Source organism: Streptomyces sp. NPDC021224 (assembly GCF_044332905.1).
Lineage (GTDB): Bacteria > Actinomycetota > Actinomycetes > Streptomycetales > Streptomycetaceae > Actinacidiphila.
On the sequence record NZ_JBIRPW010000003.1, the window covers coordinates 57,672 to 173,014 of the forward strand.

The window sequence follows — 115,343 nt, forward strand, 5'->3', positions numbered from 1 at the left end:
GGGCACCGCGGTCGAGGAGCAGGCGCCCTGGAAGGGCATCGACGTCGGGTCGCCCTTCGACTACCGCAAGCAGGGCATCCTCTATGTGGCCAAGCACCTGTCCGCCCCGGGCCGGGACGCCGGCCGGGCCGACATGCTGGACGAGCTGGCCGAGCTGATCGAGGCCGCCGGCGGTCGTACGCTCGGGCTGTTCTCCTCGATGCGCGGCGCCCAGGCCGCCGCGGAGGCGATGCGGGACCGGCTGAAGAACCCCGTCCTGCTCCAGGGCGAGGAGACGCTCGGCGAGCTGATCAGGACCTTCGCGGAGGACGCGGAGACGTGCCTGTTCGGCACCCTGTCGCTGTGGCAGGGCGTGGACGTGCCGGGAGTCAACTGCCAACTGGTGGTCATGGACCGGATCCCGTTCCCACGCCCGGACGACCCGCTGATGAGCGCGCGGCAGAAGTCGGTCGAGGAGCACGGCGGGAACGGTTTCATGGCGGTGGCCGCCACGCATGCGGCGCTGCTGATGGCGCAGGGCGCCGGGCGGCTGATCAGGGCCTCGGGCGACCGGGGTGTCGTCGCCGTGCTGGACCCGCGGCTCGCCAACGCCCGTTACGGCGGCTTCCTGCGGGCTTCCATGCCGGACCTCTGGTACACGACGGACCGCAACCAGGTCCGCCGCTCGCTCGCCGCCATCGACGCGGCCGCCAAGGTCTGAGCCTTCGGGCCCGCGGGAGAACGGGTCCGGCCCCGGAACCGCCGTACGGTTTCCGGGGCGCGCGGCGGACCCGTGGCGTCAGACCCGGCGCAGCACCGCCACGACCTTGCCCAGGATGGTGGCCTCGTCACCGGGGATGGGCTGGTAGGCGGCGTTGTGCGGCAGCAGCCAGACGTGGCCGTTGTCCCGCTTGAATCGCTTGACCGTGGCCTCGCCGTCGAGCATGGCCGCCACGATGTCGCCGTTCTCGGCGACGGGCTGGCGGCGCACGGTGACCCAGTCGCCGTCGCAGATGGCCGCCTCGATCATGGAGTCGCCGACCACCTTGAGCACGAACAGCTCACCGTCGCCCACGAGCTGGCGGGGCAGCGGGAAGACGTCCTCCACCGACTCCTCGGCGAGGATCGGCCCGCCTGCCGCGATCCGGCCGACGAGCGGGACGTAGGAGGCCGACGGCTTGCCCGAGGTGTCGGTGGGCTGCGGGTGTCCGGCGTCGGAGGCGCGTACTTCGTACGCCCTGGGCCGGTGCGGGTCGCGCCGCAGGAAGCCCTTCCGCTCCAGCGCCATCAGCTGGTGGGCGACCGAGGAGGTGCTGGACAGGCCTACGGCCTGGCCGATTTCCCGCATGGACGGCGGGTATCCGCGGCGCTGGACCGAATCCCTGATGACGTCGATGACCCTGCGCTGGCGTTCGGTGAGACCGGAGCTGTCGGCGCGAATACCCGGGGGCCGTCCGGGGAGCGATCGCGCGGGCTTCGGGCTGTTCTCTTCGTTCATCACGTCCAACGGGCCGATTCGATCCGGGGAGCGGTCATGCGCGGTCAATGTCGCTGTGGCGCTCTCTGCGGCGGTGGTCACGGCGGCCCCTTTCGAGATGTTCTCCCACCGCGTGAAGTGCGGGAGGCCCGCTTCCCAGCCGCGGGCAGTTAGTACAACGGTAGTGGGTTTCGAAAGGTTGCGCCAAACACACGTTCGAGTGAATTTGCATAAATCCGCTGACGTGATCAAGGTACCGGGTGTAATGATCGAAGGGAAGTTCGATTCCCGAAGGGGCGCGCGAGTGCTCGGCTGCTTCCCCTGGGCCCGCTCGCCGCGCCGCCGATACCGGTCCGTCCGCCGTCCGTGTGCGGTGCGGTGACGCTCGGGCGGCGCCGCTTTCCAGTGTGTCACCACCTTCCCCGTGCTGCCCCGGTATGCGCACGACGGCCGCCCCCGCCGTGTGCGGCGCGACACGCGCTAAAGGGAGGGGTCAGATGCGCCGGACCAACATCTAGTGGTTGGATAGGGTTCCACCACCACCGGTTGTGGTCCGGTCGACGGCCCCCAGAGGTCAACGCCCGGTGAATCGCCTATGCTTGGGGCTGCTCCACGGGGTCGTACGACGCTGCGGAAGCCTCGTCGTCGTGCGCGCTCACCATGGAGCGAGGGAGGGAGTAGGAACGATGCACTGCCCCTTCTGCCGGCACTCCGACAGCCGTGTCGTCGACAGCCGCACCACGGACGACGGATCGTCGATCCGCCGGCGCCGCCAGTGTCCGGACTGCGGCCGCCGCTTCACCACGGTGGAGACGGCGTCACTGATGGTGATCAAGCGCAGCGGTGTCACCGAGCCCTTCAGTCGCAGCAAGGTCATCGCCGGCGTGCGCAAGGCCTGCCAGGGCCGCCCCGTCACCGAGGACGCCCTCGCCCAGCTCGGGCAGCGTGTCGAGGAGGCGGTCAGGGCCACCGGCAGCGCGGAGCTGTCGACCCACGACGTGGGACTGGCCATACTCGGTCCGCTCCAGGACCTCGACCTCGTCGCATATCTGCGGTTCGCCTCGGTCTACCGCGCCTTCGACTCGCTCGAGGACTTCGAGAGGGCCATCACGGAGCTGCGCGAGCAGCTGCCACCCACCACTCCTGGCGGACTCGACGAGGACCTCGGCGTCCCCGCGCCCGCTTCCGCCGCCGACTGAGCGGCGCGCAGGACACAGCAGTACCCGCCGGAGCGCCGTGTGCGCCGAGGTCATCGACATCACCGTGCCGCGGGGAAGATCCGGGCACATCAGGGCGTTTTTGCCCGTATAGGGAGGCGGCATGACAGAGACGACGAGCGGCCCGGCACGCGGTTCCCGCACCAAGGGGTCCAAAGCAGGCAAGGGGCTGCGCATGGAGCGCATCCACACCACACCCGGCGTGCATCCGTACGACGAGGTGGAGTGGGAGCACCGTGACGTCGTCATGACCAACTGGCGCGACGGTTCGATCAACTTCGAGCAGCGTGGTGTCGAATTCCCCGGCTTCTGGTCGGTGAACGCGGTCAACATCGTCACCAGCAAGTACTTCCGTGGCGCGGTGGGCAGCCCGCAGCGCGAGAAGAGCCTGCGCCAGCTGATCGACCGTGTCGTGCTCACCTACCGCAAGGCCGGTGAGCAGCACGGTTACTTCGCCTCCCCCGAGGACGCGGAGATCTTCGAGCACGAGCTGAGCTACGCGCTCCTGCACCAGGTCTTCAGCTTCAACTCGCCGGTCTGGTTCAACGTGGGCACCGCCCAGCCCCAGCAGGTCTCCGCCTGCTTCATCCTGTCCGTCGACGACTCCATGGAGTCGATTCTCGACTGGTACAAGGAAGAAGGAATGATCTTCAAGGGCGGTTCCGGCGCGGGCCTGAACCTGTCCCGTATCCGCTCCTCCAAGGAACTGCTGTCCTCCGGCGGGAACGCCTCGGGCCCGGTCTCCTTCATGCGCGGCGCCGACGCGTCGGCCGGCACGATCAAGTCGGGCGGTGCCACCCGCCGCGCCGCCAAGATGGTCGTACTGGACGTCGACCACCCGGACGTCGAGGCCTTCATCGAGACCAAGGTGAAGGAGGAGGAGAAGATCCGCGCCCTGCGCGACGCGGGCTTCGACATGGACCTGGGCGGCGACGACATCACGTCCGTCCAGTACCAGAACGCCAACAACTCCGTCCGGGTGAACGACGAGTTCATGAAGGCCTACGAGGCGGGATCGGCCTTCGGCCTGCGCGCGCGGATGACCGGCGAGGTCATCGAGCAGGTCGACGCGCGGTCGCTCTTCCGCAAGCTCGCCGAGGCCGCCTGGGCGTGTGCCGACCCCGGCATCCAGTACGACGACACGATCAACCAGTGGCACACCTCGCCGGAGACCGGGCGCATCACCGCGTCCAACCCGTGCAGCGAGTACATGCACCTGGACAACTCCAGCTGCAACCTGGCGTCGCTGAATCTGCTGAAGTTCCTGCGGGACGACGGCCGGGGCAGCCAGTCCTTCGACGTCGAGCGCTTCGCCAAGGTCGTCGAGCTGGTCATCACCGCGATGGACATCTCGATCTGCTTCGCCGACTTCCCGACGGAGAAGATCGGCGAGACCACCCGCGCGTTCCGCCAGCTCGGCATCGGCTACGCCAACCTCGGCGCCCTGCTGATGGCGACCGGCCACGCGTACGACTCCGACGGCGGGCGCGCGCTGGCCGGCGCCATCACCTCGCTGATGACCGGTACGTCCTACAAGCGGTCCGCGGAGCTGGCCGCGGTCGTCGGCCCGTACGACGGCTACGCCCGCAACGCCGACGCCCACAAGCGCGTCATGAAGCAGCACTCCGACGCCAACGGCGCCGCCCGCCGGGTGGACGACCTGGACACCCCGGTGTGGGCCGCGGCGACCGAGGCATGGCAGGACGTCGTGCGCCTCGGTGAGAAGAACGGCTTCCGCAACGCCCAGGCGTCGGTGCTCGCGCCGACCGGCACCATCGGCCTGATGATGGACTGTGACACCACCGGCGTCGAGCCGGACCTGGCGCTGGTGAAGTTCAAGAAGCTCGTCGGCGGCGGCTCGATGCAGATCGTGAACAACACCGTCCCGACCGCGCTGCGCCGCCTCGGCTACCAGTCCGAGCAGATCGAGGCGATCGTCGCCCACATCTCCGAGCACGGCAACGTCGTGGACGCGCCCGGTCTCAAGCAGGAGCACTACGAGGTCTTCGACTGCGCCATGGGCGAGCGGGCGATCTCGGCGATGGGCCACGTGCGGATGATGGCCGCCGCGCAGCCCTTCCTGTCCGGCGCGATCTCCAAGACCGTGAACCTGCCGGAGACGGCCACCGTCGAGGAGGTCGAGGAGGTCTACTACGAGGGTTGGAAGCTCGGCCTGAAGGCGCTCGCGATCTACCGCGACAACTGCAAGGTCGGCCAGCCCCTGTCGGCGAAGAAGAAGGACGAGGCGAAGGCCGAGACGCCCGTCTCCGCGCCCGCGGCGACCGAGAAGGTCGTGGAGTACCGCCCGGTGCGCAAGCGGCTTCCCAAGGGCCGTCCGGGCATCACGACGTCCTTCACCGTGGGCGGCGCCGAGGGCTACATGACGGCGAACTCCTACCCGGACGACGGCCTCGGCGAGGTCTTCCTGAAGATGTCCAAGCAGGGTTCGACCCTCGCGGGCATGATGGACGCCTTCTCCATCGCGGTGTCCGTGGGCATGCAGTACGGCGTGCCGCTGGAGACGTACGTCTCGAAGTTCACCAACATGCGCTTCGAGCCGGCCGGCCTCACGGACGACCCGGACGTGCGGATGGCGCAGTCGATCGTCGACTACATCTTCCGCCGCCTCGCGCTGGACTTCCTGCCCTTCGAGACCCGTTCCGCGCTCGGCATCCACTCCGCTTCCGAGCGGCAGCGGCACCTGGACACCGGCTCGTACGAGGCGGCCGAGGACGACGACGTGGACGTCGAGGGCCTGGCCCAGTCCGCGCCGCGGCAGATCGAGCCCCGTGCGCCGCTGAGCGTCGCCAAGCCGGCCGAGGCCGCGCCGGCGCCCAAGGAGGCGCACAACTCGACCGAACTGCTGGAGATCCAGCTCGGCCTCAACGCCGACGCCCCGCTGTGCTTCTCCTGCGGTACGAAGATGCGCCGCGCGGGCAGCTGCTACCTGTGCGAGGGCTGCGGCTCGACGAGCGGCTGCAGCTGATCCGGCGGATCGCACGATCGGCTGAACCGCCGACCGGCGGGTTTCGCGTGTGACAGGGGTGGGGAAACGGCCCGGAGCCGTGTCCCCACCCCTGCTCGCGTCCGGACGGGTACGGCCGAGCGGGACGAATCAGCGGCCGCGCGCCACTACGATGGCGCGGTGTTGGTGAAGTGGATACGCTGCGGCGTCCTCGACCGGGACGGTTTCGACCGGGGTCAGCGCGGATGGGCGGCGCTCAGGAACCGCCCGGGATTCCACGGGCAGGGCGGCGGCTGGAGCCGCTCGCAGCCCGGGGTGGCCCATCTCTTCGCCTTCTGGGACGGGCAGCGCTCCTACGACGCCTTCATGGCCGGTCCGCACGAGGAGATGGCGTCCGCGCAGGCGGGCACGTACGAGATGCTCGCGGCGCGGACCTTCGACCACCGGCTGGAAGTCAAGGTCGGGTTCGAGCCACGCTTCTCCGACGCCGACCTGCTCCGGGTGGCGCTGTGCAAGGTGCGCCCGGACCGGGTGGCCCACTTCGTCCAGATGCAGGAGCGGGTCTGGAACCCCGCCATGGCGGGGTCTCCCGGGATGCTGCGCGGTGTCTTCGCCGAGGGGGCGGACGGCGACTTCCTGACGCTCTCGGCGTGGGATTCGGCGACCGAGCACGGGAAATACCGCGAGGGCGCGGTGGCCCGGCTGTCCCAGCGGGCCGACCTGGACGCCGACGTGCTGTCCGTGGCGGGCGACGTCGTCGACGTGGTGCCGCAGTGGACCGTCACGTCGGCCTGACCGCGCCACGCGCGCCCGTCACCGGGTCCCGGCACGCCGGAGGCCGGATCGCACCATAGGGTGATCGGTATGGGACGTCCTCGCCGTATCGTGCTCATCCGGCATGGTGAGTCCCAGGGCAACTACGACGACACCATCTACGAACGGGTGCCGGACCACGCCCTGGAGCTGACCGAGAAGGGCCTGCGCCAGGCCACCGAGGCCGGGGCGCGGCTGCGGGAGCTGTTCGGCGACGAGCGAGTCCAGGCCTTCGTGTCCCCCTACCGCCGTACGTGGCACACCTACCGCGCCCTCGGCCTGGACCCGCGGCTCACCCAGGCGAGGGAGGAACCGCGGCTGCGCGAGCAGGACTGGGGCAACTGGCAGGACATCGAGGACATCCACCGGCAGCGCAAGGCGCGCGACGCCTACGGGCACTTCTTCTACCGCTTCGCGATGGGGGAGAGCGGCGCGGACGTCCACGACCGCGTCGGAGCCTTCCTCGAAACCCTCTACCGCGCCTTCGACAAGGACGACTTCCCTCCGAACGTCCTGCTCGTCACCCACGGGCTGACCATGCGGCTCTTCTGCATGCGCTGGTTCCACTGGACGGTCCAGGACTTCGAGGCCCTGTCCAACCCGGACAATGCCGAGACGCGGATGCTGGTCCTCGGGGCGTCCGGCAGCTACAGCCTGGACCGGCCCTTCGAGCGCTGGTGCACCCCGGAGCAGCCGGGCGGCGGCGACATCTGAGCGCGGTGTCTGAGCGCGGTGCCGCGGTTCGCGGACCTGCCGCGGCCGTGCGGGGCCGGAGAAATCCGTGAGGCGGGTGAGTTTCGGCACAAGGAGATTGACCCGGAACAGGTGCGATGTCAGAGTTTTCGACGTCATGACGGCTCACACCTCCTTCTCCGCGCGGGCCGCCCGCGCGCTCGGCAGCCTGCGCGGCCTGGCCGTGGGCGACGCCCTCGGCTCGCAGTTCTTCGTCCCCGCCCACTACTCCGCGCTGCAGAACGGCGAACTTCCGCCCGGAACGTGGCAGTGGACCGACGACACCGAGATGGCCTGCTCGGTCGTCGCTGTCCTCCTCGCCCACGGGCGGATCGACCAGGACGCCCTCGCGGCCTCCTTCGCCGAGCACCACGACTTCGACCGCGGCTACGGCCCTGCCGTGGGGCGCATGCTGCGACTCATCCGGCAGGAGGGCGCCGACTGGCGCGAGCTGGCCGCCGCCCTCTTCAACGGCCAGGGGTCGTGGGGGAACGGCGCCGCGATGCGGATCCCGCCGCTCGGCGCCTGGTACGCGGGCGACCCCGTCCAGGCCACCCACCAGGCCGAGATCTCCGCCTACACCACGCACCAGCACCGCGAGGCGGTGGCCGGCGCGATGGCCGTCGCCGCGGCAGCCGCCCTCGCCGCGGACCCGGAGGGTCCGCCGGACCCCGCCGACCTGCTCGGCGCCGTCGTCGAGCTGGTGCCGCGCAGCGCCGTCCAGGCCGGTGTCCGGCGGGCCGGCGACATGCTGGACTACGCGGACGTCGGCACCGTCGCGGCCGTGCTCGGCTGCGGACGGCGGACCAGCGCCCACGACACCGTGCCCTTCGCCCTGTGGGCCGCCGCCCGCCATCTCGGCGACTACCGGCAGGCGTTCTGGACCACCGCCAAGGCGGGCGGCGACGTGGACACCACGTGCGCCATCGTCGGCGGCATCGTCGCCGCGTCCCCCGGAGGCGAACCCCCGGCCCTGTGGACCGAGCGGACCGAAGCCCTGCCCGACTGGGCCACGGTGTCCTGAACACCCCGTGGAAGCGCCGCGCGGACGGCGAGTAGGCTGGTCCCCGCCATGGTCCAGCCACCACCCACCCACACCGTCGAACGCTCGATGCGCGCCACGCTCGGCGTGAAGACCGTCGCAGGCATCGACGAGGTGGGCCGTGGCGCCTGGGCCGGACCGGTCACCGTGTGCGCGTCCGTCACGGGCCTGCGGCGCCCGCCCGAGGGCCTCACCGACTCCAAACTCATCACACCCCTGCGCCGCACCCGGCTGGCCGCCGTGCTCACCGGCTGGGTGACGTCGTACGCGCTCGGCCAGGCCTCCTGCGAGGAGATCGACGAGCTGGGGATGACCGCCGCCCTGCGGCTGGCCGCGCTGCGCGCCCTGGACGGGCTTCCCGAGCCGCCCGAGGCCGTGATCCTCGACGGCAAGCACAACTACCTCGGCAACGGCGGGCCGTGGCGGGTCCGTACGGTGATCAAGGGCGACCAGTCGTGCGTGGCGGTCGCGGCCGCGTCGGTGATCGCCAAGGTGCACCGTGACCGACAGATGGCCGAACTCGGCGCGGATTACTCGCCGTTCGCCTTCGCCGACAACGCCGGTTATCCGTCGCCGGTCCACCGCTCAGCACTCGAGGAGTGGGGACCGACGCCGCTGCACCGGCTCACGTGGTCCTACCTGGACACGCTGCCGCGCTGGCAGCACCTGAAGAAGGTCCGCGCCACGGAAGACGCAGGGGAACAACTCGGTTTCGATTTCTGATCCGGCACCCACCCCCCGCTGCGCATTCGGTGCGCGTTTGATAGACATCAACTCATGCCTCTCACCCCCGAGGAGCCTCAGATTCACGAGAGCGTCCCGGGTCCCCGCACTGCTCCGACCAGCGGCCGGAGTGCGTCGACCCCCCGTCCTGTCCCTCGCCCGCCCCGGCCCGCCGCGCCGCGCCCCGGCCCGCCGAGGGCAGTCCCCGCCGCCGTCGGTGCCGCCTCCGCTTCCGCCGGTGGCACCCAGCACGGCCCCGTCGGCACCGCGGCCCCCGCGGCTGCGAACCAGCCGGCTGCGCCCGTCACCCCCGCCGTCTCCGACCCGGGCGGCCCCGCCTCCGGCGCCGCCCAGATCCAGCTCATCCCCGCGCCCGAGCAAGGAGCGCTCGACGCGGCCGAGGAGACCGTCGACCTCCTCCTCGACACCGGGCGCGCACCCGGCGAGATCCTGGTGCTCACCACCGGCGAGCAGCACCCGTGGGCGTCCCACGAGCTGAGCTTCGGCGAGGCCTCCTACTGGGCCCAGCACGACGCCGCCGACGACGTGTTCTACGCCGACATCTCGGCCCCGCGCGCCGTCGGCCGGCCCGTCGTGGTCGTGGCGCTCAACGGCGGCAGCGACGAGACGCTGCCGCAGGCCCTGTCCGGTGCGCTGTCCCGGGCCGGGGTTCTGCTGATCGTGTGCGGGGACCCCACCCGTATCAACAGCCTTCTGGGCGCGAGCGCCTGAGCGCCCGGGCCGGCGGTCCGCCTGCCCGGGTGCTCAGCGCACCGACGCAGGGCGCAGCGCGTTCGCCATGGCCTCGGCCGGTTCCGTCCGGTGCGGTTCCGGGCGGCTGTGCGGCCAGGAGGCGGCGTTGGGCGTGCGCCCGGCGCGGTTCTCCCCGATGACGTTCCAGCCGTCGCGGGTGAGCGTCACGTACGAGCCGCAGCGCAGCCCGTGCAGGGTGCACGCGTCCCGCAGTCCCCACATCCAGGCACCGTCCTCGGAGGTCCAGCCGGGAATCCCGTCCCGGCTGACCATCAGGACCGCCGTGCGCACCGGGTTGCGCAGCCGCAGGTCGTGCGGGATGACCCGGCGGAGGTGGGACAGCAGGGCGTTGCGGCGCTCCCAGCCGTCGACGACGCCGGTGCGGTAGCCGAAGGAGGCGCTGGCCCGGATCCGGCCGTCCGGGTCGTAGGCCGCGACCACCGCGGTGGGCGGGGCCGGGAGGTGCCGCGCGTACAGGTCCTTGACGACCTCACGGGGGCTGGCCAGCAGGGGAACGTCCATGTCGGCCCACTCGGCGGGCTCCAGCGTGCGGGCGACGAAGGACGCGGCGGCGGAGGACGTCTCCGGAACGAACCCGATGGTCACGGTCCTCCCTTCGCGGATACACCCGTGGACCGGCCGCGGGCGTGCGCCGGTCAGGGGGCTCGGAGAGCCGTTCGGGGATCCGCGTCCAATTCTTCCCCGCGTACTGCCTTGCGGCAACGGGCAATTGCCGTCGCGGACCGGAATGAGCCCGTCCGTCTGATAGATCCCGTGGCCTGTACAGCCGGTGGGATCCGTCAGCCCTGAACCGCCAGGACCAGCGGAAACACCGTGGTCGCGCCGGCCCGGCGAAGCAGCCGGGCGGTGACGGCGAGTGTCCAGCCGGTGTCCGCCATGTCGTCGACGAGCAGCACCGGACCCCCCGCCGTCTTCACGGCTTCAATCAACTCCGGCGGCAGGACGAACGCTGCGTGCAGTGCCCGTACGCGCTGGGCGCTGTTGCTGCGCGGCACCGAACCGGGGTCGGCGTCGGGGGCGTACTCGACCCGGCCGAGCAGCGGCATCCGTCCGACCTCGGCAATAGCGGCGCCGAGGCTGTCCACCAGGGTGCCGTGGCGCCGCGAGGCGACGGTGACGACGCCCGCCGGGCGCTCGGGAGCCCCCGTTTCACCACTCGCCCAACCGCCGGGGCCGCGCGCCCAGTCCGACAGGACCTGCACCACCGCGTCCACCGCGTCGGCGGGGACGGGGCGGTCGGGGGCACCCTCCGTGAACAGCGGCCGCAGCCGGTTGCCCCAGCCGATGTCCGACAGCCTTCCCAGCGCCCGGCCGGTGGCCGCCTGCTCGCCCGCCGGGATGCGGCCCTTGAACGGGACACCGACGGCTTCGAGACCGGTCGGCCACATCTTGCGCGGCTCCAGCTCCGTCCCGGGGCGGCCGAGGGCCTGCCGCGCCAGCGCCAGGGACTTGTCGGAGACCTCGGCGGGGAAGCGCGCCCCCGCGCAGTTGTCGCAGCGCCCGCACGGGGCGGCCAGGTCGTCGTCCAGCTGGCGGCGCAGGAACTCCATCCGGCACTGCGTGGTGCCCGCGTACTCCCGCATCGCCTGCTGTTCCGCGGCGCGCTGGCGCGCGACCCAGGCGTACCGCTCCGTGTCGTACGCCCAGGGCGCGCCCGTCGCCGTCCAGCCGCCTCGCACGCGGCGGACCGCTCCGTCGACGTCCAGTACCTTGAGCATGATCTCCAGCCGGGAACGGCGCAGGTCGACCCGGCTCTCCAGCGCGGGCAGCGACAGCGGGCGGTCCGCCGCCGCGAACTCCGCCAGGGTGCGGCGCACCTGCTCCTCGGGCGGGAAGGCGAGGGAGGCGAAGTAGCGCCAGATCGACTCGTCCTCGCGGCCGGGCAGGAGCAGGACCTCCGCGTGGTCCACCCCACGGCCCGCGCGGCCGACCTGCTGGTAGTAGGCGATCGGCGAGGACGGCGAGCCGACGTGCACCACGAAGCCGAGGTCCGGTTTGTCGAAGCCCATGCCGAGGGCCGACGTGGCCACCAGCGCCTTGACGCGGTTGGCGAGCAGATCCGCCTCCGCCTCCTGCCGTTCGGCGTTCTCGGTGCGGCCCGAGTAGGAGGCCACGGCGAATCCGCGCTGACGCAGGAAGGCGGTGATCTCCTCGGCCGCCGCCACGGTCAGCGTGTAGATGATCCCCGAGCCCGGTAGCGTGTCGAGGTGGTCGGCGAGCCAGGCCAGCCGGTGGGCGGCGTCCGGGAGGGTGAGCACGCCGAGCGACAGGCTCTCCCGCTCCAGCGAGCCGCGCAGCACGAGAGTGCCGCCGGTGTCGGTGTCGGTGTCCTGCGTCGTGCCCGTGCCCATGCCTGTGCCGAGCTGCTCGGCCACGTCGGCGGTGACCCGGGCGTTCGCCGTGGCGGTCGTCGCCAGCACGGGGACGTCCGGCTTGAGCTCGGCCAGCATCGTGCGCAGCCGCCGGTAGTCGGGGCGGAAGTCGTGGCCCCAGTCGGAGATGCAGTGCGCCTCGTCCACCACGAGCAGCCCGGTGGTGGCAGTGAGCCGGGGCAGCACCTGGTCCCGGAAATCCGGGTTGTTCAGCCGTTCGGGGCTGACGAGCAGCACGTCCACCGCTCCGGCGGCGACCTCGGCCTCGATCCCGTCCCATTCCTCGGCGTTGGACGAGTTGATGGTGCGGGCGGTGATCCCCGCGCGGGCGGCGGCCTCCACCTGGTTGCGCATGAGCGCCAGCAGCGGGGAGACGATCACCGTGGGGCCCGCGCCCCGCTCGCGCAGCAGCGCGGTGGCCACGAAGTACACCGCCGACTTCCCCCAGCCCGTGCGCTGCACCACCAGCGTTCTGCGCGCGTGCGCGACGAGGGCCTCGACCGCGCGCCACTGGTCTTCGCGCAGCCGGGCGGCACCCGGCTCGGCCCCGACGAGGCGGCTCAGGACGTTGTCGGCGGCGGCGCGCAGTCCGCTGGTGGTTTCCGTCATGGCTCCATGCAACAGGACTGGACCGACAGAGCGCCAACTCCGCCGGGCCGCCTGTGGACAACTCGCGTCCGGAGTTTTCCACAGCCGTTCGGGCGATCTGGTGCGGGACGTGAGCGGTACGGCAAGCTCGAATCATGACACAGAGCAACGAAGTGCGACACGGAGAGTCATCATCGGTCGACGGCATCAAGGTCGTCCTGAGCGGGCCGGGGGAGCTGGCCGACGCGCTGCCCTTCCTCATGGGGTACCACCCGACGGACTCCATCGTCCTGCTGGCCCTGCACGGGGAAGAGGGACGCTTCGGCGGGCGGGTGCGGATCGCCCTGCCCCGCACACCGCAGGATTTCGCGGAGTGGCCGGAGGTCGCCAGGCACCTGGCCGACTGCCTGGTGGACGGCAGCCTGCGGCGCGCCGGGCGGCCGGCCGCGATCGTCGCCTTCCTCTGCCAGGATCCGCGCGAGGGCGAGCGCCCGTCGGAGGTGAAGGAGCGGCTGCGGCCGGTGGCCCAGCAACTGCGGGTCTCCTGCGGGGCGCTGGACGTGCCGGTGGTCGAGGCGATGTGCCTTTCCGCCGGACGCTGGTGGTCCTACTGCCGGCCGGGGCCGGACGCAGATCCGGGAGCCGTGGACGAAGGGGCGCCCCTCGCCCGACCCGGCACGTCAGCCATCGCCGCGGCCGCCGCCTACGCCGGTATCCCGATGCCGGCCTCGCTGCGGGACCTGGAGGCCCGGCTCAGGCCGAGCGAACACCGGGCCGCCTCCCACGAGGCCGCGCTCGACCAGGCCTGCGCCGAACTCGTGCCGCGCATGCTCGACAGGGCCGCGGGCCGGTCCGTCGCCGACCGCACGGTCGAACTGGCCCGCGCCGCTCTCGACGCCTTCGCCGAGGCGCCCCCGATCGCCGACAGCGCGGCGGCCGACACCAGGGACGACGCACTGCTCGCCGACGGCCAGGCCGCGGAGATGATCCTCGGGCTCCAGGACCGGGAGGCGCGCGACCGCGTCGTGGAATGGGCCGACCCCCAGCGGGCGGGCGCGGCGCTCAGGCTCTGGCGCGCACTGGCCCGCCGCTGCCCCGGGCCGTACGCGGAGCACGCCGCGGTGCTGCTCGCCCTGACCGGGTGGGTGGCCTGGTGCTCGGGGGACGAGGCGGAGGCCCGGGTGGCGCTGTGCACGGCACTGGAGCTGGAGCCGCACTGCTCCTTCGCCCTTCTGCTCCAGCACGCCGTCAGCCAGGGACTCGACCCCGAAGTGGTGCGCCGGGCGCTGCGCGGCACCCGGCGCCGCAGGGTCGTGGAAGCGGCTACCGCTCGCCGCGGACCATCCGGACCAGCCGGTCGAGGACCCGGCCGTCGCTCACCCGGAGACCGTCGTGCTCGTATTCGTCGGTGATCCAGGTACGCAGCCCCCGGATCGACCGGGCGGTCGCCAGCGAGTCCACGGTGTCGACGTACATGTCGTCGTGGTAGACGGCCGCGACGACCGGCACGTCGTTGTGCGCGAGCCGCGCCGGGTCGTACAGGTCGGGCCACTGGCCGCGCTGCGCCAGCAGTTCCGCCGTCTCGCGCAGTGGTGCGAGCGCCGGGTCGGTCTCGAACATCCACGGGTGGATCGTCTCGCCGGAGAAGAGCACCGGCGCGTCGTTCTTCAACGCTGCCTCGGCGTCGAACTCGGGGAACTCGGCCCTGACGCGCTCGGCCGCCCACCGCGTTCCCTCCGGGGAGACCGAGTGCTGCCCGTAGCTCGGCTCGTGGAGCAGCGCGTACAGAGGGGCGCCCGCGAAGGAGAGATGGCCCTGGGCCTGGGCGAGGAAGGAGTCGGAGAGGACGGGCCCCGCGGGTCCGGTGACGAAGGCGTCCTCGATCAAGTAGTGCAGCGTGTGCGAGCCGCTCCCGGAGCCGAGCATCAGCCCGAGCGCCTGGAAGGCGTGCGGGGTGAGCAGCCCGCCGTCCGGGAGCGCCACGGAGTGCTCGTGCAGATGGCGGACGATGTCCCCGACCCTGGCGACGTCCTCGGGATAACGCGCGTAATGGGCGGCGTTCTTGCTCCTGATGCGCGGGTAGGCGGCGCGGTAGACGTCGTCGGCCGTCACCCGCAGGCCCGGCAGCCCACCGGTGATCAGCACCTCGCGCAGCGCCTCGGGCGCGAAGGAGAGGTAGGTGACGGCGCAGAAGCCGCCGAAGCTCTGGCCGAGCACGCTCCACCGGCCGTCGTCACCGAGGAGGTGGCGGCGCAGGATCTCGCAGTCCCTGACGATGGAGTCGGCCCGGAAATGGGCCAGATAGTCCGCCTGGGCCGCGGCATCCCCGCGCAGCGGCAGAGTCTGGCGGTTGGCGGGCGTCGAGCGGCCGGTCCCGCGCTGGTCGAGCAGCAGCACCCGGTAGTCGTCGAGCGCCCGCGAGAGCCAGCCGTCCCGGCCCAGCGGCCGCGGGCTGCGGTTGCCCGGTCCGCCCTGCAGGAAGACCAGCCAGGGCAGCCGCTCCGGGTTCTTCCCGGCCGCCACCACTTCCCGGGCGAAGACCTCGATCTGCTCGCCGCCCGGCTCGGCATGGTCGAGCGGTACGGGAAGGACATGGTCGCTGACGACGATGCCGGGCTGGCGGAGGACGGGCATGCTGCCTCGTTTCTGCGGTCGGGAGCGGGAGCGGCGAAGCATACGCGGCGCCTTTCGTCCAGGAACGCTATGCGGCCCGTGACCTGGCCGGTCGGCGCACCGTTCACCAGGCGTGCAGCACTCACCGCAGCAGCCGAAGCAGCATCCGGGAGCGGACGGGGCAACCGCCGCGCGGCGGCGCCCCGCGCGGACCGGCGGGCATCGGTGAGCGCACCGCCGCGCCCGGCACCGCCCCGGGCCGGGCGCCGGACGGCGGCCGTCCATGACACGCTGGTCTGCGTGGCCGCCCCGGCCCTGGCCGTGTCGGACCGCGACGGCCAGTTGCGGGGCGACGGGGTCGCCGGCCTCTACCGCGACGGACGGCGGCTGCTCGCCCGGTGCCTGCTCACGGTGGCGGGCGCGGAACCGGTCGCGGTGCAGGCCGTGATGCTGGCCGCCGACCGGGCCCGCTTCGTCGCGGTCGCGGGAAGCGGCGCCGGCCACGGGCCCGACCCCGCCGTGACGGTCGAGCGTGTGCGATCCGCCGGGGGAGAGGAGCGGATCACGGTCGCGAACACCGGCACCCGGGCCGTACGGCTGCCGGTCGAGATCCTCCTCGGCACCGACCTCGCGCCGCTCGCCGCCGTGGCGGCGGGACGAACGGGGCGCGGGGTGTCCTGCACCGTCAGCGGAGCGGGGCTGCGCTGGACGGACGGTGAGCGCGCGGTGCTGACGACGGCCCGCCCCGCACCGGACGAGGTGTTCGCGGCGGCGGGCGCGCTGGTGTGGCGGCTCGAACTGCCGGCCGGGGAGGCGCGGACGATCGAGCTGCGGACCGGACCCGTCCCGATGCCGGGGGCGGCCGGCCGCACACCGCCCCCGGCACGTCCCCCGGTCCTCTGGCCCACCGCCGGGCTGGAGGCGGACGACGCGCGGGCGGGCGCCCTGCTGCGCACGTCTCTCGACGACCTGCAGAACCTGCTGCTGCGGGACCCTGCCCACCCCGCGGACCTGCACCTCGCGGCCGGAGCACCCTGGCGGCTCGCGGGGACGCCCTCCGACGCGCTGTGGGCGGCACGGATGCTGCTCCCCTTCGGCACCAGGCTCGCAGCCGGCACGCTGCGCACGCTCGCGCGGGCCCAGGATCCGCGGGGCGGGGGCATCGCCGGACCATCGCGCGACGGCGGGCCCGGACTGCCGCCGCTGTCCTGTGCGGCGGAGGCCGTACCGCTGTTCGTCACCGTGCTGGCGGAAGCCTGGCGGTGGGGGTTGCCGTCCCGGGAGGTGGAGGCCCTGCTCCCGGCGGCCGAGCGCTGCCTGGCCTGGCTGGAGCGGAGCGTGTCGGCGGCCGGGGCCGGCGGGCTGGTCGCCGATCCCGTGCCCGGCGGTCCGCTGCGGGCCGAGGTCCAGGCGTACGCGCACCGGGCCGCTCTGCACGGCGCCGACCTGCTGGAGGCCTTCGGAAGACCGGGCGGAGACAGATGGCGGGAGTGGGCGGCGCGGTTGCGGACGGAGTTCCGGCGGCGGTTCCGGGCGGCGGAGTTCGCGGGCGGCCGCTTCGCGGTGGCGTGCACGGCGGAGGGCGGAGTGCTGGACGTGCCTTCCTCGGCGCTGGCGCACCTGCTGGACACGGGGCTGGGCCCAGGCGGTTCCGCGGCGCCCGGACTGCTGGACGCGGAGGCCACCGCCCGGCTCGCACGGGTGCTGGCCGGGCCCGGCCTGGACAGCGGCTGGGGGCTGCGCACGCTGGCGGCGGGGGCCCCCGGGTTCAGCCCGTTCGGACACCGCGGCGGCGCCGTGCGCGTGCACGAGACCGCCGTCGCCGTGGCCGGGCTGGCGGCCGCCGGATACGAGGACGCGGCGGCCGCGCTGCTCACCGGGGTGCTCGACGCGGCCGCGGCGTTCGGGATGCGGCTGCCCGAGATGTACGCCGGGGAGCAGCGCGCGGGCGGCCGGGCGCCGTGCCCGCACCCCATGGCGTGCAGACCCGCGGCGCTCGCGGCGGGCGGCGCGGTGCACCTGCTGGCCGCGCTGGCGGGCGTACGGCCCGATGTGCCGGGGGGCTCCGTCGCGCTGCGGCCGCTGGCCCGCACGCCCGCCGGTGCGGTCAGGGTGAGCGGGATGCAGGTCGCCGGGGCGCCCTTCGCGGTGCGGATCGGCAGGCAGGGGACGGCGATGGTCGAGGAGGCGGCGCCAGGGCTGCGACTCGGTGCGTGACGGGGCCGACGCGGCTCAGGACGTGATCGCGCAAGGTGTCGATCCGGCTGATTATCGTCAGGCAGACGACTAAGATCACCACCATGTCGCCCTACGACCCGTCGGCCTTCCCGCCCTTCGCCGTGACCGTCGATCTGGTCGTGCTCACGGTGCGGCACCATGCCCTGTGCGCGCTGTCGGTGCGCCGCGGCGAGCCTCCCTTCCAGGGGAGGTGGGCGCTGCCCGGCGGCTTCGTCCGGCAGGACGAGGACCTGTCCCAGGCCGCGGCCAGGGAACTGGCCGAGGAGACGGGCCTTCGGGCACAGAGCGGCGCTCACCTGGAGCAGCTCGCCACCTACGGCGATCCGCAGCGCGACCCGCGGATGCGGGTGGTCAGCGTCGCCCATCTGGTGCTCGCGCCCGACCTGCCCGCGCCGCGGGCGGGCGGTGACGCGCGCAGTGCCCGCTGGGCGCCGGTCGGCACGCTGCTCGGCGAGGACGGCCAGGAGCACGCCGCCGAAGCGCCGCCGCTGGCCTTCGACCATGCGCGGATCCTGGCCGACGGGGTGGAGCGGGCGAGGTCGAAGATCGAGTACTCCTCGCTGGCCACGGCTTTCTGCCCGGCGGAGTTCACGGTCGGAGAGCTGCGCCGGGTGTACGAGGCGGTGTGGGGGGTGGCGCTCGACCCGCGCAACTTCCACCGCAAGGTGACCGGGACGGTGGGCTTTCTGGTGCCGACGGGCGGGACGACGACGCGTCAGGGCGGCCGCCCCGCGCAGCTGTTCCGGGCGGGCGGGGCCACCCTGCTCAACCCGCCGATGCTCCGGCCCGAGGTGTAATTCCCCCGCGGACGTCGGTCACATATCGGGCATATTGCACCAATTCTGGCGTTATGGTGCTGGGGTGATCCAGGCCATCGGACTGACCAGCACGCCAAGGCGCAACACCCCGCCCGCCGTCGCCGACCTCACCTTCGACATCCGGCCCGGCGAGGTCACCGGCCTGCTCGGCCCGGCCCGGTCCGGGAAGACCACCGCCGTCCGCCTGCTGCTCGGTGTGCAGTCCGGCAAGGGCGCCACGCTCGTCGACGGCTGCCCGCTGCGCGACCTGGTCCGTCCCGAACGGGCCGTGGGCGCCGTCCTCGGAGACGTGCCCGGACACCCCCGCCGCACCGCCCGCGGACACCTGCGGATGCTCTGCGCCGCCCACGGCCTGCCCGTCTCCCGCGCCGACGACCTGCTGGAAACCGTCGGACTCGGCGCCATGGCGGACCGGAAGCTCGGCACGTACTCGCTCGGCATGGACCGCCGCCTCGCCTTCGCCGTCGCGCTGCTGCCCGACCCGCACGCCCTCGTCGTCGACGACCCGGCGCGAGACCTGCCGCCGCGCGAGGCCGCCTGGGTGCACGCACTCGTGCGCCGCCACGCCGCCGCGGGCGGGGCGGTGCTGCTCACCGGCCGCGACCCCGGCGCGCTCGCCAGGACGGCGGACCGGATCGTCGTGCTGGACGGCGGCCGGATCACCGCCGACGAGCCGGCGGACAGTTTCGCCGGCACCCGGCTGCGCCCGCACGTCGCCGTGCGCTCGCCCTACGCCCAGCGGCTGGCGGGCCTGCTCGCCGAGGACGGCGCCGAGGTGGTCGCCGCGGGCGGCAGCCGTATCGCCGTCTACGGCGCGACGTCCGCCGCCGTCGGCGAGACCGCCCACCGGCACGGCATCCTGCTGCACCAGCTCGCCGACCGCCCGGCCGGCGGCGAGACGGACGGCCGGGAACCGCTCCCGGACCCGGCCGCCGGGGAACGCCCCGTGCGCCGCAGGTCCGTTCCCCGGTCGCGCCCCGCGCCCCTGCGCACGCCGCACGGTCCGCTGCAGCCGCTGCGGTACGAGCTGCGCCGGTGCTTCGGGCTGCGCACCTCCTGGCCGGTGGCGGCGGTCGCGGTCGCCGGATCCGTGCTCGGGGCGCTGGTCGTCGCGCGCGGGGGAGCGGCGCACACCCCGGCGCTGCGGCTGCTGTCGGGCTGGCCCGCAGATCTGCCGTTGCCCGCCGCGGCGCTGGGCGCGGCGGTGCTGGGGGCGTTGTCGTACGGGCAGGAGTTCGCCTTCCCGGCGCTGACGCCCGGCTTCGGCCCGGAGCCCCGCGCGCCCCGGCTGCTCGCCGCCAAACTCGCGGTCAGCGGGACCCTGGCGCTGCTGCTCGCCCTGCTGGCGGCGCTCGCGGACACCGCCGTGCTGCGCCTTGCCCTCGGGCCCGCCGCGGCGCCCGATCCGCTGGCGCTGTCGGCCACCACGGCGGGCTGGGCCGCGCTGTGCACGGCCTGCGCGTGGACGGGGGTGCTGGCGGCGTGCGCGTTCCGCACCACGGCGCTCGGGCTCTCCGCGGTGCTCTCCGTACCGCTGCTGGTGGCGCCCGGACTCCGGTACGTACTCGGCGGGCGGACGGGAGCGCAGTTCCGTGACGCGGCCGCTGCGCTGTGGTCGGTGGCCACGGGGGCGCCGCGTACCGACGACCGGGCGGCACTCGCGGCGTTGCGCTCGGCGGCCCAACCGCTCGCCGTGGCCCTGGTGTTGTCACTGTCGTGCCTGGTCATCGCCTATCTGGCAGGGGCGTTGCGGGTGCGCCGGCGCGGGCGCGGGTCAACTCCCGTGCGCTCCACCGCGGCTGTGCGCGTCGACCGCGAAGAGGCCTGATTCGTCCCGATAAAGCGTCAATTATCAGGTGATGAGCGCTCACCCTTTCGTGTGCTTTTCAGCAAAGCCCTCAAGGCCTGCTGCGGCATCGCCGACAAAGGATGCGTGAGTACCCTTGCGCACACCATGATGACCGCGGCTCGTTCCGCTGACTCCGGCATCGCCGGCTCGGGCGAGCTGGACCGCTACTCGTATGCCGATTCTCCCGCCGGCGACCGCCCAGGAGGCGGGATCACATCCTGGGAGGGCATGGATCCGGACGTGGGCCGGGTGGGCCGCCGCACCGGCGGCAGCCGCGGCCGCGGGCTGCACGGCCAACTCGTCCAGCAGCTCGGACAGATGATCGTGTCCGGCGACCTCGGTGCCGACCGCCCGCTGGTGCCCGAGGAGATCGGCCAGCGCTTCGAGGTCTCCCGCACCGTGGTCCGTGAATCGCTGCGGGTGCTGGAGGCCAAGGGCCTGGTCAGCGCCCGGCCGAACGTCGGCACCCGGGTCCGCCCCGTCAGCGACTGGAATCTGCTCGACCCCGACATCATCGAATGGCGCGCCTTCGGCCCGCACCGTGAGGAGCAGCGCCGCGAGCTGCTCGACCTGCGCTCGACGATCGAACCGCTCGCCGCCCGGCTCGCCGCCGGCCACGGGCGCGAGGACGTCCAGCAGCGGCTCGCCGACATGGCCGAGATCATGGCCCACGCGGCGGCCCAGGGAGACGCGCTCACCTTCACGCGCGCGGACGTGGAGTTCCACGGACTGCTGCTGACCGTCGCCGGCAACCGCATGCTGGAGCACCTGTCCGGGATCGTCCTGGCGGCCCTCCAGGTCTCCGGCGGCCCGGTCACCGGCTGTGAGCGTCCGGGCGACGCCTCGGTGGGGCTGCACCACCGGATCGTCGAGGCGCTCGCAGAGGGCGACGGCGGTACTGCCGAGGCGGCGATGCGCCAGCTGCTCTCCGGTTCCACGGAGCAGTCCTCGGCCGCCGCCGACCACGTCGTCCCGGCCCCCCGAGAGCACTGACCGCCCGGCCGGCCGCCGCGGGCCCCGCGTGACCGGGGCCTGCGGCGGTTCGTGCGCGTCACATGTCCGACTTTGCCGCTGATCTGCACAATTTGGGGTGTGACTCGGGCCACGTAAGCTGGGCGTAACGCCAGGCGAGGCAGTGCGATGACTTAAGAGGTGGCGGCCGTACGAGGAATATTCGGCATCGAATCCGACGCTGAGTCGCCGTACGGTTCCACCGAGTCGTTCCCATCGTTCCGAGAGGTTGTTCGTGTCGGCCAGCACATCCCGTACGCTCCCGTCCGAGATCGCCGAGTCCGAGTCTCTGATGGCGCTCATCGAGCAGGGTAAGGCCCAGGGGCAGATCGCAGGCGACGACGTGCGTCGGGCGTTCGAAGCGGACCAGATTCCGGCAACCCAGTGGAAGAACGTTCTGCGCAGCCTCAACCAGGTCCTCGACGAGGAGGGTGTGACGCTGATGGTGAGTGCCGCCGAGGCGCCCAAGCGCACCCGCAAGAGCGTCGCAGCCAAGAGCCCGGCGAAACGTACTGCCACCAAGACGGTCGCCGCCAAGGCGGCCCCTGCCAAGAAGACCGTAGCGCCCAAGGCGCCGGCTCCCGAGCCGGTCGCCGAGGCCGAGACCACGGTGGAGCCATCGGTGGAGGCGGAGAACTCAGCAGCCAGGAAGGCGCCGGCGAAGAAGGCCGCCGTGAAGAAGACGGCAGCCAAGAAGGCGCCCGCGAAGAAGACGGCGGCAGCCAAGAAGTCCGCCGCCGGTCCGGGCGAGGACGACGTCGTCGAGGTGGACGAGCCGCTGGAGGACGTCGCGCCCGGCAAGGGCGACGAGGAGGCGGAGAAGACGGAGTCCGAGAGCTTCGTGCTCTCCGACGACGACGAGGACGACGCGCCCGCGCAGCAGGTCGCGGTGGCCGGCGCCACCGCCGACCCGGTCAAGGACTACCTCAAGCAGATCGGCAAGGTCCCGCTGCTCAACGCCGAGCAGGAGGTGGAGCTGGCCAAGCGCATCGAGGCGGGTCTGTTCGCCGAGGACAAGCTGGCGGCGGCCGACAAGCTCGCCCCCAAGCTCAAGCGCGAGCTGGAGATCATCGCCGAGGACGGGCGCTGGGCCAAGAACCACCTGCTGGAGGCCAACCTCCGGCTCGTCGTCTCGCTGGCCAAGCGCTACACCGGCCGCGGCATGCTCTTCCTGGACCTGATCCAGGAGGGCAACCTGGGCCTGATCCGTGCGGTCGAGAAGTTCGACTACACCAAGGGCTTCAAGTTCTCCACGTACGCCACCTGGTGGATCCGCCAGGCGATCACCCGCGCGATGGCCGACCAGGCCCGCACCATCCGTATCCCGGTGCACATGGTCGAGGTCATCAACAAGCTCGCCCGGGTGCAGCGCCAGATGCTCCAGGACCTGGGCCGCGAGCCCACCCCGGAGGAGCTGGCCAAGGAACTCGACATGACCCCCGAGAAGGTCATCGAGGTCCAGAAGTACGGCCGCGAGCCCATCTCGCTGCACACCCCGCTCGGCGAGGACGGCGACAGCGAGTTCGGTGACCTCATCGAGGACTCCGAGGCGGTCGTGCCCGCCGACGCGGTCAGCTTCACGCTTCTGCAGGAGCAGCTGCACTCGGTCCTCGACACGCTGTCCGAGCGGGAGGCGGGCGTGGTCTCCATGCGCTTCGGCCTGACCGACGGCCAGCCGAAGACGCTGGACGAGATCGGCAAGGTCTACGGCGTCACGCGCGAGCGGATCCGGCAGATCGAGTCGAAGACGATGTCCAAGCTGCGCCACCCGTCGCGCTCCCAGGTGCTGCGGGACTACCTCGACTGATCCTCCCGCGGCCGTCCTCCCGGACGGCCCGGCCGGGGCGCGCGGCACTGCGCGCGTCGCCGGTCTGCGGATGCGGCCTCCGGCCCTATCGATGACTCTGGGTGCTCAGAGTGGTTCATAGGGTCAGGAGGCCGTATGCATCTCCCCGTTCCCACCTGCCTGCGTCACCGCGGCCGCCGTGGCCGCCGCCGTACGGCCATAGCCGCGGCGGCCCTGCTGCCGGCGTTCGCCCTTCCCCTGGCGGTGCCGACGGCTCCGGCCGCCGCCAACGGAGTAGTGGTCGGCGGTGTGCCGACATCGACCGACGACGAGCCGTGGGTGGTGGCGCTCGCCAGCCGGGAGCGTTTCGGCTCCGCCAGATCGGGGCAGTTCTGCGGCGGCGTGGCGGTGGGGCCGCACACGGTCGTCACCGCGGCTCACTGCTTCGGGCAGGAGGCGCTCGGCGTCACGGACTGGCGCAAGCTGCCGGACCTTCGGGTCATCGCCGGGCGGACGGATCTGAGCGGGTCGGACGGGCAGGAGATGTCGCTGGCCGACGTGTGGGTCAATCCCGATTTCGACGCCTCCACCAATGCCGGGGACGTCGCGGTGATCACGCTCTCCCAGGCCCTGCCGGGTGGCGCCGTGATCCCGATGGCCCAACCGTCGGACACCGCGCCGTACGCGCCGGGCACGCAGGCCGAGGTCTACGGGTGGGGTGACACCACGGGGCAGGGAACGTACCCGCAGGCGCTACGGACGGCCACGGTGGACGTGCTGGCCGATTCGGTGTGCGAGAAGGCCTACCCCGGTGACGACGACGGCACGTACCTGCGCGACTCCATGGTGTGCGCGGGGATGTCAGGTGGGGGCAAGGACGCGTGCCAGGGCGACAGCGGCGGGCCGCTCGTGGCGGCGGGCCGGCTGATCGGGCTCGTGTCGTGGGGGACGGGCTGCGCGGAGGCCGACTACCCGGGTGTCTACACCCGTGTCTCGGCGGTGTCCGGGCTGGTGGCCCAGCACATGTGAGGTCGGCCCGTCGGCGGGGGAAAGCCCGCGGGCGGACACCCCCTGAAGGGGTCCGTCCGCCCGCGGGGCCGAGCTCGTCGCGTGGTGCGATGTGTCAGCGCTCGTCATCTCCCGCCGAGGCCGGGGTGTCGGTGAGCCGCCCCGTCTCGTCCTGTATTTCCGCAGCGATCTTCTTGAGTTCCGGCTCGAACTTGCGTCCGTGGTGTGCGCAGAAGAGCAGCTCTCCGCCGCTGGTGAGAATGACACGCAGGTAGGCCTGAGCGCCGCAACGGTCGCAGCGGTCTGCCGCAGTCAGCGGACTCGCGGGGGTCAGAACAGTAGTCACGTCGCCTCTTCTCTAGCTCGACGAGCTGTCGTACCAGGGTCAACATCCAACCAGCCCGAAAACGTTCCCGCTGACGGCTTTTCCTCGAAAACGGGCCTCGGAGTGACTGGGTGTTACCGATTGGCGGCGAATAGGAGTCAGTTGCGTCGGATGTCGCGTATGGGGCTTTTGTCGTACTGATCCACACTCGCCCCGACCGGCTTGCCGGGGTGTTGGTGAGGACGTGCCCGGAGCCTAAATGGTTCATGCCTCTTTGGGAACGTGACATGTGTATCACTCGTGCGGGTTATCGAACGCGTGAGCGAGCAGGGCTACGATGAAGGCCGGGATACCCGGGTCGCGGCGCAGTTGCCCTCCCCGACCTCGGTACCCTCTCACCGACACGGCCGAAGAGATTCAGGCCACACCTGATCGAGGAGTTGCCCGCGTGACCGCCGAAACATCCGTGCCGTCCACCGCGCTGCTGACGGGCGCAGATCGCGACGGCTCCAACTACACAGCGCGGCACCTGCTCGTTCTCGAAGGTCTCGAAGCGGTGCGCAAGCGTCCCGGCATGTACATCGGGTCCACCGACAGCCGCGGTCTGATGCACTGCGTCTGGGAGATCATCGACAACTCCGTCGACGAGGCCCTCGGCGGCCACTGCGACAGCATCGAGGTCGTCCTCGCGGCCGACGGCTCCATCGAGGTCCGCGACAACGGCCGCGGGATCCCCGTCGACGTCGAGCCCAAGACGGGCCTGTCGGGCGTCGAGGTCGTCATGACCAAGCTGCACGCCGGCGGAAAGTTCGGCGGCGGCTCCTACGCGGCCTCCGGCGGCCTGCACGGCGTCGGCGCCTCCGTCGTCAACGCGCTCTCGGCGCGGCTCGACGTCGAGGTCGACCGCAGCGGCAGCACCCACGCCATCAGCTTCCGGCGCGGCGTCCCCGGCTCCTTCGCCGGCGCCGGGCCGGACGCGAAGTTCGAGCCCGCGAGCGGCCTGGCGAAGACCAAGAAGATCCCGCGCACCCGGACCGGCACCCGCGTCCGCTACTGGCCGGACCGGCAGATCTTCCTCAAGGACGCCAAGCTGTCGCTGGAGACGCTGTACCAGCGCGCCCGGCAGACGGCCTTCCTGGTGCCCGGCCTGACGATCGTGGTCCGCGACGAACGCGGCATCGAGTCCGAGAAGCCGGTCGAGGAGATCTTCCACTTCGACGGCGGCATCAGCGAGTTCTGCGAGTTCCTGGCCCCCGACAAGCCCATCTGCGACGTCCTGCGGCTCACCGGCAGCGGCACGTTCAAGGAGACCGTCCCGGTCCTCGACGACCGCGGCCACATGACACCCACCGAGGTCACCCGGGAACTGGGCGTCGACATCGCGCTGCGCTGGGGCACCGGGTACGACACCACGCTCCGCTCCTTCGTCAACATCATCGCCACGCCCAAGGGCGGCACCCACGTCACCGGCTTCGAGCGCTCGGTGGCCAAGACGGTGAACGAAGTGCTGCGCGCCACCAAGCTGCTGCGCGTCGCCGAGGACGACATCGTCAAGGACGACGCCATGGAGGGCCTCACGGCGGTCGTCACCGTCCGGCTCGCCGAGCCGCAGTTCGAGGGCCAGACCAAGGAGGTGCTCGGCACCTCCGCCGCCAACCGGATCGTGGCCAACGTCGTGGCGAAGGAGCTGAAGGAGTTCCTGACCTCCACCAAGCGCGACGCCAAGGCCCAGGCCCGTGCCGTCCTGGAGAAGGCTGTGGCGGCCGCCAGGACGCGTATCGCGGCCCGCCAGCACAAGGAGGCCCAGCGCAGGAAGACGGCGCTGGAGACGTCCTCCCTGCCGGCCAAGCTCGCCGACTGCCGCAGCGACGACGTCGACCGCAGCGAACTGTTCATCGTCGAGGGCGACTCGGCCCTCGGCACGGCCAAGCTCGCGCGCAACTCCGAGTTCCAGGCGCTGCTGCCGATCCGCGGCAAGATCCTCAACACGCAGAAGTCGTCGGTCTCCGACATGCTCAAGAACGCCGAGTGCGGCGCGATCATCCAGGTCATAGGAGCCGGCTCCGGCCGCACCTTCGACATCGACCAGGCGCGCTACGGCAAGGTGATCTTCCTCGCCGACGCCGACGTCGACGGCGCCCACATCCGCTGCCTGCTGCTGACCCTCTTCCAGCGCTACATGCGCCCCATGGTCGAGGAGGGCCGCGTCTTCTCCGCCGTCCCGCCGCTGCACCGCATCGAGCTCGTCCAGCCCAAGAAGGGCCAGGACAAGTACCTCTACACCTACTCCGACAACGAACTCCGCCAGACCCTGCTCGACCTCCAGCGCCGCAACGTCCGCTACAAGGACAGCATCCAGCGCTACAAGGGCCTCGGCGAGATGGACGCCAACCAGCTGGCCGAAACCACGATGGACCCCCGCCACCGCACCCTGCGCCGCATCAACATCAGCGACATCGAGGCCGCCGAACGCGCCTTCGACCTCCTGATGGGCAACGAGGTCGCCCCGCGCAAGGAGTTCATCACCAACTCAGCCACGACGCTCGACCGCTCGAAGATCGACGTCTGACCGGCGGCCTCGGCGTCGAGCGGCTGCAGGGGGCCGGTCGGCGTCCGCGGCCGGACCGCGGGTGGGCTGATGCGGGGTGGCGCCCGTGCGGGGCGGTGGTGAGGGGTCAGTGGGCGGGCTCGTCGGCGTAGGGGAGGTCCTGGGGGAGCAGTAGGGTCAGTGCTTCCAGGTCGGGGGCGGTGACCGAGCCCAGGCGGCCGGCCTGGCGGGTCATCATCGCCTCCACCAGCTGGCGGGCAAGGCGGGCGTTGCCGAAGGAGCGCGTGCGCGGGACGGCGTCCAGGTGGGTGCGCAGGGCCTCCACCGTCTGCGGCGCGCACCGGTAGCCCGCGCCGGAGGCCATCTCCTGCACGATCTCCAGGAGCTCGGCCGTGGTGTAGTCCTCGAACCGCACCTGCCGGGAGAACCGGCTGGCCAGCCCGGGGTTGGAGGCCAGGAAGCGGGCCATCTCCTCGGTGTAGCCGGCCGCGATCACCACCACCTCGTCGCGGTGGTCCTCCATGAGCTTCAGCAGGGTGTCGACGGCCTCCCGGCCGAAGTCCTGCGGCGCGTTCTCCGGGGTGAGCGTGTAGGCCTCGTCGATGAACAGCACCCCGCCCAGGGCGCGTTCGAAGGCCTCCGTGGTGAGCTGTGCGGTGTGGCCGATGTAGCGGCCGACCAGGTCGGCGCGGGCCACCTCCACGAGCTGGCCGCGCGGCAGGACCCCGAAGGACCGCAGCAGGTCCGCGTACAGCCGGGCCACCGTCGTCTTGCCGGTGCCCGGCGGGCCGGAGAAGACCAGGTGGTGGCTGACCTTCGGGGTGGGCAGCCCCACGGCCTGCCGCTGCCGGGCCGTGCCGAGCAGGTCCAGGATGCCGCCGACCTCCCGCTTGACGGCCCCCAGGCCGATCATGCCGCGCAGCCGCGCCAGCACGTCGGAGTCGCCCGGCTCGCTCCGGCCGCCCGTCCGGACCTCGGCCGCCTCCTCCTCGCCGACGTCCTCCGGCAGGATCTCCAGCAGGTCGCTCTCCCCGGCCTCGGGCACCGACGCCAGCCGCAACGACTGCCGGTCCACCATCTCCTCGAACACCTGCCGCGCGGCGCGGCCGTTGCCGAAGGTCGCGTCCCGCTTCATCCGCGAGAAGCGCAGCCCCAGCGCCTTGAGCGCCAGCGGATCGAGCACGTAGCGGTGGGCCGCGCACATGCTCTCGACGATGGTGACCAGCTCCTCCACCGAGTAGTTGGCGAACTCGATGGTGCGGGTGAAGCGGGACGCCAGGCCCGGGTTGGCGGTCAGGAACGTGGTCATCTCCTTGGAGTAGCCCGCGACGATCACCACCACCTCGTCGCGGTGGTCCTCCATCAGCTTCACCAGGGTGTCGATCGCCTCCTGGCCGAAGTTCGCGCCCGAGCGCTTCCCGTCCGACAGCAGGGTGTACGCCTCGTCGATGAACAGCACTCCGCCCAGAGCCCGTTCGAAGGCCTCCGTGGTCTTGATCGCGGTGCCGCCGATGACCTGGGCGACCAGGTCCGAGCGGGACACCTCCGTGATGTGCCCCGAGGGCAGCAGGCCCAGCTCGGCCAGGATGCCGCCGTACAGCCGGGCCACCGTGGTCTTGCCCGTGCCGGGCGGGCCGGCGAAGACCAGGTGACGGCTCATCGGCGGCGCGGGTATCCCCAGTTGTGCGCGGCGCTGCGCCAGCCGGCCCAGGTTGACGAGGGTGTCCACCTGGTGCTTGACGCCCGCCAGGCCGATGAGGGCGTCCAGCTCCGCGAACGGCCCCGTCGGCGGCTGCGGTTCGGTGTCGGCGGCGGCCTGCTCCCCGCCGGCCGCCGGGCCGTCGTCCTCGGCGGCCGGCCGCGCGCCGGGCCAGGCGTCGGGGGCCCGGTTGCCGGTGCTGGTCAGCTCGGTGACCGACAGCCGCGGTCCGGGCCGGGCGGCCCGCAACCCGGCGCCCTTGCTGCTGCGGACCGTGCACGAGGTCACCGAGACCTGCTCGGTGCTGTCCACCCGGATGCCGTCGCCGCCGCTGTCCACCACCTCGCAGCCGCTCAGCGCGCTGCGCCCTCCCGCGGCGACCAGGACGCCGTGCGACGCCGCTCCGGTGCACCGCACCCGTACCAGGGAGATCTCCCCGCCGTCCTCCACGCTGACGCCGCAGCCGCCCGCCCCGGCCACCTCGCAGTCCCGCAGCGAGCCCAGGCCGCGCGCTCCCACCGACACCCCGGCCGAACCGGCGCCGCGCACCACCGTGTTGCCGATATGGGGGTTGCCGAGGCCCTCGATGCGCACGCCGTGGCCGCCCGCGTCCTCGACCAGGCACTCCTCCAGCCGGCCCCGGCCGTCCTCGGCGACCAGCACCCCCGGGCCCTTGGGCGCCACCACCCGGGCACGCCGCAGCAGCGGGTTCGCCCCGGACCTGATGGCGATCCCGACGCCGCCCGTGCCCTCGACGGTCAGCCGGTCGAACTCGGCCGCCGATTCCTCCGTCAGCAGCACTCCGATGCCCTCCGCGTCCGCGACCCTCGCGCCCGTGAGCACCGGGGCGCTGGACTCCGCGACGTGCACCGCCGGTCCCTGCGCCGCGGTGAACGAGCACGCGTCATAGGTACCGCGCGAGCGGCCCACCACTGCCAGCCCCGCGCCCCGGGTCCGCGCGGTGGCGCACCGCACCAGGTACGGGTCGCAGCCGCCGGCCACCACCACGCCGTGTCCGGAGGTGTCGCTGATCCGCACCTCCTCCAGCGTGGTGCGGGTCGACGTGGCCAGGTACGCGCCGACCGCCGCGGAGTGCACGGCGGTACGCGACACCGTCATAGTCGTCGCCCCCTCCAGCGCCAGCGCCGGCTTGTCGGTCGAGGAGATCTCGCAGTCCTCCATGGAACCGCGTGAACTTCCGTTGGCCAGCAGCCCGTTGCCGCGCGCGTCACGCACGGTGCAGCCGCGCACCGTGGCCCGGCCCTGCTCGCTGACCACGATCGCCGAGGTGCCCAGATGCTCCAGCACGCAGTCCTCGACGACGCTGCCCGTGGTGCCGGTCTCCACCACTCCGGCGCCGATCGGGTTGGTCACCCGGCAGCGGCGCATGGCCAGCGAGCCGGTGCCGCGGCTGAGCAGCGCCGTCCAGCCGGTGCCGGTGATCTCGCAGCCGTCGAGCGCGACCTGGCCGCGCGCCGCGTCCACCACCGGCAGGTCACCTTCGCCGCCGCGCAGCGTCAGGTCGGAGAGGAGCACCGCGTCCGCCGCCAGCGTGACCGCGGTGCCGTGCCCGGGCTCGATCCGCACGCTGCCGCGCGGCCCGTCGGCGACGATCGTCACGCGGGTGCGGACCGTCAGCGCCTCGGTGTAGACGCCCGGCCGGAGGCTGACCACGGCCCCCGAACGGGCGCGGGCGAGTGCGTCCCCGATCGTCCGGAACTCGCCTGAGCCGTCCTGGGCGACGGTCAGAATCTGGCGTGCCACGGCCGATTCTCCTCCTCATGTCCCCTTGCCGGGTGGTGTGTTGCCGTGCGGTGCCGCCGGTCTGCGCCGCTGGTGCGTGGCCGGTACGCCGCCGTTGTCGTGCTGCTCTGCACGATACGGGTCACGGACCGGCTTCCGGTGTCGTGATCACGTCCTGGTCCTCTCCGGTCAGGATGGCGAGCACCTGATCGGACACCGGGGACGGCTTCGGGTGCTGCCCGACGAAAGGCCCTGGGTGCTGCCCCGCGAACGGCTCCGGGCCCGGTACTGCGGCCGGTTCCGGGTCGTGCCGCGGCCCGCCGAACAGCGCCGGCGCTCCCGGCCCGCCGCCGCCCGTGACCGAAGGGGCCCCGCCCGGCGGCCGCGTCAGGTCCACGCGCAGCGGCGGCCCGGGCAGGGGCCCGTCCTCGTCCTCGGCGGAGACGGGCAGCGGGTCGACCGTGACGTCCCCGGTGGCGGTGTGCAGGACGAGCGGGCGGCCCAGCGCCGACGCGACCACCCGCGCCGTCAGCAGTCCTGTGGGGGAGTCGGGCCGGGCACCCGAGACCATGGCATGGAACAGCGGTTCCACCTCACCACCGATCGCCGCCACCTGCTCCGCCAGCGTTCCCAGGTTGCCGATGTCCAGGGCCCAGTCCACAGCCCGCTCGCGCACCTCCGGGGCCGACGGCGCGTCCGGCGTCCCCGACAGCGCCGCCGCGACGTGCCCGTAGAGGCTGCCGGCGGCCGGGGCTCCCGGCGGCGGTCCGAATCTCAGCAGGGCGAGGTGCCGTCCCAGGCGGATCTCGGGGGTGGACAGGGCCAGTGCCTGGGCGCCGTGGACGCGGTGTTCCTGCGCGATGCCAACCCGGATGCCGTCGAACGGGCCGTCCAGCGGCGCCGACACCGCGTGCGAGGCCACGTTGACCCGCTTGCCGCCGAGGATGTCCGCGCTCTTCCTCGGCAGTTGGGTGGTGGCCGGTCCCAGGTCGCCGCCGTGCGGGCGCAGGAACTCCTCGGACCGGAACGTGCCGGCGTCGCCCGGCCGGTACGCCGACCGGTAGGGGCCGAGCTTCACGCCCTTCTTGGCGCCGCGTGGATTGCTGCCCAGGTCGTTGTTGAAGTAGCGGCCGATGTGGTTGGCCAGGCCCTGCTGCGGCAGCTTGTTCTTGGTGAGGAGGTCGTGGGCCAGGCGGGAGACGTCCGTGACGGTGGCGCCTTCGCGGTAGTCGGTGACGAAGGCGAGGCCGCGTTCGGGCAGCCGGCCGTTCTCGGCGTCGCCGCGGGCCTGCTGGACGATCTCCTCCCGGCTCCTCGGCAGATGCGCGGGACCGCTTCCCGGCGTGCGGGTGGCGGGGACGTCCACGGTGTGCGGGAGGCCCTGGAGCTGCGGCTCGTAACGCTGCCCGAGTTCCCAGGCGTTGAGGCGGTTGAGGTCCTGGGCGAGCCGGGCGAACTCGGCCTGGCCCTCGCCGAAGCGCAGGCGCGGCCCCTGGTCGGTGTCCAGCAGGGTCGCGGGCCCGTCGACGAAGAGGTTGGGCTCGGGGGCGTAGGGGAGCAGCGGGTGGATGCGGGCCTGCTGCTCGCGGTCGGCCATGTCGGCCTGGACGGCCCGGTCCAACCGGAGCAGGAACTCGGCGCGTCGCATCGGGTCCGACCACTGCTCCGGGACGTCCTGCCGGGACGGCCCGGCGTCGTCGGTGTCCATGGCGTCGTCGTCGCCGTCCTGCTCCCCGTCCTCGCCGCCTTCCTGCGCGGGCCGGGCGAGGCGGGCGTCGATGCGTTGGACGAGGCCGTCCATGTCCGCGGCGTCCGGCACCCGGTAGCCGCCGGCCATCATCAACGGCCGCACCGGGCGCGGCGGGTCGCTCATCTCCTCGTCGGCTTCGGCGTCGGTGTCGGAGCCGTGCGCCGATCCGGCGTCGGAGTCGTCGCCGTGGTCGGCGAGCAGCCCGGCGAAGTGGTCGAACACGTGGGCGCCGGAGGGCACCAGCCGGGAGGAGTCGTCGAAGTCCTGCACGGAGACGTACGGGTGGCGGTTGCGCGTCATGAACGAGGCCACCAGCGCACGCGTCTGCGGGCTGTGCAGGACGTCGTTGCGCATCCGGCCGAACGGGAACGCGCCGCGGAAGGTCGAGCCGACCAGCGCCACGGGTGCCGGGTACCCCTCGATGACGGGTGCGGCGGCGGCCATCGCCTCGCGCAGTGCCGCCACCTCGTCCTCCGGCGCGTTCACGCCGATGACGAACGCGACGTCGGTGTGGCCGTACCCCCGCAGCCCGGCGGTCATCCGCTGGAGCACGGCGGGCAGGTCGCCCAGGTTCCGGTGGCCGACCATCGCGTTCACGACGAACGCGAGGTCGCGGTTGCCGTCCACGCTGCGGGAGACGAAGTCGAGGTAACCGTCCTCCGTGAGTGGCCGCGCCGGGCCGCCGGGGACGGCCCGGTGGAAGGCCGGGTTGGCGACGGCCGGCACGTCGGGACGCGGAGCACCGGTGAGGGTGGGGCCGGTCCGGCCGGGGCCGTGGTGCGGAGCGGCGGGCGTGCCGTGGTGCGGGCCGGGAACGCCCGGGTCGCCGGGCTGCGGCTCGGGGCTGCCGGGGCGGGAGTCGTGACCCTGGGGGTTCGCGGGGTCGGAGTCCAGGTCCATCGGGCTGCCGGGGCGGGAGTCGTGGGCCTGGGGGCTGGCGGGGTGGGAGTCGAGGTCCATCGGGCTGCCGGGGCCCGGGGCGAGGTCGGACGACTCGGTGGTGAGGGCTCCGTGGCCCGCGGACGGACCGGGGGCGCCGTCGGCGGGGCCGCCCCCGGGGCGGAGGCCGGGCGCCCGGACGTCCCCGGGGGCCGGGGAGGGCTCGCGTGTCGGCGGGGCGTCGGTCATGTGCACGTCGCCGTCCGGATTCGGCGCGCTCCCGTCCTCGGATGGGCCCGCGGAGACGGTGGCCGGGTCGGGGAGGAGCTGGTTGTCGGGGCCGAGCGCGATCGCGTGGATGGCGTCGGTGGGGGCGATGCCCGACGGCGTGGTGGACCACGCCGCCGACTGGGGATCGATGTACAGGATCTCGCCGTTCCAGTTCACGACGTTGACGGCGTGCCCGTTGTCGCCCTGGCTGGTGCGGATCAGGGCGGCGGAACCGTGACCGGCGCGCACCAGCCGGTCGGCGACGCCGGCCAGGGCGACCGTCCCGTGACCCATGGGCTCCATCAGCCCGTTGGCCCACTCCTGGAGGCGGTGCACTCCGCTGTACGGGGTGTCCGGCTCGCCCGTGGGAACGGTGCGGCGCCCGGCGACCTGGGGGTTGCCGTGCCAGGTGGCGTGGAAGGCCATGGAGGCGTCCACGCAGTTCACGCCCCGCCCCGGGTCGTGGCCGGGACCGGCGGCGTTGATCCGGGGAAGGTAGGCCCGCGGGTCGGCGAAGGGCAGCGGCTCGCCGTCGGTGCCCCGGGGGACGGCGGCGAGCAGCGCGGCGTGCTCCTCCGGGGTGGCCGGCAGGTAGGTGCCGTCCAGGGAGAACGCCCGCACCGGGGCGAAGCCGGGGACCGGGTCCGGCAGCGCGCCGCGGGCGGGGTCCTCCGAGCCGAGGACGCCGGTGCGGTAGACCCGCCGCTGCCGCTTGGCCGGGGGCTCGCCGGGCTCGGCCCGGTGGGACGCCCCGCCCTCCTCCCCGTGCGGCCGGGGCCCGGTCGGAGGCCGCTCGTCGACGGCGGGCTCCGGGTCCTCGGCCCGTCGCTTGCCGCTGCCGGTGCCGCCCGTGGTGGTCACCGGGGCGTGGCCGGACGGGCGGGTGAGGTCGATGTGCAGCGGCGGTCCGGGCGGGGCCTCCAGGTCGCGGGGACCGGTGGGCAGCGGGTCGGCGGTGACGTCGCCCGTCGGGGTGTGCAGGACCAGCGGCCGGTCGAGCGCCGAGGCGATCGCCCTGGCGGCGGTGAGCTGGGGCGGCGTCAGGGTGGTGAAGCCGTCCCGGCTGCCGCCCGTGGCCAGCGCGTGGAAGAGCGACTCGACGTCGCCGCCGTGCGCCGCCCGGTCGGCGAGGGTCCGCAGGTTGCCCGGGTCCAGGGCCCACTGGAGCGCCCGGGACCGCACGTCGCCCGCCGAGGGGCCGCCGCCCGCAGGGGACAGCGCCGAGGCCACCTGCCCGTAGAGGCTCCGGGCCGGCGGCGCGCCCGCGGCGGGGTCGAACCGCACCATCGCCAGCCGGCGGCCGAGCCGGATCTCGGGGGTCGACAGCGCCAGCGCCTGGGCGCCGTAGACACGGTGCTCCTCCGCGATGCCTGCCCGGATGCCGTCGAACGGACCGTCCAGCGGCGCCGACAGCGCCTGCGTCATGACGTTGACCTTCTTGCCGCCCAGGACGTCGGCCTTCTTCCTGGGCAGTTCGGTGGTGGCCGGTCCGGCCTCGGGGCCGTGCGGCCGCAGGAACTCCTCCGCGGTGTACGTGTTCAGCTCGCCGGGCCGGTAGGCCTTGCGGTAGTCGGACAGCTTCAGGCCCTTCTTGGCGCCGCGCGGGTTGCTGCCCAGGTCGTTGTTGAAGTAGCGGCCGAGGTGGTTGGCCAGACCTTCCTGGGCCAGCTTGCCCTTGGTGAGCATGTCGTGCGCGAGGCGCGAGACGTCCGTGACGGTGGCGCCTTCGCGGTAGTCGGTGACGAAGGCGAGGCCGCGTTCGGGCAGCCGGCCGTTCTCGGCGTCGCCGCGCGCCTGCTGGACGATCTCCTCCTGGCTCCGCGGGAGGTGGCCGGACGCGCCGGGGGCACGGGTGGCGGGGACGTCCACGGTGTGCGGGAGGCCCTGGAGCTGGGGTTCGTAACGCTGCCCGAGTTCCCAGGCGTTGAGGCGGTTGAGGTCCTGGGCGAGGCGGGTGAACTCCGCCCTGCCCTCGCCGAAGCGCAGCCGGGGGCCCTGCGCGGTGTCCAGGAGGGTGGCCGGGCCGTCGACGAAGAGGTTGGGCTCGGGGGCGTAGGGGAGCAGCGGGTGGATGAGGGCCTGCTGCTCGCGGTCGGCCATGTCGGCCTGGATGGCGTGGTCCAACCGGGTCAGGAACCGGGCCCGCTGCTCCGGGTCGGACCACTGCTCCGGAACGCCGTGACCGGGCGGCCCGGGGACGTCGTCGGTGTCCATCGCGTCGTCGTCGCCGGTGTCGTGTCCTGGCTGGGCGAAGCGGGCGTCGATGCGCTGGACGAGGTCGCCCATGTCCGGTGCGTCCGGCACCCGGTAGCCGCCCGCCACCATCAACGGCCTGATCGGCCGCGAGGTCGTCTCCATCTCCTCGTCACCGGAATCGGAGCCGTGCACCGATCCGGCGTCGGAGCCGTCGCCCTGGTCGGCGAGCAGCCCGGCGAAGTGGTCGAACACGTGGGCACCGGAGGGAACGCGCCGGGACGAGTCGTCGAAGTCCTGCACGGACACGTACGGATGGTCGCCGTTGCGCATGAACGCCTTGACCAGACCGCGGGTCTGCGGACTGTGCAGGACGTCGTTGCGCATCTGCCCGAACGGGAACGCGCCGCGGAACGTCGAGGGGACGAGGGCGACGGGGACGGTCAGTCCGTCGACGACCGGCTGCGCGGCCGCCAGCGCCTGCCGCAGCTCCGCCACCTCGCCTTCCGGCGCGTTGACGCCGATGACGAACGCCACCTTGCCGGGGAAGCCCTGGAGGCCCTCGGTGACCCGGTTCAGCACCGTGCCGAGGGAGCCCAGCCCGCGGTACCCCACCATCATGTTGACGACGAACGCCAGCCCGCGGTCGGAGCCGACGCTGTGCGAGACGAAGTCGAGGTAGTCCTGCTCGGAGATCGGCGAGCCGTCACGGTCGTCGGGGTGAACGGACTGCTGGAACGCGGAGTTGACCGTGGACGGGACGTCCGTCCGCCGCGCCCCGGTGCTGCTCGGTGTCGGCGTCGGTGTCGGCGCCGGGTGGTGCGGCAGCGGCACGGGAGCCTCCGGAGCGGACCGCGCGGGCACGGGGGCGTGCTCGACGGGCGGTACGGGGAGGGGGCCGCTCGGCCGTACGGGGACGGGGGCGCTCTCCGTCGACGGGACGGGCAGCGGGGCGGGCTCGGCGGGAGCCCGGGGCGGGACGGGGAGCGGGGCGTGTTCCACCGGTGGGGCGGGGAGCGGCGAACCCAGCGCGGGGGCCGGCGCGGGCTCCGAACTCGTCGTCACGACGGGGGTGATGGGCTCCACCTCCGCCACCGCCTCCGTCTGCGGGACGGCGCGCTCACCGGGCGGCGGAGTGGCGGGGACCGGGTGGACCTCCGACTGCGGCAGCAGCACCTCACCGTGGACGTCGATGGGCTCCAGCACGTGGTCGCGCGAGCCGTCGTGCACGGTGAGGGTGATACGGGCGGTGCCGCCGAACGCCGCATAGGGCCGGCCGGTGGTGGAGTGCGCGGCGAGCTTGGCCGTCTGGGTGAAGCTCGTGGCCACGTTCCGGCGGTGGTTGACGCCCGCGCCGCCCAGCAGCGAGCCGCCGAACTTGGCCGGTTTCCAGTGCGGGCCGAGCAGGAAGCGCAACCCCAGATCGCGCGAACGGCTCGGCTGGCTCACCCGGATGTGGTTGACCTCGTTGAGCGTGTACGCGTTGGTGCCCTCGTGCTCGATCGTGCGGAAGTCGAGGCCGGTGACGTCGGCCGTCGCGGTGATCCGCAGCGACCCGGACCGGAGCAGCTCGACCTCCGTGCCGCGGCTCATCGCCGGGACGGCACGCTCCAGCCGGGCGTCACCGAGGGCGTGCTCGACACGATCGGCGAGGCGGTCGGTTCGGCCCCCGCCCAGCCGCGTGCGGAGCTGGCGCAGCGCACCGGCGCGGAACCGGCCGCCGTCGACGAGCCTGCGCACGATGCTGTCGCGGCTCAGGCCGCGTTCCGGCAGCCCCCCGCCCGCCCGCTCGCCGGAGCCCTGCCCGTGCTCGTCCGCCCCGAGCCCGAGCCCGTGTCCGTGTCCGTCCGCACCGTCGCCGCCGGCCGGTGTGGGGGTCCGGACGATACCCGGGCGCGGCGCCCAACGGGTGTGCTCCTGGGAGTCCACCTGCGACTGCCGGGTGAGGAAGTCGATGCGCGCCGACCCCGTGCCGGTGACGCGGTCGCCGTGTCCGAGCAGGCCGGAGGGGCGGCTCATCTCCGCGTTCACGGTGGCGGTTCCGACGTGCGCGACGGTGGGCGCCTTCTTGCGGACGACGAGGCCCGAGGCGCCGCTCTCGGTGCGGACGGTCGCCGTCTCCTCGCCGAAGCCGCCGTCGACCCGGCCGAACGCGGACACCCCGGGGGCCCCGGGATGCTGCACGGGCAGCACGTCGCCCTGCACCTGGACGATCATCTGCCAGTTGCTCGCGCTGGTGGTCGAGGTGCTGACCGTGTGGACGGTCTGGCCGCCGGTCAGGAACTCGCCGGTGGTGCCGGTGTCCGACTCCTGCAGCGTGTCGAGGTGGGCGCCGAGGACGACCCGGCCGCCGCGCACCGACTTCAGCTCCACGGTCTGCCGCTCACCGCGGCTCTTCGGGCCGAGTCCGTGCTGCACGGACATCGTCCGTACGTGCGGGGCGAGTTCGGCCCGCACCGCGGGCCATTCGTCGCCGAACACGCGGCGGCCCTCGCCCGCGAGCCCGTCGAGGACATGCGTGGCGATCAGGTCCTCGCCGGGCGTGCGGTGCTCGACCGGTGGCGCAGGGGCGGCCGCGGGCGGCCGGACGGCTTCGGTGCCGGCGTCCTCGCCCCGCGCCGGTACGGGCGTCTCCCGGGGCGGAGCCCCGGCCGGCGTGGACCGGGCCGGCGGTCCCGTCCGGGGCTCGGCCGGCGGTTGCGTCACGGGCTCGGTCGGCGGTCCCGTCCGGGGCCCGGTCGACGGACCGACACCGTTGCCGGGTGCAGGTACGGGCGCGGGTACGGGCGCGGGCGCGGGCGCGGGCACGGGCGTTCGCGTCTCCGGCGGGGCGGCAGGGGCTATGTGCGGGCGGACCTTCAGCACCACCTGGCCCGGGTCGAGGACCGGGTGTGCGGTCGGCGCGGTGCCGTCGGCCAGGTCGGCGGGAGGGTCGGCGGGAGGGGTCGACGGGTAGGCGAACACCCCCTGGAGGCGGACCGGTTCCGGTGCTTCGGGTACACCGGAGAGAAGGTGGGCGCCCAGGTGCTTCTCGTAGGAGATCTCGAACCGGACCGGCTGGCGGAACAGGTCGTGCGGCTCGGCGATCTTGAAGCGCGTCGGTACCCGTTCCTCCTGCTCGCCGCTGGTGCCCTCGCCGGGGTTGCCGGTCAGCCGGGTGCCGTCGCTGTGCAGCGGCGCCTGGACGTCCCGGGGGCGCACGGTGCCGGTGTGGGTGACCTGGACGCTCACCGAACCGTGCGGGAAGGGCACGGCGACCCGGCCGCCGGCGACCCGGCGGAGCGCGTCGTCGTGCAGGTGGCCCTGGGACGACTGGGTCTCGGCCGTGACGTCGGTCTCCAGCTTCTTCGTCGATCCGAGGTACGCGGCCTCCGGCTCGCGCACCGGACGGACCTTCACGGTGAGCCGGCCGCCGGCCACCGGGATGTCGTGCGACCACTCCTGCCCGGACTGGTGGGCGAGCCGGGCGTTGAGCACGTGCGGCCCGAACTCCGACTCGACGCCGCTCATCGCGGTGTCGAGGCCGCCGCCGAGCACCGGCGCCAGGTCGTGCCGGATCGCCTCGACGAGGCCGGTGGACGGGTCCACGCCCAGCAGCACGTCCGACGGGTGCCAGCTCTCCCGCAGCGCGTGCGGCGGCGGCTGCGGCGGCTCGGCCACCCGGACCGGCGGCGTCCAGTTCAGCGCGGGTACGGGCTCGGGCGCCCGCTGCGTGGTCACGGCGGCGCGGAGTGGCGGCGGCGCCTGCTCGCGCGGTGCGCCGCCGGGCTCCGGGGGAGTACCACCGACGGTCTCCGGACGCGGGATCGTCACGGGCTCCAACTCGATCGCGCCGGATTCGTCGCCGGGGCCCGGCGGGACTGTCCCGGGCCGGACCGAGGTCCCGCCCGCATCGGTCGGCACCGCCGAGGTCGGCACCGTGGAGTTCGGCGCCACGGACGACGACGTCGCGGGGGACGACGACGTTGCCGGGGGCGACGGGAAGAACCGGCGGAACGTCAACTTGGCCGGGGACGGGGCCGGTTTCACCGTGGGCGGCACCGGCGCCGGATCGCCGTGCCCGCCAGGTGCCGAAACGGCAGCTGCCGCCGTGGGGTTGACGGGTGTCGCGGTGAGCGGGCCCGCCGCCAGGCCGGTGAGGAAGTGCTTCATGAAGCCGCTCTTGGCCACGGCCGGGGGGATGTTGCCGAAGGCGGTACGGGTGTCCGAGGCGATGTGCGGCGCCGTGCTCTCGGTGGGCAGCGGCGCGGGCCGGGGCGGTGCCGGCGGCCGGACGAAGCCGGCCGGCTGTTCGCGGGTGAACGTCGGCGGCCCGTCGGCGTCGTGCAGCCGTGAGCCCTGCACCTCGCTGAGCGGGATGGCCACCTCGATCGGGAAGAGCCCGGACTCGTGCACGGTCGCCCGGGGCCCGGTCATCGTGCCGTCCAGCCGCACCCAGCCCTCGAAGATCGCCATGGGCTGCTCGAACTTCACCGCCACCACCGACCGGTGCTGGTCGCGTTGCCGGTCGCCGTCCCGGACGGTGTGGCTGCCACCGGCGATCACCTCGCCGAGCACGGTGCCGTCGGCGACGTCCCCGCCCCGGCCGCCGAGGCCGGGCTGGGCGGTGATCTGCCGGGTGGAGGTGCCGGTCACCGCCCGGCCCTGGGTGTGCTCCGTACCGGGGCTGGACAGCGGCTGGATCACCCGGCTGAAGGTCAGCTCGTGGATGTCCGCGGTCAGCGAGGCCCGGGTCGAGGAGCCGGGGCCGGAGAGCCCGCTGCGGGTGAGCGGGCTGTGCTGCGTCATCCCCGGCAGCGCCGCCCGCACCCGGGTCAGGTGGAACCAGCTCGACGCCCGCGGGCGGACGGCGGCCCAGTCACCGCCGAAGGCGCGACGGCCCATCGCGTCGAGCATGCCGTGGAAGCCGCCGAGGTCCAGGTTGGTGACCCGGTCCATGCTGCCGAGGCCGTGCAGCGGCACACTCCCGGCGTCCCCCCTCGGCACCGCCGGCCGGGGCGGCCGGTACGCCGGGCGCGGCGCCCGGTTGCCGTTGCCGTTGCCGTTGCCGCTGCCGGGGACGGTACGGTGGCCGGTGCCGGGCCGCCACCAGGGTCCCGTCGCCTTGGAGTTGTGCTCGGTGGACGGCCCGTCCGGGTGCCAGATCCGTTGCGGCGGCGCGTACACCACGGTGTCGCGGTATCCGGCCGACGGCGTGGTCGCGGACTTCTCGCTCAGCACCTCGAATCCGCCCCGGGTCTCGTGGACGGCTCCCCGGAACGGCGCTCCCGCCGCGGTGGGCGACGTCGAGCCGGGTGCGTGCATGACGAACCGCAGGCGCACCTGGCCGCGCCAGCTCTGGCCCGCTACGGGGTTGGTGACGGTGACGCGCTGCCGGAACTGGTGACTGCCGGACTCGCCGAGCCCGTGGCCGAGGTTCGCGTTGCTGTCGAACCCGCCCGAGAACTGGCCCGTGTCGGTGCCGGCCTGCCCGCGCAGCCGCCCGGGCACCGGGAGCTGGCCGGACCAGGAGACGGTGTCCTGCCGGGTCTGCGTGGTGTCGGTCTCCGACCCGTACTGGAACTCCGTCGTCGCCGTCTCGCCGGTCGGTCGCATCATCGGGCGGCCGGGGTCCTGGCCGTCCCCGGGGCCGCCGGGCGGCCGGACCGCGGACGGCGTGCCCAGCGGCTCGGTGAACCCGTGCACCTCCACCCGGCCGCCCGGGACGCCCTCCAACTCCAGCACCAGCGGCTGCTTGTTGGTCATTCCGTGCAGGTTCGCCTCGATCAGCTCCACGGACAGCCAGGAGTCCACCTCGTTGGCGACCCGGCCCGCCTTCGCGCCGTACGCCTTGGTGAAGGCGTCGGACATCGGGCGGCCGGTGAGGAAGGAGGTGATGCTGCGCCATCCGGGGCGGCCGGCCGGCGCCGTGGCGTGGGCGTCCGGGGCCGGGTCGTCGGGGAGGAGGTGGAAGTCGGTGACGACGTCGGAGCCGCGCAGCGACCGCGACTCCCGCACCCGCGGTGGCCCGTCCGGCCGGGCGGGCGGCGCGATCCGAAGGTCGGAACGGGTGGGCAGCGGCCCCAGGGTGTCGCGCGCCTCGCCCGTCTCGTCCACGGCGTCCCTCGGGGCCGGGGCCGGGGCCGGGGCCGGGGCCGGGGCGATGACGTCCCGGGTGGGGACGGCGACGCGGGTGTCGAAGTCGAAGTCCTCGGTGGTGGGCGGCCGGTCGGCGGGCGAGTCGCTGAACCGGTGGCTGAGCACGGCCCGCACCGTGCCCTCGAACCGGGTGGCCGGCTCCACCGTCTTGCCGCCGCTGATCTGCCGGTCCGCACGCTGGTCGCTCTGCGACCACTGGTACTGGCGGGCGCCGAGCAGCGCCGCGCTGTCCCCCACCCCGTGGCCGCCGATCTGCCCGCGCACCCCGCCGATGACGGTGGTGCGCCCGTCCTGGACGTCCGCCACGGTCTCGGTCGCGTCGGCGCTGTGCTCGAACTCGTACGTGGTGACCGAGTCCTTGTAGCCGAGCCTGGACGCCGCCGAGCTGCCGTCCAGGTGCAGGGACAGGCTGAGCGAGCGGCCCATGCCGAGCGGCACCACCAGCGTGACCGGGCGGCCACCGCGCAGCATCCCCGGGGCCTTCGGGCGCAGGCTGCCGTCCGAGAAGAGCGCCGTCGCCCGCCCCCCGCTGCGGTCCCACGCCGCCTTCCCGCCGGCCTGCTCGATCAGCGTCCGCACCTGCGCGAGCACCGCGTCGCCGGAGTGGAAGTCCTCCATGACGTCGAGCCCGCCCAGCCGCAGGTCGTCCCCGATCCGGGCCGGCAGCGCGGGTTCGGGTTCGGGTTCGGGTTCGGGCGCGGGCCGCGGCTCGACGGGCGGGGGGACGTGCCGCTGCCCCTCGTCCTCCCCCTGGTCCCGGTCCTGGCCGTCCTGCTGCTCCTCCTGCTCCTGCTGGTGATCCTGGCTCTGGTCCTGGTCCTGGACGTCCTGGTGCTCGTCGTGCGGTTCGACGGCGGGTGGCGGTGTCGTGACCACGTGTTCGGCCGGCGGCGGGGGGCCGGTCTCGGTGGGGCGGGGCGGCTCCGGCTCGACCTCGGACCCGGCCGGGGGCGGCGACGGTACCGGGGTCCTGGGCGCGGGCCGCTGCTCGGCCGGGTCCTCCGTCGCGGGCACCGGGTCCGTGGCCCGCGTGCCGCCCTGCCCGGTCGTGGTGAGGGGGCGCGGCGGCGGGACGTCGAAGCGGGCCCGGTAGTCGGTCACCAGCGCCTGCGGGTCCAGGCCCCAGGGGCCCAGGTCGCGGGCGGCGAGCTGGAGGTCGGTGGCCGTGGCCGTAGCGGGGTTCCCCGGGTCGGTGAGGGCCGACTGGTGGGTGTTGTAGGCGTGGGCGTAGGCGTCCCAGGCGTCCAGCGGTTCCGCCGGGGCGCCCTCGCGTGCCTTGCCCTTGGCTTCGCTGGGCCCGGGGCCCTGGGCGTGCTGCCCCAGCGCCCGCCCCCAGGCGGCGCGTTGCTCGGGCCCCAGCGCGGGGAGCGGCGGCTGCGGCAGGGGCCGCGCCTCCGGGACCGGGACGGGCTCGGTCGCCGTCGTGGTCGGCACCTGCCGCGGCGGGGTGAGCGGGTCGTCGTCGCCGTGCCCCGGGGGGTGCTCCGGGGGAGCGGGGACGCGTGTGTCGGTGGTGGTGGTCTCCGTCCGAGGACGCGGTGCCGGGTCGCCGGTCGTGCCGTGGCCGCCCTGGTTGCCGGGAGTCGTCCCCCGACCGGTTCCGAGATCCGTCGTGGAATCCGTCCCGTGACCGGTCCCGAGATCCGTCCCGTTCGCAGGTCCGGTGCGGGGGCCGGGGTCCGTGCCGGACGGGCGGAGGCCGGGGTCCGTGCCGGACGGGTGGGGGGCGAGGTCCGTGCCGGAGGTGCGGATGGGCGGCGCTTCGTCGAGACCGGACCCGTCCGCGGGCGGGGTCTGCCGTCCCGAGCCGCCCTGGAGCCCGCCCTCGCCCCGCGGGCCGGTGGCGGGGCGCGGGGCGGCGGGCGGTTGCTCGGAGACATCCTGCGGGGACGGCGTCCGGCCGTCGGTGGGCGCCGCGGACGGGCCGACCGGTGGGGCGGCAGGCGTGTCGACCGCCGGAGGCACGAGCGGCGGGGCGTCGAGCGTGTTTGTGGTGTCGGTCGTGCCGTTCGTCCCCTGGCCCGGCGTGGTGCTGGGTCCCGGCTGCGCGGTGCCGTCGTGCGCGGGCGCGGGCGGTGGCGGGGCGCCGCCGGGCAGCCGCAGCGGCTGCCCGCCGTTGGCGATCCGTCCGGCGATCTCGAACGCCTGGTGCTTCAGCGGCTGGTGGTGCCAGTCCGGTGGCAACTGCCGGTAGTACGAAGCGACCGTGTCGGAGCCGACGTGCGGGCCGGGCCGTCCGAGGCCGGTCAGCTCGGTGTTGACCTGGTGGACGAGCTCGGAGTGCCGGCCCGGCGACAGCGGGGGCGGTGGCGGCTGGTGGAGGCTGCTGCCGTCCACCGTGGGCACGCGCGTGGGGACCCGTGGACCGTCGGGTCCTGACCCGGCGCCGACCGTGCCGGACACGTGTCCGCCGCCGGAGCCGGACGGCTGGGAGAGCGCGGGCGGGACGTGCAGGGAGTCCGAGCCGGGAGTGTGCCCGTCGGACGAGGTCGTCACCGGGGCCGGGACAGGTGCCGGGTCCCGGGTCGGTGCCGGGTGGGACGACGGGTGCGGGTCGGGCAGCGGCCCTCCGTGGCCACCGCGTCCGCCCCCGCCGCCCCCGCCGACACCGCCGTCGGCACTCCCGTTGACGGGCCCGAGGTGGTCCCCGCCGACCGAGCCGAGGTTCTTCAGGGAATGCAGGGAGGAGCCCAGCCCGGAGCCCAGGGCGTGCGCGTTGATGTGGAGGACGTGGCTGAGCCGGCCACCGACCGCGCCGGCCAGGCCGGTGGCGACGCTCGTGGTGAAGTGGCCGGTCGTGGCGAGGTTGTAGACGCCCTCGGAGAGGTTCTGGTGGCCGGCCTGCAGAACGGTCATGGTGGTGTGGAAGACCATCTTGCGCCGCCAGTCGGAGCCGATCCCGCGGGCGACGCCGTCGCTGAGCGCGCCGCGCAGCCCGCCCAGGCCGCCCGGCAGGCCGGACAGCGCGCCGTCCAGCTCCTGGGCGAGGCCCTTGCGGCCGAAGTTCCGGACGAACGCGTCCGCCCAGCCCTCGCCGATCGCCCGGGCGGTGCCGGCGTCCAGGGTGCGCAGATCCCGGGCGAACAGGTCGCCGATGGAGGAGCGGAACGCGTCGGAGGCGTCCCTGCCGAAGGCCCCGAAGGCGTGGTCGTCGACGAAACGGCCGGTGAGGCCGGAGAAGTCCTTGAGGAACCCGGGTCCGAGCGTCACCGGATCCGGCGTGAGGTGCGGGGGGACCGGGTCCTTGACGCCGCCGTCGCGCGGTCCCGTGCCGAGCGGGCCACCGTGCGGCACCGGTTCGCCGTTCCCGTCGAGGTGCGGGCCGGGCCTGCCGCCGGGCGGCGGCACGCCGTGGTCGCCCGGGCCGTCGCCGAGGCCGCGGAACGGGCCGCCGCCCGGCCCGTGTTCGCCGCCGCCCTTGCCGGGGCCGCCCTTGGCCGGCGGGGGTCTGAGGTCGAGGTCGTGCGAGAGGTTGCCGAAGAGGTTCTTCGCGGTGTCCTTGCCGAAGACCCCGCCCAGCCCTTTGGCCGCCCAGTTGCCGAGGATCGGCACGAACGCGCCGAACGCGCCCTGGACCGCGCCGAACCCGACGGCCTGCTTGATGTAGTCGCCGCCGTGCGAGGTGGTCTCGCCGTCGTTCGACAGCGACCAGCGCACCAGCAGGTCCATCGCAGCGCCCAGGCCGATGTTGAGGGCCTCGTGCTCGGCGATCATCATGGCCAGCCGGCTGATCAGGCTGCGCATGATGGCCCGGTACAGGGCGCGCAGGAACGACTGCTCGATCGCCGCCTGGATCGGGTTGAAGATCGCCAGGATGAGCGTGATCGCCCACTCGGCGAGGAACATCACGGCCTGGGCGATGATCATCCGGTTGGTGTAGTCGACCTGGTAGGCCGACTCGTGCCCGAAGTCCGCCATCGCCGCGGCCGTGTCGCGCAGGTTCTTGATGGCGTCGCCGCCCTTGCCGGAGGCGAACGTCGACATCGCCTGGACGTACGCCTCGCTCCACCGGCCGTCGACGGAGCCGCCGACCGAGCCGGCGATCTTCGCCAGCTCGGCCTGGAGGTCGTCCAGCGCCTCGGCCAGCGCGGTGTTGGGCTCCTCGACGACGGCACGGATCATCGACGCGTCCGCGTCCGGGATGTGCATCCCGGTCAGGGAGACGACGATTCCGTCGAGGAACGGGTCAACGGCCACCGGTCAGCGCCGACCTCCGTCCCCGTGCAGGGCGTCGAGGGCGTCGGACTGGGCGTTGTGGAAGCCCTTCCCGGAGTTGACGGTCTTCGTGGCGGCCGAGGCGATGGCCTGGGCGAGGGCGTCGAGGGCGTCCCGCAGGTCGGCGTGCGGCTGCACGTACTTCTCCTGGAACGCCTTGGCGGTCTCGCCGCTCCGGCCCCACGGCGGGTCGTTGGGGTCGAAGGCGCTGTACGTCTCGTACGCCTTGGCCAGTTGCCGGGCGGCGAGCCCCACCTCGTCGGTGACCGCACCACCCTGCCGGACCTCGTCGGGTATCGCCGCGAACACGTTGTCGTCAGCCACGGGGCTTGCCTCCGGACGGGTCGAGCGGGCCGCCGGGGGCCCGCAGGGGGTCGAGCAGCCGGTCCAGGCCCAGGCCCTGGAGGCGGTCCTCGGCCGGGTCGGCGGCGGAGCCGCGCACCACTCCCACCGCCTCGTCGAAGCCGGTCCGCACCCGCACCGCGAGCTCCTCGCGGGCGACCCTGATCACCTCCAGCACGGAGGCGGCCAGTTCCTGGCCGGACATCTTCTGGTGCCGGTTGTCGGGGAAGCGCAGCGCGGTGGGGGCGCCGTCGGCGCCGAGCGTGACCTCGACGGCGTTGTCGCGCGAGCGGGCGGTCACCTCCACGGCGGCGATCCGGTCCCTGGCCGCGACCAGGGCCTGCCGCTGCGTCTCGAACTCGGCCATCGCCTGGTCGAGCCGGCTGCGCAGGTCGTCGCTCACGGGTGGTCCTCCATGGTCAGGGGCGGGGGGCGCTCACGGGCGGGTGCCGGCGGCCCCGGGGGGGGGAAGGTCCTAGCGGCCGAGGGAGGCGGGCAGTCCCTCCTCGCCGGTGCCCCACACGTCGTCACCGTCCGACCAGCTGGACTGGGTGGAGGGCCGCTGGGGCGCGCCGCGGCCGGTCCGGCCGCCCTGGCCGCCGGGCGGGGTGCGGCTCGGCAGCTCGTCCGGGTCGGCGTCCTCCTCCTCGAACGCGTCCTCGGGCGGCGGGGTGTGGTGCTGGTGGCTGCCGCCCTGGATGAAGGCGCCGTCCCCGTCGCGCTGGGCGTACGTCTCGCGGACCCGCTCGCCCTCCCGCTGCTGGCCCTGCTGACCCATGCGCGACATCCCCATCATCATCATCATGGGGGACGCGAGTCCGCTCAGCCCCACCGCGTCGGTGGCCGCGGTCGCTCCCTGGGCGCCGCCGAGGCCGCCCCCGACGCCGCCCAGCGGCTGCGCCGCGGCGGCTTGCGCCGCGGCCAGGGTCTGCGGGCTGGGCACGGTCTGGAACTCGCCGTTGGGGCCGGCCACGGTCGAGCTGCCGTCGGGGAACGTCGTGGTGGTGTTGCCCAGCGAGTCCGTGGTGGCGACGGCCCCGCTGGGGAAGTGTGTGGTGGTGTGACCCGTGCTGTCCCGCAGGGTCAGCCCGCTGCTGGAGGTCGGCACCCGGGGTCCGCCGCCGTGCGACAGGTCCGACTCGTTGCCCAGACCGCCCGGTCCCTTGCCCGGCCCGGTGCCGGTGCCGGTCGCGTCGGTGGTCGTGACGCTCCCGTCGGGGTGGACGGTGACGGTCGAGCCGTCCGGGTAGTGCGTCGTCATCGACCCGTCGCCGCCGAGCGTGGTGCTGCTGCCGTCGGGGTTGACCAGCGACTGCCCGTTGCCCAGGTGGCTGGTGACGGTGTGGCCGGAGGCATCCGTGGTCGTCACCGTGCCGTCGGGTGAGAGCGTCGTGTGGCTGCCGTCCGGGAAGTCCGAGGTGACGCTGCCGTTGGGGTTCTGCGTCATCGTCGTGCCGTCGGGCGACGTCAGGTGGGTGACGCCGTCGGTTCCGGTGGTCTCCACGACGCCGTTGCCGAAGTGGGTGGTGGTGCTGCCGTCCGGGTCGGTCGTGACGAGGCTGCCGTCGGGCTTCTGCGTGACCGTGGAGCCGTCCGGGAAGTGGGTGGTGATCGAGCCGTCCGAGCCGATCGCCGTGGTCGAGCCGTCCGGGTTGGTCAGCGTCTGACCGGGGTTGAGTTTGGTCGTGGTGGTGCTGCGGTTCGGGCCCGTGGAGGTGACGGTGCCGTCGGGCGCGACGGTCGTCGAACTGCCGTCGGGATAGGTCGTGGTGACGCTGCCGTCGGCGTTCTGCGTGGTCGTCGAGCCGGTGCTGTTGCGGAAGCCGGCGAGGGAGGGGTCGACGGTGTTCGTCAGCAGGTCGCTGTTGGGCGTCGGCACGAAGGAGGTGACCGGGTCGAGCAGCCCGGTCGGGCTGCCGGTGCCGTTGGGGCCGGTGAAGAGGTTGCCGAGATTACCGAGATTACCGAGGTTGTTGAGGTTGTTGAGGCCGCCCAGGCCGTTGGCGAAGCTGTCGCCGAGACCGCCCAGGCCGTTGTTGATGTTGTCGCCGAAGTGGTTCAGCCCGTCGTTGAGGTTGTTCAGGCCGCCGCCGACCGTCCGGAACTCGTTGCCCAGGCCGTGCAGCCCGTCGCCGAGGTTGTCGCCGACGCTGTCGCCGAAGTGGTCCAGGCCGTTGTTGATGTTGTTGCCGAGGTCGCCGACGCTGTCGCCGAAGTGGTCGAGACCGTTGTTGATGTTGTTGCCGAGGTCGCCGACGCTGTCGCCGAAGTGGTCCAGGCCGTTGTTGATGTCCTTCCCGAAGTCGTCCAGCCCGTTCTTGAAGTTGTTCATGCCGTCGCCGATGTTGTTCAGCGCCTTGTTGAGCTTGTCGTTGGCCTCGTCCGCCTTCGCCTTCTCGATCGCCGCCTCCTCCTTCTGGTACTCGGAGGCCAGCGAGACGGCGGGGCCGGGGCTGAACTGGAAGGCGCCGTCCCAGTTCGGGTTGAGCACCCGGCTCCAGGACTGCTGGAGGGTCTTGATCACCGCGCGGGCCGGATCGTCCAGGTTGGTCTGGACGTTGGCGGTCCACCGGGCGATCGCCTCGTTGGCCGCGCCTCCCCAGGTGGCGGTGTCCTTCAGGCTTCCCCACGTCGTGGTGTCGGAGAAGCCGGGACCTGTGGTGAGCGTCGGGATCGGCGCCCCGGGGTTGCCCATGTAGCCGCCGTACGGATTGGGCTTGTCGTAGGTCGTCACCTTCGTCAGGTTGTGGTCGTTCACCCACGTGACGATGTCGTTCATGACCGCCACCAGCACCTCGCGGGTGTCACCGCTCACCGTGGCCTGGGTGGTGCTGCCGTCCGGATGAGTGTTCTTGACCGTGCTCCCGGTCTTCTTCACGAACTTCGTGAGGTGGTCGTTGAGGGAGGTGAACGCGTCGTGCAGTGACACCTCCGCGCCCACGATCGAGTCCCCGAACTGGGTGGAGGAGACGTAGCCGGTCGACGGCGAGGTGTGCGTCGGGGAGAAGCCCGGCGGGATCAGGTCGGCGGTGAGGGTGTCGTACGTGTCGTGCAGGTCGGTGACCAGGTGGTAGAAGACACCGGCCGCATGGCCCTTCCACGCCGCGTTCTCGTCGCCGAGGCTCTCCGCCCACTGCTTCAGCGTCTCGCTGTGGTTCTTGAAGAACGTACCCGCGGCGTCGAAGGACTTGGCCATCACCGGGAACGTGGTGAGGTCGACCGCGTTGCCGGCGCTCGGATCCCCGGCGCTGTCGTCGTCGGTGCGCGCGTCCAGCGTCGTGTAGGGCTTGCCCACAAGGACCTTCAGCGCGTTCTGCGAGCGCGTCCAGTAGTGGAGGCCGTCGGTCTGGTCGGTGAAGGTGACCGTGGCCTTGTAACCGTCGACGTCGTCGCCGCTGCCGGAGAAGAAGTAGATGTCGAAACCCTTGCCGTCGGCGTGCGGTCCGCCGGTGGCGCTGGTGCCCTGCTTCACCTTGTCGATCTTCACGTCCAGCCAGTGCAGGCCGCCCTGGCCCTTCGCCCCGGTGATGTCACTGCGGGCGGGCAGGGTGAAGCCGGTGACCAGGTTGATGATGTCTTCCCAGTTGTCGGCCGACGCGGCCATGCGGTACCTCCGGGAGCGACCCGGGCCGCGGCGGCGCGGCCGGGCGGGTGCGGGACGTCAGGACGAGGAGTCGTGGCCCGAGCCGGACGGCTGCTGGCCGGTGGAGTCGCCGCCGTTCATGTCGAAGTCGTAGCCGGAGAGCGCGTCGACGAACTTCTGCCCGTCGAGGGTGGCCAGCGTGTCGCCCTGGGTCTTCAGCATCGTGGTGATGACCTTCTGGAGCTCCTTCTTCAGCTCCTCGAAGGACTCCTTGTGCGTGCGCAGCACCTTGTCGATGGCCTGGGCCGCGTTCTGCGCGTTGCTCACCACGTTCTTGCCGCCGGTGGTGTCGTCACCGCCCATCTGGCCCATGGTGACCGGCGTCGGTGAGCTGCCCAGGTCGAAGAGGGCCGGCGGCTTCTGGCCGGCCTTGCGCAGGTTGGCGATGTCGGTGATGAAGGCGCTGACGTCGTCGTCGATGAAATCCTGGAGCGCTTTCGCGTCCAGCTTCGTCAGATCGGCCTTGTGGGTCATCGCGGTGCCTTCCTGGCGGCGGTCGGTGTGGCGGGCCCGGCGCGGGACGGGCCCGGGCGGCGGCCGGCCGCCGGGCACGCCCCGTTGCGGGGACTCAGAACTTGATCTCCTCGAAGCCCTGCGCGTTGCGGTACACCGTCTGCTTGTAGTTGTCCGAGATGCCCTCCAGCGTCTGCGCATGGCTGGAAAGGATCGTGCTGAGCGCGTTCACCTCGGCGTTCCAGGTGGGCTGGACCTTGTTGTAGTAGATGTCGCGGTCCGGGCCGAGCCAGCTGGCGACGATCGTCCCCAGCTCGCTCTGCAGGTCACTGACGATCCCGGCGATGCGCTGCGTCTGCTGCTGCATCTCCTCGGAGAAGGTCATTGCCTGCCCGTGGTCGATGTAGATGCCGTCCTCGGCGGACATGTGCGCTCCAGAAGGTGGGAGGGGCGGGGCGGTTCGGGCTGCTCGGACGTCGCGTCAGCTGGTCAGCGCGCCGTAGACGCCGTCGGAGACCGAGCCGTGGGTGATCGACAGATGGCCCGCCTGCTGGACGGCGCCGAGGTTGTCGCTCTGCGTCTTGTTGGACGCCTGGAGGCTGTTGTCCAGCTGGTCCTCCATGGCCTCGCAGGTGGCCTTGATCCGGTCCACCTCCGCCGACCAGGCCGCCATCACCTGCGCGTACGCCTGGCCGTCGGGACCCTGGTAGTGCGTGGACAGCGTCGCGGCGGCGTCGGCCACCTGCTGCTGCACCGCGGTCATCTTGCTCCGCGCGGTCTCGAGGTACGAGACCGCCTGGCTGTATGTCGCTGTCGACGACTGCTGCGTCGTGCCGGAGGGGGTGCTCATACGGTGTCCTTCCCGGTTGGCGGGCGGCACCGGGCTGCGCGCCGGACCCCGGGGCGCGGGCGCCCCTGAGGGACCCGTGTGCACCGGTGGGCGGCGAACGGTGGCCCACTCGGACTGCGATCGCGCGCCAGCGTAAGCCGACCGCCAACTCAGCTGCAACAAAGCCTGAGTGAATCCTTTTCAACGATGAAAGAAATCTCGCCGTTCTGCCGACTGCGGTTGCCCGTAGGCCATTTCGCGAGGTAATGCGGGATACACGCATCGCGCGCACCGGACGGGGCGGCGCGGCGGCGGAATACCGGTCAGGAATCGCCCGCGGCGCCGCTGCCGACGGTGCCGGTGCCGCCGTTCCCGTCGGTGCACGTGCTGCCGCCGGTGGTCTCGGCACGGCCCGCCAGGGCGTCCCGCGGCGACAGGTCAGGTCCGGTCGGCAGCATGGCCAGCAGCGGCGCGGGCACCCCGCGGGCCGCCGCGCGGTCGTACCCGAGCGCCTCGGCCGCCTGCGCGTCGGGCACCAGGTACTTCACCCCGTCGTCGGCCACCAGGTAGGTCGTCGCGCCCACCGGGCCGCCGCCCGCGCCCAGGGCCCGCACCAGCGCGCCGCCGCCGGGCGGCAGCAGCACCGCGTCGACCGGCAGGCACGCGGGGGCCGCGTGCGCCTGGGCCGCGGAGGTGTCCGCCCCGGCGCCCGCGCTCCCCGCGCCGAGACCGGCCGCCGGTGCCACCGACAGGCTGATCCGTGCCCCGGTGCCCGTCCCGTCACCGTCCGCGGGCGCCGCGGGGTCCAGCCGGACGCACGCGGCCTGCCCGGCGTCCACCGGCACCAGGGCCGGCGGCGTCGGCGGCAGCGCCTGGGAGCCGTCGCCGGTGGCCGCCGTGCCGCCGCGCACCAGCGCCGAGTTGAGCGCGTCCGTCGCGAGCGGCACGGCGGTGGGGGCGCTGCCCGCGTAGGCCGCGGAGCGCTCGTCCGGCGCTGCCAGTTCCAGCGCCGCCTGCGTGGTGGTCACCGGCACCAGGCCCGCCCGTTCGAGCAGGTAGTACTGCTGGGCGGCGCCCGGCGTGCGCACCACGAAGACCTGTCCGACGCGGGTGGCCAGGCCGTCCAGCACCGGGCCGGGCGTGCCCTTGCCCGGCACGTCCCGCGGGGCCAGGTCCGGGCCTGCCGGGACCGCGTCGAGGAAGGCCGCCGACACCGGCAGCGCCCGCGCGGTCCCGTACCCGAGCGCGTCCGCGGTGGAGGTCCCCGACGACATCCGGAACCGGTTGCCCCGCCACAGCAGGTACGAGGTGCCGTCCGGCCCGTCGACCAGCAGTGCCTGGCCGGGGCCGACCCCGTCCCCGGACCGGGCGCCGCCCACGGCCAGGGTGGTGGCCGGCGCGGTGCCGCCGCTGTCGGTGGTCCGGGTCGCGGCGCACACCTGCCACGCGCCGGTGTCGAACCGGGCCGCCGACGGCAGCGCGTCCGGGGCCCCGGTGATGCCCACCGGGCCGCCGCGCCGCACCTGCGCCAGCGTCGCACGCGGCACCGTGTGCACGGCCATGCCGGCGCCGGCGATCAGCCGCGCGGAGGCGTAGTTGCGCACCGGGCGCAGCGTCCCGTCGTACAGGTACCGGTTGCCTGTGCCCTGCTCGACGATGAGCGTGCCGGGCTGCTTCCACGCCGCGGAGCCACCGGGTGAGACGAAGCCGAACACCAGGAAACCCGCGGCGATCACCGCGCCCAGCGCCCCGCCGAACGCCAGCGCCCGGTTGGTGCGCGTGTTGGGGCCCTCCGGCACGTCGGGGTCGTTGCGCAGCAGCCCGGAGGTGAGCCGCGACACCACGAAGCGGTGCGCCTGGACCTGGTCGCGTCGGGTCTGCACCGCCCTACCCCCGGATCCCGCGCAGCCGGCCGTAGACGTCCAGCACCCACAGCACGGCGGGCAGCAGTCCCACCGCCGCCACCGACTGCAGGATGTCCCCGGCCCGTCCCCAGTAGGGCAGCAGCCGCCGCCCCGGCACCGTCCACGCCACGACCGCGGTCAGCGCCGCCACCGCCAGCAGGCAGGCGACGGTGAGCAACTGGGCGTGCGGCCCGTGCCGACGGGCGGCGCAGACGGCCAGCAGCACCGCGCCGAGCGCCCCGGGCAGCACCAGCGACAACCGCTGCCAGGCATTGCCGAGGCTGCGGCCGTGCAGCACCAGCAGCAGCGCCAGCAGCGTCCCCGTCAGCCCCTGCGCCCACCCGGGATCGGTCGCCAGCCCGGCCGCGCAGGCCGCGCAGATCACACCGGCCGCCGCGTACAGCCCCGTCATCCACTGGTCGGTGGCCCGGGTGCGCGTCTCGACCTCCGTGCTCGGGTACGGCTCGATGCCCTCCTGGAGCTGGTCGGACGTCGTCGGCAGCAGCGGCAGCCGCAGCCCGGCCAGCGAGAACGACATCATCGGCACGAACGCGCCGAACACCACCACCGGCACCGCCACCGCGGCTCCCGCACCGTCCAGGCCCGCGTCGTGCACGCCCGTCATCAGCGCCCCGGCCAGCAGCGCGGCCACCCCGGCGACCACGCTCGGCACGAACGCCACCGGACAGGCGGCCACCAGCGTCAGCGCCAGCGCACCGGCCACGCACCAGGCCGCCCCGGCCGCCAGCCAGCGCGGCCCCGGCTGCCCGCCGCCGGCCGCCAGCGATCCGGCCAGCGCCGCGAACGGCCCCGCGGACAGCCCCAGCAGCACCGCGCCGGGCAGGTCGTCCAGCACCCGGGCCGCCGCGCCCGCCCCGGCCAGCGCCAGCAGCGCCGCCCCCGCGGCCAGCGCCGCCCGCGACGACGAGTCCCCGCCGGACAGCGCCAGCAGCACCAGTGCCGCGCTCAGCACCGCCAGCAGCACCCCGTGCAGCGCCCAGCGGCTCACGAGCGGCGACCAGGCGTGCGGCAGCTCCCGCATCGTGGCGCTGACGCCGTCCACGAGGTTGTCGAAGCGCACCGGCGGCAGTGCCTCCGCCATCGGCCTCAGCAGCAGCACCTCACCCTCGCGCAGCTCCAGCGACTGCGGGGTGCCCTCCGCGTCCAGCGGCGGTCCGCCGATCCGCTGCAACACCCAGCCACCGTGCTCCAGGCCGGACTCGGCCAGCTCACCGCCCGCGTGGCCGACGATCGCGGGCAGCAGGTCGGCCAGCGGGATGTCCGAAGGCACCGCCAGATCCAGCGCCGATCCCGGCGCTCTGACGGTCAGTCTGCACAGCCCAGCAACCGAGCTCTCGCTCATGTGCCGCCCTCCCAGGAACCCGTGGCACCGCGACCCGGCCACCTCGAACGCCGGGCACCCTACCCCGGCGATGTGATGGGAGGTCCACCTGGTGGCCAACGGGACGTGAGCGGGGTCCTTGTCGTCCGCACACCTGCGCGTGATGGGATGGTGCGGTGCCGAGTATGACAGCCCGTGAGGTGAACTCCCGTTGAGCGTGGTGCACTTCCGCCGTCCGGCCCGCCGGAGCGGCCCGCAGATGCCCGAGGGCGACCTGGCCCTCCAGGAGCCCCCGGTGATGTCGGAGCCGCAGCCCAGCGGCAACGCCATGCTCACCTACCTGCCGATGGCCATGATGTCCGGCGCCATCGTGCTGCTCTACACCCGCCCCGGCACGGCCTCCAGCCCGGTCACGTATCTGATCGTCGGCATGATGGTGCTCTCCATGGGCATGATGCTCCTCGGCCAGCTCGCCCGGGCCGGCAGCGAGCGCCGCAACAAGCTCAAGGGCGCCCGCCGCGACTACCTGCGCTACCTCGGCGCGCAGCGCCGCCGGGTGCGCAGGGCGGTCGCCGACCAGCAGCGCGCGCTGGCCTGGCAGCACCCCGAGCCGGCCGCCCTGTGGTCCTTCGCCGACACCAGCCGGCTGTGGGAACGCCGCCCCGGCGACGAGGACTTCGGCGAGGTGCGGATCGCTGTCGGCGACCAGCGGCTCTCGCTGCGGCTGACCGCCAACGCCACCCGGCCCGTCGACGACCTCGACCCGCTGACCGCGCACGCGCTCCGGGCGTTCATCAACACCTACTCCACCGTGCCCGAGCAGCCCATCGCGGTGTTCCTGCGCACCTGGGCCCGGGTGCTGCTGCACGGTGACCGCGAGCGCACACTCGGCGCCACCCGCGCGCTCGTCGCCCAGCTCACCGTCATGCACGCCCCGCAGGATCTGGTGGTGGCCTTCTGTGTCGCGCCCGAACGGCGGCCGGAATGGGACTGGGCCAAGTGGCTGCCGCACGCCCTGCACCCGCTGGAGAACGACGGCGCCGGCCCCGCCCGGCTCATCGCCACCACCGCCGACGACCTGGAGGACCTGCTCGGCGAGGACTTCACCGGACGGCCGCCCTTCGATGCGGCCGCCGTTCCCTCCAAGGACGAGCCGTTCACCGTGGTCGTCCTCGACGGCGGCCGGCTCCCGGCCGGCCACCGCTTCGACCGGGCCGGTTTCCGCAACGCCGTCGTCGTGGACTGCGGCGCCACCCTGAGCTGGCGGCCCGGCCGCACCGTGCTTCGGCTACGGTTCGACGGCGACGGGGAGGTCGGCCTGGTCCGCACCGACCGCAACCGCAAGGAGACCACCACCCCGCTCGGCCGCGCCGACTCCCTCGGCGCGCACGCCGCCCGCGCCCTGGCCGCGCGGCTCGCCCCGATGCGCACCGGCGACAGCGGTGAGGCGGCCCACCCGCTGGAGTCCGACATCCAGCTCACCAGCCTGCTCGGCATACCCGACCTGCACCGGCTCGACGTCCACGACCACTGGCTGCGGCGGGCAGCGAACGAGCACGCCCGGCTGCGGGTGCCCATCGCGGTCGGCGCCGACGGCCGCGCGGTCGAACTCGACATCAAGGAGTCCGCGCAGGGAGGCATGGGACCGCACGGCATGCTCATCGGCGCCACCGGCTCCGGCAAGTCCGAGCTGCTGCGCACCCTCGTCCTGGGCCTGGCCCTCACCCACTCCTCGGAGACCCTCAACTTCGTCCTCGTCGACTTCAAGGGCGGCGCGACCTTCCTCGGCCTGGACGAACTCCCGCACACCTCGGCGGTGATCACCAACCTCGCCGACGAGGCCGGGCTCGTCTCCCGCATGCAGGACGCCCTGCACGGCGAACTCATCCGCCGCCAGGAACTGCTGCGAGCCGCCGGAAACCACACCTCGGCGCTGGAGTACGAGCGGGCCCGCGCGGCGGGCGCGCCGCTCGCACCGCTGCCCAGCCTCTTCGTCGTCGTCGACGAGTTCAGCGAACTGCTCGCCGCCCACCGCGAGTTCATGGACCTGTTCGTGATGATCGGCCGGCTCGGCCGGTCGCTCGGCGTCCATCTGCTGCTGGCCTCGCAGCGGCTGGACGAGGGCCGCATGCACCAGTTGGAGTCGCACCTGTCCTACCGGATCGGGCTGCGCACGTTCTCCGCGATGGAGTCCCGCGGCGTGCTCGGCGTGCCCGACGCCTACGAGCTGCCGCCGCAGCCCGGCAGCGGCTTCCTCAAGAGCGGCGTCGAGGCGCTGACGCGGTTCCGCGCCGCGTACGTCTCGGGCGCCTACCGCCGGCGGGCCGGTGCGCTGGCCCAGGCGCAGGTCGCCAGCCAGGTCGTGCCGTGGACCGGCGAGTGGGTCGAGCAGCGCGAGCGGCCGCAGGAAGCCGGCGCCGGGCCGGCCCCGGAGCACCTCGCCCCGGCCGGTGCCCCCATGCTCGGCCCCGGCGCGCACCCCCTCGGCGCGGGCACCCAGTCGGCCGGGCCCGACCCGCTGGTCTCCGAGCCAGACGCGGGAGAGAACTCGCTGCTGTCGGTCGCCATCGGGCGGCTGCACGCCGCCGGACCGCCCGCCCACCAGGTGTGGCTGCCCCCGCTGGACCTGCCGCCCACCCTCGACCGGCTGCTGCCCCCACTCGCCCCCGACCACGCGCTCGGCCTGACCACCGTGGACTGGCCCGGCCGCGGCGGCCTCACCCTCCCCGTCGGCATCATCGACCGGCCGTTCGAGCAGAAGCGCGACCTGCTCACCCTCGACGTGTCCGGGGCCGGCGGCCACGTCGGCATCGCGGGCGGCCCGCAGAGCGGCAAGTCCACCCTCGTGCGCAGCTTCATCGCCGCTCTCGCCCTCACCCACACCCCGCGCGAAGTGCAGTTCTACTGCCTGGACTTCGGCGGCGGCACGCTCGCGGCGCTGGCCGGGCTGCCGCACGTCGGCGGGGTCGCCGGCCGGCTGGACCACGAACGCGTCAGCCGCACCCTGGCCGAGATCACCTCCCTGCTCGGCCGCCGCGAGCGGCTGTTCCTGGAGCACGGCATCGACTCCATGCCGACGTTCCGGCGCCGCCGCGCGGCCGGTGAGTTCCCCGACGAGCCGTTCGGCGACGTCTTCCTCGTCATCGACGGCTGGTCCACCGTCCGGCAGGACTTCCAGGACCACGTCCCCACCGTCAACCGGATCGCCGCGCGCGGACTCAGCTACGGCGTCCACCTCGTCACCACCACCGCCCGCTGGGTGGAACTCTCCTCGCAGATCCGCGACCAGTCGGCGACCCGGGTGGAACTGCGGATGGGCGACCCGCTCGACTCGATGGTCGACATCCGCCGCGCCGGCACCGTGCCGCGCAGCCCCGGCCGCGGTCTGACCACCGACAGCAAGCTGCACTTCCTCGCCGCGCTGCCGCGGATCGACGGCGTGGAGAGCGCCGCCGACCTCGCCGACGGCGTCGGCGACCTGGTCGCCGCCGTCGCCGAGAGCTGGACCGGTCCGGCCGCCCCGCCGGTGCGGATGCTGCCCACGCTGCTGCCCGTCGCCGAACTGCCGCCGCCGCCCGCCGCCGCCGTGGCCGCCGCGCGGGACGGCCGCCCGCCCCGCACGCTGTTCCGTATCCCGATCGGCGTGGAGGAGACCGAACTCGGCACCGCCTGGCACGACTTCACCGAGGCACCGCACCTGGTGGCGTTCGGCGACACCGAGAGCGGCAAGACCAACCTGCTGCGGCTGATAGCCCGCAGCGTCACCGAGCGGTTCACCCCCGCCCAGGCCCGCATCCTCGTCGTCGACTTCCGCCGCGAGCTGATCGAGGCGGTCCCCGAGCCCTACCGGCTCGGCCACGCCGTCTCCGTCGACCAGCTCCGGGAACTCGTCGACGGTGTCGCCCGCGCGCTGCGCTCCCGCACACCCGGACCCGAGATCACCCCCGCCCGGATGCGGCAGGCGGACTGGTGGCCCGGGCCGCGGCTGTTCATCCTCATCGACGACTACGACCTCGTCGCCAACCCGATGCGCAACCCCTTCGAGCCGCTCCTCGAACACCTGCCGCTGGGCTACGAGATCGGTTTCCACACCGTCCTCACCCGGGCTGCGGCCGGGGCCATGCGCGGCATCAACGACCCCCTGGTGCGGCGGCTGCTGGAGGTCAACGCGCCCGGCCTGCTGATGTCCTGCCCGCCGTCCGAGGGCTATCTCTTCAACAACACCAAGCCGCGGCTGCTGCCGCCCGGCCGGGCCCTCTACATCACCCGTCGCAGCACCGTCCAGGTCCAGACGGCGGTCACCGAAGCGGAGGAGCCGGCGCCGGACCTCTTCTGAACGGCGGCCGGGAACCGCTACGCCGGGGGAGCGGCCGAGGTCGTAGCGGCCGGGCGGGGCGGGGCGGAACGGCGCCGTCGAGCCAGCGCCGCGTTCGCCGCGAGGGCGGCGGCGGTCAGCGCGGAGCCGCCCACCACCAGCAGCGCCCGGTGCTCGGGGCCCGGATCGGCAGGCTCGCGGTGCAGGCTGAACGCCGTGTCCGGAGCGGCGGTCCGGCCGGGAGCGCCGGGGAGGACGTCGGACAGCGCCGCGTACGCGTCGAGCACCGGCACCGCCCCCGGATACGCCGTCGCCTCCAGCCGCGCCGCCACCTCGGGGGCGGTCAGCTCCGGTTCGTACGAGCGGAGGAGGACCGCCGCGCCCGCCACCAGGGCGGCCGCCACCGAGGGCCCGTCCCCCAGGAAGTGCCCCCGGCCGCTCGGACCGATGGAGATCACCGCGTCGCCGGGCGCGGCCAGGTCGGCCCGGGCCGGCCGGACGGCACCGACCGGCCGGCTGCCGGTGCCGTCCACGTCGACCACCGACAGCACACCCGGGTGCGCCGCGGGCCAGAACGGGATCGCGGGCGGATCGTCGTCGCTCGCGTCCTTGTAGTACACCCCGTCGGGGACCGCGGCGGCCACCACCAGGACGTCCTTGGCGGCCGCGTAGGCCAGCGCCGAGTCCAGCGCGGCGCCGGAACTCTGGAAGCCCAGCGACACGTCCACCACCGACGCCCCGGCGTCCACCGCCGTCCGCACCGCCTGCGCCACGGCCGGCTCGCTCGGCGCGCCCCCCGGCCCGAAACCGCTCAGCCCCAGCACCCGCGCGCCCGGCGCCACTCCGCTGAAACCGCTGCCCGCGGCCGGCGCCGCCGCGATCAGCCCGGCCACGAACGTGCCGTGCCCGACGCAGTCCTTCCCGGCGGCGCCCTTCGCCGTGACCCGGCCGGCCAGCGCGGGCGCGCTCCGGGACACGCCGGTGTCCACCACCGCCACCGTCACCCCGGCGCCGGACGACAACTGCCCGGCACGGTCGAGTTCGAGACTCTGCTGTGCCCACGGCACCGTGTGGGCCACCGTGGGCGACGCCTTCGTGCAGCCCTTCAGCGCCTGCGGGTCGAGACCCGTCGGGATCACCGGCAGCCGCAGCGGCGCCGCCGTCCCGCCGCTTGAGGGCAGCGGAGTCGGCGCCGTGTCGGCCGCCGAGGACCCGGCCGCGGCCCCGCTGAGGAGCAGCGCCAGCGAGCAGCACGCCGCGGCGTACGTCCGCCGGCCGGCTCCCGTACGGCCGGACCCGCTCGTGGCAGCCATCCCGTCTCCGTCCGTGCAGCGTCGGGCTCGTGACGGCCCGTATCGTACGGTCCCGTTCCGCGGCCGCCCGCGCCCGGCCGGGTGGTTCGCCGACGCCCGTCCGCCGGGGGATGTCGGCCCACCGGGTGGCCGGGTGGTCCAGCGGCCCGGAGCGACGCGGTGTTCCGGGCCGCGACCGTCACGGCCGCGGAATCGCCAGCCTATCGTTCCCCCTTCGTATCCGGGGGCCGCCCGCCGCCAGGTGAATTACGGGCGTATTCGGGAATGCGATCTGGTCAATTGCCGTGCCGGAAGGGCCTTTTGTCCGATGATCCGGTGGCGGACCCGGTATCTTTTCCCGGGTGACGACGAGCAGCGTTCTCCGGCGAGAGAACGGGGTGGTCCACGGGGCGGCCCCGGACGGCGCCGGCCCGGACGGGAGCCGCCGGTGAGTCCCCGCACCACCAGGCACGCCGAGTCCGGAGGTCTGCGGGTCACCGGCGGCGACGGAGTCTACGTCGTGCACGGCCCCGGCCCACTGCCCGAGCATCTCGCGGCGTCCGCACGGGAGGTGCTCGGCGCGCCCGCCACCGGCCGGGCCACCGTGCTCGTCGGTGCCGGCTTCGACGACCCCGACGCCCTCTGCGACGGCCTCGCCCCGGCGCTCGACGCCTGCGAGGCGTCCGGCGTCACCGAGATCCGGCTGGTGATGACCGGCGGCGCCGCGGAACTGCCCGGCCGGCCCGCACCGGCCCGCCGCCTGTCCGAACGCTGGCCGTTCGAGGTGGTCGCACCCGCCGGAGCCGCGATGGTCGTCCCCGGCGGCGGTCTCTTCGCTCCTGACGTCCCCGGCACGCCCGGCGCCTGGTGGCACTTCTCCCGCGGGCTGCTGCCCCGGCGGCTCGGCGCCCGGCACCCCCAGCCCGGCTGGCAGGCCGCGCTGGACCGGATCGCGGCCGACACCGCCGAGGGCTGCGTGGTGCACCACATACCCGCCGGCCTGCTGGTGCTGCCGGCGGACGGGCCCGCCGAGGGCGCCGACGCCGTCCGCTACGCCCTGCCGGCCGACCCCGCGCACCCCGTCGTCCTCGTCGGCGCCCCCGGTTCCGTACCCGTGCCCGCCGACGCCCTCGCCGACATCGTCGCCGCCCTGCCCGCCTCCGTACGAGGCACCGTCCGGCTGCTTCCCGGCGACGGCCACGACCTGCTGCCCGCCGCTCAGCAGGCCGCCGACCTGCTCGGCACCGAACTCCGCGTCGCCAGCGGTGTCCCCGTCCTCCTCGACGACGCCACGCACAACGCCGGGGGCTCGCCCTGGGACCACCCCGCCCGCAACCCGGCCAGCCGCATCGTGATGCTGGACGAGCACGGCAACCCTTCCTGGCGCCCCTACGTCGAAACGGTCACCTGCCTCCCCGCCGGGACACGGCCCCGACTGGCCGACTGGCGCCCCCCGATCGGCGGCCTGCGCCCGGGCGCGGAGCCCGGCCACCTCCTGCTCGACCGCCGCTGGCAGGTGGCCGTCACCCGGGCCGGCCTGTGGGTCGGTCCCGGCGACGCGCGTCTGCCGGAGAGCGCCGCGGCGCGGCCCGTCGAACCCGACGTGATGGCCATCGATCTCGGCCACCCGGATCTCACCCTCGACGACGCCACGCTCTGGGTGCCGCTGCAACGGCTCTTCGGCGCGCTCCAGGACGACGTCCGGGACCGGACGATGATCCAGCTCCACGGGGAGGCGTCGGCGGCGACGCACCGGGCGGTGCGCAGACTCGCCGTCCAGCACGGGCTGGCGGTCGCCGCGCGCGGCTGGCGCCCCCTCCTGCCGGACGCGGCTCCGGGCCCGGCGCCGTCCGCTGCGGCACCAGCCCCCGCGGCGCAGTCCGCTGCGGCACCAGCCCTCGCGGCGCCGTCCGCTGCGGCACCAGCCCCCGCGGCGCCCTCCGCTGCTGCGCCGACCTCCGCGGTGACGGGTGCTGCCGCCGCCGCCCCGCCCGTCCAGGTCCGGTCGGTGCCGGATCCGTCACGCCCGGCCGTGCCCGTTCCCGCGGCGGGGGCGGCGGCGCACGCCGGTGAGGGTTCGGACGCGGTGGTCCCCTCCGGCAGGGCTTCGGGTGCCGCGGCGCCGGGCGTGCCGATCGAGGGCGCGTCGGCTCGCTCCGTCGAGGGACCGCCCGCGCCGGGCGCGGGCCGTACGGCTGCCGCGGGTACCGGCGCGGGCGGTGCCGGCCCGGCCGAGCACGGGAGCGCCGCACCGACCGGGACCCACGAGGCCGCGCCAACGGCGCCGGACCGCACGGCACTTCGGGTGGTGCCGTCCGTGGAGGAGACACCGGCCGCCGCAGGGATGACAACGTCGTCGGACGGCCGGACCCCCGCCTCCGCCGCGTCCGGGAGGGTGCGCTCCGTCGGCTCCCCGGTGGAGGAGACGCCGTCCCCGGACGCTGCTTCGACGGGTGCGCCCGAGCGAGCGGCCGCCGCGGACAGTGACGCGGGGGCGCCCCGTGCGGCAGGGGGGAGGACGGGGGCGCTGTCGTCGGGCGGGTCGTCCTCGGCGGGCGCCGCGCCCGCGAGGCCGCGCCTGCGGGGATTCCCCGGCCTCACCTCGGGGAGCGCGAACCGGCCCGGAGCAGCGGGCGGCGACCACGCCTCCCGGCCCGCGCAGGCGTCCGAACCGCCCGCGGGCGAGAGCGACGGCCGAGCCGAGGAGTCGCCCGTGCACCCCCCGCTGCGGCTGGCCACCGAGGGCGGTACCGGCGGTACGTCTCCCCTCGCGTCCCCGGCCGTCCCGCCGCAGCCGCCGGGAGCGTCCGCGTCCGGCGAGGCGCCAGGATCTGACGGATCGGGGGAGGCGGTCACTCCCGAGGCCTCCGGCGCGGCGGTGGCCCCTGCCGCCTTGGAGAGGCCCGCCGCCCTGGAGACACCCGTGACCTCGTCGGTACCCGTGAGCCCGGAGGCACCCGCCGCGTCCCTCCCGCCGACCGCCCCGGAGCCGTCCGCCCCCGAGCCGTCCGCCGCGGCGCAACCGTCCGCCGCCCCCGGCACCCCCGCCGCCCCCGGTGCGCCGGTGATCGCGGGACGCGCCCTCGTCCTGCCGTCCCGGCGCAGCACCGAAGCCGAACGCAACCTGGTCCGGGCGTTGCTGGGCGCCACCTGGGACGGCCACAGCGCGGCGGTGACGCGGGCCATGACCCAGGTCCCCGTCCTGCGTGGCGGCTCCGTCGCCGAGTCGGAGGACGCCACCGCCGAACTGGCGCTGCTGCACGCCTACATGAACGTGGACCAGAGTGCGCCCTGGTCGTACGAGGGGCTGCGCGCGGCCGCCGTCTCCGGCGACCGCGCCCTGGTCCCGGTGCTCGCGTGCGTGGCCGCCGCGCTGCGCCGACTGCCCTCCTACCGGGGCGCCGTGGTGCGCCCCGCGGGTGCGCCCGGGATCGCCGGGACGGCCCGGCTCCTGCTGCCCGGCGAGGAGTTGGGCGACGTGCTGCCGGTCAGCGGACTCGCCGTGGAGCGGGGCGGCCCGGCGGTGGCCGGTGACCGCTACCTCGTGTGGTCGATGACGGGCCGCCGGGCCGGCTCGCTGCTGGGCGGCGCTGGCGCCGAGGCCGCGGGGCCCGCACCCGCCGACGAGGTGCTGTTCGCCCCCGGGACGCGTCTGCGGCTGCTGGCCGTCGACGACCTGGACGGAGCGGCCGTCGTTCTGCTGCGCGAACTGTCCGAGACCGCCCCCGCGGCCGTCCCCGGCGTCCTGGACGCGGCCGACGCGACGGCCCTCGACCGGCTGCGGTCACGCGCCCGCGCCGAGGGAACCGTGGCCGGTCCGCTCGACCCTGCCCGGCTGCCCGGACGCTGCACCGGCGTACTGGGCCTGCTCACCCCCGACCCGCACCCCGACGGCGGTCGCCCCGCCGCCGGGCCCTGACGACACGCCTCATCACCCCAGACGACCGAGGAGGACGGATGGCCCTCGACCACCCGGCGGGCGGACACCCGCCGACGGCGGGGACAGGCGGCCCGGCCGCACCGCCGCGCATACGGCGGGCGCTGGCTCTGCCCCTGGACGAGACCGACACCGGCGGTACCGCCGCGTCGGCCGCGATCGCGGCGGCCCAGCTCGTCGCCGCCGCGGGACCGGCCACCGCGGCCCCCGTGACCGGCGTGCGGGAGAGCGGACCGGTCGCCGGCCGGCTGCCGCGCCGGGACAGCCGGGGCCGGCAGGCCGCTGCCGCCGCGGACCCGCAGGCCGAGGCCGCGGCGGAGGCCGTCCTCACCGGCAGCCTCGCGGGTGTCGCCACGGTCGAGGGCGTGTCCGAGGGCGGCGCGGAACGCAGGCACCGCATCGCCGCCCGGGCGGCCAAGGTCGGCCGCTGGCCGCTGATGACGGCGGCCGCGGTCGCCGGAGCGGTCCTGGTCACCCTCCCGTTCGTGCACGGCAACGACCGTGACACCACGACCCTCGAAGGCGCCAACAGCCCGCAGCCGCTCGCCTCTCTCGGCGGGGACACGGCCCACCAGGGCCACACCTCCGCCGACGGACCGGACGGCTACTCGAGCCAGATGCCCGCCCCGGCCCGGCACGGTTCGGACGGCTCCCGTTCCGGCTCGCTCACGCAGCCCGGCACCAGTGGCACCCCGAGTCCGTCGACCTCCGGCCAGGCCGTCGCGCCCCAGAACGGTACGGCCGTCGTACCCGGCACGGAGACGGGCACCGCGGGCCCCTTCGCCGCCGGGCCCACGCCGGGTGCCACGCCGGGCGACCTGACGGCCGTGCCGCCCCCCGGCAACCCCGAGGACACCCTCGTGCTGCCCACGCTCGTCGGAGCCGACGGCACCCCGCTCGTCCCGGGCCTGCAGGGCACCCTTCCGTCGTCCCCGCCGCCCCCCTCGTCGGGCCCGGCCGCGTCGGACAAGGGCACGACGAAGACGCCGCACGGCACGCCTTCTGACGACCCCGCGGACACGAAGGACACGAAGGACGCGAAGGAGTCCAAGGACGGGAAGGACGCGCGGAAGTACCCGGTCATCGCGTTCAAGGGCACATCGGCCACTCCGCAGAAGGCGACGCCGACCACCCCGGTGACCCCGGCCGCTCCTGCGAAGACGTCGACCCCGAAGTCGTCCACCAGCACTCCGGTGGCCCGCACCACCGCCAAGGACACCACGCCTGAGGTCACCTCTTCGAAGCCGGCCGTCTCGCAGCCCGCAACCCCGGCCAAGCCCGTCACCCCGGCCACCCCGGCCACCCCGTCGAAGCCCTCGACACCGGCGACGCCTGCCAAGCCTGCGACGCCCGCCAAGCCGGCCACACCGGCGAAATCCGCCAACCCCGCGCAGGAGAAGCCGAAGAGCGATCCCGCGCCGGCTCCGAAGCCCGCGGTGGTCTACGCGACGGCCATCGCCTCGGGCTCGTCCATGGGGTCGGGCCAGTCCGTGACCAACCGGGACGGCACGAAGGTCGCGATGGACGCGGACGGCAACCTGGTGATCATCGGCCCCGGCGGCGGCGTGCGCTGGTCGTCCCACACGCCTGGCTCCGGCCACACCGTCGCCATCCAGCACGACGGCAATCTCGTGGTCTACGACGCCTCCGGGCACGCGCTGTGGGCCAGCAACACCGCCGGACACCCCGGTGCCGTACTGGTGATCCACCCGAACGGCAACGTGACCGTCAGCTCCCCCGACGGCAACTCCACCTACTGGTCGGCCGGCACCGCCCACTGACCGCAGGACCACGCCCGGGCTCCTCCCACCACGAGGTGGGAGGAGCCCGCTGCGTTCCTGAGCCCGCACGGCGAACCGCCGCACCGCAGCGGACGCCGAAACGACGGCGTGCGTCAGAAGGGGAGATCCGGCAGGTCGCAGGCGGTGACGTCCTCGCCGCCATGTGGATGTTGTGCGGGCGATCCTCCACGAGGCGCTGACGCGCCGACCGTACGATGACCCCCGGCCCACTCCCGCGCGCGGCGCCGCGACGGAGGTGGGGGAGACCGCCGCCCGACGCGCCCCAGGGAGCCCGCCCCCGTGCACACCTCCACGACGCGCCCCTGTGCCGTTGGCCCACGGCACAGGGGGAGCACGGCGGACGGCCGCGCGATCACCTTCCCGCCGATGCACTGAGAAAGGCCCTGCCCGTGATCACACTGACGCTCGCCGAGATCGCCGAAGCCACCGGGGGCACCGTCCATGACGCGCCCGATCCGGAGCGGGTCCGTGTCACGGGCCCGAGCGGCAGCGACTCGCGGCAGGTCGGGCCGGGCGGGATGTTCGTCGCGGTGACGGGCGCGCGGGTGGACGGCCACGACTTCGTCGAGCAGGCGGTGGCCGGGGGAGCGGTCTGCGTCCTGGCGTCCCGGCCGGTGGGTGTGCCCGCGGTCGTGGTCCCGGACGTGACGGTAGCGCTCGGGCGGCTTGCGCAGTACGCCCTGACGCGTACGGGGGCGCAGGTCGTCGCGCTGACGGGCTCGGCGGGCAAGACCACGACGAAGGACCTGCTCGCCCAGGTGCTGTCCCGCCACGGCCGGACGGTCGCGACGCCCGGCAGCTTCAACACGGAGATCGGCCTGCCCCTCACCGTCCTGTCCGCCGACGAGGACACCCGCTACCTGGTGCTGGAGATGGGTGCCCGGCATGTCGGCGACATCGCCTACCTCGCGACCCTGACCCCGCCCGCCCTCGGCATCGTTCTGAACGTCGGCTCCGCGCATGTCGGCGAGTTCGGCAGCCGTGAGGCCATCGCCGAGGCCAAGAGCGAACTCGTCCAGGCCCTCCCGCCCGCCTCCGAGGGCGGTGTGGCGATCCTCAACGCCGATGACGACCTGGTCGCGGCGATGGCCGACCGCACGAAGGCGGCGGTCACGTACTACGGCACGAGCGAGCAGGCCACCGTCCGTGCCACCGGCATCGAACTGACCGCAGGCCGCGCCGCCTTCCACCTCCACACCCCCGACGGCAACGCCCCCGTCACCCTCCAGCTCCTCGGCGCCCACCAGGTCCACAACGCCCTCGCGGTCGCCGCCACCGCCCACGCCCTCGGCATGCCGGCCCCCGCCATTGCCGAAGCCCTGACCTCCGCGGCCCCTGTCTCCGCCGCCCGCCTGGAGATCCTGGAGCGCCCCGACGGCGTCACGATCATCAACGACGCCTTCAACGCCAACCCCGAATCCACCCGCGCCGCCCTGGAAACCCTCGTCTCCCTCGCCCAGGGCCGCCGGACGGTCGCCGTCCTCGGCGAGATGAAGGAACTCGGCCCCAAGGCGATCGAGGCCCACGAGACCATCGGCCACCTCGTCGCCGCCCTCGGCATCCACACCCTGGTCACGGTCGGCACTTCCCCCGAGATCACCGCCGTCACTTCAGCAGCCCGCGACAGCAGCCCGAGCGTCGTGACCGCCGCCGCAGAAGACGCCGACACCCTCCTCGCCACGCTCACCCCACTCCTCGCCCCGGGCGACGTCGTCCTCATCAAGGCCAGCCGCTCAGTCGGCCTCGAACACTTCGCTCACGTCCTTCAGGCCATCGGCTGAGAGCAGCCCTCGCCAGGCATCCGGCCTGATCGACCTCCCGGGGGCGAACCGTGATCAGGTCGCTCTCGCCCAGTCGGTTACCTGCCTGCCCCTGCGCTCGCTGACTTCGAAGGAGCACGTCAGGGACGAGGCAGCGGGTGGACGGGGGAGCTGTGGGCCCAGGCAGTGTCGAACTGCTGGAGGGCGATGGAGTACAGCAGTCCGGGTGCCCGGACGTACAGGCAGGCGGAGTTCCTGCCATGCGAGGAGCTGCTGTAGAAGGTCAGGAAGGCGGCTCGGTCCGTCGCGATCACGCGACAGGTGTTGGGCAGGTTGAATGCGCGGAGTTCGACATTGCCTCGTGCGGACGTGACACGGGTGAGGTAGTCGACGTTCGTTCGCACCTGGCCTCTGAGCAGTGTCCGGGTGTAGCCGGGGTCGAACCGCTGCACGTCGTGTGAGCGCTGGTCGAGCCAGGAGTTCTGCCGGGCCCGGGAGTCGGGGAGCAGGACCTGAACGGAAGCGGGTGACAACTCCCCGGTCCACACCGGGGAGAACGCCTCGCGGGTGAGCACGTTTCCGCGCCCCGCGAGGACCTTGATCCAGCGGGCGCGCTCAAGGTCGCGTGCGAGGTCCCGCTCGGCGGACGCCTGCCGACGGTAGACGCGGCGGAGTCCGGTGCCGGTGAACGAGGAGCAGGCGGCGATCAGCCACCACAGCGGACGTGAGCCGCGGAGAAGGCCGAGCCCGAGGGCAATCGCGCTGGCGGCCAGTGAACTGACTATCCCCAGGAGGAAAGGGGTCATGCGAACCATCTCCTGTGACTGCGTGTTGTCGCTCGTGTCAGGAAAGCGGTGAGCAGATGAAGGGGATGAGCTCCCGCAGAACGTACGCGGCGTTTCGGGCCGCGAGTTCGTGATGCGCGTGGCCCTTGTTCTCGTCGGCGTTGTCGGACACGCCTCTGATGACGATCCAGCCGGGGTTCTCCGCACCGCGGACGGAGTGCTCCTGCCAGTACTGGCTTAGCCCCCCGGCTTCCATATCCACGGCCAGAACCTTCTCGTGGTAGGTCTTGAGGTACTGCCGGATCTCGCTGTTCCCGTCCGCGATGACGGCTTCGCCCGACCCGATCAGCCCCGGGTAGACATCGAATTCCTCCTTGGCGCGCGAACGGAGTCGGCGGCGCAGGTGTGCCGGCATTCCGTTCTCCGCGAAGAAGGCGTTGACAGCGTGGACGACCGGCGCCGGTGCCTGGCGGTGCTCCCCACGGTGCCGGACGTCACCGTGCGGGTTGATCTTGCGGTGCTCGTAGTAAACGACGTCGGTGGAGACAATGACGTTGCCGATGCGGGCACGCTTGCTGTCGATGCCCCCACCCACGCCGACCATGGCCCACAGCCGCGGTGCGTAGTGGTGGTGCAGGTTCTCCAGGGCGGCCATTGCCGAGCGCTGGCCAGGGCTCTGGCTCTGGGTGGCCACGATACGGACGGTCGAGTCCGGGGTGTCGAGGCTGCCCCGGTAGAAGTAGAGGCCGCCAGGTTCTCTGTGGCGCCGCAGGTCCAACTCGTCCACCACGGAGCGTAATTCTTCGCTGAGAATGGTGACCACGCCGATGTCCCATGTGGCCGTGGGCTCGGCTTCTCCCGAGCCACCGCTCGCCGGGGCGCCGATGTGAGGAGGGGCGGGCTCCCCGAGAACCCTGGCGTTTTTTCCGATGGCGTTGTTGCTGAAGTGGTTGCCGTTCCCGTTGCTGATGATGCCTCGGTTTTCGGTCACTGATTTCCTCCTCCGCTGGGTGCGCCGGAGCGCATGGGCTGATTCGCCGCGACGCCGACGTGGGCAGAATCGCCCACCGCGTTGTTGTTGAAGCTGTTGTTGTCGCCGAAGTTGAAGATCCCGCTGTTGATGATCTTCATGGCGCGATTGGTGAATTCGGATATGTCTACGTCCTTGGTGGACAGGAAGTCGCTGGCGGCCCGGAGCAGCCTCAGTTCGATCGTCTTCATCTGGCCCAGGATCTCGCTCTTCTCCAGTTGCACCTTGGACCACGCCTGACTCGACGTCTCCCTGATGCTCACCCGGCTTCCTACCAGCAAGTTGCGTCTCGGCTCGTTGGTGAGGTCGCGAGGGAGCACGGCGGCCTTTCCCAAAGCACCGAGGTGCCGGACGACCCGCCACGACTTCTGAATCTCACTCGGCAGCGCGCGCAGTTCGCGGAACGCGGACCAGACCACGGCCATGGCGCCGTGCTGGCCGAATTCCTCGGTCCGCTGGAAGGAGCGCGGCGTGTGGGCGAGAACGCAAGCCGCCATGGAGATACTCAAGGTCCTTCCCTGCACGTTGACGCGTAGCAGGACGGTCGCAACGTATTCCGACCCCGCCATGGGCGTCGTGACTTCGAGGAAGTGGTGCCGCCTGGATCCCGGAGTGTTGATGACGGCCCGCAGTTGGACGTCGTCCAAGGGCTGGGCGAGAAGGGAGGGGTCCGCCGCCACGTCGGTCTCGGCCACGTAGACGCGGTCGCGTACCTGGGTGGGAAGCCGGACTTCCTGGCTGTCGGTGTCGAGTAGTCGCACCGCTTCGCGCAGATGGTCGACCAGCTCGTGCGTCTGGAAAGGCGGCTCCCGGTGTTCGAGGTCATGGAGCTTTGCGCCGTCGTCGTCGCTCGGGCGCAGCAGTTGGATGCCCATTGGTGGGTTCCACTGGTAGATGAGTTCGCCGGCCCCGATGAAGGGCGATGTGTCCCCGAAGAGGGTGAAGAAGGTCAGGTCCTCCTCATCATCGTTGTCGTCCTCGCTGTGGCGGGGGCGGCGGTAGACCGCGTAGGCGTGACGCTGCTGGAGGTCCGCCGCCCGCTGCCGACCTGACAGGCGTGCGGGCCGGAGATTCCGCGCTCGGTGGATGTGATTGAGCATTAACTGCTTCGCGGCGCCGACTCCCAGGCACAAAACCACCATGCCAGCGGCGACGGCCAGGGCCGCCAGCGCCTGGCTCGGATCGGAGACCGCCACGGCCGCGCCGGTCGCGGCGACCGAGAGCGCGACGACGCGGATCCGTCGGAAGATGGGTGGCTTCTGGGTCTTCTTGCCGGGAAAGAGCAGACCGAGGAAGTCGCTGTTGATGATCGCGCGTTCCCACTCGCGGCGCTTCGATGTCTTCTTCGGCTGCCGCTCCCGATCGGCTTCCCGCAGTACCCTCGTGACGCGTAGTAGCCAGAGCAGGGCGAGACCGCACCCGACGAGGACAGCGCACGGCAGGGCTCCGGTCAGGGCCGGGACGACTACCGCTCCCACGAGAGCCGAGCGGAGGACGGTGGACAGCGCCGCGGCCCGCCAGGCGTGGCGCATGACGGGGACGATGTCGAACCCGTAGGAGGGGGCGACCCTCCGGTACGGGGCAGTGCACACCTCGTCGATCACGAGGTCACGGAACCGCTCGTCGACATACACGCCCGCGCATAAGTGGCGGGTTGCGGCCGTGGGTTCTCCGACTGATTCCTTGGTCGGCAGTGCATGTGCGGTGATCATGCTGTGCCCCTACCTTGCAGGGTTAAGGTCCATGAGACCATAAGTGCTGGACATCTTTAAGTCAATATGACCTTTAGGGAATCTGATGAACGACCGGCTGGAGGGTTCCGCCGAGGTGGAGCCGTCGTGGGTGACCGTGGACCTGGCGATCTTCACCGTCAGGAGCGATCGGTTGATGGTGCTCCTGATCGATCGCGGGCGTGAGCCGTACCTCGGCCGAGCCGCGCTGCCCGGCGGCTACGTCCGTAAAGGCGAGACCCTTCGTGCAGGGGCGCTGCGCGAACTGCGGGAGGAGGCCGGGATCGACGGCAGTCGGCTCCACCTGGAGCAACTCGGTGCCTACGGGGATCCGCCACGCGACCCGAGAGGGCGCGTGGTCACCGTCGCCTACCTCGCCCTGGGGCCTGACCTTCCCGTGCCTGTGGGCGGCACGGATGCCGAACGCGCCTACTGGACTCCAGTGTCAGAGCTCCTGCGCGCCACGGACTACTTGGCTTTCGACCACGCCGATATCCTCGCGGACGCTTTGGAGGAGGTCCGCAGGAAGCTCGAGTACACCGCCATCGCCACGGCCTTCTGCGGGGAATCGTTCGCGTTGAGCGAGCTGCGTACGGTCTACGAGGTGGTCTGGGGGCAATCCCTCGACCCGAGCAATTTCCGCCGCAAGGTACTCAACACCAAAGGCTTCGTGCGCCCCACCGGGGAACAACGAATTCCACCCACCGGCCGTCCGGCTGCCCTCTACGCCCGTGGGGACGCGTGGCTACTCAGTCCACCGCTGCTGCGGAGCGGTGGTCCCAACGGATAGATCCAGTGCGAGTCCGGTTCCACGCCCGCGAGTGGGGCGCCAACTATCCTGAGCCTCCAATGGGGACGTCGACCCGCTGAACCCGGAGCCGGGTGACCAAACCTGTCACCCAACCCTGCACCAGACCCCCCAACGGCGGCTGTGCCGCCCACGGCGGGCAGGGTGAGGTACGGGGGATTGACCCCGGGATTGGTCCAGTCCTATGGTCGCGGGGCGCGGCGAGTCATGTCGGTGTCTCTTGTTCGCATGTGTGAATAAGGGATGGGCGGTGTGGCGCGCGTGATCGATCACGAAGGTTCGTCCCCCACCACCCGTTCGTGAGAGGCATCGCCATGGACCGACGCACGTTCCTGACCGGCGCGCTCGCGCTCACCGCGGCCGGAGTGCCCACCGTGGGCGTACCGGCGGCCGCGCGTGCGGCGGGTGCCGCGGCTCCGGCGGCCACGCTTCCGGCGCGGCCCGACATCGTCGCGGTGCTGCGGCGTGTGGCGGACCAGTGGATCGGCGCGCATGCCGGGGGTGGTGACAACCAGTGGGCCGACTCCACCCTGATGAGCGGGCTCATGGCGCTCCACCGGCTCACCGGCGACGTCACGTATCTGAACTACGTGACGAACTGGGCCCAGACGCACGGCTGGGGGCTCAACGGCGGCACCGGTACCCGTGACGCGGACAACCAGTGCGCGGGGCAGGCGTATCTGGATCTGTACGACCTCGCGCCGGCCGACAGCAAGATCGCGGCGATCGAGAGCTGCCTGCACACCATGACGTACGTCAACCAGGTCGACAAGGACGACGACTGGTGGTGGGACGACGCGCTCCACATGGCCATGCCGCAGTTCGCCCGGCTCGGTGTGCTGCGCGGGGACGGCGGCTACTTCGACAAGCTGCACCGGCTCTACACCCACACCAAGAGCGCCGAGGGCGGTCCCGGCCTCTACGACGCCGCGACCGGGCTCTGGTACCGGGACAAGAACTTCCTGCCCGGCGGCATCGTCTCGCCGTCCGGGAAGCCGGTGGTGTGGTCGCGCGGCAACGGCTGGGTCGCCGGTGCGCACACCAAGGTCCTCAAGGCGCTGCCCGCCGGTCAGGCCGACGTCCCGGAATACCGGGCGACCCTCACCCGGCTGATCACCGCGGTCGCTTCCGTCCAGCGCGCCGACGGCTTCTGGAACGTCAACCTCGCCGACCCCAGCCACTACCCCGGCCCCGAGACCAGCGGCACGGCCTTCTTCCTCTACGGCACCGCCTACGCCGTCGCCTCGGGCCTGCTGGACCGGACGGCTTACCTGCCGGTCGCCGCGCGCGCCTGGAACGGGCTGGTCGCCACGGCCGTCCACCCGGACGGAGTCCTCGGCTACGTCCAGAAGGTCGGCGACCGCCCCGACTCCAGCCAGCCCGTCACGTACGACAGCAGCGCAGACTTCGGCGTCGGCGGCTTCCTCCTGGGCGGCACGGAAGTGGCCGCGCTCGCCGATCCCGGAACGGTCGGCGGCGGTCCGGCCTCGGGCACGTACGCGCTGCGTGCCCGGATCAACGGCCGTTACGTGACCGCGGAGGACGGCGGCGCGTCGCCCCTGATCGCCAACCGCACGGCCGTGCAGGGGTGGGAGACCTTCACCCTGACCGCCGGTTCCGGCGGCAACGTCACGCTCCGGGCGCAGGTCAACGGCAAGTATGTCAGCGCCGACGACGCGGGCGCCTCGCCGCTCGTCGCCAACCGCGCGACGGCGCAGGGCTGGGAGACCTTCCTCGTCGTCGCGAACCCCAACGGTTCGGTGAGCCTGCGCGCCCAGGCCAACGGCAAGTACGTCACCGCCGCGAACGCGGGCGCCTCCCCGCTGATCGCCGGTGCCGCGACGGTCGGGACGTGGGAGCAGTTCGACCTCGTCGCCCTGTAACGTGCCGGGCCCTGCCGCTCCACGTCCCGTGTCAGGCGTCAGGCGTCAGGTGTCGTGGGGGCGGGCGGTCGGTTCGGGGCGGGGCCGGTCGAGTTCGGGCTCCAGGCCGTCGGCGAGCGGGGGGACGGGCCGGTGGACGTCGGACCGCCAGGCGTCGAAGGCCCAGGCCGTGGCCGCCACCACCGCGAGGCCGAGCAGCCAGCCGCCGATCACGTCGCTGCACCAGTGCACCCCGAGCGCCACGCGGGTGAAGCCCACGCCCACGACCGCCAGCGCCGACACCAGCCAGCACAGCCCGCGCGCGGCCCGGGGCACCAGCGGGAGCAGCACCAGCAGGAAGATCGCGAAGGACGTGGTGGCCGTCATCGCGTGCCCGGAGGGGAAGGAGAAGCCAGGGGCGTGCGCCACCGGGTCGGGCAGGGCGGGACGGGTCCGTTCGACGACCGCTTTCACGAGCATGCCCGTGAGCGCCCCCGCGATCGCGGTCACCGCCGACCAGGCCGCCAGCCGCCACGCCCTGCGGTGCAGGAGCCACAGGGTGAGCAGTCCCACCAGCGTGCGCAGGGTGCCGGGGGCGAGGATCCAGTTCGACACGAAGGCCATCGTGCGCGTCCAGCCGTGGTGGCGGACGGCGTACCGGTGCAGCGAGTCGGCCGCCCCGGTGTCCACGCGCCGCAGCGGGCCCCAGTGCGCCTCCACCAGGACGAGCACGAGGCCGAAGAGCACCGCCGCGACCGCGGCCCCGGCGGCCGATCCCAGCAGGTGGACGCCGTACCGGCGGTCGGCCCGGCGCGTGCGGTCGAGGGCCGGCGGGGACCCGGTGCGGGAGGCGTGCGGGGGCATGTCAAGCTCCAGGATCGGATCGGACGGGTCCCGGCCGCAGCGCCCGTACCGCTTCGAGCTGGGCCGCGAAGGACAGTCCCAGGAACAGGGCGAGCGACGTCAGGTAGGACCACAGCAGCAGGGCCATGAAGGCGCTCAGCGGCCCGTAGACGGTGTCGAAGGAGCCGCTGAGCCGCAGGTACAGGGCCAGCAGCGCGGTCAGGGCGGCCCACAGCACGATGGCGACCGCCGCCCCGAACGCCAGCCAGGTGTAGCCCGGCTGGCGGCGGCGGGGCGAGCCGCGGAAGATCACGCTCGCGGACGCCAGCGCGAGCAGGACACCCGCGGGCCAGCGTACGCAGTTCCAGACGGTCAGGGTGGTTCCGCCGCCCACGTGCCAGACGGCCACCGCGGAGGCGCCGAGGTCGTTCCCGGCCACCATGGCGATCGTCGCCAGGCCCAGCGGGGCCCCGGCCGTCACCGACATCACCAGGCCGCGGGTGTACTTCTGGCGGAAGGGGCGGTCGCGCTCGATGCCGTAGATGCGGTTCGCGCCGCGTTCGATCTGGCACATCCCTGTGGTGAGGTTCACCCAGGCGAAGAGTAGGCCGAACCACAGGGCGAACTGGGCGCCTTCGCCCGCGTGTTCCCGGCTGCGCGCGAGCGCGTCCTCCACGACCTGCTCGCTGGGGCCCGCGGCCAGCCGGCGGATCGTCAGCTCGGCGACCCGGCCCAGGCTCTCGCCGTGCAGCGCCGTGGACAGGCCCACGAAGGCGATGGCGAGCGGGATCACCGCCAGCACGATCTGCAGGGCCAGGGCCCGCGCGTGGCTGAAGCCGTCGGCGTAGCGGAAGCGGACGAAGGAGTCGCGCACCAGCGGCAGGCGGCCGTGGCGGCGCAGCGCGGCCATCGCCTCGTCGGCCGACAGCTCGTCCTCGGGCATGTCGTGGGTCTGCGGGACCCGTGTCGCGGTGCCCATGTCACAGCCCCTGCTGGGGCCCGGGGCCGGGGAGGCCGGGGAGGCCGGGGAGGAGGACGTGCAGGGCCCCCGGGACGACACGCGCGGACAGCCGCCGTCCGGCGGCCACCGGATCCCCGTCGACCTCGCGCGGGCACGGGGCGTCCAGGACGATTTCCGCCGCGTGGCAGGGGAAGACCTCCAGCCCGCCGGGGCGGGAGTGCCGGGAGGCTCCGCGCAGGATCTCCGAGGTGGCGGCGACCCAGCCGCGGATCCCCCGCGGGTCCAGGAGGACGACGTGCAGCAGACCGTCGTCGGGACGGGCGTCGGGCGCGAGCGACGCACCGCCCTGGAGGCCGCCCACGTTGGCGACCAGGACCATGCGGACGGCGCGGCGTACCGGCTCCGCGCCGTCCAGGCGCAGCGTGACCCGGGTACGGGCGGTGCGCAGGGCGCGCAGCGAGGCCAGGGCGTAGGCGGGCCAGCCCAGCGCGGACTTGGCGCGCTCCGGCGTGCCCTCCATCAGCGCCGCGTCCAGTCCCGCACCGGCCATGACGCAGAAGTGGCCGCCGGGCGCCCCGCTGTCCCCTTCGAGGAGACCCAGGTCGACGGGGCGCGGCGACCCGCCGAGCGCCGCGTCGAGCGCACGGGCGGGGTCCAGCGGAAGGCCGAGGTTGCGGGCGAGGAGGTTGCCGGTGCCGTGCGGGGCGATCGCCAGCGTCACGCCCGAACCGGCCAGGGCGTCGGCGACCGTGCGGACGGTGCCGTCGCCGCCGCAGACGACGACCAGCTCCGCTCCGTCCGCAACCGCCTGTGCGGCCTGGCCGTGCCCCGGGTCGTCGGCGGTCGTGGGCAGGAAGCGCGGCGCCGTCCGGCCGTGGCGCTCCAGCACCAGCCGGAGTTTGTCGCGGTCGGCGGCGGAGACGGAGACGGGGTTGACGATCACCACCGTCGGGCCGGGCGCCGGCGCGGTGGCGCTGCGGGCCTCGTCCGCGGCCTCGTCCGCCGCGTGCTTCGGGAGCGGGGCGGGCACGGCGTCGCCGGACAGCACCGAACGGCCCACGACCAGCAGGGACAGCGCCCCGTTGAGCATTCCGCCCGCGACATCCGTCGGGTGGTGCATCCCCCGGTACAGGCGGCAGGTGCCCACGCCGAGCGGCACCAGCAGCAGGAGGACCGCCACCGCGATCCGCCAGGGGCGGCTCAGCCTGCGGGCGCGGGTGAGCACCAGGACGGCGAGCCCGCCGTACAGGGCGGTGGCCGCGCCGGTGTGGCCCGAGGTGTAGCTCGACGTCGGGGGCGAGTCGTCGAGCCGGTGCACCTCGGGCCGCTGACGGTCCACGGCGCTGGTGATCGCGAGGAACACCAGCGCCTGGAGCGACACGCTCACCGCGAGGAAGACGGCCTCGCGCCACCGCGGCAGGACCGGCGCGAGCACCAGAACAGCGCAGACGACCAGCGTGATCGCGATGATCGTCAAGGTGTTGCCGGCCTCGGACCCCCAGGACGTCAGCGTGTCGAAGGTGCTCGTCCGGATTCGCGCGAACCCCTCGTTGACGCTGTCCTCGGAGGTGATCGGCCATATATGGCGCGCCGGGCCGGTGATCAGCAGGCCCAGTCCGATCAGCAGCGCCGCCTGGCACACCGTGAGCGCGGCGACGCGCGCGGCGGCGGCCGCCGTGCCGGTGGTCGGCAGCGACGGACGTCCGGAGCGGGACGGCGCGGCGGGCCGCTGGTCCGGGACGCCCCGGTCGGGGAGCACGGTGGGCATGGGACCCCCTGTTCTACGGGTGGGTTGGGGACGGGGCAGGGGCGGTGGGACGGCGGGCCCCGGTGTGCGGGGGCGCGGGGGTGCGGCGGCAGGGTCAGGCGGCTCAGAGGAAGCGGCGGATGGGCAGCACGGCGGCCTCGCGGGCGCGCTGGAGCAGGACCCGGCGGCGCCACCGGGCGGGGTCGATCGCCTCGGTCCGCAGCATGTCGCGCTCGAAGTCGGCGTCCAGCTCGGCCGTGAACTCCTCGTCCAGCACCGCGAGCATGACCTCTTCGTCGTGGTCCATCGACCGGCGGTTGAAGTTCGAGGAGCCGATCAGCGCGCCCACCCCGTCCACGGTGGCGATCTTCGTGTGGAGCATCGTCGGCTGGTACTCCAGGATCTCCACGCCCGCGTCGAGCAGCGACGCGTACAGGTGCTGCCCGGCGAGCCGGCAGGCGCGCTGGTCGGTGTGCGCGCCGGGCAGCATGATCTGCACCTGGACACCGCGCCGGGCGGTGGCGCACAGCAGGTCCGCGAAGTAGTCGTCGGGGGCGAAGTACGCGGTGGCGAGGCGGAAGCGCTCCTCGGCCGAGGTGATGACGACGCGCAGCAGCGTCTGCATGTCCTGCCATCCGACGCTCGCGGAGCCGCGGACCACCTGCACCACCGCTTTCCCCGGCTGCTCGTGCGGGACGAAGCGGTCACGGTCGTCGAAGAGTTCGGTGTGGCACTCGGCCCAGTTCTGCGCGAACGCGGCACAGATTCCGTCGACGGCGGGGCCGCGGACCTCCACGTGGGTGTCGCGCCACTCGCCGGGGCCGCGGGCGTCGCCGCACCACTCCTGCGCGATGCCCACCCCGCCGGTGAACGCCCGGCACTCGTCGACGATCAGCGCCTTGCGGTGGCAGCGGTGGTTCTGCTTGAACGGCGAGAGCCACAACGGCTTGCGGAACCACGCCACATGCACGCCGGCCGCGTGCATCGCGTCGAGGAGGGCCGGCTCGATCTGCTTGGCGCCGAAACCGTCGAGCAGCACCCGCACCCGCACACCGGCCGCGGCCCGTTCGGCGAGGGCGTGCGCGAAGTCGCGGGCGATCTGGCCGCGCCAGTACACGAAGGTCATCATGTCGATGGTGTGCCGGGCGCCCCGCACCGCCGAGAGGAGGGCGGGGAAGATCTCGTCGCCGTTGCGCAGCGGGCGCAGCGCGTTGCCCTCGGTCGCGGCGACGCCTATGAGACGCTCCAGCCGCCTCCGCAGTCGCTGGGCGCGGGCATCCCGGTCGAGAGCCGGCGGCGGCCCGGCGTCCGGACCGGTGTCTGGCGCGCGGAACTCCGCAATGGTCATCTGAACCTCCCGTGACACGGCGACCGTCGACCGTCTCGGCTCGACGGCATCCACTCGCCGTCTGCCCCGTCTTCGCCGGATGAGGCCTGCTGACCAGCAGGACGGATCTGACGAGGCCGTGGCCGCGCAGGGAGGACCCGGCCGCCGCTCGGGCGGGCGGCGCGGCAGGGGGCGGGCGGCTCAGCCCACGACGAAGGGCAGGCGGGCGGCCGTAGTGCCCAGTTCGGCACGCTGCGCGCCGCTCGGGGAGCGGCGGCCGGTGCCGACCAGCAGGGCGTCGGCGTCGGACCAGGCGGCGGGGAAACGCGTGTCCGCGAGCTGCTCCAGCATCGCGCGGGACCTGGCCAGGGCCGTGGGTGGCGGGCCGGGGACCGCCGGGAGGTGGGCGGTCAGGTCGAGGTGGTGCAGGGTCCACTCCAGAACGTACGCGCCCAGGTAGTCGGCGGCGGTCAGGACCTGCCCCCGCGTGCCGACCCGGGCCGCGGGGTCGGCGAGGCGCGCGGCGCGTCCGGCGGCGGAGCCGACGTCGTCGAGGTGGAAGGCGAGCAGCGCGGGATCCTGGTAGGCGGCGGCGAGACGGACCGTCAGCGCGTCGAGCGGGTCCTCGCCCGTCGGCGCGGTGGCCGACACCTCCCAGTACGTGATCGCGTCGCGCGTCGGCTCGGCGGTCTCGGGGGTCGCCAGCGTGATCAGCACGTCCTGCGCGTCGATGACCAGATGGCACACCAGATCGCGGACCAGCCAGCCGGCACAGCCCGAGGGCGCGCCGAAGTCCTCCGCCGCGAGGCCGGCGACGGCCGCGCGCAGAGCGGTCCACGACTGCGTGAAGAGGTCCATGGCCGCAACCTAGCAAGGCGCGAGGAGGCCGCGGCTCGCCCGCGGGGCCGGCATCCGCTCGCCGGACCGTCCGGCAGGCGAGCGGCCTGGCGAGGCGCGAGGGGCCGTGGCTCGTACGGGGGTCCGGCATCCGCCCGGCGCAGGGCTCGCGCGCGCCGGACCGTCCGGCAGGCGTGCGACTGGGCAAGGCGCGAGGGGGGCCGTGGCTCGTGCGCGGGTCCGGCGCGGGGACGCGCGGGCCCTCGCCGACGCGGTCCCGACGGCGCGTCCACCGGCCCGGTCCGGACGCTCGGCGCGCCGCTCAGATCCCGGGGGAGCCGGTGCCGGGCGGCCGTTCCGTGAGGCGGAAGCGCAGCCGGCAGATCACCGCGTCGGTGTCGCGCCGCACGGCGTGGGCGAGGACGGCGCCGCGCTGGTTCTGCAGCAGCCGCTGCCAGGCGTGGCGCGGTTCGGTCTCCGCGATGAGGACGGTGACGCGGACACCTGGCTGCCCCGCGGCAAGGGTGCGTACGTACGCGGTCACCGGACGGCCCAGGTCGCGGTGCGGCGAGGGCAGTTCGACGAGCGGGACGCCGGGTGCCCACAGCTCCCAGTCGCGGCGCAGCGCCGCCGTGCGCTCCGCGTCCTCGGGGTGCGTGACGGTGACGGCGCGCACGTCGTCGCCCAGCGCCCCGGCGGCCGACAGCGCCTCGCTGGTCAGCCGGGAGAGCGTGGCCACGGGCACGACGACGAGCGAGCGTTCGCGGTGCGGGGGTTCGGGGACGCGCCCGAGTCCGAGGGCGGCGCCCGTCCGGGCGTACGAGCGGTGCACGCCCTCGAACGCGGCCACCAGCAGCGGCACGGCCACCACGACCAGCCAGGCACCCTCGGTGAACTTGCTCGCCGTCACCACGACGGCCGCCACGCCGGTGAGAACGGCGCCGGTCCCGTTGAGCAGGGCCCTGCGGCGCCACCCGGGCACGGTGTCGCGCACCGAGCGCCAGTGCCTGACCATGCCGGCCTGGCAGATGGTGAACCCGAGGAAGACGCCGATCGCGAACAGCGGGACGAGCCGGTCGGTGTCGCCGCCGGACGCCACCAGCAGCGCCGCCGAGACGAGCGCGAGCGCCAGCACGCCGTGGCGGTGCACCTGCCGGTCGGCCTTGAGCGCGAAGACGTGGGGGAGGTAGTTGTCCCTGGCCAGCAGGCTCATCAGGACGGGCAGGCCGCCCCCTCTGTGAGGGTCCCGGGCGGTGGTCGGTACGGACATGTGCGGCTCCTGGAACGGCGGCGGATCGCCTCAGCGTGCGGGCCGGACGGCACGCGGGGCGGCACTCCGTACGCCCTCCTGGCACGGGAGGGGGAGGTCTTCTCGGAACCTTGACGGCGGGGGTGGTGGGGCGCGGCGGGCCGGCGGCCGTGGCTCGGCGGGGTGGGGTACGGGGCGCCCGGCCGCGCGGGGGGAGCGCGGACGGTGCCGCGAGCGCGCGGACGGCGCGGATCCTGCGGGCCGGGTGGACGGGGGGAGGCAGCGGGTCCGCGCGGTCTCTCCACCCGGGGGTGGAGGTGCGATTTCAACCCGGGGCTTGATCCGCTGAACTGCGTGTTTCCGTAGATTCGAAGACACCGGCAGACCGCCGGTGATTCCCGCGTCGCGCTGATGGAGGTGCCCCTCATGTCCGGCTGGCTCAACGCCCTGGTGATCGTCGCGGTCCTCGGCCTGGTGATCGCCCGCCAGGTCCGCCCGCGCCAGATCTCCGCCCGCGGGCGGTGGTGGCTGATCCCGGGGATCCTGCTGGTGCTGGCGATACGGGACGGCGGGCTGGTCGACCCGGCCCACCGCGACCTGTCGGTCCTGCTGCTCTGCGCCGAACTGCTGGTGGGGGCGGGCATAGGCCTGGCCTGGGCGCGGACCAGCCGGGTGTGGACGGGGCAGGACGGCGCGGTCTGGACGCAGGGAACGCGGGCGAGCATCACCGTGTGGGTGGTCGGCATAGCCGCGCGCGTCGCGCTCTACGCCGCCGGGGCCGCGGCCGGGGTGCGCGAGGAGACGGGTTCGGTCCTCCTCGCGATGGGCCTCACGCTGCTGATACGTGCCGCGCTGCTCGTGCGGCGGGCCCGGGGCGTGGAGCCGTCGTACCGTACGGTCGCATGAGCATGTGGACGTCCTGGCCGTCGAAGGAGGCGCTGGACCGTTCGGGCAGGTCGGCGAGTCGGCGGGGGATCGGCCGCGGGGTCAGGGCGGTCCTGCTCGCGGTCGCGGTGTGGGCGACGACCACCAGGACGCACCTGTCCGGCTGGCAGATCGCGCTGGCCCTGGCCGGAATCGCCGCCGCGAGCGCGGTCGTGTGGATCTTCTTCCGGGTCACCCTGCGACGGCTGCTGTGGCCCTCGGTGGCGCTCATGGCGCTGCTGATCGCTGCGGCGGCCGGCTGCCAGGCGCTGGGCGCGCCGGTCGCGGCGGGGGTGCTGGTGTGCGGGGTCGCGATGCTCTCCCTCCAGCGGCTGCCGCTCGCGGCGGCGGCGCCCCTGGCCGGGGCGGCGCTGGTCGACTTCGTCCTGATCGGCGGCTCCGACGGCCGGCCGGCAGCGCTGCTCACGGTGCTGGGCCTGTGCCTGCTGGGCTACACCGCCCGGCTGGACGCCGAGGCGCGCGGCAAGACGCAGCGGCTGCTCGCGCAGGAGCGGGCGGCGCGCAGGGCGGAGGCCGAGACGGCGGCGCTCGCCGAACGGGCCAGGATCGCGCGGGAGATCCACGACGTGCTCGCGCACAGCCTGTCGGCGCAGACGGTCCACCTGGAGGCGACGCGGCTGCTCATCGAGCGGGGCGCGGAGCGTGACGTGGTGCTGGAACGGGTCGTGGCGGCACGCCGGATGGCGCGGGAGGGCCTGGCGGAGACACGGCAGGCGCTGTCGGCGCTGCGGGGGGACATGTCGCCGGTGGAGGAGTTCCTGCGCGAGCTGGTGTCGTCCGGGGGAGCACGGCTGGAGGTGAGGGGGGAGTCGCGCGGGCTCCCGGCAGAGGCCGGGCTCGCCGTGCGGCGGGTGGCGCAGGAGGCGATGACCAACGTCCGCAAGCACGCGCCGGGAGCGCGGGTCGAGCTGCGGCTGGAGTACCGCCCGGCGGAGGTGGAGCTGGAGTTCAGGGACTTCGGCGCCAGGGTGCCTGTGGACAACTCTCTGGGGGCCTCCGGATCCGGCTACGGTCTTGTGGGGATGCGGGAGCGCGCCGAACTGCTGGGCGGCGCGCTGGACGCGGGACCGGCGGAGGAGGGTTTCGTGGTGCGGTTGCGGGTGCCCGTATGACGCGGGTGGTGGTCGCGGACGACCAGACGATCGTGCGCGAGGGGATCGTGACGCTGCTGGGGCTGCTGCCCGGGATCGAGGTGGTGGGCGCAGCGGCGGACGGCGAGGAGGCCGTCCGGCTGGCCGCGGAACTGGAGCCGGACGTGGTGCTGATGGATCTGCGGATGCCGCGGTGCGACGGGGTGGAGGCGACCCGGCGGATCCGGGCCGGGCGGCCGGCGACGCAGGTGGTGGTGCTCACCACCTACGCCGACGACGACTCGCTCTTCCCGGCGCTGCGGGCCGGGGCGCGCGGATATCTGACGAAGGACGCGGGCGGCGACGAGATCGCCCGGGTGATCACGGATGTCACCGCGGGCGGGGCGGGGCTGTCGCCGGCGCTCCAGGGACGGGTGCTGGAGATGCTGGCGGGGCAGGACGAAGTGGGAGGGGTGACGCGACACGACGAGGGGAAGGAATTGCCGGATGGGTTGACGGTCCGGGAGGCGGAGGTGCTGGCGCTCGTGGCGGAGGGGCTGTCCAACTCCGAGATCGCGGCAAGATTGCAGGTCAGCATGGCTACGGTGAAGACGCACATCAACAACTTGTTCGCCAAGACCGGGGTGCGGGACCGGGCTCAGGCCGTGGGGTACGCCTACCGGAAGGGCATCACCTGATGGGGTGAGCGATTCGTGATTGTCGGTCGGGATCTTCCCGCTCTGTCCAATATGGGGCACACGGTTCATCTGGCCGTGGAACGAGGAGAGTTCGGTGGACAAGCACGACGGCGGCGACCCTTTGGCGCTGCGGGTGGACGACCCATGGCGGGACGCCGGAGAGGAAGAACTCTGGTTGCCCGGTCAGTCCCAGCCCGCCGCGCCACCTGAGGAGAGGGCGCCGGCTGCCGCGGGGGTGACGGGGGACCGGGGGGCGGTCTACGAGGAGGTGCAGTTGAGTGCCGCGTTCCGGGAAGTGCGGCAGCGGTACAGGGGGTTCGCCTTTCCGGCGGCGACGGGGTTCGTCGCCTGGTATCTGCTCTACGTCGTGATGGCCACCACGGCGCCGGGGCTGATGGGCCACCGGGTGGCCGGGCAGGTCAATGTGGCGATGGTCGCGGGGCTGGCGCAGTTCGCCACGACGTTCCTGCTGACCTGGGGATACACCCGGCACGCGCGGCTGCGCAGGGACCGGGCGGCACTCGACCTGCGCTGGACGCTGGCGACCAGGACCGGGCAGGAGCGCGTGCGGTGAAGGACCAACGGATGACAGCGGCGGCGTACCTGGCCGATTCGGCGGGCGAGCACCAGGGTCTGGCCGTGGTGCTGTTCACGGTGTTCGTCTCGGTGACACTGGCGATCACCGCGTGGGCGGGGCGGCAGCGCAGCTCGTCGGTGGAGTTCTTCGCCGGCGGCCGGATGTTCAGCCCGATGGAGAACGGCTTCGCGATCTCCGGCGACTACATGTCGGCGGCGTCCTTCCTCGGCATCTCGGGGCTCATCGCGCTCTACGGCTACGACGGCCTGCTGTACTCGGTGGGCTTCCTGGTCGCCTGGCTCGTGGTGCTCATGCTGGTCGCGGAGCTGGTGCGCAACTGCGGGCGCTACACGCTGGCGGACGTGCTGTCGGCCCGGATGAAGCAGCGTCCGGTGCGGATCGCGGCGGGCACCTCGTCGGTCGTGGTGTCGGTGCTGTACCTGGTGGCGCAGATGGTCGGCGCCGGCAGCCTGGTCGGGCTGCTGCTCGGCGGGGAGAGCACCGCGGCGCGGACCTGGGCGGTGATCGGCTGCGGCGCGCTCATGGTCTTCTACGTGACGTTCGGCGGGATGCGGGCCACCACCTGGATCCAGATCGTCAAGACCGTGCTGCTCATGAGCGGCACGGTGCTGCTCACCGTGATGGTGCTGTGGCGCTTCCACGGAAACGTGGACGACCTGCTGCGGTCGGCGGTCGGCGGCAGCGGGCAGGGGCACGCGTTCCTGGCCCCGGGACTGAAGTACGGCGGGAGCTGGACCTCCCGGCTGGACTTCGTGAGCCTCGGCCTCGCGCTGGTGCTGGGCACGGCGGGCCTGCCGCACATCCTGTCGCGCTTCTACACGGTGCCCACGGCCCGTTCGGCGCGGCAGTCGGTGGTGTGGGCCATCGGGCTCATCGGGGCGTTCTACCTGATGACGATCGTGCTGGGCTTCGGCGCCGCGGCCGTCGTCGGGTCGGACACCGTGCGCTCGTCCAACGCGGCGGGCAACACCGCGGTGCCGCTGCTCGCCGAGGCGCTCGGCGGCGGCGCGGGGACGACCGGCGGGACGGTGCTGTTCGCCATCGTCGGCGCGGTGGCCTTCGCGACCATCCTGGCCGTGGTCGCCGGTATCACCCTGGCCTCCTCGGCGTCGGTCGCGCACGACCTCTACACCGCGCTGCGCCGCCCCGCGGCCCGGCACGGGCGGCGGGACCCGGGCGAGGCCATGGAGGAGGACGAGGTGCGGGTCGCGCGGTTCGCCGCCGTCGGCATCGGCGCGGCGGCCATCGCGCTGAGCCTGCTCGCCCAGGACCAGAACATCGCCTTCCTGGTGGGCCTTGCCTTCGCGGTGGCCGCGTCGGCGAACCTGCCGGCGCTGCTCTTCTCGCTGTTCTGGTCGCGCTTCACCACCCGCGGTTCGGTGTGGGCGATCTACGGCGGGCTGGTGCCGGCACTGCTGCTGGTGGCGCTGTCGCCCGTGGTGTCGGGCCGGCCGGACGCGCTCTTCCCCGGGGTCGACTTCCATGTCTTCCCGCTGGAGAACCCCGGGCTGATCTCGATCCCGCTCGGCTTCCTCGCGGGGTGGCTCGGCACGGTGCTGTCGCCGGAGCCCGCCGACCCGAAGCGGTTCGCCGAGACCGAGGTCAGGTCGCTCACCGGCGCCGGAGCGGTTTAGCCGGTGCGCCCGGCGGGCCCGGCCGGCGCGTTCAGCGGCCGGGCGCCGCCCAGGCGTAGCGGTGCTCGGGCCGGCCGGTGTCGCCGTAGCGGAGGGTGAGGCTCAGCCGGCCCGCCTGCTCCAGGTGCTTGAGATAGCGCTGGGCGGTGGATCTGCTGAGCCCCGCCCGCTCCGCCACCTCGTGCGCCGACAGCGGGTGCGGCGCCTCCCGCAGCACCCGGCGGATGAGGTCGGCGGTGGGCGCGGAGTGGCCCTTGGGCAGGTCGGCGGGAGCGGCGGCCGCGGAGCGCAGCGCGCCGAAGATCCGGTCGACCTGCTCCTGCCCCGCCTCACCGCGTCCGCCCCCTCCCGCGACGCCGTCCAGCGCCCGGCGCAGCGCCGCGTAGCCGTCGAGCTTGGCGCGCAGCCCGGCGAAGCCGAAGGGCTTGACGAGGTACTGCAGCGCTCCCAGCCGCAGCGCGGCCTGCACGGTCGCGACGTCCCGGGCCGCCGTCACCATGATGACGTCGGCGTGGTGGCCCTGCTGGCGCATCCGGCGCACCAGCGTCAGCCCGGGCTCGTCCGGCAGGTAGTGGTCCAGCAGCACCAGGTCGATACGGCCGCGCTCCAGCGCCGCCAGCGCCTGCGCGGCGGTGTGCGCCCGCCCGGCGACCCGGAAGCCGGGCACCTTGGCGACGTAGGCGGCGTTGATCTCGGCCACCCGGAAGTCGTCGTCCACGACCAGCACCTCGATCATCGGTCCCCTCCTCCGGCCGCCGGAACGAGTACCCGGTGCTGCCCGGCGGCGTCCTGCCGCGGCGCCAGGTCCCCCGCCATCAGTGCCTCGGGCAGGACCACGGTGAACAGCGCCCCGCCCCCGGCCCTGGCGGTCACCCGAGCGGTGCCGCCGTAGCGCTCCGCGAGCCGCCGTACGAGTGCCAGGCCGAGGCCCCGTCCGCGGTGCGCGGGCGGCTCCTTCGTCGTCCAGCCCTCCTCGAAGATCCGCCCGCGCAGCTCCGGCGGCACCCCGGGCCCGTCGTCGCCCACCCGCAGCAGCACCGTGGACCGCTCGGCCCGCAGCTCCACCTCCACCTCGCCCGCCGCGGCGTCCAGCGCGTTGTCGACCAGGTTGCCCAGCACGGTCACCACGTCGCGCGGGTCCACCACCTGGTCCGGCAGCAGTGTGTCCGGCGCGATCCGCAAGCTCACCCCGCGCTCCGCCGCGATCGCCGACTTCCCCACCAGCAGCGCGGCGACCAGCGGGTCCCGCACCCGTTCGGCGACCTCCTCCGCGGAGGTCCGGTGGGCGTCGGCCACCTCGGCGAGGAAGTCCACGGCGGCGTCGTGCAGTCCGAGTTCGAGCAGGCCCAGCAGCGTGTGCAGCCGGTTGGCGTGCTCGTGGTCCTGCGCCCGCAGCGCGTCCAGCAGCCCGTGGGTGGAGTCCAGCTCGCGGCCCAGCAGCTCCAACTCGGTGCGGTCCCGCAGGGTGACGACGGCGCCGCCGCCCTCGGTCGGCATCCGGTTGGCGACCAGCACCCGCCCGTCGCTGACGGTCAGCAGGTCGGTGCCCCCGGCCCGTCCCGCCAGCACGTCGGTGGTCCGTCCCGGCGGCAGCACCGCCTCCAGCGGGCGGCCGGTGTCCTGCGCACCGAGCCCGAGCAGCCGCTGCGCCTCGTCGTTGAGCAGGCGGATCCTGCCGTGCGGGTCGAGCGCGACGACGCCTTCGCGGATGCCGTGCAGCATCGCCTCCCGCTCGTCCAGCAGCGCCGAGATGTCCGCGAAGGCCAGTCCGTGCGTGGCGCGCTGGAGCCGCCGCGCCGCCCAGAGCGCGGCGAGCACGCCCACCGCGAGCGCCGCTCCGGCGTAGCGCAGCAGCGGTACGACGGCCAGCAGCCGGGCGCGCATGCCGGTGTAGTCGAAGCCGACGGACACCGCCCCGACGATCCGCCCGTGCGCGTCCCGCAGCGGCACCTTGCCGCGTGCGGTGCGGCCCAGGGTGCCGCTGTCGATCTGCATGATGTCGTGCCCGCCGAGCGCGACGCTCGGGTCGGTCGAGACGTGTTCGCCGATCCGGGACCGGTCGGTGTGCGACCAGCGGGTGCCGTGCACGTCCATGACCACGATGTAGCTGGCGCCGGTGGCCAGCCGGATGCGTTCGGCCTCCGCCTGCACGGGGCCCTGCGGGGTCGGCCGGGAGGTCAGCAGCGCCTGGGCCACCTGCGGCTCGGCGGCGACCGTCTGCGCGATGGCCAGGGCCCGGCGCATCGACTGCTGGTCCAGCTGCCGGCTGAGCGGTGCCAGGAAGAGCCCGACCGCCAGGGCCGTCACCCCTGCGGTGATCAGCACCTGCATCAGCAGCACCTGCGCCGAGACGCGGCGCGGCCACCCGATGCGCATCGTCGCCTCCTCCGGCCGCGCGTCCCGTTTCCGTCCCTGACGGCAGCGGGGCGCACCTGCGGCTCCGGCGCCCGTGCCGTCCACGCAACGTAAACGCTGGGCGCGCCGAAAGGCAGGGTCCGTCACGCTTTCGTTGTCCTGACGTGGGCTAAACGAGCACAAGCCCAGCTTGCGGGCACAAGGCGGGCTTGCGCTCACAAGCCTGTGCGGGCCCGGCGGACGCTCGTAGCGTCCACCGCCATGACCCACGACACGAGCCCCGCCATCGAGCTGCGGGGGGCGGGAAAGGCGTTCCGGACACCGTCCGGCGCGCTGCACACCGCCGTGAGAGATCTGGACCTGACGGTCGGGCGCGGTGAGTTCGTCGCCGTCGTCGGCCCCACCGGCTGCGGCAAGTCCACCACGCTGACGCTGGTCAGCGGCCTGGAGGAGCCCTCGGAAGGCGAGGTGCTGGTGGGCGGGGAGCCGGTGCGCGGCATCGGCACCGAGGTCGGCTTCGTCTTCCAGCAGGACGCCGTCTTCCCGTGGCGCACCGTGCTGTCCAACGTCATGGCGGGGCCGCGTTTTCGCGGCGTGCCCCGGGCGGAGGCCAGGGAGCGGGCGCGGGACTGGCTCTCCCGGGTGGGGCTCGCGGCCTTCGAGGACCGCTACCCGCACCAGCTGTCGGGCGGCCAGCGCAAGCGCGTCGCGCTCGCCGCGACCTTCGTCAACGACCCGTCGATCCTGCTGATGGACGAGCCCTTCTCGGCGCTCGACGTGCAGACCAGGGCCCTGATGTCGGACCAGCTGCTGGAGCTGTGGGCCGGTACGGGCGCCTCGGTGGTCTTCGTCACGCACGACCTGGAGGAGTCGATCGCGCTCGCCGACAAGGTCGTGGTCATGACCGCGGGCCCGGCCACCGTGAAGGAGGTCTTCACGATCGACCTGCCCCGGCCCCGCAAGGTCGAGGAGGTCCGCCTCGAACCGCGCTTCGTCGAGATCTACCGCGAGATCTGGTCCTCGCTCGGCGAGGAAGTCCGCATCACCAGGGAGAGGGGTGCCACCGGTGCCGAAGCCGCCGAAAACGCTGCGTGACCCCGTGGACGCGAGCCCGGAGCGGGCCGCGCCCGGCAGGCCGGAGACGGTGAAGGCCGCGGCCTCCGGGTCCGCGGCCGACCGCAGGGCGGCGCGGGCCCGCGCCGCCCGCAACCGCACGCTGCTGGTGTACGGCTGCCGGCTGCTGGTGCTCGCCGCGGTGCTCGGCCTGTGGGAGTGGTTCGCCCGCACCGGGGTCATCGACCCCTTCAACTTCTCCATGCCCAGCAAGATCTGGGACCAGATCCGGCAGTGGGCGCTGCACGGCACCGCGCAGGGCAGCCTCGCCGAGCAGATCTGGGCGACCCTGTCCGAGGCGCTGTTCGGCTGGCTCATCGGCGTCGTCGCCGGTGTGCTGCTGGGCATCGCGCTGGGCCGGGTGCGTTTCCTCGCCGACGTCTTCGGCCCCTACGTCAAGGTGCTCAACGCCCTGCCGCGTATCGTGCTGGCCCCGATCTTCCTGATCTGGTTCGGCCTCGGACCGGCCTCCAAGGTGGCCTCCGCGGTGGTGCTGGTCTTCTTCCCGGTCTTCTTCAACGCCTTCCAGGGCGCCCGCGAGGTCGATCGCAACCTGGTCGCCAACGCCCGGATCCTCGGGGCGAGCAACCGGCGGGTCACCTTCCAGGTGGTCATCCCCTCGGCCACCTCGTGGATCTTCACCAGCCTCCACGTCAGCTTCGGCTTCGCGCTGATCGGCGCGATCGTCGGCGAGTACATCGGCGCCACCAAGGGTCTGGGCCTGATGGTCTCCACCGCGCAGGGCACCTTCAACGCCGCCGGTGTCTACGCGGCGATGGTCATCCTCGCCGTCGTCGCCCTCGTCGCCGAGGGCCTGCTCACCTTCCTGGAGAAGCGGCTCTTCCGCTGGAAGCCCGCCGACGCGGGCACCGGCCGCTGACGTACCGCCTCCTTCCACCGCCTCCCTCCACCGCCCCACCACCTCACAAGGACGTGACCCCCATGCGCACCCGCAGAGCCCTCCCCGCGCTCGCCGTCACCGCGGCCCTCGCCCTGACCACGCTGACCGCCTGCGCCGACGACTCCTCCGGCAAGGCCGGTTCCTCCGGCGGCTCCGGCGGCGGCGGAACCAAGGTCAAGATCATGGTCGGCGGCCTGGACAAGGTCATCTACATGCCGGCGATGCTGTCCCAGCAGCTCGGTTACTTCCGTGCGGAGGGCCTGGACGTGACCCTCATGACCGAGCCCGCCGGTGTCGACGCGACCACCGCGCTGGTGTCCGGTGACGTCCAGGGCGCGGTCGGCTTCTACGACCACACGCTGGACCTCCAGACGAAGAAGAAGTACGTGGAGTCGGTGGTGCAGTTCGCCCAGGCGCCCGGCGAGGTGGAGGTCGTGTCGGACAAGGCCGCCGCCGACATCACCTCCGCCAAGGACTTCAAGGGCAAGAAGCTCGGCGTCACGGGTCTCGGCTCCTCCACCGACTTCCTCACCAAGTACCTGGCTGTCAGCAACGGCGTCCAGGTCAGCGACTTCACACCGGTCGCGGCCGGCGCCGGCCAGACGTTCATCGCCGCCATGCAGCAGGGCGCGATCCAGGGCGGTATGACGACCGACCCGACCGTCGCGCAGATCCTGGACAAGGGCATCGGCAAGGTGCTCTACGACATGCGCACCCCGGAGGGCTCGCGGCAGGCACTCGGCGGTCTCTACCCGTCCTCCAGCCTCTACATGAACACCGACTGGGTCAACGGCCACAAGGACACCGTCCAGAAGCTGGCCAACGCCTTCGTCAAGACCCTGGGCTGGATGTCCACCCACACGCCCGAGGAGATCGCCGCCAAGATGCCGGCGGACTACGCGCAGGGCGGTGCGCAGCTCTACGCGGCCTCGATCAAGGCGACGCTGCCGATGTTCACCACCGACGGGGTCATGCCGCCCGACGGCCCGGCGACCGTGGAGCGCGTGCTGAAGGCCTTCAACCCCAACCTGAAGAACGCCACGGTGGACCTGGCGAAGACCTACACCACGGAGTTCGTCACGAAGGCCCGCTGACGGCTGCCACCCGGTCCGCGGTGAACGCGGCAGGGGTGCCGAGCGCGCCGCCGCAGCTCTCCGGGCGCGGCGGCTGCCCGGCCGTCCGGGAGACGCCGACGTCCCAGGCCCGGCCGTCGGTGTGCGCCACCCGGACCGTCCAGCCGTCGGGCCCGTCCGGGGCGGCGCCCGACACCGTCAGCGCGTCCTCCCGGTCCTCGCCGGTCAGGGCGCGTACGGCGAGGTCGGCGGCCTGCCCGGGGCGGTCCCAGAAGGAGCGGCCGCGGCAGCCGTCGAGGGTGATCCGCCCGGCGTGCGCCGCCGTCAGCACCTCCTTTGCGAGCCGCGCGTCGACCCGCCCGTACGCGTAGCCGTAGGGCAGCACCAGCACGGTGGGGGAGAAGCGGTGGCCGCCCAGGTGGGTGGCCTCCCAGATGCCGGGGCCCTCGGCCGCGGCCAGCGCGGTGACGAGCGGGCGGCCCTGCACCGCGCAGCAGCGGTCGCGCCTGCCGTTGGTGCACACCAGCGCCAGCGGCGGACCGGTGTACGCCTTGCCGAAGCCCCCGTGCGTGCCCGCGCCCAGCGCGGTGAGGTCCAGCGCCGTCAGCTCCGCGGGATCCGCGACGGAGCCGGTGCGCACCCATGAGCTGCCCGGCGCGGTGTGCGCGAGGAACACCCGGTGCGCGGCCGGGGTGTGCCGGTCGGCGTGCCGCCCGGGGCGGCGGATCAGCGCGACGCGCACGCCCGTGCCGTCGGCGAGGTGTTCCAGCTCGCGGCCCACGGCGGGGTCGAGCCGGCTGGACGTGAGGGCCTTGTTCCCCCACGGGCCCGGCTGCTCGACCAGCAGCCAGGTGGTCGCGACGGCCGCGGTCGCCGCGACGGACTCGCCCAGCTCCGCCGACGCGGACGTGCACGTAACTGTCACCGGGGGAGCCTAACCCGCAGCTCCGCGGCAACGGCGCGGAGCCCCCGCCCCCGCGGAGGACGGGCCCGGCGCCGGGCCCGTCCGCCTCACACCGGTCCGGCCACCACCGTCACCGGCTTGGCCAGCGGCACGCCCGAGCCGTCCCGGCGCGGGTCCTTCGGCGGCAGCTCGGCCGGTGCGCCCGTCGCGGTGGCGGCGCGGGCCGGAGTGGGGCCCGCCCAGGCCAGCAGCAGCCCGTCCTCGCCCCGCAGGAAGCGCTGGCAGCGCACCCCGCCCGTCGCCCGGCCCTTGCGCGGGAACTGCTCGAAGGGGGTGAGCTTCGCGGTGCCCTCGCCCGCGCCGTCCAGCGTGCCCTCGGAGCGGGCCACGGTGAGGACCACCGCGTCGACCGCCGGGTCCACCGCGGTGAAGGAGATCACCTTGGCGCCCTCCGCGAGCTTGATGCCCGCCATGCCGCCGGCCGGCCGGCCCTGCGGGCGCACCTGGCCCGCGGGGTAGCGCAGCAGCTGGGCGTCGTCGGTGATGAAGACCAGGTCCTCCTCGCCGGTGCGCAGCTCGACCGCGCCGACCACCGTGTCCCCGTCCCTGAGGCCGATGACCTCCAGGTCGTCCTTGTTGGCCGGGTAGTCCGGCACGACGCGCTTGACCACGCCCTGCTCCGTGCCGAGCGCGAGGCCCGGCGACGACTCGTCCAGCGTGGTCAGGCACAGCACCCGCTCGTCGTCCTCCAGCGAGACGAACTCGGCGAGCGGCGCGCCCCCGGCCAGCGTCAGCGGCCCGGTGGACTCCGGCAGCACCGGCAGGTCGATGACCGTCAGCCGCAGCAGCCGGCCGTGCGTGGTCACCGCCCCGATGTCGGCGCGGGCGGTGGTGGGCACCGCCGAGACGATCACGTCGTGCTTGGCGCGTTTGCCGCCGCCCCCGTCCCCGGCCGCGTCCGCCGTGGTGCGGGCCAGCAGCCCGGTGGAGGACAGCAGCACCCGGCACGGGTCGTCGGCGACCTCCAGCGGCACCGCGGCGACGGGCGCGCCGCCGGACTCCAGCAGCAGCGTGCGGCGCTCGGTGCCGTACTGCTTGGCCACCGCCGCCAGCTCGGCGGACACCAGCTTGCGCAGCTCCGCGTCGGACTCCAGGATCCGCGTCAGCTCGGCGATCTCCGCGTTCAGCCGGTCGCGTTCGGCCTCCAGCTCGATCCGGTCGAAGCGGGTCAGCCGGCGCAGCGGGGTGTCCAGGATGTACTGCGTCTGGATCTCCGACAGGCCGAAGCGCTCCATCAGGCGCTCCTTGGCCTGTGCGGCGTTCTCGCTGGCCCGGATGATCGCGATGACCTCGTCGATGTCGACGAGCGCCACCAGCAGGCCGTCCACCAGGTGCAGCCGGTCGCGGCGCTTGGTGCGGCGGAACTCGCTGCGCCGGCGCACCACCTCGAAGCGGTGGTCGACGTAGACCTGGAGCAGCTCGCGCAGGCCCAGGGTGAGCGGCTGGCCGTCGACGAGCGCCACGTTGTTGATGCCGAAGGAGTCCTCCATCGGCGTGAGCTTGTAGAGCTGCTCCAGCACGGCCTCGGGGTTGAAGCCGTTCTTGATCTCGATGACCAGCCGCAGGCCGTGCTCGCGGTCGGTGAGGTCCTTGACGTCGGCGATGCCCTGGAGCTTCTTCGCGCCGACCATGTCCTTGATCTTGGCGATGACCTTCTCGGGGCCGACGTTGAACGGCAGTTCGGTGACGACCAGGCCCTTGCGGCGCGCCGTGACGTCCTCGACGGTGACCGTCGCGCGGATGCGGAAGGTGCCGCGGCCGGTCTCGTACGCGTCGCGGATCCCGTCCAGGCCGATGATCCGGCCGCCGGTCGGCAGGTCGGGGCCCGGGACGTGGCGCATCAGCGCGTCCAGGTCGGCGTTGGGGTAGCGGATCAGGTGCCGGGCCGCGGCGACGATCTCGCCGAGGTTGTGCGGCGGCATGTTGGTGGCCATGCCGACCGCGATCCCGGACGAGCCGTTGACCAGCAGGTTCGGATACGCGGCCGGCAGGACCGCGGGCTCCTGCTCCTGGCCGTCGTAGTTGGGCGAGAAGTCGACGGTGTCCTCGTCGATCGACTCGACCATCAGCTGCGCCGGGCCGGACATCCGGGCCTCGGTGTAGCGCATGGCGGCCGGCATGTCGTCCAGCGAGCCGAAGTTGCCGTGCCCGTCGACCAGCGGGAGGCGCTGCGAGAAGGGCTGCGCCATCCGCACCATCGCGTCGTAGATGGACGCGTCGCCGTGCGGGTGCAGCTTGCCCATCACCTCGCCGACGACCCGGGCGCACTTGACGAAGCCGCGCTCGGGGCGCAGGCCCATCTCGTTCATCTGGTAGACGATGCGGCGGTGCACCGGCTTCATGCCGTCCCGGGCGTCGGGCAGGGCGCGCGCGTAGATGACCGAGTAGGCGTATTCGAGATACGACGCCTGCATCTCGTCCACGACGTCGATGTCGAGGATCCGCTCCTCGAAACCGTCGTCCGGCGGCGGGGTCTTCGTCGTGCGGCGGGCCATCTCGGCGGCGCTCCTTCGTCTGGTTCCTGCTGCACCGGTGGTTCTGCTGCACCGGACATCTGTTCGGCTGGACCGGGTGAACTGACGCGGACCATTGTGGACCGCGCCGCCGACAACGCCGACCACGGCCCGGCACGAGCGCGTCCGCGACCGGGAACTTCACCGCCCGCGCACTCGCTTGCCTAGAGTGGCAGCACTCTACGCAGTCAGCGGACAGACGCACGCGACCGGAAGGACAGCTTGCCCATGGGTCACACGGCCTCGCCGGAGGCACACTCCAGCGGCCTGACAGCCACCGAGCACCGCCTGGCGAACGGGTTGCGGGTGGTGCTCTCAGAGGACCACCTCACCCCGGTCGCGGCCGTCTGCCTCTGGTACGACGTCGGTTCGCGCCACGAGGTCAAGGGACGCACCGGCCTCGCCCACCTCTTCGAGCACCTGATGTTCCAGGGCTCGGGGAGCGTCAAGGGCAACGGCCACTTCGAACTGGTCCAGGGCGCGGGCGGCTCCCTCAACGGCACCACCAGCTTCGAGCGCACCAACTACTTCGAGACCATGCCCGCCCACCAGCTGGAACTGGCCCTGTGGCTGGAGGCCGACCGGATGGGCAGCCTGCTGACCGCACTGGACCAGGAGAGCCTGGACAACCAGCGGGACGTGGTCAAGAACGAGCGCCGCCAGCGGTACGACAACGTGCCCTACGGCACCGCGTTCGAGCGCCTCACCGCGCTCGCCTACCCCGACGGCCACCCGTACCACCACACCCCGATCGGCTCGATGGCCGACCTGGACGCGGCCTCGCTGGAGGACGCCCAGGCGTTCTTCCGCACGTATTACGCGCCCGGCAACGCGGTGCTCGCGGTCGTCGGCGACATCGACCCGGAGCAGACGCTCGCCTGGGTGGAGAAGTACTTCGGCACCATCCCCGCCCACGACGGCAAGCCGCAGCCGCGCGACGGCTCGCTGCCCGACGTGATGGGCGGTCAGCTGCGCGAGGTCGTCGAGGAGGACGTGCCCTCGCGCGCCCTGATGGCCGCCTACCGGCTGCCCGAGGACGGCACCCGTGCGGGTGACGCCGCCGATCTGGCGCTGACGGTGCTGGGCGGCGGGGAGTCCTCCCGGCTGCACAACCGGCTGGTGCGCCGCGACCGCACCGCCGTGACCGCGGGCTTCGGGCTGCTGCGGCTGGCCGGAGCGCCGTCGCTGGGGTGGCTGGACGTCAAGTCGTCCGGCGGCGCCGAGCTGGCCGCGATCGAGGCCGCGGTCGACGAGGAGCTGGCACGCTTCGCCGCCGAGGGCCCCACGCCCGAGGAGATGGAGCGGGCGCAGGCGCAGCTGGAGCGCGAGTGGCTGGACCGGCTGGCCACCGTCGGCGGCCGGGCCGACGAGCTGTGCCGCTTCGCCGTGCTGTTCGGCGACCCGCAGAAGGCGCTGACCGCGGTGCAACGTGTGCTGGAGGTCACCCCGGAGGAGGTCCGGGCGGTCGCCGCGGCCCGGCTGCGTCCCGACAACCGGGCGGTGCTGCTGTACGAGCCCACCGGCAAGGCGGCGCAGCAGGCCGCCGACGACGACGAGGCCGGGGAGCAGGACGCCGCCGCGGACGCCGGCACGGACCAGGAGGAGGGCGAGCTGTGAGCGACACCACCGCCGTCATGACGTTCCACCCGCAGCCGCAGGCCGGTGCGCCCAAGCCGTGGGCCTTCCCGGCCCCCGAGCGCGGCGCGCTCGGCAACGGGCTGACGCTGCTCACCAGCCACCGCCCCGGCCAGCAGGTCGTCGCGGTCGAGGTGCTGCTCGCGGCGCCGCTGGACGCAGAGCCGGAGGGCCTGGACGGTGTCGCGACCATCATGGCCAGGGCGCTGTCGGAGGGCACCGACGAGCACACCGCCGAGGAGTTCGCGGCCGAGTTGGAGCGCTGCGGCGCCACCCTGGACGCGCACGCCGACCACCCCGGGGTGCGGGTGTCGCTGGAGGTGCCCGCCTCCCGGCTGGACCGGGCGCTGTCGCTGTTGGCCCAGGCGCTGCGCGCGCCGGCCTTCGCCGAGGACGAGATCGAGCGGCTGGTCGCCAACCGGCTCGACGAGATCGAGCACGAGCTGGCCAACCCCGCGCGCCGCGCGGCCATGGAGCTGTCCAAGGAGCTCTTCCCGGCGGAGCTGCGCTGCTCCCGCCCGCGGCTGGGCACCGAGGAGACCGTCCGGCGGATCGACGCGGCGGCGGTGCGCGCCTTCTACACCGCGCACGTCCGGCCCGCGACGGCCACCGCGGTGGTGGTCGGCGACCTGACCGGTATCGACCTGCCCGCGCTGCTCGACGAGACGCTCGGCCGCTGGACGGGCGCGGCCGCGCAGCCGCGCCCGCGCCCGGTGATCACCGCGAACGACGCCGCCCGCGTCGTCATCGTGGACCGGCCCGGCTCGGTGCAGACCCAGATCCTCATCGGCCGCACCGGCCCCGACCGGCACGCCGCGGTGTGGCCGGCCCAGGTCATCGGCACCTACTGCCTGGGCGGCACCCTCACCTCGCGGCTGGACCGGGTGCTGCGCGAGGAGAAGGGCTACACCTACGGCGTGCGGGCCTTCGCGCAGGTGCTGCTGGCCTCCGCGGACGGGACCGGCGCGGCGCTGCTGGCGATCAACGGCTCGGTGGCCACCGAGGTCACCGGGCCCGCGCTGGCGGACGCCTGGCAGGTCGTCCGCACCCTCGCCGAGGGCGGACTGACCGACGACGAGCGGGACGTCGCGGTGCAGAACCTGGTGGGCGTGGCCCCGCTGCGCTACGAGACGGCCGCGGCCGTGGCCGGGACGCTCACCGACCAGGTCGAGCAGCAGCTGCCGGACGACTTCCAGGCGCATCTGTACGAGCGGCTGGCCGCGACCGGCACCGTCGAGGCGACCGCGGCCGTGGTCAGCGCCTTCCCGCTGGACCGCATGGTGGTGATCCTGGTCGGCGACGCCTCCGCCATCGCCGAGCCCGTGCGCGAGCTGGGCATCGGACCGGTGCGCGTCACCAGCTGAGCCCCGCGGGAGACGCGGGCGCCCGCCGCCCGCGCGCCCCCGCGACCGCCGACGGACCCCGGCGCGCCCGTGCGCGCCGGGGTCCGCGCATATGCGCATACCACCGTAATTCCGGGGCCGCATTCCCCTTTCCCGGTGTGCTGGAATAGAGTCGCTGCACAATTCGGGGAAAGGACGTGGTCGGGCGATGCGGAATCGGACGTGAGCGGGTCGGAAGGCACCGCGCGGCGAATCTCTGCCGAGGTGGTGTGTACGGCGATACGCGACGACATCGTCGCCGGCTACTTCCCGCCGGGGAGCCGGCTGACCGAGGAACTGCTCGCACAGCGCTACGGCGTCTCGCGGGTGCCGGTGCGCGAGGCGCTGCGCACCCTGGAGTCCGAGGGCTTCGTCAGGACCCGCAAGCACGCCGGTGCGTCGGTCGCCGAGCCCACCGAGCAGGAGGCCGCCGACCTGCTGGAGATCCGCGGGCTGCTGGAGCCGCTGGGCGCCGCACGGGCGGCGCAGCGGCGCACCGACGCGCATCTGAAGGTGCTGCGCGGACTGGTGCGGCTGGGCCAGGAGCGGGCGGTGCAGGGGCAGGTGTCGGATCTGCCGTCGCTGAGCGGGTGGTTCCACGAGACCCTCGCGCAGGCCTCCGGCAGCCCGACGCTGGCCGCGCTGCTGATCCAGCTGCGGCACAAGATCTCCTGGGTCTACGCCGACGACGGGGCGGGGCGCGCCGCGGAGGCCTGGGAGGAGCACGCGGCGATCGTGGACGCGGTCGCGCGCGGTGACGCCGAGCGGGCCCGCAGGCTCGCCGCGGTCCATCTGGAGCACGCCGCGGCGGTGAGAACCCTGAAACACCGTGTAAACGCGGGGCGCCGCCGCAATTAACAATCGCACCGTATACAAGAGTGCGTGATTATCGTCCGGGGTATCGCCGCGGGCGGTCGCAGAAAAGGCGTGAGGCGGGCGTGAAAAAGCGGGCCCGGCAATCCTGGTGGATTGCGGGACCCGCTGGTTCCGGCGTGCGCGCAATTGCTCGCGCGCGGCGGAAAGCCGTGCGGCGCCACGTCATGGCGCCCGAGGCGTCAGACGGTCTCGGGAAGCTCTTCCAGGCCTTCGGCGACCAGCTTGGCCAGCCGGTCGAGCGCGGCCTCGGCGCCCTCGGCCTCGGAGGCCAGCACGATCTCCTCGCCGCCCTTCGCGCCCAGGCTCAGCACCGCGAGCATCGAGGCGGCGTTGACCGGGCCGCCGCCCTGCCTGGCGATGGTGACCGGCACCCCGGCGGCGGTCGCCGCGCGGACGAAGATGGACGCCGGGCGGGCGTGCAGGCCCTCCGCCCAGCCGACGTTGACGCGGCGCTCAACCATGGTGTTGCCCTTCGGTGTGTGTGTCAGGTCGTGCAAGTTGTCTAGACCATTTTTGCACGACGCGGGCGCAACCCGGGCACCCGGCCGGTGAGCCCAGGGTCCCGCGTGCGCCTGCCGCCCGCCAGATGGCCACGCCGCATACGCTGGAGGCCATGACCGACCCGCAAGGCCCGGAAGAACCGCACGGCGCGCACGGCCCGCGAGACGCCCAGGGCCCGCGGGGAGCAGCGCCCCGGCCGTACCCCGTCCACTGGGAGGCCGACGTGGTGCTGCGGGACGGCGGCATCACCCATGTCCGGCCCATCGGCCCGGACGACGCGGGACGCCTGGTCGACTTCTACGAGAAGGTCTCCGACGAGTCGAAGTACTACCGCTTCTTCGCGCCCTACCCCCGGCTGTCCGACCGTGACGTGCACCGCTTCACGCACCACGACTACGACGACCGCGTGGGCCTGGCCGCCACCGTCGGCGGCGAGTTCATCGCGACCGTCCGCTACGACCGCACCGACGAGCACGGCCGGGCCGTGTCCGGTGCCGCCGGGACCCGGGCCGAGGTCGCCTTCCTGGTCCAGGACGCCCACCAGGGCCGCGGGGTCGCCTCCGCACTGCTGGAGCACATCGCCGCCGTCGCCCGCGAGCGCGGCATCCTGCACTTCACCGCGGACGTCCTGCCCGCCAACAGCAAGATGGTCAAGGTCTTCACCGACGCCGGCTACACCCAGCGGCGCAGCTTCGCCGACGGCGTCGTCCACCTCGACCTCGACCTGGAACCCACCGCCGAGTCCGTGCAGGTCATGCGCTCGCGCGAGCACCGCGCCGAGGCCCGCTCCATGCAGCGGCTGCTGCGCCCGGAGTCCGTCGCCGTGATCGGCGCCGGGCGGCGGCCCGGCGGGGTGGGGCGCACCCTGCTGCGCAACATCGCCGCCGGCGGCTTCACCGGCCGCCTGTACGCCGTCAACCACTCCTTCGCGCCGGACACCGACCTCGACGGGGTGCCCGGATTCCGCTCGGTGCGGGAGATCGCCGCGCGCGGCGAGAGCGTGGACGTCGCGGTGGTCGCGGTGCCCGCCGGGCAGGTGCCGCAGGCCGTCGCCGACTGCGGCGAGGCGGGTGTGCGCGGCCTGGTCGTGGTCGCGGCCGGCTACTCCGAGACCGGGCCCGAGGGCCGCGAGCGGCAGCGCGAACTGGTACGGCTGGTGCGCGGCCACGGCATGCGGCTCATCGGGCCGAACGCCTTCGGGGTGCTCAACACCGCGCCCTCCGTGCGGCTCAACGCCTCGCTCTCGCCGGCCATGCCGCACCAGGGGCGGCTGGGGCTCTTCACGCAGTCCGGGTCGATCGGCATCGCGCTGCTGTCCGGGCTGCACCGGCGCGGCGCCGGACCCTCCACCTTCGTCTCGGCCGGCAACCGCGCGGACGTCTCCGGCAACGACCTGCTCCAGTTCTGGCAGGACGACCCGGACACCGACGCCGTGCTGATGTACCTGGAGTCCTTCGGCAACCCCCGCAAGTTCAGCCGGCTCGCCCGCCGCACGGCCGCCGTCAAGCCCGTCGTGGTCGTCAAGGGCGCCCTGCACAGCGGCTCGGTGCCCGCCGGGCACGCGGTGCCCGTCGCGCGCATCCCCGACAGCACCGTGAGCGCGCTCTTCCGGCAGGCCGGTGTGATCCGCGTCGACACCGTCACCGAACTCCTCGACGCCGGGCTCCTGCTGGCCCTCCAGCCGCTCCCGGCGGGCGACCGGCTGGCGATCCTGGGCAACTCCGAATCCCTCGGCCTGCTCACCTACGACGCCGCGCTCACCGCGGGCCTGCGCCCCTCCATCCCGCTGGACCTCACCACCTCCGCCGCCCCCGCCGACTTCGCCGAGGCCCTGACCCGCGCGCTGGCCGACCCGGCGACCGACGCGGTCGTGGTCACCGCCATCCCGCGGGTCACCGCCGACGCCCTGCCGCCCACCGCCCCGCCGGGCGAGGCCGGGGCCCTGGACGGGGTGCCGGACGAGGGCGACGACCCGGCGCTCGCCGACGCGCTGCGCCGCGCCGCCGCCGGGGACAAGCCGGTCGTCGTGGTGCACCTGGCCCTGGAGACCTTCGCCGAACGCCTCGGCGCACCCGGCGGCGAGGGCGCGCGGCTGCCCGCCTACCGGGCACCGGACCGGGCCGTCGGCTCGCTCGCCGAGGCCGCCCGGTACGCCGTGTGGCGCGCGGGTTCGGCCGACCCGGGACGCGTCCCGGCCTTCGACGACATCCAGGAGGCCGCGGCCGCCGAGGACGTGCGCCGGCTGCTGCCGCCCGGCTCGCCGCCGCAGGGCGTGACCCTGGCCGACGCCGACGCGGCGGCCCTGCTCGCCCGCTACGGCGTCACCGTGCGCCGCGCGCTGCCCGCGCCGGACCCCGACGCGGCCGTCGCCGCCGCCGGGTCGATCGGCTACCCCGTCGCCCTCAAGGCCACCGCCCCGCACCTGCGGCACCGCCCGGACCTCGGCGGTGTCCGCCTGGACCTCGCCGACGAGGGCGACCTGCGGCGCGCGTACGAGGAGCTGACCGCGCGGCTGGGCGGGCCCGCGGAGCTGCGCCCCGTCGTCCAGGCGATGGCGCCGCGCGGAGTGGACACGGTGATCCGGGCCGGGGTGGACCCGGCCGCCGGGGCGGTGCTGTCCTTCGGGCTGGCCGGTCCGCCCTCCGAACTGCTCGGCGACCTCGCGCACCGGCTCGTCCCCGCGACCGACCGGGACGCCGCGGACCTGGTGCGCTCCATCAAGGCCGCGCCGCTGCTCTTCGGCTGGCGCGGCGCCGAACCGGTCGACACCGGCGCGCTGGAGGAGCTGCTGCTGCGGGTGTCGCTGCTGGCCGACGACCTGCCGGAGGTCGTCGCGGTGCGGCTGGACCCGGTGGTCGTCGCCCCGCACGGGCTGACCGTGCTGGCCGCGACCGTACGGCTCGCGCCGCCGCCCGCCCGGACCGACCTCGGCCCGCGGGCCCTGTCGCAGTACTGACGGCCGCCGCGCGGCACGGACCGGCGGCGGGCGCGCGCCGGGCACGCGACACCGCGGGGACCTGCAGGACCCCTAGGATGGACGTATGGCGAAGTCGGGGATCACCACGCAGGGACTGCGGACGGCGATCGAGCGCAGCGGGTACTACCCGGGGCTCGTGTCGGAGGCCGTGGAGGCCGCGGTCGGGCAGGAGCCCGTCACGTCGTACCTGGTGCACCAGGAGACCACGTTCGACGCGAACGAGGTGCGCCGGCATGTGACCGTGCTGGTGCTCACCGCGAGCCGCTTCATCGTCAGCCATACCGACGAGCAGGCCGCCGACGACTCCTCGCCCACGCCCTATGCCACGACGTCGACCGAGTCGGTCAAGATCGGCCGGATCTCCTCCGTCGTGGTCAGCCGGGTGGTGGCCAACCCGGAGGCGTACACCCCGGGCACGCTGCCGCGCGAGGTCGTGCTGACGATCGGCTGGGGCGCCGTCTCCCGGATCGACCTGGAACCGGCCGCGTGCGGGGATCCCAACTGCGAGGCGGACCACGGCTACACCGGCTCCTCCACCGCCGACGACCTGTCCCTGCGGGTCAGCGAGGCGGGCGACGGGCCCGACACCGTACGGCAGGCGCTCGCCTTCGCGCAGGCGCTCTCCGAGGCGACCGCGGCCGCCGCCTGATGGTCCAGCCCCTGCACGACGACGGGCTGCTCGACCCCCGCACCGCCCCCGTACCCGCCTACGGCAGCGCCGCGCTGTGCGACGTCGTCCCGGCCGCGGTCGCGGGGTTCGGCATCGACGGCATGCCGCGCACCGGGCTGCGGCTCGCCCCCGCCGACCGGGTGTGCGTCTTCCTCGTGGACGGGCTCGGCTGGGAGCTGATCACCCGGCACCCGGACGAGGCGCCCTACCTGAACGCGCTGCTGCCCAGTTCGCTGAACGGCACCGGCCGCCCGCTGACGGCCGGTTTCCCCGCCACCACCGCGACCTCGCTGGCCTCCGTCGGCACCGGCCTGCCGCCCGGCCGGCACGGCCTGGCGAGCTACATGACGCTCAACCCGGCGACCGGCGAGCTGATGAACCAGCTGCGCTGGCAGCCCTGGACCGCCCCGGCGGTCTGGCAGCCGCACCCCACCGTCTTCCGGCTCGCCGACGCCGCGGGCATCGCCACCTGCCAGGTGTCCTCGCCCGACTTCGCGCGCACCCCGCTCACCCAGGTCGCGCTGTCCGGCGGCACCTTCCACGGCCGGCTGACCGGCGAGGAGCGGATGGATCTGGCCGCCGACCGGCTCGCCGCCGCGGACCGCACGCTCGTCTACACGTACTACAGCGAGCTGGACGGCATGGGCCACCGGCACGGGGTGGACTCCGACGCCTGGCGCGGCCAGCTGATGACGGTCGACCGGCTGGTGCAGCGGCTCGCCGAGCAGCTGCCGCCGCGCTCGGTGCTCTACGTCACCGCCGACCACGGCATGACCGACATCCCCTTCGACGAGGAGTCGCGCATCGACGTCGACGAGGACTGGGAGCTGCGCGCCGGGGTCGGTCTGCTGGGCGGCGAGGGGCGTGCCCGGCACGTCTACGCGGTGCCGGGCGCGGCCGCCGACGTGCTCGCGGTGTGGCGCGAGGTGCTGGGCGACCGGATGTGGGTCGCGGGCCGCGACGAGGCGGTGGCGGCGGGCTGGTTCGGGCCGCACGTGGAGCCGCGGGTGCTGCCCAGGATCGGCGACGTGGTCGCCGTCGCCCGCGACGACATCGCGATCGTCGCGAGCCGCGGTGAGCCGGGGGAGACGAGGATGACCGGCCTGCACGGCTCGATGGTCCCCGCCGAGCAGCTCGTGCCGCTGCTCGAAGTCCGCACCTGAGCCCTCCCGCGTCCGCGCCCCCTGTCCTGTCCCTCCACCGAAAGGCCGCTGTCCCGCCATGTCCGAGCTGGTTTTCTTCTCCGGAACGATGGACTGCGGCAAGAGCACCCTCGCCCTGCAGATCGTCCACAACCGCGCCTCGCGCGGCCTGCAGGCGGTGATCTTCACCAAGGACGACCGGGCGGGCGAGGGCAAGCTGTCGTCGCGGCTCGGGCTGGTCACCGACGCCGTCGAGGCGGTGGACGGCATGGATCTCTACGCGCACCTGGTCGCCCTGATAAGCCGCGGCGGCCGCGCGGACTTCGTGGTCGTGGACGAGGCGCAGTTCCTGGCGCCGGAGCAGATCGACCAGCTCGCCCGCGCGGTCGACGAGCTGGACGTGGACGTCTACGCCTTCGGTATCGCGACCGACTTCCGCACCCGGCTCTTCCCCGGCTCCCAGCGGCTCATCGAACTCGCCGACCGCATCGAGGCGTTGCAGGTCGAGGCGCTGTGCTGGTGCGGTGCGCGGGCCACGCACAACGCCCGCACGGTCGGCGGGCAGATGGTCGTGGAGGGCGCCCAGGTGGTGGTCGGGGACGTCTCCCAGCAGGACGAGACGGGCTACGAGGTGCTGTGCCGCCGCCACCACCGGCGCCGGATGACCTCCGCGTCGGCGGGCGCCGCGGCCCTGGCGCCCGACGTGCTGCCGGTGCCGGGCGCCTGACGGCCGGTACGCGAAGGGCGCGGGCCCGGGGGACGGCCCCGGGCCCGCGCGTTCTTCCGGGGCCGGTCAGCCCGCGGCCGGGCCGAACTCGGCCTCGACCGTGCGGTCGGCCGTGACCGGGACGCTCAGCGCGTTGCCGTCGGCGGGCACGTCGGCCCCGTCCAGCGTCCAGCCGAGCAGCCGGTACCCGGCGGCCGGGACGGCGGTGACCGTCACCGTGTCGCCCTTCTCGTAGCGGCCCGGCTCGGTGGCGTTGCCGGTCACCGTGACCGTGCCGCCGGCCGCGGGTGAGGCGCTCGCGGTCACCGACTGCTGCACCATGGTGATCGCCATGATGTTGAACAGCTTCGCCGGACCGGTGTACGTCGTGCCGTTGTAGCGCATGACGTTCACCGCGCGGACGTCCGCGGACGGACCGGCCTTGACGGTGTAGCCGCCGTCACCGAGGTTGTCCGTGCCCAGGTTGAAGGCGCTGACCTGGCCGGACTCCACGGCCAGGCCGTCGTGCATGCCGTAGCCGAAGACGTCCAGGACCGTCAGGGCGCGGGCGCCCGCGACGTGCACCAGGTCGGTGTTCTTGCGGGTGACGCCGTCGATGGTCTGCGGGAAGAGGTTGCTCCCCAGGCCCCAGCCCGGCTGGTAGAAGCCGGTCCGGTTGACGGCATTGCCGTTGCTCAGGACACCGTCGATCGTGCCGTGGTCGTTGGCGCCGACCGTGATGCCCCGGTTGAGGAAGACACCGCCGACCTTGCGCACCGTGAAGCCGTCGCTGCGCTCCGAGGTGAGGTCGATGCCGTTCCAGGTGTTGGTCATCGTGACGTCGACGACGTAGGTGCCGCGCCCCGCCCCGCGGATGGCGTACGGGTAGGGGACGTAGCCGGTCGCCGGGTTGTTCTCCGGGTGGAAGACCCGCAGGCCGCGGACCCCGGCACCGTCGCCGGCCAGCGTGACGAGCGCGGTGGCGGTGGCGGGGGCCGAGGTGTTCCGGCCCTCGAAGGCGAAGAGCACGGTGCCGCCGCTGTCGCCGTCCTCGTCGCGGTTCGGCGAGGCCGCCGCGCCGCGCAGTTCGACGCCCGCCGGGACCTTCACATGGGTGCTGACGCGGTACCAGCCGGCCGGCAGGTAGACGGTGCCGCCGCCCTGCCTGCCCGCGGTGTCCAGCAGCTTCTGCAGCGGGCCGGTCGCGTCGGCCGCGGGCAGGTAGCCCGCGCCGTGCGGCACGCCGCTCGCGACGTACAGCGCCTGCCGCTTCGGGCCCGGGTCGGCGGTCGCGGCCGGAGCGGCCGGGACGGCGCCGGGCATCCGGACGACGGTGCCGGAGGCGGGGCCGTCCAGGGTGGTGCCGGTGAGCTTCACATAGCCGCCGGTGGTGTTGCGCACCGAGGCCGTGCTGCCCTGGAGGGTGCCGCCCGCGAAGGACATGCCCCAGCGGCTGTCGAGGTCGTCCACCTGGAGGGCGACGTCCGTGCGGACCACCGAGGTGCGCAGGAACGAGCCGGTGAAGGTGGCGCGCTGGCCCTTGACCGTCCGGATGCCGATGTGGAGGTCGGACAGCGAGATACCGGAGAACTGGTCCCATTCGAGGTCACCGAGCACCAGCCCGGTGGCGTTGGCCCGGGTCCAGCGGTCCAGGTCGGCCCGCTTCGGCGGCTGGTAGGCCGCCGGTGCCTTCGCCCAGTAGGCGTTGGAGAAGGTGACGTCGCTCCAGGTGCCGACGTCCGAGCCGTTGTACGCGGTCGCTCCGGCCGACAGCACGGTGCCCTTGACGTCGGCGACGGTCGCCGACTCGTGCACCTGGCCCTGCACCGCGGGACGCCCGCGGTCGTCGGCCTTCGTGGAGATGCCGATGCCCTGGTAGGAGTTGAGCATCGTGACGTGTGCGACGGTGCCCATCATGAAGTTGGCGTCGCTCTGCCAGGCCGAGCCCGGGATCTCGAACGTGTTGCCGTACGGGACCGGGTGGGCGGCGTTCTGGCGCGGGTAGTACGTGGTGACGCCCTGCACGGAGGCGCTGCCGCCGATCCGGAAGAGCACCGGGCCGTCCGCGCCGGACGGCAGATCGGCGCTGATCACGGTGCCGTACGAGCCCGAGCCGGTGTCCGGGTCACGCCGGTCGCCGCGCAGCGAGCAGAAGGCCGGGACCTCCACGGTGGTGGTGATCCGGTAGGTGCCCGCGCCCATCCACACCGTGCCGCCGCCCGCGTCCTGGCAGTCGTACAGCGCCCGCTGCACGGCGGCCGTCGCGTCCTTGCGGCCGGTGGCGTCGGCGCCGTAGGCACGGACGTCGAAGTCGGCGACCACCGGGTCGGGGGTGGGGTAGCGGGTGTGCACGAGCACCGGGTGCGGGGTGACGGCGTTGCGCCGGTGCACCTCCAGGTCGGCCAGCGCGACCTTGTTCGCGCCGGGTGCGTAGCCGGTCACCGCGAGCCGGACGTAGCGCGCGGTGGTGATCGGGAAGGCGGTGCTGGTCGCGGAGCCCGCGCCGGTGGCGCCGCTGCGGCCGACGGTGGTGAAGTGCCGGCCGTCGGTGCCGACCTGCACGGTGTAGTCCCAGCCGAAGGAGCCCTGCCAGGTGGCGAGCACCTGGTCGAAGCGCTGCGGCTTGCCCAGGTCCACCGTGAAGGTCTCGCCCTTTCCGGCGTCGCCGCTGGTCCAGGCGGTGCCGCCGTTGCCGTCGATGGCCGCGGCGGGGGAGGAGCCGGCCGCGGAGCTGGACGCGGTGGCGGTGCCCAGGTGCGCCAGGTCGGTGTTCACTGCCAGCGCGTGGAAGGCGTCGAGCGCCGCCTGCAGGGTGTGGAAGGCGGTACGGGCCTGCTCGTCCGTCACGCCGGTGCCCTCGGCGACCGTACGGGCCTGGTCCGCGGCCTGCTTCAGGGCCTCCTTGGCGCCCGCCGGGTACTGGCCGTCGCGGGTGCCCTCGCGGGCGGCGAGGTAGGCCAGGTCGGCCTGGGCGACGAGCTGCTTCAGGCCCGTCGTCGGGTCGAGGGTCTTCGGCAGCGCCGTCACCGTGACCCGGGCGACCTTGAGTTCGGCCGCGCTGCCGCCGGTCGTGATGCGGAAGTCGGAGCCGTTGGAGCGGTTGGTGAGGATCGCGTCGTCCAGCACGAAGGTGTGGGTCCTCCACGTCCCCGAGTCGCCGTAGGTGAACAGCGGCGACTGCTTGAACATCTGCGGGATGGTGTCGCCCGGGGAGTCGTACTCCAGCTGGATCCCGCCGCTGCCCTGGTCGTAGTAGTCGATGCTGACGGCCACCGGGTCCGTGGTGTCGTAGACCACGGTGTCGTCGGCGTTCATGTAGAAGAAGCCGGTCTCGGCGCCCGCGTGGCTGTGGTCGGTCTGCCAGTAGCCGCGGCCGTCCACGGTGCCGGTGACCAGGTGGGAGTCGTTGTCGCCCGCGCGCGGGTCGACACCGTGCGTCTCGACCGTGGGGCCGAGGTCCACCGACAGGCCCGCGGCGATCCGCACCCGGGCCACCGTGACGTCGGCCGGAGCGCCGCCGTCCGTACCGGAGATCCGCAGCTCGCGGCCCGCGGAGAAGTCGGCAGGGACGGTGAAGGCCGCGGTGGTGAAGTCACCGGACCCGGCCAGCGCGACACTGCCCAGCGCGTCCCCGGAGCCGGTGCCCCGGGTGAGCTGGAGGGTGCCGCTGCCGGTGTCCTGGTAGGTGACGGCGACGGTGAGCTGACCGGCCGTCACGGTGTCGGTGTAGTCCTGGTCGAGGTCGAACGCCAGGTATCCGGCGCCGTTCGCGACGTCGGTGCGCCAGTACGGCGTACCGTCCTGCGTCCCGGTCCGCAGCGCGGAGGCGTCGTCACCGGCGGTCGCGGTCAGGCCCAGGGTGAAGGGGTCGGGGCCGAGATCGGCGCCGACGCCCAGCGGGTAGAGGGTGGGCGCGGCGGCCCACGCCGGCAGCGAGGCCGGCAGCAGCAGCGCGGCCACGGTGAGCAGCAGCAGCGCGGGGGCGCGCAGCAGCGCCCGGAGCGGGGAACGTCTGGGTGGCACGGGGACAACCTCCGGAGGATCACGACAGGACGTACGGTCAGGGGTCGTGCGGATGGTGCGTGTGCGTGCGGTGCTGTTCTTGCCGGTGGTGCGGTGCGGGCCCGGTTCCGGGGCAGCCGGAACCGCCGGACCGGCGGACCGGCCCGGGGCGGGCCCGGACCGCGCCGCCCCCGTCGGCAGGGGGCGGCGCGGCCGTTCAGGGGTGGCGCGGGGTCAGGCCCGGCGCAGCCGGAGGGTCAGGATCTGGAAGGGCCGCAGCTCCAGCGGCAGTCCGCCGTCGGCGCCGGCCGCCACCGGCTCCAGCGGGTTCTCCAGCAGGTCGGTGACCTCGGCCCCGGCCAGGGCGAAGCCGGTGTGCAGCACACCGCGGGCGGCGCCGCCGCGCGACTCGTACAGCCGCACCACGACGTCGCCGCTGCGGTCGTCGGCGAGCTTGACCGTCTCCACGGTGATGTCCGGGTTGTCGACGGTGACGAGCGCGGGCCCGCCCGCCGGCGCCGCGCCCGCGGGGCGCAGCGGCAGGTTGAAGGCGTAGCCCGCGGCGACGGCGTCGCCGACCCCGGCGCCGACGACGAGCGCGTAGCCGAAGCTGTGCCGGCCGCGGTCGGCCTGCGGGTCGGGGCTGTGCGGGGAGCGCAGCAGCGACAGCCGCAGCGTGGTCGTGGTGCCGCCGTCCTCACGGGTGGTGCGGGACACGTCGTGGCCGTAGGTCGAGTCGTTGACGACCGCGGCGCCCCAGTTGTGCTCGCCGATGTGCACCCAGCGGTGCGCCCACAGCTCGAAGCGGGCCGCGTCCCAGCTCGTGTTCTCGTGCGTGGGGCGGCGGACGTGGCCGAACTGGATCTCCGCGCTCTCGGTCTCGGCGTGCACGTTGACCGGCCAGGCGGCCTTGAGCAGGGTGTCGCGCTCCTGCCAGTCGATGTCGGTCCTGACGGCCAGCCGGTCGCTGCCCGCCGTCAGCTCCAGGTGCTGCACCAGGTGCGAGTCGCCGAACGCGCGCTCCACCCGTACCGACGCCAGCAGCGGACCGGACTCGGCGATCTCGACGGACACCGCGTCGGTGAGGTCCCGGACGGTGTCGCGGTAGTAGCCGTCGATGTTCCAGGCGCTCCACAGGTTCGGGTCGTCCGGGTGCAGCTGGAGCAGGTTGCCCGCGGCGCCCGGCGCGATGGCCTCGCGGCGCGCCCGCAGGTCGTACGCCGAGCGCACCAGGCCCTGGGCGTCGACGACGACCCGCAGCACCCCGTTGTCGAGGGTGATCGTGCCGTCCTCGGCGACCGCGGTCACGGCCTGGGTACCGGCAGGGTCGACGGCCCGGCCGCTGCCCAGCGCGGGCGCCTCGACCAGCACGGCCTGCCGCCCGTCGGACAGCCGCTGGCCGCCCTCGGTGTGCATGCCCTCCGGCAGCAGCGCGACCTCGCGGCGCGCGTAGGGCCCGGCGTTGAAGAACGCCACCCCCTCGCCGCCGTCCAGCGCGGTGCCGATCACCTCGGCCAGCTCCGCCTGGAGTTCGCCGTGCACCTTCTCGGCCTCCTGGTGCACCCAGGCGATCGACGAGCCGGGCAGGATGTCGTGGAACTGGTGCAGCAGCACCCGCTGCCAGATCGACTCCAGCTTCTCGTACGGGTAGGGCGCCCCGCCCCGCACCGCCGCGGCCACCGACCACAGCTCGGCCTCGCGCAGCAGCGCCTCGGCGCGCCGGTTGCCGTGCTTGGTGCGGGCCTGGCTGGTGTACGTGCCGCGGTGGTTCTCCAGGTACAGCTCGCCGCGCCAGACCGGCAGCTTCTCGTACTCCGCGCGGGCGGCGGCGAAGAAGTCCTCCGGGTGGCCGACCTCGACGCGGGTGGAGCCCTCCAGGTCGCGCAGCCGCCGGGCCTTCTCCAGCATCTCGCGGGTGGGGCCGCCGCCGCCGTCACCGAAGCCGAACGGGGCCAGCGAGCGGGTCGCGGCGCCCTTGTCGGCGAAGTTGTTCTCGGCGTGCGCCAGTTCGGCGCCGGTCAGGCTCGCGTTGTAGGTGTCGACGGGCGGGAAGTGGGTGAAGATGCGGGTGCCGTCGATGCCCTCCCACGCGAAGGTGTGGTGCGGCAGCCGGTTGGTCTCGTTCCACGACAGCTTCTGGGTGAGGAACCACTTGGCCCCGGCGAGGGTGGCCAGCTGCGGGTAGGCGGCGGTGTAGCCGAAGGAGTCCGGCAGCCACACGCCCTCCTGCTCCAGGCCGAACTCCTCGGCGAAGAAGCGGCGGCCGAAGACCAGCTGCCGGGCCAGCGCCTCGCCGCCGGGCAGATTGCCGTCGGCCTCCACCCACATGCCGCCGACCGGCGCCCAGTTGCCCTCGGTGATCGCCTTCTTGATGCGCTCGAAGATCTCCGGGCGGCGCTCCTTGATCCACGCGTACTGCTGCGCGGACGAGCACGCGAAGACCAGCTCGGGGTATTCCTCGGCGAGCGTCGTCATGTTGGTGAAGGTGCGGGCGCACTTGCGCACCGTCTCCCGGATCGGCCACAGCCACGCCGAGTCGATGTGCGCGTGGCCGACCGCGGTGACGGTGTGCGCGGACGCGTATGCCGGGCGGGACAGCACGTCGGCGAGCCGGTCGCGGGCGGCCTGCGCGGTACCCGCGACGTCCCGCACGTCGACCGCGTCGATCGCGTGCGCCAGCGCGCGCAGGATCTCGTGCCGCCGTGAGCCGCCCACGGGCAGCTCGCGCATCAGCTCGTCGAGCACCTCCATGTCGTGCAGCAGGTGCCAGACGGTGTTCTCGCGCACCGCGATGTGCGCCTCGCGCAGCAGGTAGAGGTGCTCGGTGCCCGCGGTCTCCTTGGAGCCGAACCACGTCCCGACCGACTTCGCGCCCTCGATCATCGGGTTGGCGGCCAGCTCCACCAGCAACTCCACCGGCTCGCCGCCCGCGGCGGACTCGGCGAGCAGCACACTGCGGTGGTGCGGGTGCAGGCCCTGCAAGGGGGAGCCGGAGGCGTCGTGGGCGAAGCCCTCCGCCTGCCCGCCCGGCCCCTTGGTGGGGTCGAAGCCCAGGTCGAAGACGGCCTCGACGCGACGGCCCGCCCACTCCTGCGGGACGCGGCCGGTGGCCTTGAGCCAGCTGGTCGACCAGGGGCCGCCCCAGGTCTCGCCGATCGCCGTCGGCTCGTACGCGGCGGCCAGGGCGTCCGCCACCGGGACGGGTTCGCCCGGGACGTGCCAGACGGTCAGGTCCAGGTCCACCGGGTCGCGGTAGAGGGCGGGCCTGACCACCTGCGCGAGGAATTTGGTGATCCGCTCTTCGACGATATGCCGGTCGTCATGCACTGGTGTGCTCTTTCTGCTGGGGGTTTGCCGAGGGCCGGGGGAGGGTGCGGTCAGCGGCGGGAGGGGGATGCGTGCGACATCAGCTCTCTCCTTCGGTGGTACGCCAGGTGAGCCGGGGGACGAACCCCAGCAGATCGGTGCATGCCGTCGTGTCGAACAGGCTCGCGTGCCCCGTGACCGAGGGCGGTACGGGTACGCCGGGGTGGTGCGCCGCCATCAGCTCCGCCGAGGGCACGGCCGACGTGGTGTCGGCGGCGGTGACGTTGACGACGTGGCAGCCGGTCACGTCGCCCTCGACGGCGAGCCGGATCGCCCGCGCCGCGTCGTCCGTGTGCAGCCAGCCCCACAGGTCGTGCCGCTGCGCCGCGGGATCGGCCGCGCAGGTGGCCAGGAAGTCCGCGAGCCGGTCGCCGGTGCCGGTGAACGGGAAGCGCATGCACACCGCGTCCAGCCCCCAGCGCCGGTGCGCCGTCCGGGCGATCTCCTCCAGCACCACCTTGGACAGCCCGTACGGGTCGCGCACCAGGCTCGGGTGCCCCTCGTCCAGCGGCACGTAGGACGGCGAGACCGGCACCGGGGACCACGCGAGGCCGGCCGCCGCCATGCTGGAGGCGGCCACCACGCGGCGGACCCCGGAGCGGCCGGCCTCGTCGAACACCCGGTGCGCCGAGAGGCAGTTGGCGGCGAACATCGCGCTGTGGTCGGGCACGTTGGGGTGCGGGATCGCCCCCAGGTGGACGACCGCGTCCACGCCGTCCACGGCCTTGCTCACCAGGTCGGCGTCCTGCAGGTCGCCGGTGTGCACCCGCAGCGCGCGCGGCTCGTCCACCGGCAGCAGGTCGGTGAGCACCAGCTCGTGGCCGGCCGTGAGCAGCTCTTCGGTGACATGGCCGCCGATGTGGCCGGCGGCGCCGGTCACCAGGATCCGCATCAGCCCTTCACCGCCCCGACCAGGCCGTTGACGAAGTAGCGCTGCAGGGCCAGGAAGAGCAGGACCACCGGCACCACGACGATGAGCGCGCCGGCCATCAGGTTGTTGTAGTGCGGCACGTTCTCCGAGGCGAGGGTTTGCAGGCCCAGCGGCAGCGTGTAGGTGTTCGGGTCGTTGAGCGACACCCGGGTGAGCAGGTACTCGTTCCAGGTGGGGATCGCGGTGATCAGCGCCACCGTGATGAGCGCCGGGCGGGTCAGCGGCAGGTAGATGCGGGTGAAGATGTGGAACTCGTTCGCCCCGTCCACCCGCGCCGACTCGCGCAGCTCCTTCGGCACGGACGCGAAGGCACCGGTCATCAGCAGCACCGACAGCGGTGCGCCGCCGTTGACGAAGGGCAGCACCAGTCCCATGTGGGTGCCGAGGATGCCCATCTTGTTCTCCAGCAGCACGATCGGCAGCATCACCGTCACGCCGGGCACGAACAGCAGCGCGACGAACAGCTTCTGGAGCGCGCCGCGGCCGGGGAAGTCCAGCACCGCGAAGGCGTAGCCGGCGGCCGCGTAGACCACCAGCGTCAGCACCACGGTCAGCAGGGTGACTTCCAGGCTGTTCATGAAGTAGCGGAAGAAGTGCAGCTGGTTCCACGTGCTGGTGAGGGTGTCCAGCGTCGGGTGGTGCGGGATCAGATGGCCGCCGCGGACCACCTCGATCTGGTCCTTGAAGGCCGCCGACACCATCCACAGGAAGGGGTAGATGCTGATCACGCCGTAGAGCGCGAGCAGCACCCCGACCAGTACCCGGGCACTGACCCTGCGGGCGCGGGCCGCCGCGGCGCCGTCCTTGCGGTTTGCGTCTCCGCTGCCGCGGCCCGTCCCCGAGCCGAGGGAAATCGTTGTCATGTTTTGCTCCGCATGACTCGCAGGTTGATCAGCGCGATGACCAGCGCGGCGGCGAACAGCAGCCAGCCCAGCGCGCTCGCCAGGCCCAGCGTCGGCGCGAGGTCCTTGAGGAAGGCCAGCCGGTAGGCCTCCAGGCCCAGCACGTTGGTGTGGTCGCCGGGTCCGCCGTTGGTCATCACCAGGAAGGTCTGGAAGCCCTGCAGCGAGTCGCGCAGGTTGAGCAGCACCACGATCGAGGTGATCGGCCGCACCAGCGGCCACACCACCGAGACATTGGTGCGCCACCAGCCCGCGCCGTCGAGCTGCGCGGCCTCCAGCACGCTGCGGTCGATGCCCTGGAGCCCCGTCAGGTACAGCAGCATCGCGACCGGCACCGCGCCCCACACCGTGACGACGATCATCGTCGGCAGCGCGGTGTCCGGGTTGCCGAGCCAGCCCTGCGGCTGACTGAGCGAGCCCATGCCCAGACTGCTCAGCACGGTGTTGATCGCGCCGTCCGGCTGGAGGATGTACTGCCAGGCGAAGAACACCGCGACGCCGCTGGTCACGTACGGCACGAAGTAGACCGAGCGCAGCAGGCCCTGCATCCGCTTGGCGGAGTTGAGCAGCACCGCGAGCGGGAAGGACACCAGCACGGTCAGCAGCGGTACGAAGATCATCACGTAGAGCGTGTGCTTCGCGGCGTGGTGCAGCCGGGGGGCGTAGGCGGGGTTCTGCCAGAGCAGGTCCTTGTAGTTCTGCAGGCCCACCCAGTCCCAGTGCGGCGCGAAGCCGTTCCACCGGGCGAAGCTGAGCATGAAGCCGTAGCCCACCGTGTACAGGCCCATGACCGCGAAGAGGATCACGGCCGGGGCGACGAACAGATAACCGGAGAAGGCCTCGTAGGTGCGGCGGCGCATACGGCGGCCGCCCTCGGGGCCGGCCGCGTCCGCCGGCCGGGGGGCGCCCCGGCCGGCGGCGGCCGTCTCCGTCAGTACGGGACGGGGTGCGGTGCTCACTTGTTCGCCGTCGCCCAGAAGTTGTTGTTCAGCTTGGCCAGGGCCTTGCCGGTGGCGTCCACGCCCTTCTGCTTCAGCGGCGTGAGGTCGGCGAGGATCTCCGCCATCGAGTCCTGGTCGTAGCCCGGCGGCCGGAAGTCGGCGACGTTCGGGTCGTAGGTGTTCTCCGGGGTCCCCTCGAAGGCCTTGGTCATGTCGGCGAGGGTCGCGCCCATCACCGAGGCGGCGTCCGCGCCGAGTTCGGTGGAGGGCACCTCGGTGGCGTCCTTGGCGAACTTCGAGGCGACGTCGGGCTGGCCCAGGAACTTCATCCACTTGAGCGCGTTGTCAGGGTGCGCGCTGGTGGAGGTGACGGCCAGGCCGGTCAGGGCGAGCGGGGCGAGCGCCGGCTTGGGCACCGCGCCGGACTGCGGGCCGGGGAAGCCGAAGGCCATGACGTCGTCGGGGTTCATGCCGTTCTGCTGGAGGAAGGCCAGCGTGAAGGTGCCGCCGATGTCCCAGGCCGACTTGCCCTGGGCGAAGGCCTGGTCGGCCGCGTCGATGTCCAGGGTCTGGGTGCCGGGCATCCAGTACGGCTGCATCTTCGCGTAGTCGGCGAGCACCTTCTGGCCGTCGGGCGAGGCGAAGTCCGTGGCGGCGTCCTTGTTCCACAGCGCCTGGTACTTGTCCTTGCCCAGTTCGCCGAAGGCCAGCGGCTGGAGCGCCCAGGTCAGGCCGGTGGCCTTGACCTTCAGACCGAGGGAGACGCCGCCGTTCTTCGGGTCCTTGTCGGTCGTCGCCTTGAGGTCGGCGAGCCACTCCTCGTAGCTGGCCGGGGGCTTGGTGACGCCCGCCGCGGCCAGCATCTTCTTGTTGCCCATGATGATG

72 protein-coding genes and 1 pseudogene (2 of these 73 cut by a window edge) are annotated in these 115,343 nt (G+C 73.5%); 37 read left to right on the plus strand and 36 right to left on the minus strand.

Annotation, left to right across the window (positions count from 1 at the left end):
- A protein-coding gene (locus ACH4PY_RS08915) for an ATP-dependent DNA helicase (RefSeq protein ID WP_398177764.1) crosses the window boundary here: on the plus strand, positions 1 to 700 show its 3' end. Its footprint begins 1,271 nt before the window's first position; the window shows 700 of its 1,971 coding nt (coding positions 1,272–1,971); its start codon lies beyond the left edge, outside the window; it ends in the stop codon at positions 698 to 700.
- Between the two features lie 78 nt (positions 701 to 778).
- On the opposite strand, the gene lexA is transcribed toward ACH4PY_RS08915, so the two are convergent.
- Positions 779 to 1,558 (minus strand): transcriptional repressor LexA, encoded by a 780-nt coding sequence (gene lexA / locus ACH4PY_RS08920; RefSeq protein ID WP_031513036.1) that lies wholly within the window; start codon positions 1,556 to 1,558, stop codon positions 779 to 781.
- Between the two features lie 584 nt (positions 1,559 to 2,142).
- Here lexA and nrdR point away from each other — a divergent pair.
- The 7 genes from nrdR to ACH4PY_RS08955 all read left to right on the plus strand — a co-directional run bounded on the left by nrdR (position 2,143) and on the right by ACH4PY_RS08955 (position 9,680).
- Positions 2,143 to 2,655: a transcriptional regulator NrdR gene (gene nrdR, locus ACH4PY_RS08925; RefSeq protein ID WP_398177767.1), complete on the plus strand. Its 513-nt coding sequence runs from the start codon at positions 2,143 to 2,145 to the stop codon at positions 2,653 to 2,655.
- 121 nt (positions 2,656 to 2,776) lie between these two features.
- Positions 2,777 to 5,659, plus strand: coding sequence for a vitamin B12-dependent ribonucleotide reductase (locus ACH4PY_RS08930; protein WP_398177770.1), 2,883 nt, complete (start codon positions 2,777 to 2,779; stop codon positions 5,657 to 5,659).
- Positions 5,660 to 5,818: 159 nt separating this feature from the next.
- On the plus strand, positions 5,819 to 6,433 hold the full coding sequence (locus ACH4PY_RS08935; protein ID WP_398177773.1) for a YdbC family protein: 615 nt from the start codon (positions 5,819 to 5,821) through the stop codon (positions 6,431 to 6,433).
- A gap of 69 nt (positions 6,434 to 6,502) precedes the next feature.
- Positions 6,503 to 7,165 (plus strand): histidine phosphatase family protein, encoded by a 663-nt coding sequence (locus ACH4PY_RS08940; RefSeq protein WP_398177775.1) that lies wholly within the window; start codon positions 6,503 to 6,505, stop codon positions 7,163 to 7,165.
- 136 nt (positions 7,166 to 7,301) lie between these two features.
- On the plus strand, positions 7,302 to 8,207 hold the full coding sequence (locus ACH4PY_RS08945) for an ADP-ribosylglycohydrolase family protein (RefSeq protein WP_398177778.1): 906 nt from the start codon (positions 7,302 to 7,304) through the stop codon (positions 8,205 to 8,207).
- Between the two features lie 48 nt (positions 8,208 to 8,255).
- Positions 8,256 to 8,948: a ribonuclease HII gene (locus tag ACH4PY_RS08950; RefSeq protein WP_398177781.1), complete on the plus strand. Its 693-nt coding sequence runs from the start codon at positions 8,256 to 8,258 to the stop codon at positions 8,946 to 8,948.
- 54 nt (positions 8,949 to 9,002) lie between these two features.
- Entirely contained in the window at positions 9,003 to 9,680 is a 678-nt protein-coding gene (locus tag ACH4PY_RS08955) for a hypothetical protein (protein ID WP_398177784.1), read from the plus strand.
- 33 nt (positions 9,681 to 9,713) lie between these two features.
- On the opposite strand, the gene ACH4PY_RS08960 is transcribed toward ACH4PY_RS08955, so the two are convergent.
- Positions 9,714 to 10,307: a hypothetical protein gene (locus tag ACH4PY_RS08960; RefSeq protein WP_398177787.1), complete on the minus strand. Its 594-nt coding sequence runs from the start codon at positions 10,305 to 10,307 to the stop codon at positions 9,714 to 9,716.
- 194 nt (positions 10,308 to 10,501) lie between these two features.
- Positions 10,502 to 12,703, minus strand: coding sequence for a DEAD/DEAH box helicase (locus tag ACH4PY_RS08965; protein WP_398177789.1), 2,202 nt, complete (start codon positions 12,701 to 12,703; stop codon positions 10,502 to 10,504).
- A gap of 134 nt (positions 12,704 to 12,837) precedes the next feature.
- Between ACH4PY_RS08965 and ACH4PY_RS08970 the strand changes: the two genes are divergently transcribed.
- Positions 12,838 to 14,094: a DUF4192 domain-containing protein gene (locus tag ACH4PY_RS08970; RefSeq protein WP_398177792.1), complete on the plus strand. Its 1,257-nt coding sequence runs from the start codon at positions 12,838 to 12,840 to the stop codon at positions 14,092 to 14,094.
- Here the strand turns inward: ACH4PY_RS08970 and ACH4PY_RS08975 are convergent.
- Positions 14,006 to 15,316: an alpha/beta fold hydrolase gene (locus ACH4PY_RS08975; protein ID WP_398177795.1), complete on the minus strand. Its 1,311-nt coding sequence runs from the start codon at positions 15,314 to 15,316 to the stop codon at positions 14,006 to 14,008. The genes ACH4PY_RS08970 and ACH4PY_RS08975 overlap by 89 nt on opposite strands.
- A 279-nt stretch (positions 15,317 to 15,595) precedes the next feature.
- Here ACH4PY_RS08975 and ACH4PY_RS08980 point away from each other — a divergent pair, with 279 nt between their 5' ends.
- The 6 genes from ACH4PY_RS08980 (at position 15,596) to ACH4PY_RS09005 (ending at position 24,026) form a co-directional block, all read left to right on the plus strand.
- A complete protein-coding gene (locus ACH4PY_RS08980) occupies positions 15,596 to 17,512 on the plus strand; it encodes a glycogen debranching N-terminal domain-containing protein (RefSeq protein WP_398177798.1) in 1,917 nt (638 codons plus the stop codon).
- An 83-nt stretch (positions 17,513 to 17,595) separates the two neighbouring features.
- The gene (locus ACH4PY_RS08985; protein WP_398177801.1) at positions 17,596 to 18,330 is read left to right on the plus strand and encodes an NUDIX domain-containing protein; all 735 of its coding nucleotides are present in this window, start codon (positions 17,596 to 17,598) and stop codon (positions 18,328 to 18,330) included.
- Positions 18,331 to 18,394: 64 nt separating this feature from the next.
- Positions 18,395 to 20,179, plus strand: coding sequence for an ATP-binding cassette domain-containing protein (locus ACH4PY_RS08990; protein WP_398177804.1), 1,785 nt, complete (start codon positions 18,395 to 18,397; stop codon positions 20,177 to 20,179).
- 105 nt (positions 20,180 to 20,284) lie between these two features.
- The gene (locus ACH4PY_RS08995) at positions 20,285 to 21,193 is read left to right on the plus strand and encodes a FadR/GntR family transcriptional regulator (protein ID WP_398177807.1); all 909 of its coding nucleotides are present in this window, start codon (positions 20,285 to 20,287) and stop codon (positions 21,191 to 21,193) included.
- Between the two features lie 253 nt (positions 21,194 to 21,446).
- Positions 21,447 to 23,018 (plus strand): RNA polymerase sigma factor, encoded by a 1,572-nt coding sequence (locus ACH4PY_RS09000; RefSeq protein WP_398177809.1) that lies wholly within the window; start codon positions 21,447 to 21,449, stop codon positions 23,016 to 23,018.
- A gap of 135 nt (positions 23,019 to 23,153) precedes the next feature.
- Positions 23,154 to 24,026 carry a S1 family serine peptidase gene (locus ACH4PY_RS09005; RefSeq protein WP_398177812.1) on the plus strand — a complete coding sequence of 291 codons (873 nt, stop codon included), beginning with the start codon at positions 23,154 to 23,156 and terminating at the stop codon, positions 24,024 to 24,026.
- Positions 24,027 to 24,120: 94 nt separating this feature from the next.
- Here the strand turns inward: ACH4PY_RS09005 and ACH4PY_RS09010 are convergent, their stop codons facing one another.
- The gene (locus ACH4PY_RS09010) at positions 24,121 to 24,351 is read right to left on the minus strand and encodes a hypothetical protein (RefSeq protein WP_398177814.1); all 231 of its coding nucleotides are present in this window, start codon (positions 24,349 to 24,351) and stop codon (positions 24,121 to 24,123) included.
- A gap of 427 nt (positions 24,352 to 24,778) precedes the next feature.
- Here ACH4PY_RS09010 and ACH4PY_RS09015 point away from each other — a divergent pair, with 427 nt between their 5' ends.
- Positions 24,779 to 26,899, plus strand: coding sequence for a type IIA DNA topoisomerase subunit B (locus ACH4PY_RS09015; protein WP_398177817.1), 2,121 nt, complete (start codon positions 24,779 to 24,781; stop codon positions 26,897 to 26,899).
- A 106-nt stretch (positions 26,900 to 27,005) separates the two neighbouring features.
- On the opposite strand, the gene ACH4PY_RS09020 is transcribed toward ACH4PY_RS09015, so the two are convergent.
- From ACH4PY_RS09020 to eccD, 10 genes are all read right to left on the minus strand, one after another.
- Entirely contained in the window at positions 27,006 to 30,341 is a 3,336-nt protein-coding gene (locus ACH4PY_RS09020) for a right-handed parallel beta-helix repeat-containing protein (protein WP_398177820.1), read from the minus strand.
- Between the two features lie 121 nt (positions 30,342 to 30,462).
- Entirely contained in the window at positions 30,463 to 45,747 is a 15,285-nt protein-coding gene (locus ACH4PY_RS09025; protein ID WP_398177823.1) for a toxin glutamine deamidase domain-containing protein, read from the minus strand.
- Between the two features lie 3 nt (positions 45,748 to 45,750).
- Positions 45,751 to 46,089 carry a hypothetical protein gene (locus ACH4PY_RS09030; protein WP_398177825.1) on the minus strand — a complete coding sequence of 113 codons (339 nt, stop codon included), beginning with the start codon at positions 46,087 to 46,089 and terminating at the stop codon, positions 45,751 to 45,753.
- Complete coding sequence (locus ACH4PY_RS09035; protein ID WP_398177828.1) at positions 46,082 to 46,510, minus strand: YbaB/EbfC family nucleoid-associated protein; 429 nt, start codon at positions 46,508 to 46,510, stop codon at positions 46,082 to 46,084. The genes ACH4PY_RS09030 and ACH4PY_RS09035 overlap by 8 nt, the downstream gene beginning before the upstream one ends.
- A gap of 72 nt (positions 46,511 to 46,582) precedes the next feature.
- The gene (locus ACH4PY_RS09040) at positions 46,583 to 49,711 is read right to left on the minus strand and encodes an AAWKG family protein (protein WP_398177831.1); all 3,129 of its coding nucleotides are present in this window, start codon (positions 49,709 to 49,711) and stop codon (positions 46,583 to 46,585) included.
- A gap of 57 nt (positions 49,712 to 49,768) precedes the next feature.
- The gene (locus ACH4PY_RS09045) at positions 49,769 to 50,224 is read right to left on the minus strand and encodes a type VII secretion system-associated protein (RefSeq protein ID WP_398177835.1); all 456 of its coding nucleotides are present in this window, start codon (positions 50,222 to 50,224) and stop codon (positions 49,769 to 49,771) included.
- A gap of 94 nt (positions 50,225 to 50,318) precedes the next feature.
- Positions 50,319 to 50,630: a WXG100 family type VII secretion target gene (locus tag ACH4PY_RS09050; RefSeq protein WP_398177838.1), complete on the minus strand. Its 312-nt coding sequence runs from the start codon at positions 50,628 to 50,630 to the stop codon at positions 50,319 to 50,321.
- 54 nt (positions 50,631 to 50,684) lie between these two features.
- Positions 50,685 to 51,053, minus strand: a complete 369-nt coding sequence (locus ACH4PY_RS09055) for a hypothetical protein (protein WP_222961539.1) — start codon at positions 51,051 to 51,053, stop codon at positions 50,685 to 50,687.
- Positions 51,054 to 51,355: 302 nt separating this feature from the next.
- Positions 51,356 to 52,915, minus strand: a complete 1,560-nt coding sequence (gene eccB, locus ACH4PY_RS09060) for a type VII secretion protein EccB (RefSeq protein WP_398177842.1) — start codon at positions 52,913 to 52,915, stop codon at positions 51,356 to 51,358.
- A 4-nt stretch (positions 52,916 to 52,919) separates the two neighbouring features.
- Positions 52,920 to 54,299 carry a type VII secretion integral membrane protein EccD gene (eccD, locus tag ACH4PY_RS09065; RefSeq protein WP_398177845.1) on the minus strand — a complete coding sequence of 460 codons (1,380 nt, stop codon included), beginning with the start codon at positions 54,297 to 54,299 and terminating at the stop codon, positions 52,920 to 52,922.
- A 196-nt stretch (positions 54,300 to 54,495) separates the two neighbouring features.
- On the opposite strand from eccD, the gene eccCa reads away from it, so the two are divergent.
- Positions 54,496 to 58,614 (plus strand): type VII secretion protein EccCa, encoded by a 4,119-nt coding sequence (gene eccCa / locus ACH4PY_RS09070; RefSeq protein ID WP_398179260.1) that lies wholly within the window; start codon positions 54,496 to 54,498, stop codon positions 58,612 to 58,614.
- Positions 58,615 to 58,631: 17 nt separating this feature from the next.
- Here eccCa and ACH4PY_RS09075 read toward each other — a convergent pair whose 3' ends face one another.
- Complete coding sequence (locus ACH4PY_RS09075; protein WP_398177848.1) at positions 58,632 to 59,906, minus strand: S8 family serine peptidase; 1,275 nt, start codon at positions 59,904 to 59,906, stop codon at positions 58,632 to 58,634.
- A gap of 427 nt (positions 59,907 to 60,333) precedes the next feature.
- Between ACH4PY_RS09075 and ACH4PY_RS09080 the strand changes: the two genes are divergently transcribed.
- From ACH4PY_RS09080 to murF, 3 genes are all read left to right on the plus strand, one after another.
- Positions 60,334 to 63,804, plus strand: coding sequence for a hypothetical protein (locus ACH4PY_RS09080; protein ID WP_398177851.1), 3,471 nt, complete (start codon positions 60,334 to 60,336; stop codon positions 63,802 to 63,804).
- A 38-nt stretch (positions 63,805 to 63,842) separates the two neighbouring features.
- Positions 63,843 to 65,603 carry a hypothetical protein gene (locus tag ACH4PY_RS09085; protein WP_398177854.1) on the plus strand — a complete coding sequence of 587 codons (1,761 nt, stop codon included), beginning with the start codon at positions 63,843 to 63,845 and terminating at the stop codon, positions 65,601 to 65,603.
- A 410-nt stretch (positions 65,604 to 66,013) separates the two neighbouring features.
- Positions 66,014 to 67,405, plus strand: coding sequence for a UDP-N-acetylmuramoyl-tripeptide--D-alanyl-D-alanine ligase (gene murF / locus ACH4PY_RS09090; RefSeq protein WP_398177857.1), 1,392 nt, complete (start codon positions 66,014 to 66,016; stop codon positions 67,403 to 67,405).
- 119 nt (positions 67,406 to 67,524) lie between these two features.
- Here murF and ACH4PY_RS09095 read toward each other — a convergent pair whose 3' ends face one another.
- From ACH4PY_RS09095 to ACH4PY_RS09105, 3 genes are read right to left on the minus strand one after another with little or no spacing between them, the layout of a single operon-like run.
- Positions 67,525 to 68,190 (minus strand): hypothetical protein, encoded by a 666-nt coding sequence (locus ACH4PY_RS09095; protein WP_398177860.1) that lies wholly within the window; start codon positions 68,188 to 68,190, stop codon positions 67,525 to 67,527.
- A gap of 37 nt (positions 68,191 to 68,227) precedes the next feature.
- Complete coding sequence (locus tag ACH4PY_RS09100; RefSeq protein WP_398177863.1) at positions 68,228 to 69,160, minus strand: hypothetical protein; 933 nt, start codon at positions 69,158 to 69,160, stop codon at positions 68,228 to 68,230.
- Positions 69,157 to 70,911, minus strand: a complete 1,755-nt coding sequence (locus tag ACH4PY_RS09105; protein ID WP_398177865.1) for a hypothetical protein — start codon at positions 70,909 to 70,911, stop codon at positions 69,157 to 69,159. The genes ACH4PY_RS09100 and ACH4PY_RS09105 overlap by 4 nt, the downstream gene beginning before the upstream one ends.
- An 85-nt stretch (positions 70,912 to 70,996) precedes the next feature.
- On the opposite strand from ACH4PY_RS09105, the gene ACH4PY_RS09110 reads away from it, so the two are divergent.
- Together ACH4PY_RS09110 and ACH4PY_RS09115 are read left to right on the plus strand one after the other, a co-directional pair.
- Entirely contained in the window at positions 70,997 to 71,719 is a 723-nt protein-coding gene (locus tag ACH4PY_RS09110) for an NUDIX hydrolase (RefSeq protein ID WP_398177868.1), read from the plus strand.
- A 332-nt stretch (positions 71,720 to 72,051) separates the two neighbouring features.
- Positions 72,052 to 73,620, plus strand: a complete 1,569-nt coding sequence (locus tag ACH4PY_RS09115) for a glycoside hydrolase family 88 protein (protein WP_398177871.1) — start codon at positions 72,052 to 72,054, stop codon at positions 73,618 to 73,620.
- Between the two features lie 45 nt (positions 73,621 to 73,665).
- Here the strand turns inward: ACH4PY_RS09115 and ACH4PY_RS09120 are convergent, their stop codons facing one another.
- The 6 genes and pseudogenes from ACH4PY_RS09120 to ACH4PY_RS09145 all read right to left on the minus strand — a co-directional run.
- Entirely contained in the window at positions 73,666 to 74,463 is a 798-nt protein-coding gene (locus ACH4PY_RS09120) for a phosphatase PAP2 family protein (RefSeq protein WP_398177873.1), read from the minus strand.
- A gap of 1 nt (position 74,464) precedes the next feature.
- Entirely contained in the window at positions 74,465 to 75,421 is a 957-nt protein-coding gene (locus tag ACH4PY_RS09125; protein WP_398177876.1) for a YihY/virulence factor BrkB family protein, read from the minus strand.
- A 1-nt stretch (position 75,422) separates the two neighbouring features.
- Positions 75,423 to 77,171 carry a diacylglycerol kinase family protein gene (locus ACH4PY_RS09130; RefSeq protein WP_398177878.1) on the minus strand — a complete coding sequence of 583 codons (1,749 nt, stop codon included), beginning with the start codon at positions 77,169 to 77,171 and terminating at the stop codon, positions 75,423 to 75,425.
- Positions 77,172 to 77,274: 103 nt separating this feature from the next.
- On the minus strand, positions 77,275 to 78,498 hold the full coding sequence (locus ACH4PY_RS09135; protein ID WP_398177881.1) for a phosphatidylserine/phosphatidylglycerophosphate/cardiolipin synthase family protein: 1,224 nt from the start codon (positions 78,496 to 78,498) through the stop codon (positions 77,275 to 77,277).
- 180 nt (positions 78,499 to 78,678) lie between these two features.
- The gene (locus tag ACH4PY_RS09140) at positions 78,679 to 79,335 is read right to left on the minus strand and encodes a maleylpyruvate isomerase N-terminal domain-containing protein (RefSeq protein WP_398177884.1); all 657 of its coding nucleotides are present in this window, start codon (positions 79,333 to 79,335) and stop codon (positions 78,679 to 78,681) included.
- Between the two features lie 301 nt (positions 79,336 to 79,636).
- A pseudogene (locus tag ACH4PY_RS09145) lies at positions 79,637 to 80,545 on the minus strand (amino acid permease); the annotation flags it as partial.
- 444 nt (positions 80,546 to 80,989) lie between these two features.
- Between ACH4PY_RS09145 and ACH4PY_RS09150 the strand changes: the two are divergent.
- The 5 genes from ACH4PY_RS09150 to ACH4PY_RS09170 all read left to right on the plus strand — a co-directional run bounded on the left by ACH4PY_RS09150 (position 80,990) and on the right by ACH4PY_RS09170 (position 85,508).
- Positions 80,990 to 81,469: a DUF1453 domain-containing protein gene (locus tag ACH4PY_RS09150; RefSeq protein WP_398177887.1), complete on the plus strand. Its 480-nt coding sequence runs from the start codon at positions 80,990 to 80,992 to the stop codon at positions 81,467 to 81,469.
- Positions 81,466 to 82,620 carry a sensor histidine kinase gene (locus ACH4PY_RS09155; RefSeq protein WP_398177890.1) on the plus strand — a complete coding sequence of 385 codons (1,155 nt, stop codon included), beginning with the start codon at positions 81,466 to 81,468 and terminating at the stop codon, positions 82,618 to 82,620. The genes ACH4PY_RS09150 and ACH4PY_RS09155 overlap by 4 nt, the downstream gene beginning before the upstream one ends.
- Positions 82,617 to 83,276, plus strand: coding sequence for a response regulator (locus ACH4PY_RS09160; protein WP_398177893.1), 660 nt, complete (start codon positions 82,617 to 82,619; stop codon positions 83,274 to 83,276). The genes ACH4PY_RS09155 and ACH4PY_RS09160 overlap by 4 nt, the downstream gene beginning before the upstream one ends.
- A gap of 94 nt (positions 83,277 to 83,370) precedes the next feature.
- On the plus strand, positions 83,371 to 83,850 hold the full coding sequence (locus tag ACH4PY_RS09165; RefSeq protein WP_398177895.1) for a DUF485 domain-containing protein: 480 nt from the start codon (positions 83,371 to 83,373) through the stop codon (positions 83,848 to 83,850).
- An 11-nt stretch (positions 83,851 to 83,861) separates the two neighbouring features.
- On the plus strand, positions 83,862 to 85,508 hold the full coding sequence (locus ACH4PY_RS09170; RefSeq protein WP_398177898.1) for a cation acetate symporter: 1,647 nt from the start codon (positions 83,862 to 83,864) through the stop codon (positions 85,506 to 85,508).
- A gap of 31 nt (positions 85,509 to 85,539) precedes the next feature.
- Here ACH4PY_RS09170 and ACH4PY_RS09175 read toward each other — a convergent pair whose 3' ends face one another.
- Together ACH4PY_RS09175 and ACH4PY_RS09180 are read right to left on the minus strand one after the other, a co-directional pair.
- A complete protein-coding gene (locus tag ACH4PY_RS09175; RefSeq protein WP_398177901.1) occupies positions 85,540 to 86,244 on the minus strand; it encodes a response regulator in 705 nt (234 codons plus the stop codon).
- On the minus strand, positions 86,241 to 87,884 hold the full coding sequence (locus ACH4PY_RS09180) for an ATP-binding protein (RefSeq protein ID WP_398177904.1): 1,644 nt from the start codon (positions 87,882 to 87,884) through the stop codon (positions 86,241 to 86,243). The genes ACH4PY_RS09175 and ACH4PY_RS09180 overlap by 4 nt, the downstream gene beginning before the upstream one ends.
- Before the next feature lie 240 nt (positions 87,885 to 88,124).
- On the opposite strand from ACH4PY_RS09180, the gene ACH4PY_RS09185 reads away from it, so the two are divergent.
- From ACH4PY_RS09185 to ACH4PY_RS09195, 3 genes are all read left to right on the plus strand, one after another.
- Positions 88,125 to 88,958, plus strand: coding sequence for an ABC transporter ATP-binding protein (locus tag ACH4PY_RS09185; RefSeq protein WP_398177907.1), 834 nt, complete (start codon positions 88,125 to 88,127; stop codon positions 88,956 to 88,958).
- Between the two features lie 4 nt (positions 88,959 to 88,962).
- On the plus strand, positions 88,963 to 89,856 hold the full coding sequence (locus ACH4PY_RS09190) for an ABC transporter permease (protein ID WP_398179263.1): 894 nt from the start codon (positions 88,963 to 88,965) through the stop codon (positions 89,854 to 89,856).
- Between the two features lie 62 nt (positions 89,857 to 89,918).
- Positions 89,919 to 90,971 carry an ABC transporter substrate-binding protein gene (locus ACH4PY_RS09195; RefSeq protein WP_398177910.1) on the plus strand — a complete coding sequence of 351 codons (1,053 nt, stop codon included), beginning with the start codon at positions 89,919 to 89,921 and terminating at the stop codon, positions 90,969 to 90,971.
- On the opposite strand, the gene ACH4PY_RS09200 is transcribed toward ACH4PY_RS09195, so the two are convergent.
- Both ACH4PY_RS09200 and ACH4PY_RS09205 read right to left on the minus strand, forming a co-directional pair.
- Positions 90,955 to 91,875, minus strand: a complete 921-nt coding sequence (locus ACH4PY_RS09200) for a sucrase ferredoxin (RefSeq protein WP_398177912.1) — start codon at positions 91,873 to 91,875, stop codon at positions 90,955 to 90,957. The genes ACH4PY_RS09195 and ACH4PY_RS09200 overlap by 17 nt on opposite strands.
- An 86-nt stretch (positions 91,876 to 91,961) precedes the next feature.
- The gene (locus ACH4PY_RS09205; RefSeq protein WP_398177915.1) at positions 91,962 to 94,409 is read right to left on the minus strand and encodes a DNA topoisomerase (ATP-hydrolyzing) subunit A; all 2,448 of its coding nucleotides are present in this window, start codon (positions 94,407 to 94,409) and stop codon (positions 91,962 to 91,964) included.
- 246 nt (positions 94,410 to 94,655) lie between these two features.
- Between ACH4PY_RS09205 and ACH4PY_RS09210 the strand changes: the two genes are divergently transcribed.
- From ACH4PY_RS09210 to ACH4PY_RS09220, 3 genes are all read left to right on the plus strand, one after another.
- Positions 94,656 to 96,044 carry a M16 family metallopeptidase gene (locus ACH4PY_RS09210; protein ID WP_398177918.1) on the plus strand — a complete coding sequence of 463 codons (1,389 nt, stop codon included), beginning with the start codon at positions 94,656 to 94,658 and terminating at the stop codon, positions 96,042 to 96,044.
- Positions 96,045 to 96,061: 17 nt separating this feature from the next.
- The gene (locus ACH4PY_RS09215) at positions 96,062 to 97,426 is read left to right on the plus strand and encodes a M16 family metallopeptidase (protein ID WP_398179266.1); all 1,365 of its coding nucleotides are present in this window, start codon (positions 96,062 to 96,064) and stop codon (positions 97,424 to 97,426) included.
- Positions 97,427 to 97,627: 201 nt separating this feature from the next.
- Complete coding sequence (locus tag ACH4PY_RS09220; RefSeq protein WP_398177920.1) at positions 97,628 to 98,302, plus strand: GntR family transcriptional regulator; 675 nt, start codon at positions 97,628 to 97,630, stop codon at positions 98,300 to 98,302.
- A gap of 197 nt (positions 98,303 to 98,499) precedes the next feature.
- Here ACH4PY_RS09220 and ACH4PY_RS09225 read toward each other — a convergent pair whose 3' ends face one another.
- Entirely contained in the window at positions 98,500 to 98,781 is a 282-nt protein-coding gene (locus ACH4PY_RS09225) for an HPr family phosphocarrier protein (protein ID WP_398177923.1), read from the minus strand.
- A 152-nt stretch (positions 98,782 to 98,933) separates the two neighbouring features.
- Between ACH4PY_RS09225 and ACH4PY_RS09230 the strand changes: the two genes are divergently transcribed.
- From ACH4PY_RS09230 to ACH4PY_RS09245, 4 genes are all read left to right on the plus strand, one after another.
- Entirely contained in the window at positions 98,934 to 101,777 is a 2,844-nt protein-coding gene (locus tag ACH4PY_RS09230; protein ID WP_398177926.1) for a GNAT family N-acetyltransferase, read from the plus strand.
- A gap of 85 nt (positions 101,778 to 101,862) precedes the next feature.
- The gene (locus ACH4PY_RS09235; RefSeq protein ID WP_398177929.1) at positions 101,863 to 102,447 is read left to right on the plus strand and encodes a DUF5998 family protein; all 585 of its coding nucleotides are present in this window, start codon (positions 101,863 to 101,865) and stop codon (positions 102,445 to 102,447) included.
- A complete protein-coding gene (locus tag ACH4PY_RS09240) occupies positions 102,447 to 103,631 on the plus strand; it encodes an alkaline phosphatase family protein (protein ID WP_398177931.1) in 1,185 nt (394 codons plus the stop codon). Before ACH4PY_RS09235 ends, ACH4PY_RS09240 begins: the two co-directional genes overlap by 1 nt.
- Positions 103,632 to 103,689: 58 nt before the next feature.
- On the plus strand, positions 103,690 to 104,337 hold the full coding sequence (locus ACH4PY_RS09245; RefSeq protein ID WP_398177934.1) for a thymidine kinase: 648 nt from the start codon (positions 103,690 to 103,692) through the stop codon (positions 104,335 to 104,337).
- A gap of 66 nt (positions 104,338 to 104,403) precedes the next feature.
- Here ACH4PY_RS09245 and ACH4PY_RS09250 read toward each other — a convergent pair whose 3' ends face one another.
- The 6 genes from ACH4PY_RS09250 to ACH4PY_RS09275 form a co-directional block, all read right to left on the minus strand.
- Positions 104,404 to 108,339, minus strand: a complete 3,936-nt coding sequence (locus tag ACH4PY_RS09250) for a discoidin domain-containing protein (protein WP_398177936.1) — start codon at positions 108,337 to 108,339, stop codon at positions 104,404 to 104,406.
- Between the two features lie 213 nt (positions 108,340 to 108,552).
- Positions 108,553 to 111,645, minus strand: a complete 3,093-nt coding sequence (locus ACH4PY_RS09255) for an alpha-mannosidase (RefSeq protein WP_398177939.1) — start codon at positions 111,643 to 111,645, stop codon at positions 108,553 to 108,555.
- Positions 111,646 to 111,724: 79 nt separating this feature from the next.
- Positions 111,725 to 112,576 (minus strand): NAD-dependent epimerase/dehydratase family protein, encoded by an 852-nt coding sequence (locus ACH4PY_RS09260; protein WP_398177942.1) that lies wholly within the window; start codon positions 112,574 to 112,576, stop codon positions 111,725 to 111,727.
- On the minus strand, positions 112,576 to 113,478 hold the full coding sequence (locus ACH4PY_RS09265) for a carbohydrate ABC transporter permease (RefSeq protein WP_398177945.1): 903 nt from the start codon (positions 113,476 to 113,478) through the stop codon (positions 112,576 to 112,578). Before ACH4PY_RS09265 ends, ACH4PY_RS09260 begins: the two co-directional genes overlap by 1 nt.
- Positions 113,475 to 114,476, minus strand: coding sequence for a carbohydrate ABC transporter permease (locus tag ACH4PY_RS09270; RefSeq protein ID WP_398177948.1), 1,002 nt, complete (start codon positions 114,474 to 114,476; stop codon positions 113,475 to 113,477). The genes ACH4PY_RS09265 and ACH4PY_RS09270 overlap by 4 nt, the downstream gene beginning before the upstream one ends.
- Positions 114,473 to 115,343, minus strand: the 3' portion of a protein-coding gene (locus tag ACH4PY_RS09275; protein WP_398177951.1) for an ABC transporter substrate-binding protein. 473 nt of this gene lie beyond the right edge of the window; 871 of the gene's 1,344 nt are visible here — the last part of the coding sequence; its start codon lies beyond the right edge, outside the window; it ends in the stop codon at positions 114,473 to 114,475. The genes ACH4PY_RS09270 and ACH4PY_RS09275 overlap by 4 nt, the downstream gene beginning before the upstream one ends.

Bases quoted from the DNA above. Each gene is read 5' to 3' on its own strand.
- ACH4PY_RS08985 (WP_398177801.1), top strand. From the start codon at position 17,596: ATGTCGCCCTACGACCCGTCGGCCTTCCCGCCCTTCGCCGTGACCGTC.
- nrdR (WP_398177767.1), top strand. From the start codon at position 2,143: ATGCACTGCCCCTTCTGCCGGCACTCCGACAGCCGTGTCGTCGACAGC.
- ACH4PY_RS08930 (WP_398177770.1), top strand. From the start codon at position 2,777: ATGACAGAGACGACGAGCGGCCCGGCACGCGGTTCCCGCACCAAGGGG.
- ACH4PY_RS09105 (WP_398177865.1), bottom strand. From the start codon at position 70,911: ATGATCACCGCACATGCACTGCCGACCAAGGAATCAGTCGGAGAACCC.
- ACH4PY_RS09130 (WP_398177878.1), bottom strand. From the start codon at position 77,171: ATGCCCACCGTGCTCCCCGACCGGGGCGTCCCGGACCAGCGGCCCGCC.
- ACH4PY_RS08945 (WP_398177778.1), top strand. From the start codon at position 7,302: ATGACGGCTCACACCTCCTTCTCCGCGCGGGCCGCCCGCGCGCTCGGC.
- ACH4PY_RS09140 (WP_398177884.1), bottom strand. From the start codon at position 79,335: ATGGACCTCTTCACGCAGTCGTGGACCGCTCTGCGCGCGGCCGTCGCC.
- ACH4PY_RS09050 (WP_398177838.1), bottom strand. From the start codon at position 50,630: ATGTCCGCCGAGGACGGCATCTACATCGACCACGGGCAGGCAATGACC.
- ACH4PY_RS09180 (WP_398177904.1), bottom strand. From the start codon at position 87,884: ATGCGCATCGGGTGGCCGCGCCGCGTCTCGGCGCAGGTGCTGCTGATG.
- ACH4PY_RS08970 (WP_398177792.1), top strand. From the start codon at position 12,838: ATGACACAGAGCAACGAAGTGCGACACGGAGAGTCATCATCGGTCGAC.
- ACH4PY_RS09235 (WP_398177929.1), top strand. From the start codon at position 101,863: ATGGCGAAGTCGGGGATCACCACGCAGGGACTGCGGACGGCGATCGAG.
- ACH4PY_RS08940 (WP_398177775.1), top strand. From the start codon at position 6,503: ATGGGACGTCCTCGCCGTATCGTGCTCATCCGGCATGGTGAGTCCCAG.
- ACH4PY_RS09150 (WP_398177887.1), top strand. From the start codon at position 80,990: ATGTCCGGCTGGCTCAACGCCCTGGTGATCGTCGCGGTCCTCGGCCTG.
- ACH4PY_RS09245 (WP_398177934.1), top strand. From the start codon at position 103,690: ATGTCCGAGCTGGTTTTCTTCTCCGGAACGATGGACTGCGGCAAGAGC.
- ACH4PY_RS09185 (WP_398177907.1), top strand. From the start codon at position 88,125: ATGACCCACGACACGAGCCCCGCCATCGAGCTGCGGGGGGCGGGAAAG.
- ACH4PY_RS09205 (WP_398177915.1), bottom strand. From the start codon at position 94,409: ATGGCCCGCCGCACGACGAAGACCCCGCCGCCGGACGACGGTTTCGAG.
- ACH4PY_RS09125 (WP_398177876.1), bottom strand. From the start codon at position 75,421: ATGGGCACCGCGACACGGGTCCCGCAGACCCACGACATGCCCGAGGAC.
- ACH4PY_RS09110 (WP_398177868.1), top strand. From the start codon at position 70,997: ATGAACGACCGGCTGGAGGGTTCCGCCGAGGTGGAGCCGTCGTGGGTG.
- ACH4PY_RS08955 (WP_398177784.1), top strand. From the start codon at position 9,003: ATGCCTCTCACCCCCGAGGAGCCTCAGATTCACGAGAGCGTCCCGGGT.
- ACH4PY_RS08950 (WP_398177781.1), top strand. From the start codon at position 8,256: ATGGTCCAGCCACCACCCACCCACACCGTCGAACGCTCGATGCGCGCC.
- ACH4PY_RS09085 (WP_398177854.1), top strand. From the start codon at position 63,843: ATGGCCCTCGACCACCCGGCGGGCGGACACCCGCCGACGGCGGGGACA.
- ACH4PY_RS09055 (WP_222961539.1), bottom strand. From the start codon at position 51,053: ATGAGCACCCCCTCCGGCACGACGCAGCAGTCGTCGACAGCGACATAC.
- ACH4PY_RS09265 (WP_398177945.1), bottom strand. From the start codon at position 113,478: ATGACAACGATTTCCCTCGGCTCGGGGACGGGCCGCGGCAGCGGAGAC.
- ACH4PY_RS09155 (WP_398177890.1), top strand. From the start codon at position 81,466: ATGAGCATGTGGACGTCCTGGCCGTCGAAGGAGGCGCTGGACCGTTCG.
- ACH4PY_RS09075 (WP_398177848.1), bottom strand. From the start codon at position 59,906: ATGGCTGCCACGAGCGGGTCCGGCCGTACGGGAGCCGGCCGGCGGACG.
- ACH4PY_RS09170 (WP_398177898.1), top strand. From the start codon at position 83,862: ATGACAGCGGCGGCGTACCTGGCCGATTCGGCGGGCGAGCACCAGGGT.
- ACH4PY_RS09210 (WP_398177918.1), top strand. From the start codon at position 94,656: ATGGGTCACACGGCCTCGCCGGAGGCACACTCCAGCGGCCTGACAGCC.
- ACH4PY_RS09240 (WP_398177931.1), top strand. From the start codon at position 102,447: ATGGTCCAGCCCCTGCACGACGACGGGCTGCTCGACCCCCGCACCGCC.
- ACH4PY_RS09040 (WP_398177831.1), bottom strand. From the start codon at position 49,711: ATGGCCGCGTCGGCCGACAACTGGGAAGACATCATCAACCTGGTCACC.
- ACH4PY_RS08965 (WP_398177789.1), bottom strand. From the start codon at position 12,703: ATGACGGAAACCACCAGCGGACTGCGCGCCGCCGCCGACAACGTCCTG.
- ACH4PY_RS08975 (WP_398177795.1), bottom strand. From the start codon at position 15,316: ATGCCCGTCCTCCGCCAGCCCGGCATCGTCGTCAGCGACCATGTCCTT.
- ACH4PY_RS09195 (WP_398177910.1), top strand. From the start codon at position 89,919: ATGCGCACCCGCAGAGCCCTCCCCGCGCTCGCCGTCACCGCGGCCCTC.
- ACH4PY_RS09045 (WP_398177835.1), bottom strand. From the start codon at position 50,224: ATGACCCACAAGGCCGATCTGACGAAGCTGGACGCGAAAGCGCTCCAG.
- ACH4PY_RS09095 (WP_398177860.1), bottom strand. From the start codon at position 68,190: ATGACCCCTTTCCTCCTGGGGATAGTCAGTTCACTGGCCGCCAGCGCG.
- ACH4PY_RS09230 (WP_398177926.1), top strand. From the start codon at position 98,934: ATGACCGACCCGCAAGGCCCGGAAGAACCGCACGGCGCGCACGGCCCG.
- ACH4PY_RS09160 (WP_398177893.1), top strand. From the start codon at position 82,617: ATGACGCGGGTGGTGGTCGCGGACGACCAGACGATCGTGCGCGAGGGG.
- ACH4PY_RS09115 (WP_398177871.1), top strand. From the start codon at position 72,052: ATGGACCGACGCACGTTCCTGACCGGCGCGCTCGCGCTCACCGCGGCC.
- ACH4PY_RS09175 (WP_398177901.1), bottom strand. From the start codon at position 86,244: ATGATCGAGGTGCTGGTCGTGGACGACGACTTCCGGGTGGCCGAGATC.
- ACH4PY_RS09225 (WP_398177923.1), bottom strand. From the start codon at position 98,781: ATGGTTGAGCGCCGCGTCAACGTCGGCTGGGCGGAGGGCCTGCACGCC.
- ACH4PY_RS09005 (WP_398177812.1), top strand. From the start codon at position 23,154: ATGCATCTCCCCGTTCCCACCTGCCTGCGTCACCGCGGCCGCCGTGGC.
- ACH4PY_RS09260 (WP_398177942.1), bottom strand. From the start codon at position 112,576: ATGCGGATCCTGGTGACCGGCGCCGCCGGCCACATCGGCGGCCATGTC.
- ACH4PY_RS09135 (WP_398177881.1), bottom strand. From the start codon at position 78,498: ATGACCATTGCGGAGTTCCGCGCGCCAGACACCGGTCCGGACGCCGGG.
- eccD (WP_398177845.1), bottom strand. From the start codon at position 54,299: ATGAGCGAGAGCTCGGTTGCTGGGCTGTGCAGACTGACCGTCAGAGCG.
- ACH4PY_RS09120 (WP_398177873.1), bottom strand. From the start codon at position 74,463: ATGCCCCCGCACGCCTCCCGCACCGGGTCCCCGCCGGCCCTCGACCGC.
- ACH4PY_RS09215 (WP_398179266.1), top strand. From the start codon at position 96,062: ATGACGTTCCACCCGCAGCCGCAGGCCGGTGCGCCCAAGCCGTGGGCC.